Here is an 89,082-nt window from a genome sequence, read left to right on the forward strand (position 1 = left end):
CGTCCAAAATCGGTCACGATAAAACGGAATGAGCGGTCACGATCACCCGGAACAGGCGGTCACGTTCAAACGGAATGGGCGGTCACGATGGGCCGGAATATGCACAAGTCTCTGAACACCAGATTTGACGATAGCTCCTTACTTCCTGGATTGCGCCCAAACGATTCGAGAGGTGTGCGATTGCCCGCTAATGGTCACCGGTGGATTCCGGACGCGCACGTTTATGGAAGAGGCGGTTGTCAGCGGCGAAACTGACGTGATTGGCCTTGGCCGACCGCTTTGCACGGATCCGGATACGCCCAGGGATCTGCTTGAAGGGCGTATCGATAAGACGGTTTGCCATGAAGATCACGTCAAGCTTGCCCAGCGGGGTTTTCTCGCCAGTCAGTCCGCTGATTCCCGTCAAAATAATAAATGTGCTGGGCGGTTAGGCCTGGTACTACCAGCAGATTTTCCGGCTGGCTGATGACGAAAAGGCTGATCCGGACTTGGGTATCCTCAAAGCTGTTGGAGCATATGTGAAGGATGAATTAAGCCGGGCCCTAAAGGTGAAGAAGACTCGGCCTATCTTAAGATGATTCTCTGGATCGAGCGGGGAATAAACCGGGTGATAAATTCGGCAGCGTAGGTCTGGGGTGTAACCAGATAGCGAGGCTTGGGACGTCCCGCTTCTGCAGCTCTGACAATCTTTTTCGCGACGTCCGACGCACTGGCTGTAAAGGGCTTGATTCTGGCGCCTGGCGCGAGGGCTATTTCCATTGCCTTGTACTTTTCCCGGTGCACGGCGCTTGCCCGGCCAAGCAAGGGCTGCAAAGCGGCCAGAGCATGTTCTCTGAACCGGGTCACCACTGGGCCCGGGAGCACAAGCGAGACACTTTCAAGGCTGTTGCTGGCCTGTTCATCAAACCAGAAGCTTTCATGGGCCGTGTTCATCGCGGATTTGGCGGCACAGTAGGCGCCTTTCATTTTCTGGGGCGCGATGGATAGAACAGAGCTAACCGCAATGACCCGCAAGGGTATGCCGTGTTGTTCGCAGAGTCTCAGGCAGATGGCAGCCAGCTTGATGGGGCCGAATACGTGGGTGCTGAACTGCTTTTGCCACATGGATTCGGACAGGTCGCGAAGCGCGCCGAACTGCCCATAACCCGAGTTGTTAACCAGAATAACTCGTTCTGCGCCCGCGATTTCGGTGTCTAGAGCACCCGAAAGCCCTTCAATCTGCTCAAAGGATTCAAGATCCAGCGCTAGCTCCAGATCGGCTGACTCGACGCCGGTTGGCTGTCGGGAAAGGGCGATAACCCTATAGCCGTTCCGGGCAAAGAAGGCGCAGGCCTCACGGCCAATTCCTGCGCTGGCACCGGTTATCAGAGCGAGTTTGGTCATCGGATCAACCTCCAATCCTGCATCCGCAGCAGAAATTCACCAGCCTGCCGCCCGGAAACGAAAAGGCTGACTGAAGCAAGGTCCTCAAGATCCAATGGCTCGCCCTTAGTGTCGAACGTCACCAGGATAGGGTTGCCACGGCTGATAGTGTACGTGTCTTTCATTGACTTACCTTTACTCGCTTTGCAAAGAGTCAGGTTAACATTCTGGATTAAAAATCCCCGATACAGTAGGCGCCTGATGGCGTTACACTAATTGTCAAACCTACGTTAAAAAACACTGTTCAGAATGATTGTGGTGAGCTGTTGAACGACTACCTCGAGAAAATCCTCCGTGGCCAGCCCATTAACTATGAAGCTTTCCTGAAGAAACTGCCGGAGGCGTTTCGGCGCCGCCATAGGAAGTTGTTTGCGACGGAAAAGGTGAAAACCAACCGTTGGCTTGTCACGATCCTAAATGAAACCGCTTTCACGGAGCTGCAGGATGTGACGCAAACGCCGGTAAGCCGGGTAGACGCCGCAAAAAAGGGTAACTCTCATCGCCATGGCACCGAGGTCAGTTTTCTTCTCGTTTACCATCAGGGGTTCGCGCACAGCAGGCCGGACGTAGTCGTTATAGGAACAGAATTCGTGGATATGGGGTTTCATCAAGCCCGGTCGGTGCTGGTGGTAGAGAACGAGCGGAATTTCTACCAGTATTCGCAGATGCTCGATTTTGCCAGTGAAACACTGGGTAGGCGCCTGGAACTTGCGGAGTGTGATGTGGTGTTGGGTGGTGGCAACCGGGTTACCCGGGGCGCGATTCTTGGCTGGCTGCAGGGCTATGAAGAAGTATTCTGCGCATTCGATTATGATGCGGGTGGTCTGCAAATGTTCTCGACGATCGCAGCCTCTCTTGGTAACAAAGCCACATTTGTTCAGCCGCCCGACTGGCAGCCATGGCTGGCGTGGTTCCGCAATATACCGGACACCACCGAACGGTTCACCAGGGCGATATCGTTGGCAGAGGGGCTTGGTTTTGTGCCCCTGGCAGAGGCCTTCCGGGCAACCGGCAAATTCATGGAACAGGAGATGATTCTGGATGAGTGACTCCCAGGGGAGCCCAGGCAATTTCAATTTTGGTATTCGCCGTCTGGTATTGGTGGATTCTGCTGGCTTCTGTTACGTGGAAATTCCGGTGGACAACCACGGCCTGATCCTGGGCCCGGGCAATTTGGGCAAGTCCAGCCTTTTAAACAGCCTGCGGCTGTTTCTATTGCCGGAAAATAACTTTAAAAACAGTCGCAAGAAATTCGCTTTCCGCAATGCCAGCGCCGGCAGTTTCTATTCTAACGAGGAAAGCTACCAGCATTACTTTCCCAGCCAGTTCAGTTTCCTGATCATGGAGGCCGAGAACCCGGCGGGAGTGCATTGCCAGATCCTGTATCGGGACAGCGCTAGTCAGCTCAGCTATGGACGCGCTTTCGTGCCGGTGGGTTATGACCAGTTGCGGCCGCTGTTCTGGAATGGGAATGATGAGGACGGAATCGGCCAGGCGGTGCCAGAGCTGACTTTTAGCCGCGTGTCAGAGACACTGAAAAAACACTCCAAAGAAACCCGGCTGGTGAATGACCCGGCCAAACTCAAACAGATGCTGTACAGCAGCGAGCTGATGAACGCTGATGCCGTACGCTATTCGGTGCTGCCTTTGGGTGAGTCCGACGAGCGCCGGGTGCAGTCTCTGCGCACGCTGATTCTGCTGTTGTTTGAAATGAAGGCGGACGATCAGGCCATGTCCAATGCGGTGGCCAGCATTATCGAGGCAGACAAGAAGTTTGCCGACGACGCCTTTGATTTCAATATCGACGAGTTTCTCAACCGGCATGATCAGTTAAAGCAGCTACAAACCCAACTCACAGCAATCGAGAAGGAGCGCCCTCGCTTCGAAAAGTTGTACCGTGATTACCAGTCCTACCAGACGCTTCTTCGCAGTCAGCCCGATTTCGCCGCTTTCCGGGGTGGCGTCAGTAATGCCCTGCAGGACATTGGCTCACGACGCAAAACCGCAGTCGAGGCTTTCAATGAACAGAATGAGACGCTGCGCCATGTTGTGCAGACGCTGAAAGGACTGGAGCAGGAAGACCATGGCCTGAAGAAGATAATAAAGTCCGCAGACCAACGAATTAAAAGGGCAGATCAAAACCAGAAAGATGGCGATTTGCTGGTGTCCCATTACGGGGAGATGACCCTTCAGGAAATTGAGGACATCCAGAAAGAGGAACTCGATAGTAAGAAAGGGCATCTGGCTGCCCTCAAGAGTGCCGCCCAGGCGGAAATCCGGCTGGAGCAGATCCAGAAAAAGAAGCTAGAACTCGAGCGCAAGCTGGAATCCCTGAAGGATCGGGAAAGCAAGCAACATTGGCAGTTGCAGAACCAGTTGGATGAAGCCGCCGCGGCACCGCTGCGGGCCGTGGATCTTCGATTGGTGATGGCCAGCCCGGGCCAGGATCTGGACGCCGATAGCAAAGCGGCCATCGAAGCTTTCGCCCGGCTGTTTGTGCCCACGGGTAAAGGCTTCGACTGGTTCGACGCCGAATACTTGGCCCAGCCGGCCCGGCAGACTGACTTTGCAGAGCAGCGCCGGCATATCGAAGGCGAGCTTCATGGCCTGGAAAGGGAGCGGGCGGAGCTGGCATACACAGCCAACCAGGAACATGACCGGCCGCGGTTGATCGAGCGCACCGAGAAAGAGATTCGCGCCATCGAGAAAGATCTGGAAACGCTCCAGCGTTACCCCGCTGCCACGACCACCCTGCGGGATGCCACTGAGGAAAAGCAGGCGGCGGAGGAACAGCTGGCCAAGCTGGAAGAACAGGCACGGTTGGAGCAGGAGAAGCAGGACGCGGTTCAGCAGAAGGCCGCCAAAGCCAGGGCCGAAAAAGAGCGTATCGAGGAGCGGGAACGGGAACTGGCGGGCCTGAGCCGCAGCGTCGGAACCGTGGAGCACCGATTACCGCATCTGAAAACCGTGGAAGCGGAGCAGCCGTTGGACATTGAACAGGTGTCCGTCGCGGCGTTTGACGATCTGCAAACCCAGTTGGACGACCTGGAAGAGCGCCGCCGCAGTATTCTCGACCACCTTCGCCAGTTCGTGTATCTCGACATTCACGAAGATACCGAAGGCGAATTGCAGAAAGACAGCCCGGCGTCATCCGTTATTCGCGAAACGTTCAAAAGCTTGTCGGATCTGTTTGCCGGCATGGCCGAGCGCTGGAATGTGCTGGAGCAGCAGGTTGGTATCCACAATGAAACCGTGGCGAGCTATCGGCAGGCCCTGAAATCCAACCACGAACACATCGCCCGTTTCGAAGCGCAGCTGAACCGCGAGCTGGAGGGCGTGCGCATCAACGATCTGGCGGAAATCCGCGTGGATATCCACACCGATCCGAAATTCCGCAATCTGGTGGAAGAAGCCAACAACATCGACCCTTATGGCAACCAGCTGCAGTCGGATGCGTTCTATGATCGTTTACGGGTGTTCGTGGCGGACTTTTTCGGGGAGGGCGGTAGCAAGCGCCTGACCATGGACAAGGTGATCACCGGCATTTCCTACCGCACTCGTAAGGAAAACGCCGCGAGCCTGGACAAGAAAGGCCAGTCCACCTCCACCACGGCGTTGATCAATCTGGAACTGGTGTACCGGCTGCTGAAACGGGTGTTGTATCCGGGCGTGCAGCTGTCGTTCCCCATGGTGCTGGACGAGCTTGCCAGCGTGGACATCAGCCAGATGCCTTCGCTGCTGGAACGGTTGCGCAAGCAGGGCTTCAATCTGTTCTCCGCCGCCACTCACAGTGCCAGCGCGGAAGTGATTTACCTGATCGGCCGGCACCTGGAAGTAGGGCAGATGCGCACGGCACGGCCTTACAGCCCACAACGCACCCTGGTTTTCTGGGGTGGGGCTGAGGGATTTACCAACGGCGAATCCCTGAGCCAATGGGCCGATCAGACCCAGAACAGCCTGCTGGAGCCGGCGGATGAGTAAACGCTTCAGCACCCTGGATACCACCCGGCTGTTGTTCGAGCACCCGAAGATTCTGTTCCGGATGATTGAGCGGATGGACCGGAACGAAGCGCGGTATATTCGTGAAAGTGATCTGGTGGCCGAGGTGATGGACTATACCCGCACCCTTGGCAATGCGGACCGGGATCGGGTGCGCTTGGCGCTGAATACCGACAATCTGTTCCGCAGTGGCCTGGTGATCGACATCATCAAGGCCGAAGGTGAACGTCGCCTGGTGTTCCAGGATGCGCTGATCAACCTGATGCGGGCCTGCAACGCCTCGCTGTATCAGGAACTGACCGATGCCCGCCTGCGCGGCCATCTGGTGAACCTGCGGGATGTGCGCAATCGGTTGGAGACCAGTAGCTTCAGCGACGCGGACCCGGACTACACCGAGTTAAGGGATGATCTGAACGAGCGGGTCAGTCAGCTCATCGGCTTGCTGCGCCAGAACGTCCTGCGCATGCAGACCATCAGCGCCCAGCTTGCGGACCTTTCTGGAGACGCCAGCCGCGCGCCGGAGAAATTCCTGGAGTTCCGCCAGAACCTGTTTGAGCAGATTGTTACCCTGTACGAGCGCCACATCAAGCCGACCCTGGTGTTCCTGAACCCGGATACTCGCCTGCCTGATGGCAGCAACCTGTTCGAGACTCTGGAAGCGATGGTCCGGCTGCTGGAAAGCCACGGCGACCACATCCTGGCAGACCAGTTGTTCCGCTCCTCCATCAGCCTGAACGCCTTGTACAAACCCATTCAGGCGGTGGCCCAGGAAGTGGAGCACTTCCTCCGCAAGACTCGCCAGGGCATGGTCCAGTACAACGCCATGGAGCATTTCTTTGGAAAACTGCAGGAGCTGAAGAGCGAAACCGAGACCCTCAGTCTCAAACGAAAATGGCTGGAAGGCGGAGACTTTGCCCGCAGCACCGGCTTCCTGGTGGGGCTGCGAGCCCAGCAGCGCCCAAAACACTATGCCTTCGGGAGTTCTTCGAGCTACTACCAGTTGCTGTTTAGCGAACTGGATTTGCGTTTGAACGATCTTCGACGAAAAGCCGAGGCGCCGGTCCTTCAGGAAGTCGATGGCAGCGGCCGCCACACCCGCATTGACGTTCAGCGTATCAACCAGCTCTATCAATGGCTGGAAACGCTGGAACTGCGGCCCACCACTGATCTGGTGCGGGAGCTGCACGGTCGCCTGGATGGCTTTATCCCCGGATACCGTTTTCCGGACTTGCTGGCGGCCCTGAATCGGTTGGTGAACTCACCACCAGAGGGCATGCAGGTGGTCACCACCAACCGCTTTAGAACCCTGGAACATTCACCCGATAGCGAACAGTTTGTCTACCGCAACCGCCGCCTGGAGCAACACCATGTCTGAATTTGATCAGATCCTGCCCGCCCACAGCGCTGCCATCTACCGGGAGTTCCAGGCTGGACGGGTTATTGTGCGTGATGTTTGGGACAGCAATCGTTCCGAGCTACGGTCCAATCCGCTTTATAACCTGCTCTATAATCACATGTCCCACTTTCGGACTTTCTATGAGCATCTCGGTAGTGAGTTGGTGTTCAACGAAACCGGAGCATTTTTCTTCCTTAAGGAAAGCAGCGACGACGAGAGCGAGGAGCATGATGAAAACGCCTTTCGTGTGCAGGTGATATTGCTGATTATTGGCCGCTATTTCGCCCGCAGCGGCCGGGACGTTGAATACCTTGGCCGGCCCGATGCCGGTTTGAATGAGCAGGACCTGGCGGCTCTGGCGGGCGATGAGGAGTATCAGGAGATTATCAGGGCGACACGTTTTGAGAAAGGGGTGCCGGAAGCCCTGGATTATCTGGATAAACGCAATCTGCTGTTTCGCTCCGGTGCCGGCCGCTGCTTCCTGAGTTCGGCCGGCCTTTATTTCCTGCAGGAGTTGGTTCGGGAGTATGAGCAAGCGTAGACGCAGAACTACGGTATCAAGACTTGCTATGCATCCTCCCTGACTTTCCCTCTTCGTAGTTTGAATATTGCCTTAAAAAATCTTTTTTACTTGAATAAAACGAGCGCTCGTTCTATTTTTGTTGGCGGAGGTCGCGATATGAATAATTCCAATCAAACGAAGTCAGACAACGCAAATGGGTCTCTGCGGCTAGACGGCAAGACTGCTCTGGTAACGGGTGCTGCTGGCGGCTTGGGTCAGAGTTTTACTCGTTGTCTCGTTGAAGCTGGTGCCAGCGTCATTGTCTGTGGCCGTCGCCGAGAGGCACTTGAATCCCTCAAGGCCGAATTTCCGGAACATGCTGATCGTATCCACGTTGTCACTATGGATGTAACCAAGGAGTCCAGTGTCGCTGAAGCCTTCAATACCATGGCTGATGAGATCGCCATTCCGAACGTCGTCGTTTCCAATGCCGGTGTGGCAACGAGCAAGAAGGCTCTGGACCTTAACGGTCAGGATTGGGACCGGGTTATCGACACAAACCTCAAGGGATGCTGGCTGGTCGGCAACGAAGCCGCCCGTCGTCTATCAGCAGTTAATCGGGGCGGGAGCATCATCATGATCTCTTCCATCCTTGGTCATCGCGTGGCCGGCAACGTAGCGCCTTATGCCGCGGCCAAGGCCGGTGTCGAGCAGCTGACTCGTGCTCTTGCGCTGGAATGGGCCCGATATGGAATCCGCGTTAATGCACTTGCGCCGGGTTACATCGAGACCGATCTGAACCGCGATTTCTTTGCCAGTGAACCCGGCCAGAAAATGATCCGCCGTATTCCTCAGCGTCGATTGGGGCAGGCTGATGACTTGAGTGGTCCGTTGTTGCTGCTGGCTTCCGGACTTTCCGACTATATGACCGGCAGCACCCTTGTGGTGGATGGCGGCCATCTTCAATCCTCGTTGTAAGGAGTGGGCTGTGGATTTCAATTTGGACCCCAGGAACGAGTCGTACCGAAAACGCATCCGGGATTTTGTCGAACAGGAGCTGTTGCCGCTGGAGCAGAACCCGGAGGCCTACGATGAGCATGAGAACATCGCGGCGGACTACCTTGAGCAGATGCGTGCAAAGGCAAAGCAGCAAGGCCTGTGGTGCTTGCAGCTTCCCGAGCGCCTGGGCGGCCAGGGGCTCGATATCTCGGGTATGGCTGCCTGTTACGAGGAAATGAACCGGTCGATTTTCGGGCCGGTGGTGTTCAATTCGGCGGCACCGGACGACGGCAACATGACCGTACTGGCGAAAGTCGGTACAGAGGCCCAACAGGAGCGTTGGCTCAAACCCATCGTTGAGGGCAGGGTGCGTTCGTCTTTCGTCATGACCGAGCCACCTCCCGGTTGTGGCTCGGACCCCGGCATGATGCAGACTACCGCCACGCGCAAGGGCGATCGTTGGGTGATTCATGGCCACAAGCACTTCATCACCGGAGCAGCAGAAGCCTCCCATTTCATTCTGATTGCGCGCACCTCCGAAGACACTCGCAAAGGCCTGAGTGCTTTCCTGTTTCACAAAGACGATCCGGGCTGGGAGATCATCCGGCGTATTCCAATCATGGGGCCGGAAGAACACGGCGGCCACTGCGAGCTGCGCTTTGATGGTCTGGAAATCCCGGACGAAAATCGACTGATGGAGGTGGGAGACGGGCTCAAGGTGACCCAGATTCGCCTGGGCACGGCCCGTCTTACCCATTGCATGCGATGGCTGGGCCTGGCGAGACGCTCCCTGGAGATTGCCACCGACTATGTGGATAACCGGGAATCCTTTGGTCAGCCCCTGGCACAACGCGAAGGGGTGCAGTGGCTGCTGGGAGAGGCGGCAATGGAGATTCAGATCGGCCGATTACTGACCATGCACGCTGCCTGGAAACTGGACCAGGGTGATTTTGCCCGAAAAGAGGTTTCCATGGCCAAAGTGTCGGTGGCCGATACCTTGCACAAGGCGGTAGACACGGCAATCCAGCTCTGCGGCGCCAGGGGGTACTCCAAGGATACCCCGTTGGAGTGGATCTATCGCTATGCCCGCCAGGCAAGGCTGGTGGATGGCGCATCGGAAGTGCACAAAATGGTGTTCTCGAGAACACTCCTGGCTGAGCGTACAGACTTCTGGCACTGGGGAGTCGAAGCCTGATGTCTGCACTTGAGGATACCTTTGCCACTTTTATCGTGCGGCAGACTGGAGCCTCCGACGCAACGGTCGTCTCTTTCGACAAGCTTTCCGGAGGGGCGATCCAGGATAACTTCGGGCTAACGCTGGATTTGGAGGGCGGTAACCGTCCTGGGCGGCACGAATTTGTGGTGCGACAGGACGCACCGTCCGGGGTGGCCGAGAGCTTGACCAGGCCGCAGGAATTTCGGGTGTTGCAGGCCGCTTTCGGTGCCGGGGTAACGGCGCCTGAACCTCTCTGGCTGTGCGAGGATACTGCGGTCACCGGGCAGGTGTTCTATGTCATGGCTCGGGCTGCCGGGAGTGCGTCACCACGCAAGCTGGTCAAGTCGGAGTTTACTGACGAGCAGCGCCGCGCTCTTGTTCGAACGTTTGGCGCAGAGCTTGCGAGACTTCACAGCGTCAGGCCGCCGGACGATTCGCTGGACTTTCTGGCGATGCCCAACCCGGATAATCCAGCCCTTAGCCGGGTCGCCCTTTACCGCCGCTATCTGGAAGAGATTGGTGAGCCACACTCGGTGCTGGAGTGGGCACTGAACTGGCTTGAGGATAACGCCCCGGAACCAGATCTCACTGTTCTATGCCACTGCGATTTCCGAACCGGCAATTACATGATAAGCGGCGACAGACTGACGGCCATTCTGGATTGGGAATTCGCCGCCTGGAGCGACCCTTGCGAAGACCTGGGGTGGCTCTGCAGTCGCAGTTGGCGTTTCGGCGCTGATGAACGGGAAGTGGGCGGAATTGGAGATAAACAGGATCTTCTGGACGGCTACCGGGAGGTAACCGGAGCCTGCATTAGTCCGGCAAGGGTCAACTACTGGGAGGTCATGGCGCTGGTGCGCTGGGCTGCCATTGCCCTGCAACAGGCGCGCCGTCACATGTCGGGTGAGCAGCGCTCGCTCGAGCTGGCGTTGACCGGCCGCATGGTCGCTCAGATGGAATATGACCTGTTGAACCAGATTCAGGAACTGGAGGATGGCAATGATCAATCGACCTGAGACCCGTGACCTGCTTGCCGAGGCTCGCCAGGTGTTGCTCGATTCGCTGGTCCCTGAACTTGGCGGGGAGCGCAAATACGAGGCATTAATGATCGCCAATGCCATGGGCATGGCCATCCGCGAACAGGAACAGCAAGAGGCGGGAGAGCCTGAATCAACCGACGTCATGCTCTCCCGTTTTCTGGCCGGTCACGCGTTGCCGGAGGAGTCGGAGCAGGGTGAACAGACCCTGGCCAGGGCGCTTCGTGAACGCGTTGTCGACGGCAGCGACCGTGAGTTGCGGGCGGTCCTTCGCGCAATGACGGAGACACGGCTGAAAGTAAACAATCCGGGCTACCTGAAATAACCCGAACAATCCCGGATGGTGTGATTTGGGTGTGATTTGGATGTGACATAGGTGCGACATGAACAAGTACAAGAACCTAAACAAGACCACCGCAAACTATTCGCCACTCACCCCGCTCACGCTGCTGCAGCGGTCCGCTCGGGTGTACCCGGACAAGCTGGCGGTGATTGATGATGACATGAACCTGTCCTACCGGGAGCTTTACGTTCGCTGCAGTCAGATGGCCAGTGCCCTGAGTCGACGCGGTATCGAGACCGGCGACACGGTAGCCATTCTGTGTCCAAACTCCCATGAAATGCTTGAGGCCCATTACTCCGTGCCTATGTCGGGTGCGGTACTGAACGCCATCAACATCCGCCTCGATGCTGGAGCCCTGTCTTTTATCCTGGCCCATGGTGAGGCACGGGTTCTGTTCTACGACACCCAGTGGGAAGAGCAGGTCCGGGCCGCGGTAGCAGAGCTTGAGGTTAATCCCTTGTTGGTTGGCATCGATAGCAAGGCAGGGAAGAGCCAGGGTCTGGCGGATCTTGATTACGAAGCCTTGTTGCAGGAAGGCGACGCGGACGCAGGCTGGCAGCATGCCACAGACGAGTGGGATGCCATTTCCCTGAACTACACCTCTGGAACGACAGGCAATCCCAAAGGCGTGGTTTACCACCATCGCGGCGCCTACCTGGCGGCCATGACCAACGCCATGGCTTTCGACATGACGGCCGAGACCGTCTACCTGTGGACCCTGCCAATGTTCCACTGCAATGGCTGGGCTTATACCTGGGCAATCACCGCCGTTGGCGGTACCCATGTGTGTCTACGGGAGGTGGACAGTCAGGAGATCTACCGGCGGATCGAAGACTACGGTGTGACCCACATGTGTGGGGCGCCAGTGGTGATGAACCTGCTGATACAGGAGCTGGGGCGCGCGAGCCTGACACTTTCCCGGCCAGCCCAGTTTGCTCTGGGCGGCGCAGCGCCTCCCAGTAGCGTGATTCGCAAGGCAGAAGAAATCGGCTTCCAGATCACCCACCTGTATGGCCTGACCGAAACGTTTGGCCCTTCGACACTCTGTGTGCCTCAGCAGGAATGGCAGCAATTGCCGCTGGAAGAACGGGCGTTAAAAATGTCCCGCCAGGGTGTTTCCACGCACGGCCTGGATGAAGTTGCGGTGCTGGATATGGTCAGCGGGGAGGCGGTACCTGCAGACGGAAAAGCCATGGGCGAGATCTGTATTCGTGGCAACACGGTGATGAAGGGCTACCTGAAAAATGAGGAAGCCACTGAAAAGGCCTTCAGCGATGGCTGGTTCCACACCGGTGACTTGGCCGTCATGCACCCGGATCATTATGTCGAAATCCGTGACCGGGCCAAGGATGTGATCATCTCCGGCGGCGAAAACATCTCCAGCCTGGAAGTGGAGGAAGTGCTATACCGCCACCCGAAAGTGTCTGAGGCGGCAGTGGTGGCCATGGCCGACGAAAAATGGGGGGAGGTTCCCTGCGCCTTTATCAATCCGATCGATGATGGCGAAGAACCCACGCCCGAGGAAATTATCGCCTTTTGTCGGAAGCAAATGGCGCACTTCAAGGCGCCGCGGAAGGTCGTGTTGGGTGAATTGCCCAAGACCGCCACTGGCAAGATCCGCAAAAACATTTTAAGGGACACGTTGTCCTGATGACTGGGCTGGCCATGGTCAGCAGGAGGTTGCGATAACGCGAACGACGAACATATGACAATGAAATCGTGGCTTGATTTAACAGGCCTGAAAGTTCCAGTGACAAAAAAGACAAGAACACAGGAGCATTACCATGAAAACATCAAGCATCAAGAAACTTCTGGTTGCGATGACCGCAACCGCTACGCTTGGTACCGCAGGTATCAGTTATGCTGAGGAGCCCATCCGGCTCGGGGGCCTCTACATCCTCTCTGGCAGTGCTGCCACCTATGGTGAGTTTGCCCAGAAGGGCATCAACCTGGCAGTGGATGAAATCAACAGCTCCGGCGGCATTCTGGGTCGTCAGGTCGAAATGGTCTACGAGGACACCCAGGGGAAGGCTTCAGTAGCCATCCAGGCCGCTCGCAAACTGGTCTACTCGGAGGGTGTGGACGCCCTCGTGGGCCTGGACAGCTCTGGCGTGGCCCAGGGTATGGTTCCAACCATGCCGGAGTTACAGAAACCCCTGATCATTACCCACGCTGCCACGCCGGATGTCACCGGCAAGTTGTGTAATTCGTTCACCTACCGTATCAGTGTCAACGTGGCCCAGAATATGAAGGCCGCCGCGCTGGTGGCTGCAGAAACCGATGCCACCAACTGGACCACCATCGGTCCGGACTATGCCTTCGGCCATCAGTCCTGGGAATTCTTCGGAAACTACCTCAAAGAGATCAATCCGAACGTCAACCTGATGTCGGAGACCAACTTCCCGCGCTTCGGCGCCGAGGACTTCACCCCGTTCATTGACAGGGTCATGGACTCTGACGCCGAGGGCGTTCTGATCTCTGTCTGGGGCGGAGACCTGGTCAACTTTGTCCGCCAGGCAAACACCCGCGGGTTCTTCGAAGAGGACCTGGAGGTGATGTTTACCGTGGGCGCCGCGACCGAAGTACTGACCGCACTGGGCGAGGAAATGCCCGAGGGAGTGCATCTGTCTACACGTTACTGGTACGAGGCCTACGACAACGACATTAACGACCGCTTCGTGAAAGCCTACCTTGACGCCTATGGCAACCCTCCCAGCTATAACGCTGAGGGTGCGTACGCTGCCATCTACGCCTATAAGCAGGCGATGGAAGCGGCCGGCAGCACCGAGGGGCCGGCTGTTGCCAAGGCGCTCAGCGGCATGAGCATGGAAGCCCCGAACGGCACGGTGACGTTCCGCAAAGGCGATAACCAGGCCATGGTCAGCCCGAACTGGGGTGTTTCCGGCTCCATGCATCCAGAGCATGGCATCCGCACGCTGAACAACCTGCAGATTTTTGACGGCGAGAAAGTAGCCCGCACCGTCGAAGAGACCGGTTGCAAGCTTTGATCTGACGATTGTTCTTTTGCTTGCCGTGGCGCCCTCAGGGGCGCCACGAATCCGGCCCTAACGTAATGAGGTAATACATGTCTGGCATCGGAGCGGCGTTGCTGAATAGTCTCGATATAGGATTGCTGCTGTTCATTATCGCAGTGGGCCTCAATATCGTGTTCGGTGTGCTGAACATCATCAACTTTGCCCACGGGGCACTTTACATGCTGGGGGCCTATCTGGCCTTCACACTGATCAATATCGCGGGCATGCCTTTCTGGGCAGCCCTGATCTTGGCGCCCATTGGCGTCGCTATCCTGGCCGTCATCATCGACCGGTTGCTGTTGCGCTTTATCTATTCCCGTGACGTGGCAGACAGCCTGCTTCTGACTTTCGCTATCCTGCTGATCATCAACGAGAGTGTGAGGATGATCTGGGGCAGTGGTATCCATGTGGTCCAGCCGCCGGATCTGCTGTCAGGTTCGGTGCGGCTGTTAGGCAGTTCCGTTGCCACCTACAGCCTGTTCGTGATCGTCATCGGCCTACTATTGCTGGCTGGTCTCTGGTACCTGTTCAACCGCACCCGCGTCGGCCGCATCATGCGAGCTGCGGCACTGGATCGCGATATGGCCGAGGCGCTGTGCATCAACACCCGGCTGGTGGTGACCGGCGTGTTTGCCTTTGGCGCCTGGCTGGCCGCTGTCGGTGGCGTCATGGCGGCACCCATGCGAGCACTGGACCCCGGCATGGGGGACAAGATCATTATCGAGTCGTTCATTGTGGTGGTGATCGGAGGGCTGGGCAGCTTTCCGGGCGCCTTGCTTGGAGCCATCATCCTGGGCCTGATTCATGGCTTCGGTGGCCGCTACCTGCCGGAAGTGAACCTGCTGTTGCCGTTCGTCGGCATGGCGCTGGTTCTGTTGTTCAAACCACACGGCATTATGGGCAAAGGGGCAAATGCATGAAAACCAAGGTTCTGATGGCCATTCTGGCTGTGGTGATTGCCGGGCTGATTGCGGTGCCCTGGATTGCTTCCTATTTCTATGTGTTTATTTTTACCGAAATCCTGATCCTGGGTCTGTTCGCGGCCAGCTTCAACCTGATTTTCGGTTATACCGGCATGCTGAGCTTCGGGCATGCGGCGTTCTTCGGTATTGGCGCTTACGCCACGGCCCTGGTGCTGATTCACCTGGAGTGGCCGTTCCTGGTCTGTCTGCTGGTCTCCATGGGGGCCTCTGCACTACTGGCTTTGATGATCGGCTTCCTGAGCGTCCGCCTCAATGAGGTGTACTTTGCCATGCTGACCCTGGCTTTTGGCATGATGGTCTTTGCTATCGCCTACCAGTGGCGCTCGGTGACCAACGGCAGTGACGGCCTCGCCGGGTTTACCCTGGGCTCCTTCGGGCTGGGGCTTGACCTCACTCTGGCGAATCCCTCGGTCTATTACCATGTGGTGCTGGGTATTGTGGCCATCGCCGCGATAGTGCTTTACCTGATCTGCCGCAGTTCGTTTGGCATGATCCTCAAGGCAATCCGTCAGAATCCCGAGCGGGTATCCTTCGCCGGGCTGAACGTGCGGACGTATCGGCTTGTGGCTTTCGTCATCGCCGGAACCTTTGCGGGCCTGGCCGGTGGTCTGATCGCTCCATTCCTGCGTGTGGCGAGCCCCGAGCTTCTGCACTGGTCCATGTCCGCCGAACCGATACTGATGGCCATCCTGGGGGGTACCGGGTTTTTCCTGGGACCGTTCATCGGCTCTGCGGCGTTCGTATTGCTGGAAACCTGGATCACCACTTACACGGAATCCTGGATGTTGGTTCTGGGTATCATCCTGGCAATGATGGTGATCTTCTTCCGAAAAGGGCTGTTGGGCACCGCCATTGACTGGTGGATGGAGGTGAAAAAATGACGAACCCGGTCCTTACCATTGCTAACCTGACCAAGCGTTTTGGCGGCGTCACGGCGGTCTCCGATATCAACCTGGAGGTCATGCCCAAGGAAACCATCGCCATTATCGGCCCCAACGGTGCTGGCAAGACCACTTTTTACAACATGGTTTCCGGGCGAATGCAGCCGACGGAAGGCACGATCACGCTGGACGGCAAGGATATCACCGGCCTGCCTCCCCACAAGATCAGCCGGCTGGGCGTATCGCGATCGTTCCAGATCAATAATATTTTCCCGGAAATGACGGTGCAGGAAAACGTGGAAGTGGTGCTGTCGGCCTATCATGGCCACAGCCGCAAGCTGTTCAATATCGCGTCCCGCAATACCGAAATCCAGAACGAGGCGGTTGAGTTTCTGAAGCGTCTGGGCATCGACAGCCTGAAAGCACAGCGTGCCGAGGTTATCAGCTACGGCGACAAGCGATTGCTGGAGATCGCCATGGTGCTGGCAACGCAACCGAAGCTGGTGCTTCTGGACGAGCCAACTGCCGGGATGACTCCGGATGAAACCCGGCGCACCACCCAACTGATCAAACAACTTGCCGGTAGCGGAGACTACACCTTCATGATCACCGAGCACGATATGGATGTGGTCTTCAATCTGGCGGACCGAATTCTGGTCATGCACCGTGGCGAGAAGCTTTTTGCCGGTACGCCCGAGGAGGTCAAGAACCACCCTGAGGTTCGTGTTGCCTACCTGGGCGAAGAAGACGACGAAGCGGTCGAGGAGGCCAACCCATGATTCTTGATGTTCGCAACATTCAAACGTTCTACGGCGAGAGTCAGGCGCTCCAGGGTGTTACCCTTCAGCTCGAAGCCGGTGAGACGGTTTGCATCCTCGGCCGGAACGGGGCGGGAAAGAGCACCACCCTGAAAAGCATCATGGGGCTGACGCCTCCGAGATCTGGAGAGGTCGTCTATGAAGGCAAGCCGGTCCAGGGCTGGCCGGCACACCGCATCGCCCGCGTTGGCATCGGGTACGTACCGGAAGACCGCCGGATATTTCCTGGTCTGACGGTGCGGGATAACCTGGATGTGGCCTCCTATCAACGCAAGGGCAGTGCCGCGCGTTGGACGGTGGATGGCATCCTCAAGAAATACGAGATGCTGGGCGAACGGGCGGACCAGGACGGCGCGACCCTGTCCGGTGGTCAGCAACAGATGCTGGCGGTGGCAAGGTCCCTGATGATTCAGCCACGACTGTTGTTACTGGATGAGCCCAACGAGGGACTGGCCCCGGTTATCGTGCAGCAGATCGGTGAGCTGATTGACGATCTCAGCCAGACCACCACCATCCTGTTTACCGACCAAAGCGTGCGATTCGCACTAAAGCATGCTCAAAGAGCCTACATTCTGGAAAAGGGCCAGGTTGTGCACGAGGCGAGCAGTCAGGACCTGAAGGCGGACCAGGCTACCCAGGACCGATTCTTGTCCGTGGCATAGCGTGGCTTATAATCCCCGCCGCAGAGGCAAACGGACGTGGCAGTTATGATCGAAAATTACGAAGCATTCCGCGGTGAACTCCGCATGTCCAAGGAGGATGTGATCCGCGATGTGTACCGCCAGAACAAGGAACGCATCAGTATTAAAAAGGAGGCGACGGCGGTTAAAAATCTGACCCGAATCATCGACTCGACCCTGCGGCTGGCCAACTCCAAGGGGTTCCACGCGATGACGCTGAGGGACCTTTGCGGGGATTCTGGCATGAGCATGGGTGGGCTCTATGCGTATATCCGCAACAAGGATGATCTGATCCATCTGATCCAGAGCCACGGATTCATTATCACGCGTCGGACTCTGATCCATTACACGGAAGACGTAGAGGATGTCCGGGACAGAATGTTCTCTGCGATCAAGGCACACCTGTATCTGAGCGAGCTGATGCGGGCCTGGTTCTACTTCTCCTACATGGAAGCGAAGAGCCTGCCGGCCGAGGAAAAACGGGACGCTGTCGCCATTGAGCTGGAGATTGAGGAGATCTTTCTGCGGCTTATTGAGGATGGCATAGAGGCCAAGGTTTACCGCTCGAGAAATGCCCGCCTTGTCGCCTCCATGATCAAGGCCCTATTGCAGGACTGGTACCTGAAACGCCGGAAATACCGCGACCAGAATGTTGCGGTCGACGACTATGCTGCGTTTGTCAGGGATGTGATTGAAAGCTATCTGCTTGGAGAGCGTTGACTCTCTTCTGTGAGGAATGTGATGACTATCAGACTGACAAACCCGGCACTGTTGCGCGAAAGCGCCCATATCGACGGCGAATGGGTCCAGGCCCGTTCGGGTAATCGGCTCGCGATAACCAATCCAGCCAATGGAGAGCATCTTGCCTATGTGCCGGATATGGACGCCGAAGATACCCGGCAGGCCATTCGGGCGGCTGAGGCAGCGTGGCCGGAATGGCGTGCTCGTCCGGCCAAGGAGCGAGCGGGTGTTCTGCGTCGGTGGTTCGATCTGGTGATGCAACATCAGGAGGACCTGGCTTGTCTGATGACGGCAGAGCAGGGCAAGCCGTTGGCCGAGGCACGCGGTGAGGTTGCGTACGGCGCCAGCTTCATCGAGTGGTTTGCTGAGGAAGCCAAGCGGGCCTACGGTGACGTGGTTCCTGGCCATGGTCGTGACAAGAGGATTGTGGTCATCAAACAGCCGATCGGGGTAGTGGCGGCAATCACGCCCTGGAATTTTCCGGTGGCGATGATCACCCGTAAGGTCGCCCCGGCACTGGCTGCCGGTTGCCCGGTGGTGGTCAAACCGGCGGAAGACACGCCGTTGTGCGCGCTCGCTCTGGCGGTGCTGGCCGAGGAGGCCGGAGTTCCACCGGGGATCCTCAACATCGTTACCTGCTCGAAAGACCGGGCGCCGCAGGTGGGTGAGGAACTGACCACCAGCCCTGCGGTTCGCAAGGTGTCGTTTACCGGGTCCACGCCCGTGGGCAAACTCCTCATGCGCCAGGCCAGTGGCACGGTCAAGAAAGTGAGCCTGGAATTGGGCGGCAATGCACCGTTTATCGTGTTTGACGACGCCGATCTCGATGCCGCGGTAACCGGATTAATGGCCTCCAAGTACCGAAATACCGGACAGACGTGTGTATGCGCCAACCGCATTTATGTGCAATCTGGCGTGTATGACGAGTTTGTTGAAAAGCTTAAGGCTGCGGTTGGCAAGTTGGTCGTGGGGGCTGGCCTGGAAGGCGAAACGCATCAAGGTCCACTGATCAACCAGGCTGCGCTGGACAAAGTCAGGCGGCACATCGCCGATGCGACAGAACGGGGCGCAAAAGTGGTGATGGGAGGCAAGGCGCACGCTCTCGGTGGCACCTTCTTCGAGCCCACCATCCTCACGGACGTCACCCAGGACATGCTGGTGGCCAGTGAAGAGACCTTTGGCCCTGTGGCACCGCTGTTCCGGTTTGAGACTGAGGAGCAGGCCATCGCCATGGCCAACGATTCGGAATTTGGTCTGGCGGCATACTTCTACAGTAACGACATCCGGCGCATCTGGCACGTGGCCGAGGCCCTGGAAACCGGCATGATTGGCATCAACGATGGCATCATTTCAACCGAAGCCGCTCCATTCGGCGGGGTTAAGGAAAGCGGCTTGGGTCGTGAAGGGTCACGGCATGGCCTGGACGAGTTCATGGAACTCAAATACCTCTGCCTCGGTGGAATGCGCTGAGTCCCTTTTTCAAGGAGAATTGAATGTCTGGCTCCCTCTCTCATTTGCGTGTCCTGGATCTTTCCAGAGTGCTGGCTGGTCCCTGGGCAGGGCAGATCCTTGGGGATCTCGGCGCAGAGGTTATCAAAATTGAACGCCCAAAATCCGGGGACGACACGCGCTCCTGGGGGCCACCTTATCTTCAGGGGGCTGATGGCAACGCAGATCTCTCTGCCTACTTCCTGACCGCCAATCGAAACAAGCAGTCCCTTGCGGTCGATATCGCGCATCCCGAAGGGCAGGACCTGATCCGAAAACTGGTCGCAGAGTCGGATGTCATCCTTGAAAACTTCAAGGTCGGGGGCCTCAAACGCTATGGCCTGGATTATGACAGCCTGAAGCAAATCAACCCTAAACTCATCTACTGCTCGATCACCGGATTTGGCCAGGATGGACCTTACGCGAACCGGCCCGGTTATGATTTCCTGATTCAGGCCATGGGTGGGCTTATGAGTATCACCGGGCAACCGGACGGCGAGCCCGGCGCCGGGCCAATGAAGGTCGGCGTGGCACTGACGGACATCATGACCGGGCTGTATGCCACCATTGGTGTGCTCGCTGCGCTCAGTCACCGTGACCGTACGGGAGAGGGGCAGTATGTGGAGGCGGCGCTGCTGGATGTGCAGGTAGCCTGTCTGGCGAATCAGGCCATGAATTACCTGACCACGGGCCAGGCGCCTGGGAGGATGGGGAACGCCCATCCGAATATCGTGCCTTACCAGGATTTTCCTACCGCAGATGGCAACATGGTGCTAACGGTCGGTAACGATGAGCAGTTCGCCCGGTTGTGCGATGTGCTCGGGCATCCGGAGTGGGCGAGCGATGAGCGTTTTGCGACAAATCGGGCTCGCGTAGCGAATCGGAAGGAATTGATTCCCAGGTTAAGGCAGGCCACGGTGATGCGGTCAACACAGGAATGGGTGCAAATTCTGGAGCGTTCAGGGGTGCCCTGCGGTCCGGTTAACACCCTGGATCAGGTATTTGAAGACCCACAGGTTCTTGCGCGGGGAATGAAACAGTCTGTTCAGCATCCATCGCTGGGCGATGTCCCGACGGTTGGCAATCCGATCAGGCTGAAGCTGACACCGGTAAGTTACAGGACGGCGCCTCCGCTGTTGGGGGAACAGTCAAAACAAGTCCTTGAGACTATTGTTGGCCTCTCTTCTGGCGAAATAGAGAGCCTAAGGGAGCGCGGCATAGTCTCGTGATCTGGTGTTGCGTTAGCTTTCCTCAGCCAACGCCACCAGATCCGTACGGATATCCTCCACGCTCAGCTCTGGACGGATCAGCAGGCGGGCCTTTCCTTCGCGGTCGAACACGTACACGGCGCCGCTGTGTGAGACGTTGTAGTTACCTTCCGCATCCGGTTCGTCGTAACCAAAGGTCGTACGGTAACGCTTACTGAGTTCCCTGAGCGCCGGTTCACCGCCGGTCAGGCCGATGGCCCGGTCGCTGAAAAAACTTACGTAGCTGTCGATGCGTTCGGGGGTGTCCCGCTGTGGGTCCACGCTGACAAAGACAATCTGCGTGTCCTCCCGTAACTCAGTGGGCAAATCCTTTACCGCTCTGGACAGCTTCTGGAGTGTGGCGGGGCAGATATCGGGGCAGGAGGTGAAGCCGAAGAACAGAAGGCGGATCTGACCATCGGTTTGTTCTGCGGTGATGGTGTCGCCAGAGGTTCCTGTCAGCTCGAAGGCCAATTCCGGCATCAGCCCGCTGATGTCTTTGCCATTCCAGTTTTCATCGTCGCCAAAGCACCCACCGAGCATCACCAGGGACGCCAAAAGTGCCATGGCAGAGATCGCTTTACGACTGCAGGGTAGGAACCGGTTTTTCATGAATGGCTGGCCTTCAGCTTTTCGTTATAGGGCGACACCTTGCCATCTTCACGCATGGCACGTCGAAGGATAATCAGAATGCCGAGGATGCTCATCATGGCCGGAGGAATCCAGGTCAGCAATCCGCCCAGCAACTGGTCCGTTTCTGGCGGCATTGGCCAGGCTCGACCGCAGACTTCGTACACGTCGTACACCATGCCCCTTGAGAACACGATGGTGGCGCCCAGAATCATCTGGGGGATGGCAACCAGGGCCAGAAGAAGGATGCGTTTGCCGTAGCCCAGCGCATCGCTGATGACGGGTGAACGTGGATCAAAGATCAACCACCAGAACAGCATGCCGTCCACCAGCATGCTCCAGTTCATGATCCAGTACAGATCACGGCTGAGCATGGCGTCGAAGTGGATTGGCGGCCACAGCCAGAAGTAGATCAGCCCCACAAACAGGAATGAGGCAATCGCCGGGTGCTGGAGAAAACGGTAAATCCACCCCAGCGGTATTAGCGCTCGCCGTACGCCGGGATTGATCAGGCTGTAGAGGAAACGCATCACCGGAAGGGGGTTGGACAGGGCAATCAGGATCGGCCCCAGGTGGTGCAGTATCAGATGCTGGCCCCGGTGAACGAAGAACATGTACTGGGAGTAGTAATCGAAACGGGTTTGCATCACGCCGTAGCAAAGCATAACGCCCACCACAAACACCAGTATCCGGCCGCTTCCGGGTCGGTCATCAGCAGGCATCCTGACCAGGCCGTACCCGTAGAACGCCAGAACGAGCACGAAACTCAATATGGTGAGCGGCGAGAAGTCATAGGGTACGAGGTAGTCTAAGGCCGACATCGGGCTTGCCTTTGTGCTCTGGGGGTGGAACCGGGTGATTGTTGTTGTGACTGATCCAGAGTTTTACCGGAGTGACGGCTAAATTCAAGAGATTGTTGGGTTTGCTGTGTTAATCGGGGTACCCCGTAATATCCCGAATTTTACGGTACAGCGGCTGAAGCTGGGGATACATCTTCAGGTACACCTCACGATACAGGCGCTCGTAGAGTTTCTGGGTGTCGGCCTGCGGATGGAAGACATCACCCACTCGGGTCATTGCGTTCACCGCCGTTTCAAAATCCGGATGAAGCCCCAGGCCAACGGCGGCGTCGATGGCGGCACCAAGGCCGGAGGTTTCGTAGGTATGAGGCCGTTCTGCGGGCAGGCCGAAGACATCGGCGGTCAGTTGCATGGCAGCATCGCTCTGGGAACCGCCCCCGGCGACTCTCAGCCTGCGGATGGGGACGCCGCTGCGTTTCTCGATCCGTTCCTTGCCTTCGCGCAGGGCGTAGGCCAAACCTTCCAGTATGGCTCGGTAGATGTGGGAGCGGGTGTGGACGTCGCCAAACCCGATGATGGACCCCTTGGCTTCCGGCCCCGGCTGGCGAACCCCGGGTGACCAGTAGGGTTGCAGCATCAACCCCATCGAACCGGCCGGAACGGCCCGAACCAGTTCATCGAACAGGACTTCCGGCTCCACGCCTTTCTGCTCCGCCAGTTTCTGTTCCCGCAGACCGAATTCGCGCTTGAACCAGCTCACCATCCAGAAGCCCCGGTAGATCATCACCTCGGTGGAATAGTGACCGGGCAGGGCGGAGGGATAGGGCGGCATCATGCGAACCGGTTCCAGGTAACGCTTGCTGGTGGTGTTGATGGTAGCGGTAGTGCCGTAGCTCATGCAGCCGACATCTGGTGTCAGGCCACCGGAGCCGAGTATTTCGCAGGCCTTGTCCGATGCCGCAGCAATCACTGGCAGTGGCGCCGGCAGGCCAAGGTGCCTGGCCGCGTCTTCGGTGAGGTTGCCGATCTTATCGCCGGGCTTAACCAGCTCCGGCAACATCTCACGGCGAACGGGCATGGTGAGCCACTTGAAATCACGTTGGCCGGCCCACTGGTGGCGTTTGTAGTCGAACGGGATATACCCCACCTGGCTGCCCACAGAGTCTCTGAACTGGCCTGTCAGACGGTAGTTCAGGTAGCCCGACAGCAGCAGGTAATGCCGGGTGGCCGCCCATATCCCGGGTTGGTTCTGGGCAATCCAGTTGGCCTGGGTTTTCTCTCGGAAGCGATCAACGGTGGGTTCCAGACGAAGCAGCTTGAACAACCAGCCCCATAAACCGGGCACAGGCCCTTCAACCCGGGCGTGACGTTGGTCGAGCCAGATGATGGCTGGCCGGAGTGGCTTGCCATGTTCGTCCAGATTTACAACGGTGCCACGCTGGGTGGTCAGCGTTACCCCGGCCACTTGAGTCGGCAATGCATCGGTGTTTTTCCAGAGCAGTTGGCACGCTTTACCGAGGTTTTCCCAAAAGTACTCCGGATGTTGTTCCGCCCAGCCCGGCTGCTCGGAGAAGTAGGGTTCAATCTCCTGTTTGCCCTTGCCGACGAGGTTGCCCTGAGTGTCGAACAGCAGGGCCCGCACGCTCTGGGTGCCGTTGTCGATGGCCAGGATGAGCGGTTTGGTCGTGTTCATCCAGTGGCCTCCGGTTTGGCCGGAAATATGGCCGGAAGCGAGTAGCAAGATCGCCAGAGCTCCAGATAACGTGCCTCTTCCCGTTCCCAGGTGGTGTCGTCCCAGGCCAGGATGGGTTTGCACAGGCAATGTATGTCCGGAAGCAGGTCTTCACCGCCTTTTGGAAGCACCAGACCGAGCCGGGTACGGCGCAACATCAGGTCATCCAGGTGGATCACGCCGGTATTGGCGGCCGCCCAGGCCAACTCCGCCCACAGGGTGTCGGTGCCGGCAACGGTTTCATGAGCGCCGGCGCGCAGGACCTCTGCCAGAGCAGGGCCGTAGAAGCCCCGCAAACGATGCCAGTTCTGATGGCTGATGGCGTCAGGACGTTCGAGGTCGGGGGGCGAAGCAAATACCGGCAGCGCATCGTTTCTGAGATGAAAACCCGGCATTTGCCCCCGTTCGAGTACTTCCCGGGCAATCAACCGGAAGGTGGTTAACTTGCCACCGGCGACACTGACCAGACCATTGTCGGACCAGATTACATGTTCCCGATTTTCCTTTGAGGGTTTTCGCGTTCCCTTATTTTGAGTGACCACGGGTGATTGGGTGACGACGGGGCGCACTCCCGCCCAGGTTGCGATCACGTCACGCTCGGTGATGGCACTGGCGGGAAACAGCTTTGAGGAGATCTGCAGCAGGTAGTCGAGCTCCTCCCGATTGATGGCCGGCTCACGGGACAGCGACTCTGTGTGGTCGAGGTCCGTGGTCCCCAGCACCGTCGTGCCTTGCCATGGGAAGGCGAATACCGGCCGACGGTCCTCCGGATGAAACAGCGACACCGAACAGGACACCGGAAGCCGCGAATAGGGAACAACCAAGTGGCTTCCCCTCAGGGGACGTATTCGGGTGTCAGTACTGTCGGTCTGCTTCAGCTGGTCCGCCCAGGCACCCGTGGCGTTAATAACCAGTGGGGTGTTGACGGTCATTTCCAGCGTTTGGGAATCCGTGCTGGTGTCCAGAAGGTGAACGCCTGTGACGGCGTTGGTCTCACTGTTGCGGAGAACTGCCTGCGCCTGCATATAGTTCAGGCAGATCGCACCATCGGCCTCGGCTTCTTCGAGTACACGTTGCACCAGACGCGCATCGTCGGTAACGGCATCGGTGAAGCCGCTGGCACCGGTCAGATGGCTGGTGGAGAGGCCCGGCACCCACTGCAATGTGTCTGCCGGGCTGAGTCGCTGCCTGGACGGCTTGCCCGCAAGTCGGTCGTACAGACGCAGCAGCAGCTGGAACAGCTTAGGGCCGGGGAACTGTTTCTGGTAGTGAGGCATTATGAAGCGCAGGGGGTCGATTAGCCCCGGCGCCTCTGCCAGCAGGCGCTCCCGTTCCCGCACCGCGTCCCGTGTCAGGCGAAAGTGCCCGCTGCCGAGGTAGCGCAGACCACCGTGGATCATTTTCGAAGAACGGCTGGAGGTCCCCCAGGAGAAGTCCCGTTGCTCCACCAGTAAGGTGCTCAAGCCGCTGCCGGCGGCTTCGCGAGCGATGCCCGCTCCGGTGATGCCCCCGCCGACCACAACCACATCGAAGGCGGCGTCGCCACGGGCCAGCTGGTCAAGCTTTTGTTCGCGCGTTAGAGGCATTACTTCTGAACCAGTGTTTGTGGATTCATCAAGCCGGCGGGATCGAATGTCTGGCAAAGAGATCCGATGGCCAGCATGCCCAACTCGCCTTTTTCGACCGGCAGGAAGGGCGCGTGATCCTTGCCAACGCCATGCTGATGGCTAATGGTGCCCCGGTTGTTAACGATAATGCCCGACGTGCTGGTTTTCAGCGTTTGCCAGCGGGCCAGGGTTTCCTCGTAACTGTCGGCCACCCGGAACACATAGGTGGTGTAGAGGCTGCAGCCCTGGGTATAGAAATGCGAAAGATGGGTGAAAACGTGAACCAGCTCCTTCTTTTCATTCAGCTGGTTACGGAGGTTTTCTTCAATCTGGTTTAAGAGTTTGTCGACGTTGTCCCAGTCGGTGGCGGTTTCCAGGGTGTCGACGGCATACCCGAGTTTCCAGAGGGCTTCTCGCAGGTAGGGCATGGTGAAGCGTTTGGCGGCCCATTTCTCGCCCAGTTTTTTACCGGTGTAGATCCCACCAAACTCGCGGCAGAGTTCCCGGGTTTCCGTGAGGGCGTTCCGGCATTGGCGTTTGCTGCCTGTGACGCCAAACGTCATCATGCATTTGCCGTCTTTGGCGCCCCGCAGGCCCAGATAGGACTCCAGCAGGCCAATCATCCCGGGGTGACCCGCCAGGGCGAGCTGGGTTTCAGTTTCGGTGGCGTTGCTCAGGCGCAGCATCGAGAGCTGGGTGCGGTTCTGCACTAGCTTGCGACACGCTGTTCGAGCCTTGTCCCACGACGGGAAGAACATGACATGGAAGCTTTCATGGGCAGGCAGTGGCGTGACGCGCACTTTCACTTCGGTGATAAGGCCGATCCTACCCTCGGAGCCCAGGATCATCTCGCGGATGTCCGGGCCGGCACTGGAGGCGGGAATCGTGGGGATGTCCAGCGTACCTTTCAGGGTTTCGATGCGGCCCCCGGCAAACAACTGCTCGATACGACCGTAACGGAGTGATTGCTGACCACTGGATCGGCTGGCGACCCAGCCGCCAATGGTGGACAGTTCGAAAGACTGCGGAAAGTGCCCCAGGGTATAACCCAGCGCCCGTAACTGTGACTCTACCAAGGGGCCCGGGGTGCCAGCCCCAAAGGTGGCGATCTGGCTTTCCCTGTCCAGGTCTATCAGGCGATTCATCCGCCCCATATCAACGGTCAGCACTGGCTGGTCACCGTCCACGGGGTTGATGTGGCCTGCCACGCTGGTGCCGCCGCCATAGGGGATGAGGGCAACATCGTTCTCTTCGGCATACTGAAGCAGGGCCTGGACATCCAGGGACGACTCCGGATAGGCAACACCATCGGGAAATACGCCAAAGTCGCCGCTGCGCATGGCTAGCCAGTCGGCGAGGCTTTGCCCGCGGGCGTGACGCACCCGGTCTTCGGCCGCGCCGATACAGGCCGGATTTGGCGGCAGCCTACTGTCTGGCACCTGGGCACAAACCTGTTCCAGAGATACATCCGCCAGTGGAACGGCACTCCCTACGCGCTCGTCAAGAAACCGCTGCCCCTCTTTGGGTAATTCAAGATTGAACTGGTCATCTCCCCAGCCGTTCCAGCGTCGCATGTTGGCCGTTCCTCGTTGGTAAATGTGTGTACGTCTGATTACTCGTGGGGCAGATTGTACCGCCGGGTACTGTTAACGCAGTGTCGCCTGGCGACAAGTCTTGTGTCTTATGCCGACAGCGGTGAGTCTAGCGAAGGCTGTCCACCATGCGATCATTGAGGCTCTGCCATTGCTCCAGTTTTCTCGCTTCTCCGATTCGTTCGGAGTCACCACTGGAACGGTTCAGCCACAGACCGTCACCGTTAAAACTGTAGACCGGTTCCAGGTCCTGCCTCTGGGACGCGGGTTTGATCTCGTTGATAAGGTTGTCGAGGATCAGTGGATCAGCGTCGGGCTCGGGATACCACGCCAGTACCATATGCGCCTGGTTCAGCTTGAGAGCTTTGACATAAACGATGCGGAGTTGCTCGTCGGGAACGCCCATGGATTTAAGGGTGAGGTATTTTGCGATGGAGAAGTCCTCGCAATCGCCGCCATTGGTGGTCAGCAGTTCAACAGGCGTCGCCCAGTAGTCTTCCTCGCCCCAGTGGGCAATGTCGCTGACAAACCGGACCCGGTTAAAGAAGGAATTCACGAGCCGGAGCTGGCGGTCGACCGCTGCCCGGGAAGCCATATCGTGAAGGTTTTGCCAGGTTTCCAGCCGGTCCTGGGCCTCCTGGCCGAATTCCGAACGCACGTAGGTCATGAGCCGTTCGCTGAGTTCGAAGGCGGCCACCGTTAACGTGATGACCATGAGTAGCATGGAAAGCAGGGAGCCGCTGCGGCGAGGATTCGATGCGGCCGTCTCCATGGCTGTCCTCAGTTGTTGGTTCTCAGGCGTTCGCGAAGTTGTTCCAGGCGCTGCCGGATTTCCTCGCGGCGTTGGTCGCTGGTGTCTGTGTTGGTGGAGGTAGATCGTCTGTCCACACCAGTTGGACGAATTTGAGTGCCACTGGGTTCCTCCTGCTCATTGGAGGTTTGCGTGGAAGCCATGGAGAGCCCCGTTCTGTCTTCATCTTCGGGAAAATAGAGGTTCTCGAGTTTGCCGCTGCGTTCAATGATGATGCGATTGGGGCGAACAGAACGAAGGGTCGCATTGCCAGGCAACTCATCACCCACCAGATAGGCTTCGGTGTTTCGCTTGTCGTCTTCAATCAACGCGCTACCAGGAAAGTCGCCCGAGGCGGCCAGCACACCGCGAAGAAACAGCCGCAGATTGGTTTCCGGCAGGTTTTCAGTATCGGGTTCCGTTTGGGGCGCCTCTTTACCGGGTTCTCCAAACAAGGCAAAAGAGGCCAGGTTTACCTCTGGCACCTTCCGGGTGTCGGTTTCCGCCATTGTCATGTCAGCAGTGGAAGTGGTGTCGCCGGCACTGGTTTCATTCTGCCAGAAACGAACGCCCTGCCACGCTGTCACAGTGATCATGGCGATGCCTGCGACGATGGTGAGTATCAGTGGTAACCTTGAACTGGTAAAAAGCATTGAATGTCCCGAAAAGAGCAGGTGTGGGCCGGCAAAAGGCTCACAGGTTATCAGACTGCAACGATTTATTGGCAGTATAGTGTATAGAGTTATTCAGCGGTTCCATATCCTATGGTAGCCTTTCTGAATTAATTGAATAGAAAGGGATTCCGGAACTTTTTTCTTCCCGCCCCGGCAACAAAACGAGGACGACCGTGGACACAGACACAGAACTTCAGCCGCAGGATGCTCCGCTGGGCCGTCTACCTTTCACGTTCGCCAAACGCAACGGTGTGATTCTGACACGTGACGACGATGGCGACCCTGTAATCCTGGTACGGCCCGGGGCGGGTCACTCAGCGCTGGCGGAAGCCAACCGCATCAGCGGGGGGCGTGCAAGGTTTTCTCCCATTGATCCGGCCCGGTTCGACGCCGCGCTGAACGCCGCCTACCAGAATGATTCCGCCGAAGCCATGCAGATGGTGGAAGGTATTGGCGATGATATGGACCTGGCGTCGCTGGCGGATTCGGTGCCCGAAACCGAAGATCTGCTGGAGCAGGAAGACGACGCCCCGATCATTCGGCTTATCAACGCCATTCTTACCGAGGCGGTCAAAACCAGCGCCTCTGATGTTCATATTGAAACCTACGAAACACGACTTGTGGTTCGCTTCCGGGTGGATGGTGTTCTGCGGGAAGTGGTACAGCCCAAGCGAGCGCTGGCGCCCTTGCTGGTGTCGCGGATCAAGGTTATGGCCAAGCTGGACATCGCGGAGAAACGGGTGCCACAGGATGGTCGTATCGCCCTGCGGGTTGCCGGACGTGAAGTCGACATTCGTGTGTCCACCATGCCGTCATCCAGCGGTGAACGGGTGGTATTGCGTCTTCTGGACAAGCAGGCCGGGAGCATTCGCCTGGAATCCCTTGGTATGGCGGGAGGCGATCTTAAAATACTGCGCCGGCTGATCTATCGGCCCTATGGCATCCTGCTGGTAACCGGTCCCACCGGTTCCGGCAAATCCACAACATTGTATGCGTCGCTGCAGGAAATCAACGATCGTAGCCGGAACATACTGACCGTTGAGGACCCGATCGAGTACAACCTGCCCGGTATCGGCCAGACCCAGGTCAACACCAAGGTGGATATGACCTTCGCCCGAGGGCTCCGGGCCATTCTGCGTCAGGACCCGGATGTGGTCATGATCGGTGAAATCCGTGACCTGGAAACGGCGGAAATCGCTGTTCAGGCCAGTTTGACCGGGCACCTGGTGTTGTCGACTCTCCACACCAACACCGCTGTGGGTGCGATTACCCGCTTGATGGACATGGGCATTGAGCCGTTCCTGATTTCTTCCAGTCTGGTGGGCATCGTGGCACAGCGATTGGTGCGCGTGCTCTGCAAGGACTGTTGTGAACCCTACACACCGAGCGAAGAGCATTGCGAATTTCTGCAGCAGGACCCGGCCAATCCGCCGACAATTCATCGCGCCAAGGGCTGCGAACACTGCAACCAGTTGGGGTATCGGGGCCGTATTGGTATCTACGAGGTGGTCGAGGTCAACGAGGAGATCAGCTCATTGATCCATAAGCGGGCAGGGGAGCTGGATCTCGAACACGAAGCCAGACTTCATGGCCCGAGCATCCATGCCGATGGCGTCCAGAAAATCCTGGATGGGGTAACCACGGTTGAAGAGGTCCTTCGCGTGACCCACCGGAGCAGGTAACTCCATGCCAGCATTCGATTACAAGGCACTCGACAGTCGCGGCAAACAGAAACAGGGCGTTGTCGAGGCCGATGCACCAAGGGCGGTTCGCCAGCAATTACGTGAACGGGGCCTGACGCCCCTGGCGGTGGAGCCGGCCTCGGAGAAACAGGCCCGGAGCAACCCACTGAGCAGCCGGGGCAGCCTGGCAACGGCGGACCTGGCTCTGGTGACCCGTCAGTTGGCGACGCTTATCCAGTCCGGCATCCCCATTGAACAGGCGCTTTCGGCGGCCGCCCAGCAGTCTTCCAAGCCTCGTATTCGCAGCATGCTGATTGCCATACGCGCCAAGGTCATGGAGGGGTACAGCCTGGCGGACAGCCTGGGTGAATTCCCACGGGCATTTCCACGGCTCTATCGCTCTACCGTGGCTGCGGGTGAACACGCCGGGCACCTGGATTTGGTGCTCAACCGGCTGGCGGACTATACCGAGGCCCGGCAGGAGGCTCGTCAGAAAATCCAGTTGGCGGCCATTTACCCAATCATTCTCAGCGTTGTGGCCATTGCCATTGTGGTGTTCCTGTTGACCTATGTTGTGCCGGACATCATCGAGGTGTTTGTAAAGCAGGGGCAGGAGCTTCCGGCGCTGACGGCCGCCATGCTGGCAGTCTCTGATTTTCTGGGCAACTACGGTATCTATCTGCTGATACTGATCATTATGGCACTGGTTGTTTTCCGGTGGTCATTGAAGAAACCCTCGTTCCGGCTCCGCTTCCATAAAAGCCTGCTGAACATGCCGCTGTTTTCAGGCATGGTTCGCGGTGTCAACACCGCACGCTATGCCAGTACACTGAGCATTCTGACCACCAGCGGTGTACCGTTGGTGGAAGCCATGCGTATTGCCGGTGAGGTGCTCTCAAATGACCACCTGCGTCAGGAGCTGCGGGATGCAGCAAGAAAGGTGAGTGAAGGCGGTTCCCTTCATCGCTCGCTGGACCAGACGGGGTACTTTCCACCGATGATGCTGCACATGATCGCCAGCGGTGAAGCCAGCGGCGAGCTGGACAGCATGCTGGAGCGGACTGCGACGATGCAGGAGAACACCCTGCAATCCAAGATTGCCGCCATCGTGGGCCTGTTCGAGCCGATGATGCTGCTGTTGATGGGCATGGTTGTGTTGATTATCGTGCTGGCAATCATGCTTCCGATCCTGAATATGAGCAACCTGGTTGGTTAGGCCAGGACCGGCAGGCCAACCCCATTTCCAAACCCAGAGATAGGGACAGATGAAGAGCGAAACAATGAAACATCAAATGGCACAACGGGGTTTTACCCTGATCGAAATCATGGTGGTCATGGTTATTCTGGGCTTGCTGGTAGCCATTGTGGCTCCCAACATCATGGGGCGAAGTGACCAGGCCCGCGTGACCGTCGCCGAAACCCAGATGAGCAACATCGCTAACGCGTTGGACCTCTACCGCCTTGATAACAGCCATTACCCGTCAACCCAGCAGGGCCTTGAGGCACTGGTGTCCAAGCCCAGTGGCAGCCCCGAGCCGCGGAACTGGAATCCGGAAGGGTACCTGAACAGCGTTCCCGAAGATCCCTGGGGTGCGCCATACCAGTATGTAAACCCAGGCACGGAAGGCCCTTATGATCTCTACTCGTACGGTGCCGATGGCCGAGAGGGCGGTGACGGTGATAACGCCGACATCAGCGTATGGAAGGTCAGGGACTGATAGTGCTCTCCAGGACGCGACAGTCGGGCTTCACACTGATCGAAATACTCGTTGTCCTGGTGGTGGTTGGGCTGCTCGCGGCGCTTGCGGTTATGTCGATGGGTGGTAGCTCGCGTGATCGCGAGATGGAAAATGAAGTACGCGAGCTCTACCTGCTGATGCAGACCGCCTCGGAGCAGGCGATACTGAACAATACTGAACTGGGCCTGATCCTCGAGGAAGACAGCTATCGTTTCGTCGCCTGGGAAGAGTTGAGTGGCGAATGGAAACAGCCAGCCGAGCGGATGTTCCGGACACGGAGTTTTCCGGAATGGATCACGGCGACTGAATACATCGAAAGCGATACCCCACGCCTGGCGTCTGACGAAGATGAACTGAGGCCGGATGTGGTGTTTTTCTCCAGCGGTGAAACCACGCCCTTTGAGATTGAGTTCCTTGTTGGCCGCGATGATTCCCGGATGCATACCATTGCGTCTGATGGCGTTTCTCCCTTGGAATGGCGCCATCCCGGAAGCGAGGAGGTCGAGGAAGAATGAAGGGCCAGCGCGGTTTCACACTGATTGAGGTCTTGGTGGCTCTGCTGGTTTTCGGCCTGATTGCCACCGCAGCCGCTGAGGTGGGTAGTCAGTATATTTCCAGCTATGAGCGGATTCGGGACAAAACACTGGCTGGCTGGGTGGCGGACAATCGCATCAACGAAATCCGGCTTCAGGAAAACCTGCCCTCTATTTCAGAGAACTCGGAAGACATCGAATACGGCTCGTATCAATGGCAGGTAACCACTGCTGTCCTTGCCACCGAAGACCCGTCCATTCTCCGTGTTGAGGTCACCGTGGCTCAGTATCGCGGCAACAGACCTGAGCCCGCCCCGATCCACACGCTGTCTGCGTTTATTGGTGAGAACTGATGTCGGCCCCCATGATCATTGCTCAACACAGGTCGCGTCCCTCCGCTCAAGCTGGCTTTACCCTGATGGAAGTGCTGATCGCGGTTACCATCACCGCTGTTATCGGCCTAGGGGTATGGCAGGTGCTGGGCAATGTGGTCTCGTCGAGGGACCGGGTCAACGAAGTCGCGGAACAGTTTGATAATATTCAACGCACCATGCTCTTGCTGGAGCGGGACATTACCCAGGTGGTGAACCGGTCCGCCCGTGACATTTACGGCGATTTCCGTCCTGCTCTGACCAGCCGTGAGGAAGAGTTTTCATTGATTCTCACCCGCCAGGGCTGGCGCAACCCACTGGGCACTCGCCGCAGCAGTCTGCAGCGGGTGGGCTGGGAATACACCGGGGATGAATTGCGCCGGCGGTACTGGGTAACCGTCGACAGGGGGCAGGAAGACAACAGCCAGGACCTTCTTCTGCTCTCGAACGTCACTGAGTTCACGGTTCGTTTTCTCGATGATCAGCGAAACTGGCGGGATGAATGGCCTGATGAAGAGAGTATGGCCAATATGACACCGGGTACGCGCCCCGATATTCCCTTACCGCTGGGTATTGAGGTCACCATTGAGCATGAACGTTTTGGAGAGCTGGTAAGAACCTTCACGCTTCCTGATTTTGACAACGACGTTGCCCAGGGTGTGGTGAATAGCGTCAACGATGCCGCAGACGATCAGGACGATGATCAACAACAGGATCAGGATCAGAATCCAAACCCTGGCCAGGACTCATCGGGGACAGGAGTGACGGGTGGCTAAGCATCCATTCATTGGTAGGCACGGTGGTCGCCAGAGTGGCGTTGCACTGATCATGGTGCTCCTCGCCATGGCGCTTGTGGTCATGCTGGCAACAGGCATGACCCAGCAGCAAAGCGTGCGGGTATTCCGAGCCAGCCACTACCTTGCCCAGCAGCAGGGGCACAGCGTGGCCCTGGGTGCGGAAGCCTTTGCCCGCCAGATTCTGGTGCGCGACTTTGAGGACGACAAGGAGAACAACCTCATGGTCGACAGCCTGGACGAATTCTGGGCAAAGAATGCCGCCATCCTCCCGCTGGACGACAACGGCGTGGCGGAGGTTCAGATTGATGATCTCGGTGGCAGGATCAACCTCAACGACCTGGTAAGCGCCAACGGGCAGGTCGACCCCATTGTTCGTGATCGAATCGCCCGTTTGCTCCAGGTGCTCGAAATCACCACGGTCAATGTCGATGCGCTGGTGGATTGGATCGACCCGAACGACCAGACCGTCAGCGCGTATGGGGCCGAGGACGGTCAGTACCTTTCTGCGGATCCGGCCTACCGGGCCGGCAATCAACCCTTTGTTGATGTTTCCGAGCTTCGCCTGATTGATGGTATGACCGAGGAAGCTTATCGGGCACTGAGACCACACGTAACGGCGTTACCGGTGACGGGGTTGGGCATTAACGTCAACACCGCGACGGCACCAGTGCTCAGGTCTCTCCATGAGGAACTGACACAGGCTCAGGCAGACGCTATTCTGGAAAGACGCACGGAAGAGCGCTTCGAGAATGTACAGGACTTCCTGGCACTGGATGAATTTGCGGGGCGGGGGATGAAACCCACTGGCCTCGGTCTGCAAACCCGTTTTTTTGAAGTAGTATCGCGGATTACCTACGATAACCGGGTTGCCAACCTGGTCAGCACGGTTTATCGAAGCCCGGAAGGCGAGATGCAAACCGTGTCTCGTGACACCGGGCAAAAGAATCGTATAACCAAGGAACCGTTCACGATCTCCGGGGAATAGGGAAGTCCGGAGCCGGAAAACCGTTACAAAAAGAACCGATAACCCCCAGAGGGTTTCGAAAAAGGAAACTGTTCAGAATGTCATATCGCCTCTACGTCAGGCCACGGCCACCGTTCGCGGACCCCGACGCCAACCCGGAAGCCCAGTTGTACAATTGGGTGCTGGTGGATGCCAGTGGAGATGCCCAGGCCCGGGGAACCGCGGATTCACGAGACACCATCGAGCAGACTCTGACCCAGAACGATCTCGATAACGTGTTGTTGGTGGGGCTCATTCCCGGCGATGAGGCGCTTTTCTGCGTAGCGGACATTCCCGCCAAACAGACGCGATTTGTTCATCAGGCGCTCCCTTACGCGGTTGAGGAGCAGGTTGCCCAGGACATCGAAAGTGTTCATCTGGCCCTGGGTAACCGCACGGAGAAAGGTTTTCGGGTGGCGGCCATAGATCACGGGCAAATGGCCGAATGGGTGATGATGTTCAGTGGTTGGAATCACCTTAAGCTGGATGCGATCTACCCGGATTCAAGCTTGCTACCGTTGACTGAGGGCGGCTGGTCGGTGTGCCTGGATGGCGATTCCGCCATGCTCTCCAGTGATCAGGGGGAGTGGCTCAGTGTTCATGCGCGAAATCTCGCGATGTTTGCACAGACGCTGGCGCTTCCGCCTTCTGATGAAGTCGTTGCCGAGGTGCCGGTGACGATTTATGGAACTGAGCAGGAATTTGAACACCAGCAGGCGGACCTGAGCGAGCTGAAATCGTCAGGGCGCCTGGTGGTTCGCGAGGAAACGCTGGAACTGATGCCGCTGGAACTGCTGGCACATTCCCACCATCATCACCTTTGCCAGCCGATCAACCTGTGCCAGGGGACCTACAGCATCCGCACTGGCAAATCGAGTGCGTTGGGCGCATGGAAGCCGCTGGTTGCCGTGGCCTGCGTATGGTTTGTGATCCAGATTGGCGTGGAAGTGGGCATGGGTTTCTACTATCAGCAGCAAGCCGACGAGATCCGGGAGCAGGCGATGGCGGTTTATCGTGAGGCCTTCCCGGGGGATACCAGGACCCATTCCGGTAACGTGCGCCGGGTTGTTGAAGGGCAGTTGCGTCAACTTCAGGCGGAAGGGCCAAACGCCGGTTTTCTCACGTTGATGAAGTACACGGGTGAACAGTACTCGAAGATTCCCGATTCACGCGCTGTCACCTTCAATTCGGTGAACTACAGCCAGAATCGCGGGGAACTTGTGGTCGATGTGCGCGCAGACAGCTATGACAAGCTCAGCACCCTAAGAAACGGCCTGACCAGTCGCGGATTGGAAGCGAAGATCGGCTCGGTGGTAAATGAATCCAATGGCGCCCGCGGACGCCTGACGGTTTCCGGAGGATAATGGCATGTTAAACAGGATCAAGGAGCAGCCAGCCGTCGGAAAGCTCATCGCCCAGTATGACCAGTTGCCTCGCAGGGACCAGCAGGCTCTGTCTGTTCTTGCGGTGGCCGTTCTCCTCGGCATTCTCTACTTCGGAGTCTGGCGCCCTGCCACGGGTTTCCACAACGAAGCTGTCGAGTCTAGGGAGCGTGCCACTGAACTTTTGGCGTGGCTTGAGGCTAATCGTCAGTCATTGGAGCGTCTGTCCAGTGCCAACTCGTCTTCGGGGGGCGCAGGTTCTGATACGCCGGTAGACGGTAGAGCACTTATGGCGCTGGTGACGCGCAGTGCCAGCGAATCAGGCCTTTCGCTTCAGCGCTTCGAGCCCAGTGGTGAGAACGCCATTCGCGTCTGGCTCGAGGGTGCACCGTTCACCGAGGTGGCCAACTGGTTGGAACGTCTGAACACTAGCCACGGTGTTCAGATAGATCAAGCGTCCATGGACCGACAGAACGATCCAGGGATCGTATCCGTACGTCTGACGTTAACGATTTGAGGCAGACACTGGAGAACATGTGATGAGTGACGGCACACAGAACAAGAATAGCCAGGAGCCAGTCATTGTTCGACTCGATGGAAGTGCCCGAAATGAGGCGATTTCCATATTAGTCCATGCGTACCGGGATGAACCGACGTTCCAGTACCTGTTTGATCATCGTCGGCCTGGCTATCAGCAGCGCGTGCGGGCCACGGTGCGGGAACTGATTGATCTCTATTTTGGTCTGAATCAGGATGCGGTGGGTGTGCTGGTGAACGATACACTTGTTGCCGTTGCCTTCATTGGCGAGCCGGAGCTCCGGCTGAACCTTGCGGAGCAGCTTAGCTGGCGCATTCGCATGGTTCTGACAGCCGGGTTTGCCTCTACCCGTCGTTACCTGGATTACCATGAGAAAATTCGGGAAATGCTACCCCAGCCTCTGGCTCACCAGTTGCCATTGATGGGAGTGAATCCGAACTATCAGAACAAGGGGTATGGGCGACTGCTGTTATCCACGGTTGAGAAGCTCTGTGCGGAAAATCCCCGGGGAAGCGGACTTGTCCTGGATACAGGCAACAGCCGCTACCTTCCGTTCTACGAGTCCGAAGGGTTCCGGAGCCTTGGCACCATTCGCCTGGGAAGCTTTGAGGATCACATACTATTCCGTGAGGTCCGCCCCGACGAACAGGCGGCGGTCTCCGGTTGAATGAACAGATTGTCGAAAAAGACAGGAGACGCTGTGTCTGACAGACAGGATTTTGATCTTATTATTGTGGGTGCCGGTTCCGGTGGTGTCAGGCTGGCACGCATGTCCGCTGCCAAGGGCGCTCGTGTGGCTGTGGTGGAATCGCGCTATCTCGGTGGAACCTGCGTGAATGTGGGCTGCGTGCCGAAGAAACTGTTTGTCTATGGTTCTCACGCGGGTGAAGACATCGAGGACGCTGCGGGCTATGGCTGGAACGTGCCAGGGGATCAGGTCAGTTTTGACTGGACCAGGCTGGTTGCCAACAAAAACGCCGAAATCGAACGTCTTAATGGTATCTATGGGCGCATGCTGGCCAATGCCGGCGTCACGGTTATCGAAGGCACCGCGACATTGAGCGATGCTCATACGGTGGTAGTGGGAGAGCGGTCTTATACCGCGAAGCATATCACTATTGCCACCGGCAGTTGGCCCGTGGTCCCGGATGTGCCAGGCAAGGAATGTGTTCTTACCTCGAACGAGATGTTCTATCTGCCGCAACTGCCGAGGCAGGCAGTGGTCTGGGGCGGTGGCTACATCGCGGTGGAGTTTGCCGGTATTCTTGCCGGGCTTGGCGTTGAGACAACACTTCTCTATCGCGGTGATCTGTTCCTCCGGGGCTTCGATGACGATGTTCGTGAGTTTACCGCTCAGGAAATGCGGAAAAAGGGCGTGGACCTGCGCTTTGGCGTCAATATCGAATCCATCGAGAGCGAGGACACTCACTACAACGTCAACCTGACCGATGGCTCCCGGCTGAATACCGGTCTTGTGATGGCGGCGACCGGGCGCCGTGCGTTGGTGGATGGCCTCGGACTTGAGGCGCTTGGGGTTCAGCTCAGTGCCTCCGGTCATGTGGTTGTGGACGATCACTTTCAGTCCGCCGTGCCCTCGATTACAGCTCTTGGCGATGTTATCGGCACCCCACAACTGACGCCGGTGGCGCTTGCCCAGGGCATGGTACTGTCCCGCCGACTGTTCGGAGACGGCCAGGGCGAGATGGACTATACCTGCATTCCTACGGCGGTCTTCTGCCAGCCCAATATCGGAACGGTCGGCCTGACGGAAGCAGAGGCGAGGGAAGCAGGGCATAAGCTCCGTATCTACCGGTCGGAGTTCAAACCGATGAAACATACCTTGAGTGGGCGGGATGAGCGGTCACTGATGAAACTGGTGGTGGACGCTGACACTGACCGGGTGCTGGGTGCTCATATGGTTGGGCCCGATGCCGGAGAAATAACCCAGGGGATAGCGGTTGCCCTGAAAGCTGGCGCGACCAAAGCGCAGTTCGACAGCACGATTGGTATTCATCCGACCTCCGCCGAAGAGTTCGTCACCATGCGCGAGCCCGTCGCGTAATCTTGCTAAAAGTCGCTGGTTACACCCGTATCCAGCGGCTGAGTACCGTTCTGAGGTGTTCTTTTCTCACAGGCTTGGCGAGGTAATCGTTCATGCCCGACTCTCGACAGCTGGTCTCGGTTCCCGGAAGGGCGTCCGCTGTCAGTGCGATAATCGGGGTTCCGCCCTGGCCGTTGCTCTTTTCCCATTCCCGGATGCAGCGGGTGGTTTCATAGCCGTCCATCACCGGCATCTGGCAATCCATCAGGATAACGTCGTAGCCGGAGTGATTGGTTCGAACCAGATCCAGTGCCTCCTCACCATTGGCCGCTGCGTCTGTCTCAAAGCCCAGCCGCCGGAGCAGGGCAGTGGCGACCCTCTGGTTCACCATGTTGTCCTCCACCACAAGAGCACGGGCTTGCTCGCCGCCGGTTTTGACAGGGCCCTGTTCCGCAGCCTCAACATGATCGACCCGGTTTGCCAATTCAAAGGGCAGCTCGAAGCGGAACTGCGACCCTTTCCCAATGTCGGTCTCGACTTTGACGTGACCGCCCATCAGCTCAACCAGCCTCTGGACCAGCGAAAGCCCCATGCCGGTTCCGCCATAACTGCGTGAATCACCCGTATCAAGCTGCTCAAATGAGTTAAAGATATCGTGAATTCGTTCAACAGGAATGCCGCAGCCGGAATCACTGACAGTGCAGTTGAGCACCAGGCAGTTATCCTCAAGAGAGAAAAAGCTGGCCTGTACTTTGATGAAGCCGTCGCCCGTGAACTTGATGGCATTATCGATAAGGCCCGCCAGGATCTGGCGCAGGCGCGGGGAGTCTCCCAGCACAAGCAGACGATCCGGCCAGTCTCCGATAAACTTGGTGGACAGCGCCAAACCCTGCTGCTCGGCGACATGACGGTAGCTGGCGGTGCAGTTGGTGATGAGCTCTTTCAGGTCAAACTCGCGGTTATCCAGTTCCAGCGTACCCCGGTCAATATGGGAATAGTCCAGGATGTCATTGATGACCGTCAGCAAGTCCTCAGTGGACTGCCGCGCCGTCTGGAGATAGTCCTTTTGCCGAGCGCTCAGGGCCTCATCGGTCACGAGTTCAATCATCCCCAGAACACCATTGAGCGGTGTCCGTAACTCATGGCTCATGGTGGCAAGAAACTCGGATTTGGCTCGATTCGCCATTTCCGCCCGTTCCCGGGCTTTTTCAGAAGAGGCCAGGGTCTCGTCCCGGGATGCCTTAAGGTTCCTCAGGTGCCTGGAGAGAGCATTGAGGCTTTCCTCCAGCTCCCGGGTTTCGCGGGTAGCGCCGGCAAGGCCTACCTCAACTTCCTCGTATTCCCGATTAATCAGTTTTGCAACCCGACGGGACAGGCCATGGATCGGTGAGACGATACTGTTCAGCGAGTGTTTGACGATTAGTAGCGTAAACAGCAGCAACGAAAACCCAACCGCCAGTGATGTCCAGAGGATGTCCTGCCGGCGTGCTGCGAGTTGGGCTTTGTTGACGCCCACCTGAACAGTACCGACGCGAAGCGCTCCTGACCCGAACCCGTAGTTGGGTTCGAACCATTCGGTCTGGCGATCTTCGCCCAGATCAAGCGGTTGCTGCAGTATCTCAGATTCGAAGACGTCGAAGGTCTCCTCAGCACTGATATTGCCCGGGTCGTCCGTGGAGACAAATCCAACCTCGTCGCCGACCACGTTGGAGACGCGTATCCATTGGGCGCGGCTGCGCCGCAGCGATTGCGACAGTATCTGTTCAAGGGACGCCGTGTTCCCCGAAACGACGGCGTATTCAACCGCCGGCGCAAGGCTGTCAGCCAGCATCTGACTGCTGTCAGCCAGGTCCTTGCGGGCGTCATCAAGCCGAGCAGACGTAAAGAACACCATCAATACGATGAACATGACGATCGCTGGAGCGGCACCCAATAGCAGCAGCTTCCGCGTGAGGGGGACTGGCCTGCCCATACGCTTACTCATCAGACGCCTCCTCGGACCCAGCCAACCGCTCGCTAATAGAGTTGATGATCTCCTGACGGTCGGGCAGCGGAATGTTCAGGGAACGCGCAACCTGGTCGTTTAGCTCAATTCTGAAGACATCGGGATAGGCGGGCGGGGGAAACTGACCATCACTGCGGTATTGTTCTATGTATTTTGCTGCGAGTTTGGAGATCTCGGTTAAAGGTGTATAGGTGGATGCCAGCGATCCCGCTTTGACATAAGCCTGACTCGGGCCGATGACAATCCGGTTGCGACGGTAGGCCGTCAACAGGATGTGCTTGATGGTTCGGGGGTTGTATATACCGCTGTCCGGCGCGGCCAGAATAAAGTCACCGTAGTTCAGCGCGTGAATGAGTGTTGGTATCAGGTCGTTGTCGGAACTGACGACAAATACTCGCGCCCGGAGCCCATAAGCTGGAAGTTCATCAACCAGGGACTCGTAGAGTTCGACGGTCTCGGGACGGGCAAGCATCGCCACCCGGGTGGCATGAGGCAGGATCTCCTTTCCAGCGACGGCCTGCCTGATTAATGGGGGGTTGTACAATATGCCTGAAACCGAACCTTCAGAGCGTCCCGCATATCCACTGATAAACGATTGATCCACAAGCAAAGCCAGGATAGGCACATCACGATTCTCTTGCCGAACTCGAGTAAAGGCTTCTGGCCCGAGCGTAATAACGGGCGTGGTTTTGTCCTGAGACGTCTGGCCGCTGCTGAAGGAGCGAATGTTGACGGTGCTGCCCAGCGCCTCCCTAAGAAGGGTGATCATGCGGCGGTTCAGAGCGGAGTTCTCGGAACCGGCCAGATACACCTGGGAACCCGACGAGGATTGCGCGTAAACAGGCTGAAAAGGCACAGACAACACGAAAAGCAGGAACAGTACGGCACCGCCCAGGGCGCGCCGACTGGCATGGCCGCCTGATTCTTTCCCCATTTTGGTGTTGTACGTTGGTTTCATACCGTCCAGGGTCGGGTATCGTCCGTGTGATGCCTTTAGAATCTTACGCCGACTTCAGCGAAGAACTGGTTATGATCCCTGATGATGTTATCAGGACTCAGATCCGTCGTGTCCTTATCCAGATAGTGTTGCATGGTAACGGCAAACTCATAGCTGTAGCCGGTTTTGAAAATGTGCCTTGCCAGCCTCAGGTCCAGACGTTCGAACTGTGAACGCCGGAATTCATCCGCAAAATAGAATGCCGCCGATGAGGTCAGGTTGAAAGGCAGATCCTGTATCCACGCAAAACTTCCTGAATGCCTGACTGACAAACGCCCCAACAGGTCAATGGCATATTGTTTGTCACCGGCATCACGATCATTGGCGCCGGTATAGCGGCCGTCCTGATCCAGATAAGCATAGCTCATCCTCAGTTTTGTATCGGGAAAGTCCAGTGACGCCTCTACTTCAAAGCCTTTCTGATCGAGTGCGACATTGTTGTCGATGGTCCAGTCTTCTTCATTGATGATACCGCTGATCATGTCCCGAAGCTTGTCGTTGAAATAGCGAACTTCCAGTGACAAGGTGGAACTGTCCAGATAGTACTGGCCAAAATAGCTTATTTCCCGGGAGATTATGTGCTCTTCTTCAAGTGTTTTACCATACGTCGACGTGGCGGGGTCGACCAGATTCGCGACCAGGAATCGTTGCCCTTCAAGAAACGTGTACGGTGGCTGAACATTCCTGGGACGATAGGACCAGTCCGGATTCTGTTCGAACGCATCCGGTGTGCGTACTGCCTCGGAGTAGACAAATCGGAGCGTGTGGTTGTTGGCCAGGATGAAGTTGGCCGCCACCCTGGGTGAAAAGTAGCCTTCGTCCGTGGTGGTGGTTTTTTCCCAGTTGCCGCCGGCGTTCAGGGTGAGCCAACGTAAAGGCGAGTACTCAAGGTTCGCAAAAACCTGTGACTGGTAGTTGTTACCGCGGCCATTGAAATAGGTCTCTGATCGATAGGTATCCTTACGATAACCAAGACCCGATACCAACTTCAGATCCCGGTTGAACAACAGGGTATCCTGGATTTCGAACTCCAGGCGGGATTCCTCAATGTCTTCATTCAAATTTGCCCTGAAAGGGTCTACTTCGTTGGCAGTACAGGACTCGAGATCAAAGCTGTTTCCCTGAAGAATATTGTCAAAAGTATCCCCGGGAATGCATATGCTCCAGCGCTGCCGTCGATCATAGTTCTGGAAGCTGGCCTGTACATGATAGAAATGGTTTTCGGAGGTCGTCACGTTCAGGCGGGTTTGCAGATAGTAGTCGTCGACGATGATATCAGGATGGTCATCGGCGCCGAGCTTGCCGTTCTTGATCTGGTCCTCCTCGTTAACGCCATCCACCACACCACCGCGCAGGTCCAAACTGTATTGGCTGTTCAGGAACAAACTGCTGTCGTAGTTAAAGGTGTTGATGTCATAGCCATCATGAAAAGGGTAGTAGATGTCATCGTCTTCCTGCTCATCAAAGCCGTCCGATTTACGCTTCTCGTAGGCCAGGCGCCAGTTGTAGTCGCCAGAGGCGTTGCCGGCAGAACCAAACACCCGCTTATAGCCTCTGGAACCAGTAATAGCGCGAGCTTCAACTCCGGCCGTATCCTCAGGCGCGCGGGTTATGATGTTGATGGTTCCGAGGAAGGCATTGATACCATACGCGGCGCTGTTCGGGCCGCGGCTGACCTCAATTCGTTCTATCAGTTCCAGCGGTACTGGCATGGTATTCCAGTCCATGTCGGACAGGTTAGGGCGGTATGACGTACGGCCATCAACCTGAACCTGCAATCGACGCTGCTCATAATGTACAGTGCCGTGGTAACTGGTTACCGGGTTGTTGCTCCCGACTTCGGCGACGGTCATGCCAGGAACCAGGCGAAACACCTCTACCAGGTTCATGATACCGAGATCCCGGATCATTTCGCCGGTGATGATGGTGGTCGTGCCGGGCACACGTGACTTCGGTTGCCTGAGGCGGGTTGTGGTCAGTACCTCTGGAATTCTGGAATCCATTTCAAAGGCTTCCGGTGAATCGCCAAGCGCTGCCAGCTCGAAGGTTTGTTCGTTGCTTTCCTCCGCCACCGCCGCTACCACCGGAACAACGGCGATGAACGTGCCCGCAAACACCGACATCAGGCGATTGCGATAGGTGTCAGGACGAACAAGCCCCGGAATTTTAATGAGATAGGTCGTAACGGACATGAGTGTCGTTTTATACTTTGCCGAGTGTGGGATTTTTTTATGATGAACGCTTTTTTCATATCCTAGGTGACCAGATTACATTTGTCTCTCTAAAATTTAATGAAAGTCTGATGAATGAGTTACAACTCTATGAATTGTTGGGAAGTATTGGGTATCGAGCCCACCGGTGATCATGCCCGTATCCGGGCGGCTTATGAGCGGCAGGAAAAGTTCGCCTCCGGTGAGGAGCTTGAACGACTGCGGCGGGCTTTCAAGGAAGCAACGGGCGGGGAACCGCAAACGGACAACAGTCCATCCGATGCCGGTAATGAAAGACAGCATCAGGTTGCTGAGACCCCTGCGGTAGTGAGGCAGGAGAGCCAGGAGTTGGATGCCTCGGAACGACAGGTGGTACGAGAGGTGGTTATCCAGGTCCGAGCCTTGCTGAATGATTCAAGTCGCAGCAAGGACGCGCAGATCTGGAAAGCCATTCTTGGAGAGCCTCCTGCAGATCAGCCTCATGTTCGCAAGGAAATTGCCGACGCGCTGGAACCTCAGGTTCGGCCGATGGCGGAAAACGGCAGCTTCCCGGCGCCGGTTGTGCAGTTTCTGGCGGGGTGGTTCGACTGGTATAGCTTGCGGGATGCACATGCCCACGACGCTGACGAGGACGACATGGAGGCGGAAAAGTCAGAGGGGGATCAAGAGCCGCAGGAAGAACTGCCACCCCAGATGGTTAACTTCTGGCCAGCGGTCATCGGCTGGATCGTCGGCCTGGCTGTATTGGCTACCTTATTCAGTGGTATGGGGGGCGGCGGCTGACGCGGCCTCAATCCTGCGGCGATACGCCTGAGCCAGCATGGCTCCCACAATGACCTGAATCTGGTTGTAGCACATGATCGGCAGCACGATCATGCCAAACCCGGGGTGCCCGGAGAACAGCACCTTGGCCATGGGCAGGCCGGACGCCAGACTCTTCTTTGAGCCGCAGAATACCACGGCGGCCTCGTCCTCCAGGCTGAATCCAAGCCGGCGAACCACAAACATCGCCAGTACCATAAAAAATCCCAGCAGCGCGAAGCACAGCACGATGGCCAGCAGAATCGCCTTCAACGGCAGGTTCTGCCACAGGCCACTCGCGACCGAATGGGAAAAGGCGGAATACACGATCAGCCAGATCACACACTGGTCATAGCGGGAGGTGAGCGTTTCATTCCGAGCCAGGAAACCACCCAACAAGGGGCGCAGGCCGTGGCCAACCGCAAACGGAAGAAGCAGTTGTAGCACAATGTCTTTAAGCGCCTCCGCCACCGAAAAGCCACCGTCGCCCGACGTGCTCACCAACAGTAACAGCAGAAATGGTGTCAGCATCATGCCAAAGACATTGGATGCAGCAGCGCTGCAGATGGCGGCAGGCACATTGCCCTTGGCCATGGCGGTATAGGCAATCGAGGAAGAAACGGCCGACGGCAGCACACCCAGATAGAGGAATCCCAGCCCCAGATCAGGCGGCATCCACTGAGGCGCAAAACGACTGATTTCATTGATGGGTAATGCCACGAGGGGAAAGAAAACAAAGGTGAAAGCGGTAATGATGATGTGCAGGCGCCAATGGGTGGCCCCGGCTACGATCTGTTCACGTGAAAGCGCCGCGCCATGAAGGAAAAACAGGAGTGCCACGGCCACAGTGCCTGCAGTTGCCAGGGCGTTGGCGGCATCACCACGCACCGGCAGGAACGTGGCAAGGACAATCGCACCTAACAGCAATAGCGTGAAGGTATCGAGCCTGAATTTCATGGATGCTTCTTCCCCAAGGCTTTAAGGCTCGGCTGGAGCAGCGCCCTCGACAGAGTTTCCGCCTTAACGGAGTCCTGTCGTCGGATCGCGGCGAGTAGCAGTTCATGATCCTCCTGGGAAGGTTCAGGAAGTCCTGAATCGAGCTCGGTCAGTTCAATGGTCTGTGCCACCGAATTGGCAAAATAGTCGTACAGCTCCGACAGGGCAGGGTTGTGTGACGCTGCGACCAGGGCTGTATGAAACGCATGATCGTGACGGATTCGGCTTTCAACATCGTCACCGGCCTTCGCCCGTTCATCGAGGGCGAGCGTCATTTTCTCCAGGTCCTTGGCGTCCCGACGCTCTGCAGCGAGCTTTGCAGCCTCGGTTTCAAGCATGATCCGTACTTCGAGCTTGTCTCTTAACTGGGCCCGGTTGATTCTCCGCAGGGTTTCTCCCGCATCCTTTGTGGCTCGAACGTAGGTGCCATCCCCCTGACGTGTCTCCAGCATGCCGACATGCACCAGGACCCTGACCGCTTCACGAACGGTGTTACGGCTCACGCCGAGGGACTCCGACAGTTGCGCTTCAACGGGCAGCCGTTCGCCAATCGCCCAGTGGCCTTTTTCAATGGCCTGGCGCAGGCTTTCTATGGCGGTTTCGACGAGAGAGCCCTTGGAGATTCTGGCGAGCTGCATGTTTAAGATCCTGATAAATGATGACCCAATCATCCTATGAATATGTCCGGGCTGTCAAATGGACAAGCCTGGAGGGAGCAAAGAGAGGCTAAACGGAAGGTTGCAGGAACTCGTAGTCGTCCGGGTTCACCTCCCGCGTGGCCTTGCGGTAAGTGAAGGTGAAACCGGGCCAGTTCACCGTGTTCTTGCCATCGCTGTCCAGGTACCAGGAATGGCAACCGGACTCCCAAACGCTGTCTTTAAGTTTTGTCTGAACGCCCTCAGAGAACGTTCGAAGCCGATCTGGCTTTACATCCATAGCGGTGCCGGGTGTTGCGCTCAATGTATTGATGCAACCGAGCACATACCGGACCTGGGACTCCAGCATGTACACAATGCTGTTGTGGGCGAGGTTTGTGTTGGGCCCGTAGAGCATGAAAAGGTTAGGGAATCCGGACACCGTAATGCCTTTGTAGGCCTCCGATCCAGTGGCCCAAGCCTGGTTGAGCGACGCGCCGTTGCGGCCGGTGATCTCCATCGGTGACAGGAAATCCGAAGCCGCAAATCCGGTCCCCAGGATTATCGTGTCCAACCGGTGCAGAGCGCCGTCGGTGGTAATCAGGCCTTCCTCCACGACACGCTCGATACCAGTAGTGACGAGCTCGACGTGAGACTGATCAACGGCTGAATACCAGTCGTTGGAAATCAGTATCCGCTTGCAGCCGATCTTGTAGTCCGGAATCAGGTGCCTGAACTTCTCGGGATCGCGCACCTGATGTTTGGCAAAGCGCTTTGCCTGCCAGGCAAAAAGCTCGAGCAAGCTGTTAAAGCGGGTGAACGCCAGGGCGCGGCTTTCATTCTTCCAATAGATCAGGGAACGGTAGATGCGGTCCCAGGCCGGAATCTTCCGGAACAGTGCCTGCTCCCATTTATAGAACGGTCGGTCGGGTTTCGGCAGCACCCAGGCAGCGGAGCGCTGGAAAAGGCTGAGAGCTCCTACCTTTGGCACTATTTCCGGCACGAATTGAATGGCGCTGGCACCGGTGCCAATCACGCCAACATTCTTGCCGCTCAGGTCGTAGTTATGGTCCCAACGGGCGGAATGGAACGTCGTGCCTGCAAAGGTATCCAGACCGGGAATGTTTGGCCATGCTGGCTGATTCAACTGGCCGGTAGCGGTGACAATGATATCGGCTGTCTGAGACTCTCCGTCGGTAGTGGTGACGGTCCAGGTGTTGGTGGCTTCGTTGAAAACCGCGCTGGCGACTTCCTTATTAAACTGAATATGCCCCGCTAAATCATATTTCTCAACACAGTGCTGCATATAATCAAGAATTTCCGGCTGCAATCCGAACTTTCTTGACCAGTCGTGTTTGGGCTCAAAGGAGAAGGAGTACAAGTGAGACTGAACATCACAGGCCGCACCGGGGTAGGTATTATCTCGCCAGGTGCCTCCAACCCCGGACGCCTTTTCCAGGAGGGTAAAGGTTTCTATTCCGGCATTCCGGAGCTGGATGGCCATGCACAGGCCGCCAAAACCGGTGCCAATGATGATCACAGACGGTGTGGTACTGCGGACACTCTCGTTCACGGAATCTTCCCTTTGACGTTATTATGGGAATTCGGATACCGGGTAGAGTATACGTCTGACGCGAATTGCGGTAGATGGTCAGAACCGGATTAACGCAGAACCCCATGTAAACCCGCCGCCAAAGGCTTCCAGCAGAAGCACCTCATTTTTCTGGATGCGACCATCGCGAACCGCAACGTCCAGTGCCAGCGGAATTGACGCAGCAGAGGTGTTACCGTGCTTGTTGACGGTCACCACCACCTGGTCCATGGACATGTTCAGCTTGCGAGCCGTGGCCGCGATAATCCTCAAATTCGCCTGGTGCGGCACCAGCCAGTCCACATCGGATTTCTTCATCTGGTTGGCTTCCAGGGTTTCGTCCACAATTCTGCCCAGGGTGTTCACGGCAATCTTGAACACTTCATTGCCCTTCATGTGAACATGGCCTTTGCCGGCCCGAACCTGGTCGAAACCATCGCCAATACCAAAGGGTACGTGGAGCAGGTCTTCGTATTTGCCGTCAGCATGGATGTGGGTCGAGAGAATGCCGGTTTCCTCGCTGGCCTCCAACACTACGGCGCCGGCACCGTCACCGAACAGCACACAGGTGCCTCGGTCTTCCCAGTCCAGAATGCGGGAGAACAGCTCTGCGCCAACCACCAGAACCTTCTTGCTGCTGCCGGTTTTGATGAACTTGTCAGCAACCGATAACGCATAGACAAACCCGCTGCAAACAGCCTGGATATCGAAAGCCGGGCAGCCATGGATATCGAGTCTCGCCTGTAGAATGCACGCCGAGCTGGGAAAGATCTTGTCAGGGGTGGATGTGGCGAACACAATCAGGTCGATGTCGGCAGGCTGAAGTCCGGCGGCTTCAATGGCCCTGCGGGATGCTTTTTCAGCAAGATCGACGGTGGTTTCACCTTCTACAGCGATGTGTCGCTGCTCAATGCCGGTACGCTCACGAATCCACTGGTCGCTGGTGTCGACGATTTTCTCCATGTCTTCGTTTGTCATGACATTCTCGGGCAGATAGGAGCCCGTGCCGACAATTCGCGCGTACGTCATGTGCTAGTTTCCTCAGGTGAACGGATCAATACTCAGATTCTTTCAATCATCCTATACCCTATTGATCGCCCCCAGCTATTAGCGTTTTGTCAAAGATGAGCGGGAGATACCCCGGAAAAGCTGGTACTCAGCCTGTAATCAGCTATACCTGTAGACAGGAACTCTTGTTGTGAAGGAGTGCTGCTGATGACAGACCTTCCCCTCGGTATGAAGTATTACCTGCTTATTCTCACCTCAAGCCTGATTGAAGACCTCAATGACTATGGCGTCAAATGGATTGCGAACGAACCGGGCATTGCGATTCGTGACGTTGAAAAGGCGTTTTTCTGCGCCCGGGCCCTCGAAAGCAGGATGCCGGACGAACCTGGTCAGGCGGACCCGCGCCTGTGGCCGGAGCTTATGAAATCTATCCATACCATTCGGCGCGTCCTGGATGTGGTCGAGAAAACCACGTTCGATGCCGTGATCGCCGAGGCCCTGGAAACCACGTCCGATATCGCGCGAGCAGATATCAAGCACGTCTTCGAACAAAAACGGGAAGCGGGGGAGGTGGATTTCCGTCTTCACGGACTTCTCAACACCAAACCAGATTCCGGCAAACCGGACCCTGCAGTGCGCGAGGCCTTCATGCTGAAGCGGGCACGTCGCTATCAAAGCTTTATGGCGTTCGACGGCGCCACACTGAACGACGACGAGAAGGTGATATTGAATGATGCGCAATCGGTCGCCCGCCACATAATGGATGGCGACCGTGATAACCGTCGAATTGATGCACTGCTCGTTATGGGCGCCGTGCTGATTGAAACGGCCAGCGTGAGACCAAAAGCCAGGATCCCACGACTGATCCGGGAGAGCTTTGATCGCATGGCCACCAAGGCTGCGATGGCTCTCGGTGCCATTGTCTATCGTGACGAGTATCTTGAGTTTAAAGCTACTCTCGGATTGGAGCGGCTTGATTCGGATTTATAGGGAGCTGCTTTATACCGTTTTAACGGTTCACAACTCCCGATGATGAATGGCATCCTGACTAACCACTCTGCGAAAAGAAGGAGACGAGGTAATGGGCATTTCCAACCACGAACTTCATAACGAATTCCCTCAGTTTGGCGAATTGATCGACGAACTGAGAAAGAACGACCCGACGTTCCAGCACCATTTTCGGCAGTACGCAGAGCTGGATCAGGAAATCGAAGGCCTGGAACGCAGGGATGCCCCGATCGGAGACGATCAGTTGCACCAGATGAAACAACAGCGACTGCAACTGAAAGATGATCTGTATAAGACGCTTGTAAAGAAGTCGAACGGGGCGGCATAGGTACAAGTTGCTAGGCTCAAAGGCCCCAAAACAAGGCCTCGTAGTGGTTTCCAAGTATGGGGCCGGACAGGAATCATCCATAAAATAGGTAACTACTTAAAACCGATTACGGTTTAACCCTTTGTTGTTATCGATAGATGGATGATTGAAATGAAAAGAGCCGCATCACTGTACAAAGGGTGGAGAATGAAGCGTAACTTCCTCCACCTGGTCCTGACCATGGAACCCCGTCTTCTGAAGGACGTTGGTTACCCACCTGAGCTTGTTGCACAGCGTCTGGATACACCGTTCTGGAAGTTCTGATCTGTTATAAAACAGATGACTATAGAGACATCCTTAGAAACTGGATGAACTCCCTGGCACGCCTTGGCAGGTACCGCCGATCCGAATACATTGCGTAGATCGAGCGGGGTACCGGCTCCGCGCCAAGCTTTAAATGCTGAAGCGTGCCGGCTCCAAGTTCCGCGGCCACATAGCCGCGAGGCACCATTGCGATGCCCAGCCCCTCTTTTACCGCCTCGATTAACATCATGGAGTTGTCCGCAACCAGCGGACCGGCGACGCTGACAGATTTTGTCTGGCCCAAGCCAGTCGAGAGCAGGAACTCCCATCGCTTTGCATCTGAGCTCATGCTGTACACAAGGCATTGATGGGAAGGCAGATCATCGATCGTGGCGGGCACACCTGCCTCGGCCAGATAACCTGGTGACGCCACCAGAATACGATCGAGCGACCCCAACCGCATTGCAACAAGCGATGAGTCTTCCGGTGCTTCTATCCCCCGAATGGCCACATCAACGCCGCTTCCAACCAGATCGGTGAGTTGGTCGCTCATCTGTAGCCGAAGGGACAGCGACGGGTGTTCTTTCTTGAACTGGAGAATTAACGGGCTGAGAACCTTGATGGACAAGGAAACCGGGCTGGCAATAACCAACTCGCCCGACAGATCGCCGGTATCAGCAACGGAATCGAGCATTTCGCTGGTCTGCTCAATGATAGAAAGGCAATAGGTGTAGAATCGCTCGCCTTCGTCCGTAAAGCTGATCGTACGGGTATTGCGGTTGATCAGCTTCGAGCCCGTCCAGGATTCGAGGAACCGGACGTACTTGGATATAACTGCATTCGAGCACTGGAACTCGTCGGCAGCAGCCGTAAACGAGCCCAGCTCGTAAATTCGCTTGAAATACTCCACACCCTTGAGGCGGTCCATGCCGGCGCTCCACATCAGATCTTGATTGATGAGGGAATTATACAGGCAAGCGCCGGTGTGTGGCTGAATTCTATCGGGCCTGTTGATCACACCCTTTGAATCAGTTGGGACAGGGGTCGGCGCACCTTTGGCATGTTCGCCATCCGGTCCTCCGCCGTATCACGGTACCCCAATGCTGCAATGACCACGCTGCTCAGATTATCCTCGTTCAATCGCAGGACGCGATCGAGGGCGGCTGGATCAAAGCCTTCCATCGGCGAGGCATCGACACGCTCTATAGCGGCGGCGGCAAGGGTAAAGCCCAGGGCAATGTATGCCTGTTTTGCGGCCCAGGCCTGCTTGTCAGCGGCCGTTTCCAGACCATTGATGGTACCTTTGATAGCGTCAGCGAACCCGTTCAGATCGGCAATCGCAACCCCTCTCTCTGTCGCCGCCAGCTCGATGTAATGATCAACCGTTGAGTCATCCAGATCCGTCTTGGTCGCAAACACCAACAGGTGGGAGCATTCCTTGACCTGTGGTTGCGGTGCAGCGTCTTCATGGATGCGCTCAAGCAGCGAGCGGTCGCTGATGACTTTGATGGTGTAGGGTTGCAACCCATAAGAGGACGGCGCCAATCGTGTGGCCTCCAGTATTCTCTCCAGTGTGCCTTCCGGGAGAGATTTGCCATTCATGCGTTTTGTGGCGTAACGCCATTCCAGGGCTTCCAGAAAATCCATAACAGTCTTCCTGTGTCGGTTTTGGTGGTTGGTTGACTGCTGACACTAAACGATGAGTTTCGGGGAATCGATGCGCAAATCGGCAAAGCAGTTTTCACGAAACGTGTGGTGATCCGCAGTCGCCGCATCGGGATGATAGGGCTCGCAACTAACGGAGAAAAAACCATGAAACAACATACGAGTACCGCATCTCATCAACCCGATGTAACATCCATGCTTCTGTTATTGGGCGTTGGCGTACTGATTGCCCTGATGCTGCCGCTTTCCAGGGCCGCCATGGACATCGGCATGACACCACTGGCGTACGCCTTCTGGCAGGCTTTGGGTGGCGGTATCCTGCTGGTTCTCTGCGGTCGCCGGGGTTCCCCGGTGCGATTCAGCAGGCCCCTGTTTCAATACTTTGGCATCAGCGGACTGACCGCCATTGCCGTACCCAATGCGCTGGCCTTCATTGTTGTTGCGAATATTGGGTCCGGCCTGACGGCGACTCTCTATGCGCTGCCATCCCTTGCCACCTACGGGATCTCCGTCATTCTGGGCATGGAAACACTGAGCAGGAAAAAGTCCATTGGGCTGAGTCTGGGCGTTGCCGGTTGTGTCTGGATTCTGTCGCCCAATCCGGCGGGCATCAATCCGGACTCGCTGCCATGGCTGCTGTTAGGTATGTTGGTTCCACTGTCCCTCGCTATTGGCAATGTGTATCGCACGTCTCACTGGCCGAAAGGGGCTACTCCAGAGCAGCTGGCCCCTGGAATGCTTCTCGCCGGTGCCGTACTGATTTTACTGGTGGTCGTGGTGACTGGGGGCGCACATTCGCTGCTTGTTAGCGGGATGGATCTCTGGACCATTGTGGCCGTTCAGTCTGTCCTGACTGCGATCAGTTATCGCGGCTTCTTTCACTTACAGAAGCGGACATCGCCAACGTTTCTCAGCCAACTGGGGTTCGTGATTACACCCGCTGGCCTATTGTTCGGGATCGTTTTCTTTGGTGAGTCTTATGGTTGGGCCGTGTGGGGTGGCGTGGTGCTGCTCTTGATAGGTGTTGTACTGGCAAACGGCGCCACCCGTGAACGCAAAACCTGCAACGCGGTCAGGAATCCTGGCTAAGCGCAACGTCGTCGTCGACACGCTCTGGGCCGGACTGCTGACGCCATGCCAACAGAAATATCGCGAGCCCGGCAACGGCGGTTGTGGCACCAACATACCCTGTGGACTGCCATCCAAGGCCGGCACTGATAGCCATCCCGCCCAGCCAGGGTCCAAGAGCATTGGCCACGTTGAACGCTGCGTGGTGAGAGGCGGCGGCCAGTGTCTGGGCACCGTGCGCCACGTCCATCAGGTGGGTTTGCAGCGCGGGCCCAAGGCCAACCATCAAGGCGACCAGGAAGCACATCACCAGCATGGTCCAGATGGTTTCTGTGGCGTAGGGATACAGAAGCAGCATGCTGATGCTCCACAACAACATCCAGCCAACGCTGCGGAACTGGAGGCGATCAAACAGCCAACCTCCGAGGATGTTGCCAACGAATCCTCCGAGCCCGAAGACCGCGAGTGCGATTGGAATCCAGAAGGGATTGACCCCGGTGACTTCCAACAATGTTGGAGCCATATAGCTGAATACACAAAACATGCCGGCAAACCCGATGGAGCCGATGGCGAGCGGATACCAGATTTCCGGGCGATTGAACGCCCGGATTTCCGAGAATGGGCTTTGCCGTTCCTCTTGTCGATTGAGAGGCAGGAAAAGAACAATCATCAATCCGGTAAGGGCTGCGATAGCACCCACAAACCCAAAGGCATACCGCCAATCCAGATGTTGCCCAAGAATCGTTGCCAGTGGGTTTCCGATCAACAGCGCGAGGGTAAGCCCCATCATGACCAGGCTCACGACCTTGGCGCGTTTGTTAAAAGGTACGAGTGAGGCGGCAACCAGGGCGGCAACACCGAAATAGGCGCCATGGGGGAGGCCGGCGATGAACCGGAACACCAGAAGTGATCCGTACCCCGGCGCCAGGGCACTGGCAATATTTCCCAGCGCGTAGAACGACATCAACAGGATCAGCAGGTGCCGCCGATAAAGCCTGGCACCGCCAATGGCCAGGAGCGGCGCTCCCACGACAACGCCCAGAGCGTAGGCACTGATCAAGTGGCCAACCTGTGGTTCCGTAACGCCCAGATCCGCAGCAACGCCGGGCATCAGCCCCATGATGGCAAATTCTCCCGTACCTATCCCAAACCCGCCCATGGCGAGTGAGAATATGATCAGTGTAATCCTGGCGGGAGAGTAGGGAGCTTCCTGCAATTGAGAGGGCATGGGGTGGTTGGCCTTGGCTGCAAGTCAGTAAATTTGAAACAAGGCCACCCAGTGTGAGCTAATCCAAGGCATTTCGGAATACGCGTATGTCCTCAGATCAGCCAACCGAAGAGGAAGTCGAATAACGAGCTGAAAAAACCGCCACTGCTTTTCGCGACAGTGGTGGATTCCGAAGTGTTGTCTGAGGTCGAACTCGTTGCCTGCGATGACTCCGAAATCTCCGGATTGCCAGAAGCCGTCGGTTCTTCTGGCAACTGGTAGTCAACATCCGTTGATGTCTCTTCGGTCGCCTCGGAAGGCACATTGAGAGCCACGGAAGGTTCTGCATCAACGGTTGAGAGCTCTTCGACCGTTGATGTCTCTTCAACAATTGAGGGCTCGTCAATGGTTTGGGGCTTCTCCATGGCTGAGGGCTCTTCAACAGCCGCAACTGCAACGGGTTCGGTTTCAGGTTCCTCTGCGATTTGAGGTTCAGGCTTTGAATCTTGAGCTAATTCCGTTTCGGGCTGAATCACCGGCTTATCGTTTGTTGCTACGATGGTCTCCGGAGCAGGTGCTGATTCTTCTTCCAAGGTTGGCGCTTCAGTCGATACTGGCACTGGCTCCGGCTTAACCTCCGGTTCAGGCGCAGCCGCAATGGGTTGTTTTGCACTGGGTGACCCGAAACGCTGCTTGCTGATTCCCGCGTCAGCCATTGCCCCCTCACGGCTTCGCGCGCTGTTGCCAGTCACGGCATCGCCATCCTTAACGGCGATTCCCAGGGCAGACAACGTTTGTGGGTCCAGATCGCCAGTGGCCTGCAACCCCTCTCGACCGGATTGATACTTCCGGATGGCCGAGCGCAGGGTGTCGTCCATCCACCCATCGGCCTTGCCAATATCATAGCCAGCACCGTAGAGGGCATTTTCAGCAGCAAAGATGGTGTCGGCAGGATCGGCCTGAGCGACTGCACAAAAGGACACCGTCAGCGCCGCGAGAAAGCCGGGCATCCTGGTAAAACGTGAATGGCTCATGGGTGAATCTCTCCCTGATACGCTGTATTTATAGCTATTGTTTGAGTATTGAAAGTATCAGTAATTGAACATGTCGCCCATGACGCAGTTAACACAAGCGAAAAAGGGTCCTAGTTTGACGTTTTAAAGCGACGCACCAGGCCGTTAAGGTCTTCCGCCATCTCCGCCAGGGAATTGCTGGATTGGTTAACGTGGGCAATATCGTCGGTGAGCTTGTCGATGGCACTACTACTGGCCTCCACGTTCTGAGTCATCTCAGCAGCGGTCGCCCGCTGTTGCTCAGTGGCACTTGCAACCTGCGTTGTCATATCCACAATCCGGTTTACGGCCGCCATAATTTCTGACAGAGCAGCGCCAGACTTGCCGGCTTCTTCACTGGCTTCAGAGGCCATCTGTTTGGCCTTGCTCATATCAACCACCGCGCCGGCGGCACCGCTTTGCAGATTCGAGACGATTCGCTCGATATCGACCGTTGAATCCTGAACCCGCTTGGCAAGCCCCCGGACCTCATCAGCAACCACCGAAAACCCACGGCCTGCGTCTCCCGCACGTGCTGCTTCGATGGCGGCATTGAGGGCGAGGAGGTTGGTTTGTTCTGCGATAGCCTGAATAACGTCCAGTACGTTACCGATCTCACCGGATTCCTGCTCAAGCCGTTGGATGCGCTTTGACCCTGCCTCGACCTGTTCTGCGAGTCGGGAAACGGATTTAACCGCGGTCGACACCGTTTCCTGGCCGGTTCCTGCCAGCTCGGCGGCCTGGCGTGCGGATTCATCCGTGTCACTGGTGTTGGACGCGATTTCGTCGGAGGTAGAGACCATTTCCTGCATCGCCGCCGAAACTTGAGTCACCTGGTCCCGTTGTTGTTCGGCATTGGCTGTGGTGCTGTTTGTAATGCCAGACAACGACTCGGATTCCGTACTGAGACGCCGGGACGACGCGACAATCCGGGAAATGATGTCTTCCAGGGTTTCCAGGAAGGCATTGACCGCTGAGATGAAATCGCCAATCTCGTCAGGGCGGCCCTTGGTCAGCCGGGTAGAAACGTCGCCTTCGTTATTTCCAATGTTTTCCAGGTAACCCAGAATTTCTGACCGGGCACGCTTGACGCTGTTACCCATCATACGGCTCATCAACAGGGCGACCACCAGGCCCAGAACGACAGACGCAACGAATGCGGCGAGTGTCAGGTTGAGTGCCGTCTCGGTCTCTGCTTCCGCTTCGTCGGCCACGGTTTCGAGGGAGGCAAAAACCTCTTTCTCAAGATTCCTCGCCATGTCAGTGATTTGGGGGCCCAGTACGTCAAGCCTGTCTTCCTTTGTTCGGATCATCGCCTTTTGCTGAACCAGCAGCTCGTTGACCGAAGCCTGGTATTTCTCGAGTGCCGCTATCGCGGTATCGAAATACTGCCTGACGTAGTCGGGGACCGAATCCATGTCCAGAAACTCGAGCGCATCGGAAATATCCTCCATGGCATAACCCAATGCAGTTTCCGAGGATTCGTCGCCATCGGCAAAGAAGCGCTGTGAGGCCATTCGCATCATGAGGGTATCGTGAATCAGCTGTTCCAGAACGACGCGCAACCGGCTATCCGGTTCTCTGTTGGTAACGCCATCAATGGCCCGGCGCAGTGCCTCTGATGCTGTGGGGCCGTATTGGTCCAGTTCGTCGGCAATGATATTTTTTACTTGTTGCTTGGCGGGCACCAGTTCGCTTTTGAAGACATTCGCGTACTGCAATGTCGCCTCTTCGATCTCTGCAACCAGTTGCACACGGTCGGCACTTTTGATCGTCTGTTGCGCTGCCGACAACTCCCTGAAGAAATCTGTCTCCAACTGCTCGAAGCGGGCCAGGATGTCTTCGTTACCGGTGGCGTAGTAGTCGAAGACTCTCAGTCTCATGGTGTAAAGGTTGATAAGCACACCGGTCGCAACGGCGGTTTCCGGTGCCAGATCCCTTGCCACCGTATCCATTCGCGCATCAAGGCTCTGAAATTCCCGAATGCTGTAAAAGGTGACGAGGGCGAACAAAAGCAGAATGAAAACAGGTGCTATCAGGAGTTTTCCGCTTACACCAAGCCGACGTTCAATGAATTCTAGTTTTTCTACAGCCACTGGTCTGCCCCTCTATGCGTGTATGCGTGCGAGATCTCTTGGTTAACGGCTGTTCCGGCATAATCTGGAGCCGCCCAACCAATTTATTCAACGAAGTTTGCTTGGGTCGCAATCATGGGGGAAAGCTCCAGGTTCCAGTGAGCCATGCCGCTTCGGCTATAGATGTAGTGCCCGCTCAGGGAGTTCATTTTAGGAATGCGGGCGGGCTTGACACCATTAAGGATGAGGGATGCCAAGCGGGCGGCAGTAATGCCCTCCTGGTGAGCCGAAATGGTGAAGCCGCCAATCGCTTGCTGCTTACCAATGTTGATATCCCAAAAGGAAAAGATGGGAACCCGGCTTTGATTGAATGCTCTGGTAATGAGTTCGTCCGGTGCGATGTAGGTGCCCTCTGAATCCCGGATGGTGTGGTGGGTGCCAACGATGATTGCATCGTACAGTTCGTGAGCCCGAACAACCGACTGCAACCAGGTGTCTTTGTCGTTGGTAAGGACGATGTCCAGTTTGGAGCCATATATTTCGGCACTTCTCTTGTCGCCGAAGTATTCATTGACTGCGTTTCGCATGGTGGGTGAGTCGTCCATTAATACAAGAAAGTGTTTATCCACTTTCAATACTTTCTGAAGATGACGGATGCTCTCCTCAAAAAATGGCCGTTCCAGCAAACCGGCGACCAAATCGTGTTCCAGGGTAGGGTGCTGCGCGGGACCGCCGTTGACACCCAGGAATACAACCGGAATCTTCCGCTCAACCAAGTGGTTGGCCATGAGGGAGAATGCGTTGTCGTCTCCCAGAATGGCAATGTCAGGCTGGATCTCGGTAATGGATTGCTGGAGGCTGGCTACTTTTTGGGGCCATTCTGATTTCGGCAATCTTTTAGTGTCGAGGGCAAGCACGTGAATGTCGTGGTCGTCGCCCAGCACTGATTGGACGGCGGCGATGTAATCAGCGTCCCATTTATAGCCTTGATGATAGCTCTCGATAATCACCACAGTTTTGCTGAAACACAGGGGGCTTACTAGCAGAAGAGCCAGGAGGAGTGTACGCATTGGGTGTTCCTTATTATTGTCCGAGTGAAGTCTGCACCCGTTCTTTCTTGTTGAAAGCGCTTGTTTTTATCGTTATTCCGTTGAACCAAACAGGAACCGTGCCAGATTTCTAAGTTATTGTTTTATAGAAGAAATTGCGAATGGGTAGGCGTTGGGATTGGTAGCATCGGCTCTGAGTGTCTGGTTTTAGCGACACAATGTTCAGAATGGGGATAAAGCTGTCTGATTTATCGGACAGTGCTGTCCTGATATCCGGACTTCGGTAGGGTAAGTTGGGACGGTCTCCGTGGCTCAGGCGTCTGTTTCGAACGTCGAGGCTCGGCGGGATGCCCAGGCGAACCCCAGTAATCCGACAATTGGGCCGGGAACCAGCAGCCAGGCCGCGTCCAGACCGATACGATCGAACAGCGCGGTGGTTACAGCGATCGATACCACGGTAATCGCAAAGCCGATGGAATTTTGAATCGCCAGCGCGGCACCAACTACTTCCTTTGGGCAAGCTTGCGCGGACAGGGCGGAGAACTGGGGAGAATCCGCAATCACGGTCGCGCCCCAGGCGAGTAGGAGTATTCCCAGCCACATGGCAGGCAAGTCACGCCAGAAGAGAGCAAACACCACTGCGCAAACACAAGAGGAGGCCAGTGCACCGACCGCAACTTTTGCACTCCCAATACGACGTGACAGGAATCCCCCAACAAGACACCCCAAAGCGCCGATGCCAATGATACTGAACGCCATACCCGATAATCCGACGGCCGAGTATTCACTGATGAGTGCCGTATTGGCCACAAGCAGTGGTACGACCGTCCAGAACGCGTAAAGCTCCCACATATGCCCGAAATAGCCCAGGGCTGCAGCACGAAATCGATTGACCTTGAAGGCGTCAAAGACCGTCAGCGGTCGCTCGGAGCCGGTGCCCGATGATTGTTTTTTCTGGCCTGCACCTGGTAAATGAGGGCCATCTCCAAGCAGATGGATAAGAACGGCGCCAAATAGCGCAAGTAGCGATGATGCCAGGATGACGTACTGCCATGGCAGGTCCGCACCGGCTTCTCGCAATGCATGGGGCAGTGCGGTGCCGAGCGTCAGCATGGCGACAAGCTGGGCGAGGGCCTGCCCGGTCCGCTCGGGAGCCCAGCTGACGATCAACTTCATGCCCACGGGGTAGATGCCCGCCAAACTCAGGCCAACCAGGAAGCGGAACACAATGCCACTGGCCAGACCCTCCGAAAACCAGGCGAAGCAGGCATTGAACAAAGCACCGCAAGCCGCACTCACCACAAAAATAAGACTGGCACGATACCGCTCTGCCAGGCCTCCCAAAGCCATGATCATTGTGCCCAGGATAAAGCCGCCCTGAACTGCGTTGGTCAGCCAGCCAATATCAGCAGCACTGATTTGCCAACTGGTCATCAGGGTATCCGTAGCACTATTGGCGCTGAACCACAGCGATGTTCCGAACAGTTGGGCGAGGGCGATTGTCGCAACGGGGCCAAGCCTGCGCAAAAACCTTGAAGGGATGGGGGTAGCCCCCTCAAATTGTCCAGACGTCATAAATGCGCTCCATATCCGTCGCGGCCATCAGTGTAGACTGACCGGCTGGCACAGTATACTGATGCACCATTCGGCATTTGGCGTAGAAACTGGACGCCAGATGAAGTGCCCAGATGGAAAAACAGGAATGTGGCAGGTTTTCAGTGTTCGCTGGAAGCGTGGTACCTTCGGGCAAGCAGACTTTATCGTTGGATATCAGAAAACTAAAGCGGGTGGATAGACTCTATGGACGTAATGATCATCGGCGCGGGGATTATGGGAACCACGTTTGCCACGTTGGCAAAAGAGCTGGCTCCTGAGTTGAATATCACCATCCTGGAGAGATTGGAGAGCGCTGGAGAGGGTAACTCGTGGGTGTTCAACAACGCCGGCACGGGACATGAGGCGAACTGCGAGCTGAATTACACGCCGGTGGACGAAGAGGTTATCTCGGTCGAAAAGGCCTTGAAGATCCATGCGCAATTCAACGTGGCCAAGCAGTTCTGGGCGCACCTGATCAAAAAAGGCGCGATCAAGGACCCCAAGACGTTCATCAATCAGACCAAGCACTGCACCATCGTCTCTGAATCCTCAATCGACGAATTGCGACTGCGGTTCAAGGAAATGTCTGCTCATCATTTTTTTGAGAGCATGCGCTTCTCAGAGGATTTCGACGAAATCAAGAGCTGGATCCCCTATTTGATGGAAGGGCGTCCTCGCCATGAAAAGATGGCGGCGACCGTCATAGAAACAGGCACGGACGTGAATTTCGGTGCTCTGACCCAACAAATGGCTGAACACGCTGCTCAAGACCTGGGTGTGAAGATTGAGTACGGCACCCATGTTAAACGCGTACACAAGAGCCCCGCGGGGAGTTGGCTTATAGAAACTGAACGCCACGGAGCCCACGCTCGTTACAAGGCTGATGTACTGTTTGTTGGTGCGGGTGGGGGTGCATTCCCGATCCTGAAGAAAAGCCACCTGCCGTTTGCGAAACGGTTTACAGGCTTTCCCGTCGGCGGGCGGTTCCTGCAGGCCCCGATCAGCGCAGAGCAGGCCGATCATTACCGGGCAAAAACCTATGGCAAAGCAAAAGTAGGCGCGCCCCCCATGTCGGTGCCGCATCTGGATTTGCGAGTGGCGGATGGCCAGCACTACCTGTTGTTCGGCCCGTTTGCCTCTTTCAAGCCCGTTCTGGAGAAAGGACGTGGATTTTTTGACTACCTCCGGGCAATGCGCCTGCATGATATCCCAGGATTGCTGAACGTCACCCTGGAGCACTTCCCATTGGTGAAATACCTGGTTTCAGAAACCTTCAAGGGCGAGAAGAGCATGTTCGAGGAGCTTGAAAGCTTTGCGCCCGGCCTGAGCAAAAAATTTGACTGGAAACCGGTTCACGCCGGCCAACGGGTTCAGATTATCAAGGACGGCGATCTGCAGATGGGCACGGAAATCCTCGTGTCCAAGGACAAAACCTACGGAACCTTGTTGGGAGCATCGCCAGGGGCATCGGTTTCGCCGGAGGTAATGCTGCGGTGCCTGGAACAACTGCTACCGGCCATTTTTACCAAAGAGGAAGCCAGGAAAACGAAGAAAGAGATTTTTCCTGAAGATGATCTGGATACCCTGGCCACGAATCCTGATCGTTATCGGGAAATCCGTGATGCCGTTAATAAACAGTTGGGGATAGTTTGAAGTAGGGGCGTTCCATGATTCCGGAGTTACAGGTCAGAATCATGGAACGCCATAGGAGTAGCACCTGAATGGGTGGTGACTACCTAGACATAAAAGTCCAGGTCCTCCTGGGCTTTCAACAGGTCCCGCATCTTGATGGGGTCATCACCATAGAAGAAGACCAGGCCCCAGTGAGTACCGAAGGCGGACCGGTCAGGAACCGTTTCTTCCGTCGGTGCAACGAGTTCATGTGACTCGAAATAGGGGTGATCAACACATTCCGGAGGCATTTCCAGCTTGCTGACCACGCGGCGGCGCGGATAAACACCGAAGCAACCGGCATAGCCCTTGGCATCGACCACTTCGCGTGGGAAGAATTTTTCCACTTCCTCTTTGGTGCTCTTGGGATCAAATACCAGCATTGACGCCTGGTACGCGTTAAACCCATACGCACGTTCAATCAGCTCAAACGCCTTGAAGCCGGGTGGGCGGTAAGCAACCTCACCAAAGTACATTTCACCATCAGCAGTAACGAAGTACTCAGGGTGAATCAAGCCAAACTTAATATCGAACGTTTTGATCAGCAACTCGATCTGCTTGGTGATGGCATTACGCCAGCTTTCGAGTTGCTCGGTCGCCGGAACGAAAACGGAATAGCCCAGCGTTACGTACTCAGAGATATTGAGAAACTTGATCTTGCCGTCGTGAATCCATGCCTCAACGGCAAACTCCCAGCCGCTCAGATGGCTTTCCATGAGCAACGGATATTCTTCCGCTGGAATGTTGTCAATTTCCTCAAGCGTACGGATCATTCGATGGCCGAGGCAACCAGCCTTGTCAAACGCCTTGACGTGAATGGGGTCGTCCGGGTCGCCATCCAGTTTCAACAGGGTTTGGTTGACACGCTTCATGAAACGGACGATGTCGTCTTTCTCGTGGGCCTCCTCGAAGATCCCGACTCGAATGCCGCCAAGCTGGGCACGGCGCTTCATCAAAGCCTTGTCACGGAACAGAATCGACTGCCCGTACATGCGAGGGCTGTCCAGGAGCACTGAGTTGATCGCCCCAGACCACTCAACGGTCTCTTCGAACAGCGGTATCGCAACATCAACGCCTTCCTCTTTCAGCCTTTCAGCAATCTGCAGGGACCGATCATTCAAACGGATAAAATCCCATGGGATAAAGGGGATCTTGTTAGCGGTACAAAAATCCGCAGCCCATTCCGGAGCAACAACGATGTAGCGGCGGTCGAACTTCTGGGCGGCCTTGATGGCATTGACGCTCCAGCCAAGCAGGGCGATATAGCCTTTGTTCGGATCCTTTGGGGTCTCCGTACCTTTAACAGAGTCCATTTCCGGATCAAGCCAGGCGGCGGCCACATCATTTGATAAGGGCGCTTCTTGTGTTGTCGACATGTGTCGTTCTCCTTGCAACCTGCCCGATAGGAGCATGTAAGTAGTTGAAATTATTGTGGGGCAAGTGTGGTGAGTTAATACATCCTCTCTATCAACATAGTCGCTATCACCCCAAAATGAAAAGATTGCGCCGGAATTAGCCGTTCCTCCATACCAACTATTTTCCAATAACTAATATTGAATGATTGCTCAAGAATGCCTAGAGTGTAAGTTCCTGAAACAGACCACCGGAGGCCCTCAATGATCAGATTCTATTTCCACCCTAGACCCAACCCGATGAAAGTGGCCCTGTATCTCGAAGAGACAGGTACGCCTTATGAACTGGTTCCCGTCGATACCCTCAAGGGCGAGCAGCATAAGCCGGAGTTCAGGGCCATTAACCCCAACGGTAAAACCCCTGCGATCGACGATGATGGAATACGGGTATTCGACTCCAATGCCATTTTGCTTTATCTGTCGGAGAAGAGCGGTAAGCTGGGCGGAACGCCTGAAAACCGGGCTGAACTGCTGTCCTGGATGATGTTTGTGGCGTCTGGGCTGGGGCCGTACTCCGGTCAGTCAGTGCATTTCCGGCATGCAGCGCCGGAACAGATTCCTTATGCCGCTAATCGCTATCAGCGCGAAGCACAGCGCCACTATGAAGTGCTGGATACGCATCTGGCAGATCGCACGTATCTGGTGGGCGAGGAATTCAGCATTGCGGATATTGCAGCCTGGGGCTGGGTTGATAAAGCTGGAGTTGTGCTCGGTGATGCTGAGCTGGCCGGCTTCCCGAACCTGAAGCGGTGGTTTGACAGCATCAACAATCGTCCGGCAGTCGCGCGTGCCAGGGCCGTCGGCCAGGACGTTCCGTTCCAAACCGAAATGGATGATGCAGCACGCCGAGCCCTTTTCCCGCAAAACTACCCAGAGCAGGCGTAAACATGATTGATCTTCACTACTGGCCAACACCCAATGGTCACAAGATCACGATCTTTCTTGAAGAAGCGGGGCTTGAATATGATATCCACCCGGTGGATATCAGTGCTGGGGACCAATTCAAGCCATCGTTTTTGGCAATTTCACCCAATAACCGGATGCCGGCGATCGTTGATCACTCGCCGGCATCCGGCGAGGGGCCGCTTTCCGTTTTCGAGTCGGGCGCCATTCTGTTGTACCTGGCAGAAAAAACAGGCCGCTTTCTGCCCGCGGACCCCCGGGCTCGTATCACGGTCATACAGTGGCTGATGTGGCAGATGGGTGGACTTGGCCCAATGGCGGGACAGAACCACCACTTCGTAAAATACGCGCCGGAAGAAGTTCCTTATGCCATTCAGCGTTACGTGAATGAGACCAATCGGCTTTATGGCGTACTCAACAAACAGTTGGAAGGACGCGACTGGGTTGCAGGTGACTACTCCATTGCTGACATGGCGACCTATCCCTGGGTTGTGCCGCATGAAACTCAACAGCAGAACCTTGATGATTTCCCGAATCTCAAGCGATGGTTCAATGCCATGCAGGCGCGACCGGCGGTGGTCAGAGCGTATGAAAAGGGAGCCCCGTGGTCCAGTCGGCCAGCCGTGACGGAAGAGGGTAAGAGTCTGCTGTTTGGTCAGACAGCCGACAAGCGTTAGTGGTTTGCCACGTTAGGAATGTGAATAGAGGGATCTGAAAAAGCCCTGCGCGCTGTTGATCACCCCTTTCGGTCGGTGTCTGTCACAATTGTCTATACTGATCAGATCATAATGGCTAATGCCTACCGTTCCCGTACCAAATGCGCAGTGGGGCGCCTCTCATGCAGCGTGCAGTATCAGTTGTCATACATTACGGGGTTATCGCGGTGTTGCTGGTGCTTTATGGAACCCTCAGCCATGCAGCCGCACCATCCTCGAAGATAAAGATCTGTTATGAACCCTGGGACCCATACATCTTTAAGGATCATCAGGGAGAGATGCGCGGCATTGCCGTGGAATTGATGAATGCCGCGCTCAATGATCTGGGGCTGATCGCTGCCTACGAGGAATTGCCGTTTAAACGCTGTATTTCAGAGGTTCAGTCAGGCGCCTCAGACATCGCCGTACCAATAACAGAGGGGCGGGACAAGCTTCTGCACTCGCGAACGATATTTGCTCACTGGACATTGGCTGCGATCGTACCTGAGAGCCTATCCATTGAGGGGCCGGTGACGCTTGAGAAGCTGGATGACCTTAGCGTGCTGATCATCAGCGGGTATGTTTACCCGGACAATATCACGCGCTGGGCAGAGACCCATCAGGATATTGTCGAGATCACCTATTCCGCTGATGGCGAGGGAATGGTGCCTTTCCGCATGCTCGAATTCGGGCGGGCCGATGCATTCATAGAAGACAACTTCTGGAGCGCCAATCTGATCCAGGATCACGATCTGGCGCTTCGCGTTCTGGAACCAGCGCTTGGTTCTTCGGTCAGTGTGGCCGGTTATCGCAATGAACTTGCCGGCCTGCGCGATGACATTGATCGAGTCCTTGCATCAAGGGGGCAGGCTTTCAGAGACGAGCTGTTTAAGAAATATACCGGTTATGCCGAGTCGTTTTTCTCCGGTCAGTGAGCTCAAGCTTCCCCAGCAACGTAAATCGTGCAACACAGTGCGTGGAACACAGTGAAGGGAGAGACCAATGATTAACCTGACCATAAACGGACAGCTGCATGAGCTGGACGTCCCCGACAATATGCCGTTGCTTTGGGCCATTCGGGACGTTGTCGGCATGAAAGGCACCAAGTTCGGGTGCGGTATCGCCCAATGCGGTGCTTGTACGGTTCATCTCGATGGGGTCGCCACCCGATCATGCATAACGCCGGTCTCCGCAGCTCAGGGAGAGATTACGACCATAGAGGCCATGGCCGACGACCCGGTTGGCAGCAAAGTCCAGCAGGCGTGGCTGGACCTGGGTGTGGCCCAGTGTGGCTACTGCCAGGGTGGCCAGATCATGAATGCCACAGCTCTGCTGAAGAAAACACCGGAACCGGAAACCCAGGAAATCATCGATGCCATGGCGGGCAACCTCTGCCGGTGTGGCACCTACAATCGCATTCTGGCGGCCATTGAGCGGGCTGCGGACAAGGAGGTGAGCTCATGAGCCAATCCGACGACACACTGCTGCTTGCGAATGTCAGCCGCCGCGGTCTTCTCAAAGGGTTGGCCGGAGCCTCTGCGCTCCTGCTCGCAGCCCGATGGGATATTGGGCTGGCCAATGAACAGGCTCAATTCGGGGCCGGGGCCATGCCGGGGGGCTGGGTAGACAACCCGAATGTGTTTATCCATATCGATGCCAACGGCCTTGTCACTATCGTCAACAACCGTGCCGAAATGGGACAGGGTATTCGCACCAGCCTGGTTATGGTGGCCGCGGATGAACTGGGCGCAGACTGGGACCGGGTTCGCGCGGAACAGGCAGACGGCGATCAGGATAAGTTTGGCAACCAGAATACCGATGGTTCCCGCAGCATGCGTCACTGGTACGACCCCATGCGCCGTGCGGCCGCTGCTGCCAGGCTGATGCTTGAGCAGGCCGCGGCCAATCAATGGGGTGTATCGGTCGACCAAGTAAGGGCGGATATTCATAAGGTTGTTCATCCTGCCACTGGACGTGAACTCGGCTTTGGCCAGCTTGCAGAAGCCGCACGGGAGCTGGACGTTCCTGGCCGGGAGGGGTTGGTTCTGAAATCTGATAGTGAGCTGCGTTTCATTGGCAAGGAATCCGGCCTGATCAATGGCGAGCTGAAATCCACGCACCCCAAAGCAATCGATGGTGAAGACATTGTCACCGGCAAGGCAATTTTTGGCGCCGATGTGGATCTGGAAAACACCCTCTATGCAGTGGTGGCCAGACCACCGGTCTATGGTGCGACGGTGAAGAGCGTCGATGACAGTGAGGCCCTGAAGGTCAGAGGTGTTAAGAAAACTGTACGCATTGATGGCACGGGCCAGCCTGCGGCATTTAATCCGCTCGGGGGTGTTGCGGTAGTAGCCACCAACACCTGGGCTGCCATGGAAGGCCGCAGAGCTTTGAAGATAGAGTGGGACAATACTCCGGCCGGTAACAACGCCGATTACACATCGGATACTTACCGTGAATCCCTGGAAAAAGCGGCGCAATCGCCGGGCAAGGTTATACGCCAGTCCGGTGATGTTGAGGCCGCTTTGAAAGAAGCCAATAAGCGGGTGTCAGCCACCTACTACATGCCCCATATGGCTCAGGCTCCCATGGAGCCCCCCGTCGCCGTGGTTCGCGTAAGCGGGGGCAAAGCCGAGGCCTGGGCGCCAGTGCAGAACCCCAGGGCGACGCGAGAAGGCATCGCCGGGCTTCTGGAGATCGACCTGGAAAACGTGACCGTTCATCAAACCCTGCTGGGTGGCGGTTTTGGCCGTAAATCGAAGCCAGACTTCGTGATTGAGGCCGCTCAAGTGGCCAAGGCCTTTGAAGGGCAGCCCATCAAACTGCAGTGGTCCCGTGAGGACGACATTCAGCATGCCTACTTCCATGCGGTTTCTGTGGATCACCTGGAAGCGGGGCTCGACGGTAATGGCAAAGCGACCAGTTGGCGCCACCGTACTCTGTCTCCCAGCATTGCATCGCTGTTCGCGCCGGATCCCAAACACAAGGCGGGCTTTGAGCTGGGAATGGGGTTTAACACCATGCCATTCAGCATCCCTGCTATCCGTTTGGAGAACCCGCCGGCACCGGCTCATGTCCGCATCGGGTGGTTCCGCTCGGTGTACAACCTGCCGCATGCGTGGGCCATCCAGAGCTTTGCCCACGAGATGGCGGTAGCCGCCGGCAAGGACCATCGCGATTATGTACTGGACCTGCTGGGACCAGGGCGTGAGGTTCACAATCTCACGGTGGGCGACGGCTGGAACTACGGTGAAGATCCTGAGATGTACCCAATTGATGTGGGCCGCATGCGCCGGGTTATTGAGCGTGCCACCGAAGAAGCGGGCTGGGGAAAGGAAAGAGCAAAGGGGCGTGGCCTTGGGCTTGCCTTCCACCACAGCTTTGTTTCCTACACCGCCGTCGTCTTTGACGTGGAAGTGGATGACGGCGGGCAAGTGACCATTCACCGCGCCGACATTGCCTTTGATTGCGGGCCGCAGGCCAACCCGGAGCGAATCCGGTCACAGATGGAGGGTTCCTGCGTGATGGGAATCGGCATTGCCCTTCAAAATGAGGTGACGTTCCAGGATGGTGTCGCTCAACAAAGTAACTTCGACAGATACCTGTTGCCGCGAATGCCAAACGCGCCGAAAGTGGTCCGGGTGCACCTGATTGATAATCCCGATGACGCCATGGGCGGTGTTGGCGAGCCGGGATTGCCGCCGGTCGCGCCGGCACTGTGCAACGCCATCTACGCAGCCACGGGGAAACGCATCCGGCGTCTTCCTGTTGGTGATCAGTTGAGTGCATGACCATGCAAAGTCTGGATGCTCGGGTAGTGGAGCAGGCGATCGAATGGCTGGGTAATGGCCGGACGATCTGGTTGTGCACGGTGTTGTCCACCTTCGGATCATCGCCCAGGGAGCCGGGCTCACTGATGGTTGCCACTTCGGATGGACATCATGTGGGCTCGCTCTCGGGTGGTTGCGTCGAGGAAGACTTCCTCGAGCGCGTTGCCGCCAGAGAGTACGAGCAACCAGCCGTTATTGTCCGTTATGGCGACCCGGGCAACAGCCCGGAGAGCCCCCGTATTCGCTTGCCGTGCGGGGGCATTCTCGACGTCCTGGTAGAACGTATGGTTGCCACCACAAAGACCCGGGATCACCTTGAGCGGATTCAGCAGGCCCTGTCCGGCCAAAATGAAATCGCACGACATATCAGATTGACGGATGCAGTGTGGTGGCTGTCCGACGCTGAACCCACGGGGCCGCGGGTGTTGCAAAATGAAACCGAAGAGACGGTGACGGTTCGTATTGGCCCCGTCGCCAAGTTGATTCTTGCCGGCTATTCAACGGTATCAGAGGCCTGTGCACAGTTCGCCTTAAGCCTTGGTTATGAGGTGGTGCTGTGTGACCCACGGGAGGAAGTCACCAATGGCATGAGCCTGCCGCCGGGTGTTGAGTTTGTGCCCCAACTGCCGTCGCTGTATATCGCTTCGCCTGGTGCTTGCACGCCCTCCACGGCGATCGTCGCCGCAACCCATGACCCCCGCATTGATGATCTGGCCATGATGGCTGCTGTCAAAACCTCGGCAAGCTACATTGGTGTGATGGGCTCTGTTCGTACTTCCCAGGCCCGATCCGAACGACTTCGTCGGACTGGTGGCCTGTCAAAGGAAGACGTTGAGCGGATCCACATGCCCATAGGACTCAACCTCGGCAGTAAAACCCCTTCTGAAATTGCACTGGCCATCGTTGCGGACATGGTGCGTGTCAGGCGAGGGCGTTCGCGTGTCGAATTGTGAGCGGCCTGGCTCACAACTAGGTTAGCGAAAGGTCCCTATTGGGTGGGATACGTTTTTACCAGCATCACAACGGAATAAGGGGAAGGAACATGGGCACGACCGACAAACCCATTGCGCTGGTGGTTGGGGCTGGTGATCATTTAGGGTCGGCGATCGCACGCCGATTTGCCAGGGAAGGATTCCATCTCGTGGTAACCCGTCGCCGGGGAGATCTGGAAAAGCTCAGTCGTGAAATCAGCGACATAGGGTCCACGGCAACGGCAATTCATTCCGACGCCCGTGATGAGACGCAAGTAACGGAGCTGATAAATCGAGTGGAATCAGAGCTGGGCCCAATACAGGTGGTTGTCTTCAACGTGGGTGGAAACGTTCGATTCGATCTCTGCGAAACAACCACCCGGGTGTACCAGAAAGTCTGGGAGATGTGCGCGCTGGCGGGTTTTCTGATGGGCCGGGAGGTGGTGGCGAAGATGCTGCCCCGTAGCGAGGGAACCATCCTGTTCACCGGTGCATCGGCAAGCCTGAGAGGTGGGGCCGGTTTTTCTGCCTTTGCGGGCGGCAAGCACGCGTTACGGGCCCTGGCTCAAAGCATGGCGCGGGAGCTTGGACCAAAAGGAATCCACGTAGGTCACGTTATTGTTGATGGACTGATACGAAACGAGGCGACCGCTGAGTTTCTGCCTGATCTTTATGCCAGTAAGGGGGAGGGTGGCATCATCGAGCCCGATGATCTTGCCGACATTTACTGGCATCTCCATACACAGCCTCGGTCAGCCTGGACATTCGAGCAGGATGCGCGGCCATTTTCTGAGCCCTGGTAAACCCTTCCCATCAAGAGGTAATGATGATGAGTACGAATATCGACTTTTACTATGATTTCATAAGCCCCGCGTCCTATTTCGCATGGATGCGGTTGAAGGAACTCACTGCGGGGACGGGCGCCAATATCAATTACAATCCCCGGATGCATTGAGGGAGATCTTAACCAACGCTGGTTTTGATCCGGAACAGGTAGCGGACGCAATGGCTCAGCCGCAGATAAAAACAGCGCTGATCGAGGCGACGGATGCCGATGCCAAGAGGGGCGTGTTCGGAGCCCCCACCTTCTTCGTCAACGACGAAATGTTCTTCGGCCAGGACCGTATGGACTGGGTTAAGCGGGCGCTTGGATAACCTGGGCCGCCCTCAGCACCAACACACACCTATTGATTAGCGTCCGCAATCGGAATGCCGTGATAGGCTCATGGAGGTGCAGATTCAGCGTCTGCTCTCATCCCTTACGGATCGATTGCAAGGCACTGGCCCATTTCTCCAACTCCTCGAGCATCGCTTTCCCGGAACCTTCGTGATGCTCGCTCGCCTGGAACACCTTATTCTCATCGAGGAGGTTCCAGGGCATCTGAACCATCACGCCCTCCATCATTGGCATCATTTTCAATGTGGTTACCAGCTGTTTCGCGAGTTGCGCCGAGCGCAGACCACCGGATACGCCACCGTAGCTCACAAACCCGCACGGCTTGTAGTTCCACTCGGTGTACACGTAATCCAGCGCGTTTGTGAAGGAGGGGGGAGGGCAATAGTTATACTCGGGGATAACGTAAACGTACGCATCAGCTGCATCGACGCTTTTTGACCACGCCTTGGTATGATCATGCTCGTATTTCTGTAAACGCGGATGGTTTGGTTCGTTGTAGACCGGTAGTTCAAAATCTGCCAAGTCGACAAGCTCCGACTCAAATCGTCCGTCGGCATTGGCGAATTCGTTGAACCATTTAGCGATCGATGGGCCAACCCTTCCAGGGCGCGTGCTGCAGATGATTGTTTGAAGTTTCAGCGTCATAGCAATTTCCCTCAGTGTTGTGTTCCCTAGTGTCCAAACAAGTGCGAAAGGCCGCAGGTCTTTACCATATCTTTCCGCCGGTCGTACGGCAAAACTGCCATAGAAAATCGATCTGTACCTCTGCCCCTAGCGCTGTCGACTAACGAAACAGCCAGTTTGCAACGAGTCGAACCACTCGGGGCATGATCAAATAGACCACTAGTGCGACGACAGTGGCTGCGACCAAGCCATGACGCACACCCCATAACGCAAGCACTGGAAGTTGATCAAATATGGGCTGAAAGACGATTGGTACGATCAACGTGAGTGGCCAAATAACCGCTGTAGTAATGAGCCATTGCTTCCAGCGAGTAGGTTGTTTGGCTTTTGACGTGGGTGGGGTGAACCAGTAATCGATGCCGGTCTGAATCTCTACCTGTTCTTCAGAGGCCAGCGCCGGAACGATGTCGGATACCAATTCCCGCCGAACGTCAGAGTTCAGCCAAGTGTCGGCTTCTTCGGGATGGGAAAAGCGCACCGCGATTTCAAAGGTGTCATGCCCTTCGGGCGGTCGTACCACATGAACGCCTTGGTGCCCGGAAAACTGGGCTGCGGCGGCAATAATCTGCCTGAGCCAGGTTTCATAGTGGTCACGGTGTCCGGGTTTCACGGTGTGCCGGATTATGATGGATCGACCAGAGTCATAGTGGATGCTTGGGGCGGCGTCTGCCTCTTGTTCGTTCATAGCGTGCTTCCCAATCTTTGATTGATTGGGGGCGACGTCCTGTCAGCCCCTCAAAAGCAGTTCATGCTCTTTACCCTTGCTAGAGAGCGCCGAATTTTCCTGATTGAAAGTCGAGCATGGCCTGTTTAATTTCTCCCTCTGTATTCATCACAAAGGGTCCATAGCCCACGACCGGCTCATCAATGGGTTCTCCACTCAACACAAGCAGCCGAGCGTCATTATTGGACTCCAGCACAATCTCTTGACCTTCTCTGTCCAGGTTCGCAAGCTCTGCCTCACGCAACACATCAGTGTCATTGATCTGAACTGAACCGTTCAGCACTGCCACCAAGGTGGTGTGGCCTTTGGGCACCGGCAAATTCACACGGGCACCAGGCTCCAGCTTAAGATCCCACACATTGATTGGCGTGAATGTGTTGGCAGGTCCTTTATGCTCAAGATACTCACCAGCAATGACTCGCAGCGTTCCACCATCATCTTCCAGGGACACACGAGGGATATCCTTATTGAGCAACGTCTGATAAGCCGCCGGCGTGTCCTTTGCCGATGCAGGTAAGTTGACCCAGAGCTGCACCATGTTCAGCAAACCACCTTGTTCAGTGAATTGCTGTGAATGGAACTCCTCGTGCACGATTCCCGCGCCAGCGGTCATCCATTGGACGTCTCCCTCGCCAATGAGCCCACCTGCACCCGAGGTATCCCGGTGTTCCAGCTCACCGCTGTAGACCACTGTCACGGTCTCAAAGCCTCGGTGTGGATGTTGACCAACCCCCCGGGGACGTTGAGCCGGAGGAAATTCCGATGGCCCGGCGTAATCCAGTAGCAGAAACGGCGAGATATTCGATGCGCCCATGCGATCGTAGGAGAAGAGCGAACGAACCGGAAAGCCATCACCCACCCAATGACCGCGAGGGGGACCGTACGTTGTCAGAATCTTTTTCACTTTGACCTCCTAACGGGTCCATCTACCCAACGTTTTTACTGCATCAATGTGACGATAAAACAGCGTACGGGCCCTGAATAGATAGCGATATTTCCACTTAATGTTCTATTTATGGAACGAATACCCCGCCATTGCCTCACTGCTTTTCAGGCATTGTGTTGTAACTGGTAATCAAGTTTCGGTAGTCAGGAATGTGGTTTGAGAACAGGGCTCCCAGGCCTTCAATATCGTTGCGCCAGTCACGGTGCAGCTCACACGCCAGCCCAAACCAGGTCATCAATTGGGCACCGGCCTGCGACATCCGGTCCCAGGCCGAATGCCGGGTCAGCTCGTTGAACGTGCCGGAGGCGTCCGTCACCACGAATACGTCATAGCCTTCGGCCAGCGCAGCGAGCGCCGGAAAAGCAACACACACTTCTGTCACGACGCCGGCGATGATCAGTTGTTTCTTTCCCGTATCCTTAACGGCCTTAACAAAATCCTCATTGTCCCAAGCGTTAATCTGCCCTGGGCGGGCGATGTAAGGGGCAGAGGGAAACTGTTCTTTCAGCTCCGGAACCAATGGGCCGTTAGGGCCAGTCTCAAAACTGGTTGTCAGAATGGTCGGAAGCCCAAAGTATTGAGCCAGGTCACCCATCGCCAATACGTTGTTCTTGAACTTGTCCGGGTCAATATCGCGGACCAAGGAGAGCAGGCCAGTCTGATGATCTACCATCAGTACCGCAGCATCGTTTTTATCGAGTCGAACATAGGGTTTGCTCATGACGTTCTCCTTTCTGGGCTTAGACGGCGCAGTGCACCGTCGTCGTTGGCCCCCTCTCCTTTGGCACTGGAAAAGGGAATAAATTTAACGATAGTTCAGCCAGGGTGGCCTGAGTAGGCACTAATTCTTATACTCAGAGTTCTATATATAGGACGATCGTATATGCAGGATCTGAACGATCTTTTTTACTTCGTGAAGGTGGTAGATCACGGCGGATTTGCGCCAGCGGGCAGGGCACTTGGGTTACCCAAATCCAAGTTGAGCCGGCGCGTGGCAGAGCTCGAGAGTCGGCTTGATACCCGGCTGATTAATCGCTCACCGCGTGTCTTCACTGTTACGGAGTTGGGGAAAGAGTATTATCGCCACTGCGTGGCAATGCTGGTGGAGGCCGATGCGGCACAGGAAGTCATCGATCATTCCCGCTCCGAGCCAGTGGGTTCGATACGGGTGAGCTGCCCGCCGGGAATCATCTACTTTCTGGTGGCCCCGTTGATTATCCGGTTTATGCAGCAGTACCCGAAAGTAAAAATCGAAATGGAGGCTACGAGCCGACGGATCGACGTTGTCAGGGAGGGGTTCGATGTTGCCTTGCGAGTGAGATACCCGCCGCTTGAAGACAGTGACTTAACGATGAAAGTGCTGTCTAAAAGCCCTCAGTGCTTGATGGCCGCGCCAGAGGTGGTTGCGCAGTATCCGAAACCAATAACTCCCGATGATTTATCAAAACTTCCCAGTATCGATTTTGAGCAATGGGATGGACAGCATGTCTGGTGCCTGGATGGGCCCGCTGGTGCGGCCGTTAAAATCCATCACCAGCCACGCCTGGTCACCGATGATGTCTTTACGTTGCTCAAAGCTGCTGTGGGTGGTTTAGGTGTGGTAAAAATGCCGCTCATCGTCGGTGGGCAGGACCTGATTGACGGCAATCTCGTCAGTATTTTACCGGACTGGCGACCACGCGGAGGAATTTTCCATGCTGTTTTCCCGTCGCGCCGAGGGCTGCTTCCTGCGGTAAGAGCATTTTTGGACTTCCTGGCAGACTCACTCGAGGAAGTCGATTTCAGGTTACCGGATAACGACTGATTAAAAACCGTCATGACACACGTCAATGACCTCCCTTTCGAGAGGCCTTTGAGAGATCAGGCGGTAGCCGTTTCGTGGTTATCCAAGGTGGCGGAAATGCGGGTCAGAAGCAGCGCACTGAGAACAATCACGCCGCCAATCCAGGGCGTGTTCATCAACCCCATGTCGGCCACCACATGGCCTCCGAGCCAGGCGCCGACGGCAATCCCAATGTTGAAGGCCGCGATGTTCAGGCCGGAAGCAACATCCACGGAATGCGGAGTGTAACGTTCAGCCAGTTGGACCACATACACCTGCAAGCCTGGCACATTGCCGAAGGCAAATGCACCCCAAACCAGAAGGGTGATCACGGCTGCAACCGGGTTGTAAGCGCTGAAGGTCAGAACGAACAGGATGGCCGCGAGGCCGCCAAAAACGATGTACAGCGCTGAGGTTGGCCCAAAACGATCGGCCAGCTTTCCACCCCAGATATTCCCAGCGGCCACAGACACACCGTAGACGAGCAGCAGAAGGCTGACCATGCCGGAGGCAAAACCGGTGACGTCTTCGAGGATCGGGGTCAGGTAGGTGAAGGCCGTGAACGTACCGCCATACCCAACGGCGGTCATCGCGTACACCAGCAGCAGTCTCGGGTGAGTGATGACCTCAAGCTGCTGACGCAGGGTTGCCGGCTTTGACTGCTTCAGGTTCCTGGGCACCAAAAAAGCACTGCCGATCAACGCTATGGCCCCCAGTACGGCGACGGTCAGAAAGGTGGCTCGCCACCCGAACGTCTGTCCGATAAAGGTTCCCAGGGGAACGCCCGTTACCAGGGCCACAGTAAGCCCGGTGAACATGATGGCGATTGCACTGGCCTCTTTCTCTTTTGATACCAGACTGGTCGCGATGGTTGAACCGATTGAGAAGAACACCCCGTGTGCAAGGCCGGTGAGAATTCGGGCGGTAATCAGTGAGCTGTAATTCGGCGCCATCCAGGCCAGGATGTTACCGATGATGAACAGCCCCATCAGCGAAAGCAGCACCAACTTACGATTCCAGCGGCCGGTCAGGGCTGTGAGCACCGGTGCACCTATAGCAACACCGAGCGCGTACAAACTGACCAGAAGGCCAGCAGACGGGAGGGTAACGCCCAGATCCTGGGCAATGGTGGGAACCAGTCCGACAATGACAAACTCGGTGGTCCCAATCGCAAAGGCACTCAAAGTGAGTGCGAAAAGTGCAATGGGCATAGCGGCTCCTTAGCAGTGAGCGGGAATGAATTGACGATGCCTAGTTTGCGGCCGCATACTTTTGCGATAAACAGTGGTTTTTAAAAAATACTTTTGCGGAAAATGAAATGAAAAGCCGATCGGACGACCTTCACTTCCTGCTGTCAGTGGTGGACAGCGGAAGCTTCAGTAGCGCGGCAGAACAACTTGACGTATCTGTGACCCGGGTGTCGCGAGCGGTCTCCCGCCTCGAACAGAGCTTGAACACAACGCTGCTGAACCGAACCACCCGCAAAGTGGGGCTGACCGAGGAAGGGCGGCTGTTTGTTGCGAGGGTGAGAGATGGCCTGGCTTCGCTGGAAGAGGCCGAAGAGCAATTGGCCATACGTAAACAAAGGCCGGCGGGCCGCCTACGGGTGGACGCCGCAAACCCATTTCTGTTGCATCAAATCGTGCCTCATGTCCGGGAGTTTCGAGCCGCCTATCCGCACATTGAACTGGAATTGACGGCAAGTGATCAGATTGTCGACCTGCTGGAACGACGGATCGATGTGGCTATCCGAATCGGAAGCCTGGAAGATTCGACGCTCCATGCCAAGGCATTGGGTCGGTCTCCGCTGTCAGTGGTGGCTTCGCCGGAGTACCTGAAGCGGCGTGGTGGCTGCGACTCGCCGGAATCACTCGCTGGCCACGACACCATCGGCTTCACCGCACCGGAAGCTTTGAATGTCTGGCATTTTGGCGAAGGGATACGAATCAGACCGACGGTACGAGCCAGCAGTGGAGAAGCTGTACGCCAACTCTGCCTCGGCGGAAACGGTCTGGCGTATCTTTCACGGTTCATGATCGACAAGGACCTTGAACGAGGCGACTTGGTGGAACTGATGGGGGATCAACTGGTGCGCCCCAATCCAAGAGAGTTGGTCAACGCCGTGTACTACAGGAACACAACACTGTCTGCGCGCATCCAGGTGTTTCTGGATTTCTTCAGTGCACGCTGGAAAAGCCTGTAACGACGTTACGCTCCCCTTAATGACGAAAGTTCCCCGGGAATTACTTCATTTTTACGAAAACTAAAATCGGAAACTGCCCGTTTTTATCCGAGATCGCGGCCACTAGGCTTGTAGCTCTCATCATATTCAAAGTGGAGCTATCAAATGTTTTCCAGCAGGCTGTTTTGTGCACTGATGGTTGCCGGTACCGCGACGGTGGTGAATGCCGACACCGAAAACAGCGGTTCTCTCGTGAAAGTTGTGCCGGCTGATGACGTTGAGTGGGGGTATCTTAATCCTCTTCGCGGCGTACTGAGCCCTGGTGCGGCAGACCTTTGGGGAGATCGCACGACCGACAGCGCCACCGGAATGCTTGTTCGGTTCAAGCAGGGTTTTGAGTCTCCTCCCCATATTCACAATATTACGTATCGCGGCGTTGTCATCGAAGGGCTGATGCATAACGACGACCCAGATGCACAAAAAATGTGGATGCCGCCCGGGTCTTTCTGGACACAGCCAGCCGGCGAAGATCATACAACCGCGGCAAATGGCGACACCAATCTGATTTACCTGGAGATAGACTCCGGTCCCTATCTGGTTAAGCCTTCCGACGAGAAATTTGATAACGGCGAACGCCCGCTCAACCTGCATGAAACCAATATTGTCTGGCTCAATAACAGTGAGCTACACAATATTGAAGCGGACAACGTGGAAGCCACATTCGTATGGGATAGTGATGCCGATCTGGGCGGCTCAATGATCAAGATTGCGTCCGGCTTTGAGGGAGAAATCCGTACGAATGCCAGCGAATTTCGCGCGGTTGTGATCGGTGGCGAGGTTACCTACCAGGCAAAGGGTCTGGATACTGAAAAGCACCTCGAGGCTGGAAGCTATATCGAATCGACAGGGCGCTTCACGCACCGAATAGCAAACGATAGCGATAGGGCAGCGACCCTTTATATCCGCACGAACAGCCGGTACACCGTAAAGTAGAGAAATTACCGTGATCGTGGGTCATGTTGAGATCATCGGCAATGACCCGCTTAGGCTACCTGCGGCTTCGACTACAGGTATTAGCCCAGGAGTATTTTATGACTTTTCGCGGCCAACCAGCTCTTCGATAACCGCTAAAACCGCAGCGCACTTCTCTTCATTCAGTGCGTCGGAATGGGGCGGGCCGAATTGACCTTTGTCGTTGTCAAAATAGTGGCCTGACGCATTGGCAAATTCGTCTGAAAGCGCGGCCCTGGCGAGAACATCGGCGCCAATCGATAGGCTTTTTCCGGCAACGCCAAACCCCTCTTTCACCATCTTTGATGCCAATAGTGAGCCTGGGTTTACGGCGACAAAGACTGGCCCCCGACTGCCGAGCGACGCTGCCATCGCATTGTTCCACATGGTCAACGCCAGCTTGCTTTGAGCATAGGCTGACATGTCGTCCAGAAGCCGATTTTTTCCCCGTAAGGCGTCAAGTTCCACCGGAGCCTGTGCAGCCGACGACAGGTTTACCACTCGTGAACCGGGCCTCAGGATTGTTAACAAATGTTTTGTCAGCAGGTACGGCGCAACCGTATTCACAGCGAACCGGACATCCAGTCCGTCCTGGGTGATGGTTTCAGGAACACGCATGACACCGGCGTTGTTGATGATGACGTCCAGTTGCTCATGTTCTTTGGTGATGGCTTTTGCCAGAGAATCCACTTCAGCCAAACGCGACAAATCCGCCTTATAGGTGTAGATCAGTCCAGCGCCTGTACTGTCTGCCAACTTTCTTTCTGTCGCCTCCAGTTTTTCCGCGTTGCGCCCGTGTAAAAGCAACGTGTGGCCTTCGGAATAGAGACGCTTTGCGGTTTCCAGGCCGATTCCATCAGTGGCGCCGGTGATCAGAATTTTTTTGGTCATGGTTTGTGTCCTTGTGCCGCGAATTCGGGGAGCAGGTCTTCTGCGAGGTACAGGATCGTTTGTTCAGTATCCGCCTGATTGAATCGCAGGTTCAATGCAACATGGTTTACACCAATTTCTTCGAGCGATTTAAGGTAAGTCTTCAGAAACTTTATGCCCGATCTGAAGCCCAGATGAATGGGCTGAGGCGGTGCATCGGGATCTGCCAGCAAATCGATGTACAGGGATTGCATCACGGGCTTTGAGGCCTCTGTTTTACCGGGAATACCGTCACGCCACGACCTCACGGCGTTTGCCTGGTCGTCAATATTCCGCGGGTAAGTAATCAAGCCATCACTGTTGCGCGCCCCCCATTGCGGCTGCTGTTGGCTTCCGCCGGTAATCAACATCGGAATCTTTCCTGCCGCTGGCTTGGGAAGCAGGTCCATCTCACCGTTCGTTTGGCCATAACGGTTTTCGAATGCCGGCGCACTATCGGCCATCCTGCGGATGTACTCGAAACTGTCCCGAAAACGCTCGCCCCGGTTCGCATAGGTCTCGTTAAGAGCAGGGTATTCATCGGGGCGATCGCCAGATGCGATTCCGAGTATCAACCGACCACCGGACAGCTGATCCACGCTTGCTGCGGCTTTCGCGACGTGCGCAGGGTGGCGAAGCGGCAATATCAGGCTCGCTACGCCGATGGCAATCCGCTGGGTTTGCCCCGCCAGAAAACCGAGGTAAACAAACGGATCGAACACCTGGCCGGCATCACCGAACGAGAGCACATTGAAGGGGACATCGCGCAACCATACCGCGGAAAAACCGGCCTTCTCGGCCAACCGCACACGTTCAAGGTGACGTTCCATCGTGGGCACAGGCCCGCTGGTATAACTCTCCAGCGGAGCAATGACGCCAATACTCAACCGATTCGGCTGAAACACCTGATTGTAGCCACGATTGATAGGGGCAAATGTCTTTGTGCTCTCGTTCAGTGCCGGCATTGTCAAACCTCCACGACGACCTTGCCAACCGCCTGGCCACTGGTCAGGCGATCATAGGCCTGTCCGACCTCAGAAAGACTGAAGCCTTGCTCATCCAGGAGGGGTTTAACGGCACCCTGATCCACGATCTGCGCCAACTGCTCCAGAATGTTGCCGTGCGCTTCCCGATGATGGTTGTGCAGCATGGGAATCAACATGAACACGACATGAACCGACAGCCCTTTGAAGTGCGCGGTGGTCAGATCCAGTTCAACCATGGCGACAGTCGTAGTCACATGGCCATTCAGGGCAGCCGCTTCAAAGCTGTTGGTCATATTGGCGCCACCAACTGTATCGAAAACCACATCGAACCCGGCACCGGATGTGTGGGCTTCGACATAGTCGGCAACGGATTCAGTCATGTAATCGATTGGCGTGGCGTCGTAGCCTTCGATGATGCTGAATGCTTTAGCACCCGTGGCAGTGGAGTAAACATTGGCGCCGAAATGCTTCGCAAGTTGGACCGCTAGATGGCCTACGCCGCCGGTACCGCCATGCACAAGTACGTTCTGCCCGGCTTTGACACCCGCACGTTGAAGACCCTCGAATGCAGTGATGCCAACCAACGGCAACGCCGCCGCTTCACGCATAGACAGGCTCTTGGGCTTATGGGCAATCAGCCGTGCGTCGGCAGGCATAAACTCGGCGAGGGCGCCCTGCAGATCGGCCAGCCCGCCAGCACAGCCATACACTTCATCACCGGGAGCGAAATCGGTCACGCCTTCGCCTACGGCTTCAATCGTTCCCGCGAAGTCCATGCCAAGAACAGCAGGCAGGTCGGGTGACAGCGGAAGATCCTTCCCCATCTGGCGAATCATCGTATCGACGGTATTGATACTCGTTGCCGCAACACGCACGATCACCTGGCCCGGTTGTGCGGAAGGCTTGGCCACCTCTGCCGATTCGAATGCCGACTGTTCACCGTACTGATTAAGAACCATTGCTTTCATCGTGTACCTCCAATTCATTGCTTGGGTTGGTCAAAACTCTATCGACAAGATTAATGGTTCGCATAATCGCAATAAATGGCCAATAATGGTTTTCAGTATTCGTTAAATGGATATAAAACTGTGGATACCGAAGGCATTAAACTGTTCGTTCTGGCGGCGGAAAAACTCAACATCAGCGCTGCGGGCCGGGAATTGGGAATGCCTCCAGCAGTTGCCAGTGCCAGGCTCGCGAAACTTGAGAATGCAGTTGGGGCAGATCTTTTGCGGCGCTCAACCCGGAAAGTAGCGCTTTCCACTGAGGGAGCAGAATTTCTACCCTTCGCCAGAGAAATTCTGGCGCAGGAGAACGCAGCCCTGGCGGCGATGGGGTTCGGCAATGAACATGTGGCTGGGACATTGAGATTGACTGCATCCAGCACGTTTGCCCAGCAGTATGTGTTACCGCTGATGCCGGAGTTTCTGGAGCTTTACCCAGGCATCAATCTGGACTTGCGACTGTCGGATATGGAGCTTGATCTTATCCAGGGAAGTTTTGACCTGGCATTGCGGGACTCGGTGCTTCCAGACAGTAATTTGAAGGCTCGTAAACTGGCAGACGACAGGCGATTGTTGTGCGCCTCCCCGGAGTACCTGGCGAAGTGGGGCACACCGAAGCATCCAGGCGACCTTTGTTCCCACCAACTGATTGCGTTTAAATCCCAGGCGACCATCAACCTGATTGGCCCAGATGGTGAACAGGGTAAATTCAACCCGCGTGCGCCTGGTAACCGCCTGATCATTGATGACGGGCTAAGTTATAAGATCGCCACCATGGCAGGCGCTGGCATTGCCATGCATGCTTTATGGAGTGTTCATCGTGAACTTTCGGAGGGCACACTGGTACAGGTTCTTGGAGACTTCCGGATGGACGCAGAGCCGGCGCTCTGGCTGGTTTATCCCAAATCTAATGTTTTAACGGCGAAGGTACGGGTCTTTATTGATTTCCTGTTGGAGCGGATTGGTAACCGTCCACCGTGGTTGGAGGGAGAGGCGGTAACGCCATCCGAAGCGGATTGACGAAAAACGCACCGTCCCTGGTGCCAAGACGCAAAGAAAGACTTCTCGCTCAACCGTGGCTTTCAGGCCGCACTTCACCTCGGATAACGATGTGACCGCTGTAGGGGGCGGGTTCTGCTGAACGGCCTGCTGCATCACGGTCCTGTATCTCACCACGTATGACGAGCTGGCCGCTGTACGGGGCCGGTTGAGCGTTTTCAAAATGAGTCTCGTCGGATTTCCGATCAGCCAGGGTCGCGTGTGCAGGCAGCGCAGCAGCGGCTAAGAGTGATGTAAGGGCAACCAGTACAGTTGTACGCATAACATGTTCTCCAGTTTTGATAAGCGAAGGCTGATCTCCGTTTCGCCGATCGGCGCGAGATCAGATGGAGTGGAGTATGAGCTTGAAGAAAGGTCACGAATAATCAGGAGGCCGCATGAGTCACATCACCAAAACTGATAAATAGAGCTTTTCGGCGAATTACTTCGATGTCTCCTATCTTGACTGATTTTATCGAAATACATATAAATAAATTAAATACAATATGTTAAAGGACTAACTTAAATCGTTTTATAGAACGCGCCCCGCCGACAACGATGTAAACATCGCAGTACAAACACCTATTCATCAAAATACATGATGTTTTCAATATTGAGCCCTGATTAGTCGCGCAAGGCGTTCAGTTGAAAAATAGCAGCCAACTTGTTTCCGACCTATCGTCTTTCGGAGTTGGCCATGTCTCATCGTCTGCTTGTACTTTTTCTCACTGTTCTGGTTTTGTCTCCGATGGCTCATGCTGAGAACTCTGATTCTGTCATTGCGCTTTCTACGGACAATGATCTTTTTGCACCCACCCAAACCGATCGGGATTACACCGCAGGTGTGGCCATAACCTATTCCTCAAACTCGGAGGACTTCCTGGAAAATCCGGTTTCCGGAATCAGCCAAAACCTGGACAGGTTCGTGTTGTCGGGTATTGGCGCAGATATTAACGAGCCCGAAAGTGCAGCCCTGGAATTTGGCATCTACGGATTCACCCCTGAGGAAATCAAGGCGAGGGATATCGATCGGGATGATCGTCCCTATAGCAGCCTCGTTTATTTATCGTCAAGCCATAGTTACAGGACCCTGAGTGACGATTCCGGGTGGACCACCTCGATGACCGTCGGAGTGCTGGGCCTGGATGTTTTTAAATCGGGTCAGAATGCGGTTCACAAGGTGGTAGGAAGTGACCGTGCCAACGGCTGGGACCATCAGGTCTCCAATGGCGGGGAACCAACATTCCGATACTCCGCTGCCTATCATCAGTATCTGGATGAAAGCCGGCCGGACCAGCAATTCAAAGTCACGTATTTCGGGTCGGTGGGTTATTTGACTGAGTTTGGTGCCGCGCTTGTTTTTCGGGATGGGCTCATTTCCTCCCCGGACAATCGTTTCAACCCTGAGCTTATGGCCTACGGCGAACGAGCGCCGGGAGTCGCGGCCCCTGGCGGCCGGGAGCACTATTTCTGGGGCGGCGTGTCTGTTAAAGCTCGGGCCTACAATGCGTTCCTTCAAGGCCAATTCAGGCACTCCGACCACGAACTGGGTGCCAACGACCTTAACGTGCTCCTGGCGGAAATCTGGGCGGGCTATACCCACAGTTTCGTCGCTGGCACCGAGTTGAGTTACGTGCTCCGGGTCCAGAGCTCCGAAATTAAGAGCGGGACCGGAAACCGCACGCTTGCGTGGGGTGGGCTGGTATTCAGTAAGCGCCTTTAACGGCGCTCTATGCCAACCCATCATTGTGAGAAATGGGATCTATATGGCACTGAAATTAGTGCTATCAGCTTAAAGGACCCAGTATTGAAAGTGAGCAATTCCATTCAGGAGCAGATATTATGACGACCATTGTTCATGTAACCGATGCGAATTTTGAAGAAGCGGTTGTTCAGAGCGACCGGACAGTTCTGGTTGACTTCTGGGCACCCTGGTGTGGCCCTTGCAAGACGGTAGCCCCGCTGCTTGAGGACATCGCCGATGAGTTCAGTGAGCAACTGACCGTTGCCAAGGTCAACGTGGATGATAGCCCGGAGATTACTGCAAAAATGCGTATCCGTGGCATTCCGACATTGGCCCTGTTTCAGGATGGCGATGTGATTGCCCAACATGCCGGGGCAGGGAGCCTCAGCCAGTTGAGAACGTTCGTTAAAGGGCACTTATAGTTACGCCGAGAACTTACTATGAAAACTCAAGAGCTCCAGTTGCTGTACATCTTCGATGCCATTATGACGGAGCGTTCAGTGACTCGTGCGGCGGATCGCCTGGCCATGACGCAGCCTGCGGTATCAAATGCGATTTCCAGGATGCGCCAGATCTGGAATGATCCGCTCTTTGTGCGAAAGGGCCGCAACATCGAACCCACCTCCTATGCGCTCAGTCTATGGGATCAGGTGGGTGACCCTATGTTCGCGCTGACAAACGCCGTCAGCGCTACGCAGTTTGACCCGGCCTCCGCCCGGCGGACGTTTCGCATTGCAGTAACCGACGTCATCGTCGAGATGATCTGGCGTCAGCTTATTGACTTGCTTGAGCGTGAGGCGCCGGGCGTGGACGTACACGCCGTTCCCTATACACCTGAAGGGAGCTACGACGACCTGAGATCAGCTCACGTTGACCTCGCGATTGGCGTGCTTAACCAGCACGATTACAGTTTGCGGAGTACCTGGCTTCTTGATAGCGGATTTGTTCTCGCAATGCGGGCAGACCACCCGCTGGCAGGCCGGCAAATCACCATGGAAGAGTTTCTGGAAGCCCGGCATCTGTTGGTTACCATGTCGGGCGACGCACACGGTTCTGTTGACAGTTATCTTGATCAAAAAGGGCAGAGCAGGCGTATCGCCGCAACAATGAACCATTTTGCGTCCGTTCCTCAAGTGTTAAGGGAGTCCAATCTCATCGCGGCCGTTCCTGAGTTGATCAGCCAGGATTGCGGATTCGTCGATGGGTTATGGATGGGGGAGCTACCTTTCGATGTGGACCCAACCAGCCTCTACCTCATCTGGCACGCACGCCATGATAGAGAACCGGGGATTATCTGGATCAGGAATCATATCGAAAGACTGCTCCAGGCTCGCTGGCACGACATCATGACCAATTCGCCCTGTGGCCGGCACCTGAAGGCGGTCTAATCGTGGCTTGGCAGTATGCCGCGTTTAGTCATGGCGTTTATAAGGCTTTGACACTGCTGTTTCAGGTGGTCCCGCAGCAGGCGCATGGCAGGTGTGATGGATTGTCGCGTCGGGCAGATCAGCCACAGCTCTGACACCGGTGGCGTGTAGTCGGGCATGACGTTCATCACCCGGCCGGACAGCAGATCATCGGATATATCGAGGCAGGATTTAACCGCCATACCTTGCCCGGCGATGCACCAGCGCCGAACGAGATCGCCGTCGTTGGACGCCCGATTGCCTCTCATTTTCACCCGGTATTCCTCACCATCCCGTTTGAAGGTCCACAAGTCGTAGGGAATGTCCTGCAACTGATAGAAAAGCCCGCTGTGACCCGTGAGGTCATGTGGATGAATGGGGGTACCCTGTTGGTTCAGGTAATCGGGTGTTGCGCAGAGCAGTCGGGGGACATCACAGATTTTGAACCCGTACAGGTTGGCGTCACTGGGTGAGCCATACCGTAGGGCCATATCAACCGAATCCCGAAAAAAGTCCACATTGCTGTCGGTGATCTGTACCCGCAAACTCAGCCCGGGGTGAGATGTCATCAATTGGTCGATCCAGGGCACGACGCGATTTCTACCCAGATCGGATGACACCGATAGCCGAATTTCTCCCGCCACTGTTTCTGTGCCAAAGCGAATATTCTGTCTGGCCTCATCCATCAGTGTCAGCGCCTGCCGGCATTGGGGCAGGTATTTCTCCCCGGCGGCGGAAAGCCGCAACTGACGGGTAGAGCGTACAAACAGCTCTACCCCTAACTCATGCTCCACACGTTTTACGGCGGCGCTCGCCGTCGCAGCGCGCATATCCAGGCTGGTGGCAGCCGCGGTGATGTTGCGGAACTCGGCCACTTTAAGCACAACGGTCAGATCGTCAAAGTTCATTTTCAAAAATTATTTGATTATGTTTATGGGATTAGGCTGTTTTTCTTAGTGTAAAGAGGGATCACACTGTTAGCCACTACCAACTCACACTGGAGAGAAACATGAAAGCGGTTGGATACACTGAATCTTTACCCATTGATGACCCTAAATCCCTTCAAGACGTGGAACTACCTCAGCCGGCGGCCGAGGGAAGGGACCTCTTGGTCCGTGTCAGGGCCATCGGCGTCAATCCTGTTGATTTCAAAGTACGTCAACGGGCTGCAGCGGAGCCTGGTGAGACCAAGGTACTGGGCTGGGATGCCGTAGGGGAAGTCGTTGCAACGGGAGAGGCCGCATCATTGTTCGAGCCAGGCGACCAGGTTTACTACGCTGGCGATGTTACACGGCAGGGTAGCAATGCCGAGTATCAGATCGTGGACGAGCGCATTGTGGGCCGCAAACCCGCCAGCCTGAACGACGCAGAGGCGGCAGCACTGCCTCTGACCACTATAACCGCCTGGGAAATGCTCTTCGACCACCTGGGTCTTGAACAGCAGCCCCCAGAGGAAATCAGTCCAACCGACGACGTGATACTGGTGGTTGGTGCAGCCGGCGGTGTCGGCTCGATCCTGATTCAGTTGGCAAAAACGCTGACCGGTGCCACCGTGGTGGCCACCGCATCCCGGCCCGAGTCCCGGCAATGGGTCGAATCGCTAGGTGCGGATTTCGTCGTGAATCACCGCGAGCCACTGCTGCCGCAAATCGAACAACTGGTGTCCGATGGCAAAATTGCCCCGATCACTCACGTGGCCAGCCTGAACGCCACCGACCAGTACTTCGATGATTATGTGGCAGCGCTGAGGCCGTTCGGCAGGATTGCCATGATTGACGACCCCGTGTCTCTGGACGTTATGAAAATCAAACCGAAAAGCCTGTCCTTACACATCGAATTCATGTTCGCCCGGTCTATGCACAACGCCGATGACATGCAGGTGCAGCACGAACTTCTTGAGACGGTAGCGAGTCTTGTGGATCAGGGCCACATTCGTACCACCGCAGGCAAGAATCTCGGGGTAATCAACGCTGAAAACATACGTGCGGCGCATTCGGAGTTGGAGTCCGGTACGGCCGTGGGCAAAATAGTGCTGGAAGGGTTCGAGTAACCGGTATTCTGGTTATAACGGCCTGCTTTATCGCCGCCGGCCACGATTTCGACACGGGCCTCGAGCAGCATGTTACGTTTTGGCCTTAAGCCTGTTTTAGATTAGTGACGACACGACGTAACACTTGAGCCTGAAGAGTTACTGGTAGTAAATGGGAAAACAGATTTATGAAAACCTCAGGAGCTCAACATGGCGCACAAGTTTGCGGAAATCGCTTTTACCAGTACGGTTAAGCAGGTTCAGGAGGAAATGGGCAGTCGGACCGGTTACTCGTCCATTGAAACCGGACCAGACCGTAACAACCTGCTCAGGGATCGGGAACGGGTGTTTATCGAGGCCCGGGACAGCTTTTACATTGCCAGTGTCAGCGAAACCGGTTGGCCCTACATCCAGCATAGGGGCGGGCCAGCCGGATTTTTGAAGGTCATCGACCAGTCGACCATTGGTTTTGCGGACTACTCGGGCAACCGCCAGTACGTCACGACTGGCAACGTGCTTACCAATGACCGCGTTGCGTTGTTCCTGATGGACTACCCGAATCAGCGGAGACTAAAACTGCTTGGCAGGATGGCACTGGTTGGTCCTGAGCCACCATCAATTCTCGACCACTTACAGGACGAGAGCTATAAAGCCCAGATAGAGAGGGGCATGATCATTCGGGTCGAGGCCTTTGACTGGAACTGTCCGCAACACATTACCCCCCGTTACACACAGTCGGAGGTCGACGCCTTTATTGAGTCGATGGGTGATCAACGCTAAAACAGCGCTAGAGGGATGGCTGCAAGGGCAGGGCCGGGAAATGCAGAAACTGGATCGAAGAGGGAGGGCTTTGTATCAAAAATGCACGGGCGGCCCCACCTGGACCGCCCATTGTCGTTTTGGACGGTTAGTTGCCAGTGCCCAGTTCGGCAGTTTCAACTGCAGGATTATTGCCGCGCTCGATATCGCCCTGGCTAACACCTTCGGCTTGCGCGAATGCAGAGAAAGCGAGTACAGAAAAAACGAGAAAGAACTTGTTGATTGCGTTCATGTGATATTCGACCTTCTATGAGAATTAGATTAGACAACGTCGCCTCATTGGCTTGATTGGAATTCTCTCTGTTTCCCGGCTGCAGAAAAAATTGCCTCGCGATATACAGAACATCACACCCGATGATGGGTTCAGAGCCACCAAAGCCAGTAGGGCCCTGGGCGGCCGGCGAGGTGCGAATAAGTATTCCGGGGTCGTTAAATGCACCTACTGGGGTGAATTCCCCGCTTCGTGAGAAAACAGGTGCGGTACGCCAACGATCAAGGTTTCGTGGTTATCGCATTCGCAGCAGGCTATTCAGAGGCTACACCAAAGGTGGATTCACACGGGCAAACCCCTCCTGCGTTCGATAAGGGTAATAGGGATAAGGCGGCGTCACCGAACTGACTTGGTCAAGCCGGGCCATCTGCTCCTGACTCAGATTCCATCCAACGGCTCCCAGATTCTGGCGAAGCTGAGACTCATTGCGTGCACCCATGACCACAGTGGCCACGGTGGGTCTTTGCAACAGTGTCAGCAACAGTGCTAAAAGTCCGTAAATTGTCAGGATAGATTGTCCTCCCGACCCCGCATGTTCTTTTCTTGAAGGTGACGAAACCTGAAAGGAAAAGAC

Annotated in this window: 87 protein-coding genes; 50 read left to right on the forward strand and 37 right to left on the reverse strand. The window is 56.1% G+C overall.

Features of this window, described 5'->3' with window-relative positions:
• Positions 1-187: 187 nt before the first annotated feature.
• The 3 genes from AXW11_RS20785 to AXW11_RS02360 form a co-directional block, all read right to left on the reverse strand.
• Positions 188-406 carry a hypothetical protein gene (locus AXW11_RS20785; protein WP_309599046.1) on the reverse strand — a complete coding sequence of 73 codons (219 nt, stop codon included), beginning with the start codon at positions 404-406 and terminating at the stop codon, positions 188-190.
• Positions 407-564: 158 nt separating this feature from the next.
• On the reverse strand, positions 565-1,383 hold the full coding sequence (locus AXW11_RS02355; protein ID WP_091643832.1) for an SDR family NAD(P)-dependent oxidoreductase: 819 nt from the start codon (positions 1,381-1,383) through the stop codon (positions 565-567).
• Positions 1,380-1,547, reverse strand: a complete 168-nt coding sequence (locus AXW11_RS02360) for a hypothetical protein (protein ID WP_258955222.1) — start codon at positions 1,545-1,547, stop codon at positions 1,380-1,382. The genes AXW11_RS02355 and AXW11_RS02360 overlap by 4 nt, the downstream gene beginning before the upstream one ends.
• 141 nt (positions 1,548-1,688) lie before the next feature.
• On the opposite strand from AXW11_RS02360, the gene AXW11_RS02365 reads away from it, so the two are divergent.
• The 17 genes from AXW11_RS02365 (at position 1,689) to AXW11_RS02445 (ending at position 20,769) form a co-directional block, all read left to right on the forward strand.
• The gene (locus AXW11_RS02365) at positions 1,689-2,471 is read left to right on the forward strand and encodes a hypothetical protein (protein ID WP_091643829.1); all 783 of its coding nucleotides are present in this window, start codon (positions 1,689-1,691) and stop codon (positions 2,469-2,471) included.
• Entirely contained in the window at positions 2,464-5,403 is a 2,940-nt protein-coding gene (locus AXW11_RS02370) for a coiled-coil domain-containing protein (protein WP_091643827.1), read from the forward strand. Before AXW11_RS02365 ends, AXW11_RS02370 begins: the two co-directional genes overlap by 8 nt.
• Positions 5,396-6,796: a hypothetical protein gene (locus tag AXW11_RS02375; protein ID WP_091643824.1), complete on the forward strand. Its 1,401-nt coding sequence runs from the start codon at positions 5,396-5,398 to the stop codon at positions 6,794-6,796. The genes AXW11_RS02370 and AXW11_RS02375 overlap by 8 nt, the downstream gene beginning before the upstream one ends.
• Positions 6,789-7,358 (forward strand): condensin complex protein MksE, encoded by a 570-nt coding sequence (locus AXW11_RS02380; RefSeq protein WP_091643822.1) that lies wholly within the window; start codon positions 6,789-6,791, stop codon positions 7,356-7,358. Before AXW11_RS02375 ends, AXW11_RS02380 begins: the two co-directional genes overlap by 8 nt.
• Positions 7,359-7,496: 138 nt before the next feature.
• Complete coding sequence (locus tag AXW11_RS02385) at positions 7,497-8,297, forward strand: SDR family NAD(P)-dependent oxidoreductase (protein ID WP_091643819.1); 801 nt, start codon at positions 7,497-7,499, stop codon at positions 8,295-8,297.
• A 10-nt stretch (positions 8,298-8,307) separates the two neighbouring features.
• The gene (locus tag AXW11_RS02390) at positions 8,308-9,513 is read left to right on the forward strand and encodes an acyl-CoA dehydrogenase family protein (RefSeq protein WP_091643816.1); all 1,206 of its coding nucleotides are present in this window, start codon (positions 8,308-8,310) and stop codon (positions 9,511-9,513) included.
• Positions 9,513-10,550, forward strand: a complete 1,038-nt coding sequence (locus AXW11_RS02395) for a phosphotransferase family protein (RefSeq protein ID WP_091643813.1) — start codon at positions 9,513-9,515, stop codon at positions 10,548-10,550. Before AXW11_RS02390 ends, AXW11_RS02395 begins: the two co-directional genes overlap by 1 nt.
• Positions 10,534-10,896: a DUF6285 domain-containing protein gene (locus AXW11_RS02400; protein WP_091643843.1), complete on the forward strand. Its 363-nt coding sequence runs from the start codon at positions 10,534-10,536 to the stop codon at positions 10,894-10,896. Before AXW11_RS02395 ends, AXW11_RS02400 begins: the two co-directional genes overlap by 17 nt.
• 58 nt (positions 10,897-10,954) lie before the next feature.
• The gene (locus AXW11_RS02405) at positions 10,955-12,565 is read left to right on the forward strand and encodes an AMP-binding protein (protein WP_091643810.1); all 1,611 of its coding nucleotides are present in this window, start codon (positions 10,955-10,957) and stop codon (positions 12,563-12,565) included.
• A 133-nt stretch (positions 12,566-12,698) separates the two neighbouring features.
• Complete coding sequence (locus AXW11_RS02410) at positions 12,699-13,922, forward strand: ABC transporter substrate-binding protein (protein WP_091643807.1); 1,224 nt, start codon at positions 12,699-12,701, stop codon at positions 13,920-13,922.
• Positions 13,923-13,999: 77 nt separating this feature from the next.
• Complete coding sequence (locus tag AXW11_RS02415) at positions 14,000-14,869, forward strand: branched-chain amino acid ABC transporter permease (RefSeq protein WP_041334926.1); 870 nt, start codon at positions 14,000-14,002, stop codon at positions 14,867-14,869.
• Entirely contained in the window at positions 14,866-15,813 is a 948-nt protein-coding gene (locus tag AXW11_RS02420; RefSeq protein WP_007152274.1) for a branched-chain amino acid ABC transporter permease, read from the forward strand. The genes AXW11_RS02415 and AXW11_RS02420 overlap by 4 nt, the downstream gene beginning before the upstream one ends.
• On the forward strand, positions 15,810-16,592 hold the full coding sequence (locus AXW11_RS02425) for an ABC transporter ATP-binding protein (RefSeq protein ID WP_091643804.1): 783 nt from the start codon (positions 15,810-15,812) through the stop codon (positions 16,590-16,592). The genes AXW11_RS02420 and AXW11_RS02425 overlap by 4 nt, the downstream gene beginning before the upstream one ends.
• The gene (locus tag AXW11_RS02430) at positions 16,589-17,293 is read left to right on the forward strand and encodes an ABC transporter ATP-binding protein (protein WP_091643802.1); all 705 of its coding nucleotides are present in this window, start codon (positions 16,589-16,591) and stop codon (positions 17,291-17,293) included. Before AXW11_RS02425 ends, AXW11_RS02430 begins: the two co-directional genes overlap by 4 nt.
• Before the next feature lie 45 nt (positions 17,294-17,338).
• The gene (locus AXW11_RS02435) at positions 17,339-18,031 is read left to right on the forward strand and encodes a TetR/AcrR family transcriptional regulator (RefSeq protein WP_091643799.1); all 693 of its coding nucleotides are present in this window, start codon (positions 17,339-17,341) and stop codon (positions 18,029-18,031) included.
• 27 nt (positions 18,032-18,058) lie between these two features.
• Positions 18,059-19,522: an NAD-dependent succinate-semialdehyde dehydrogenase gene (locus AXW11_RS02440; protein ID WP_091643840.1), complete on the forward strand. Its 1,464-nt coding sequence runs from the start codon at positions 18,059-18,061 to the stop codon at positions 19,520-19,522.
• 23 nt (positions 19,523-19,545) lie between these two features.
• Positions 19,546-20,769: a CaiB/BaiF CoA transferase family protein gene (locus tag AXW11_RS02445; RefSeq protein WP_091643797.1), complete on the forward strand. Its 1,224-nt coding sequence runs from the start codon at positions 19,546-19,548 to the stop codon at positions 20,767-20,769.
• A 12-nt stretch (positions 20,770-20,781) separates the two neighbouring features.
• Here AXW11_RS02445 and AXW11_RS02450 read toward each other — a convergent pair whose 3' ends face one another.
• The 7 genes from AXW11_RS02450 to AXW11_RS02480 form a co-directional block, all read right to left on the reverse strand.
• Positions 20,782-21,399 carry an SCO family protein gene (locus tag AXW11_RS02450; protein ID WP_374700697.1) on the reverse strand — a complete coding sequence of 206 codons (618 nt, stop codon included), beginning with the start codon at positions 21,397-21,399 and terminating at the stop codon, positions 20,782-20,784.
• Complete coding sequence (locus AXW11_RS02455; RefSeq protein ID WP_091643794.1) at positions 21,396-22,238, reverse strand: cytochrome c oxidase assembly protein; 843 nt, start codon at positions 22,236-22,238, stop codon at positions 21,396-21,398. Before AXW11_RS02455 ends, AXW11_RS02450 begins: the two co-directional genes overlap by 4 nt.
• A 109-nt stretch (positions 22,239-22,347) precedes the next feature.
• The gene (locus AXW11_RS02460; RefSeq protein ID WP_091643791.1) at positions 22,348-23,910 is read right to left on the reverse strand and encodes an FGGY-family carbohydrate kinase; all 1,563 of its coding nucleotides are present in this window, start codon (positions 23,908-23,910) and stop codon (positions 22,348-22,350) included.
• Positions 23,907-25,535: a glycerol-3-phosphate dehydrogenase/oxidase gene (locus AXW11_RS02465; protein ID WP_041334920.1), complete on the reverse strand. Its 1,629-nt coding sequence runs from the start codon at positions 25,533-25,535 to the stop codon at positions 23,907-23,909. The genes AXW11_RS02460 and AXW11_RS02465 overlap by 4 nt, the downstream gene beginning before the upstream one ends.
• Positions 25,535-27,130, reverse strand: a complete 1,596-nt coding sequence (locus AXW11_RS02470; RefSeq protein ID WP_091643787.1) for an FAD-binding oxidoreductase — start codon at positions 27,128-27,130, stop codon at positions 25,535-25,537. The genes AXW11_RS02465 and AXW11_RS02470 overlap by 1 nt, the downstream gene beginning before the upstream one ends.
• Positions 27,131-27,257: 127 nt before the next feature.
• Positions 27,258-27,920 carry a transglutaminase-like cysteine peptidase gene (locus AXW11_RS02475; protein ID WP_041334914.1) on the reverse strand — a complete coding sequence of 221 codons (663 nt, stop codon included), beginning with the start codon at positions 27,918-27,920 and terminating at the stop codon, positions 27,258-27,260.
• 8 nt (positions 27,921-27,928) lie between these two features.
• Positions 27,929-28,591 carry a type II secretion system protein N gene (locus AXW11_RS02480; RefSeq protein WP_075194812.1) on the reverse strand — a complete coding sequence of 221 codons (663 nt, stop codon included), beginning with the start codon at positions 28,589-28,591 and terminating at the stop codon, positions 27,929-27,931.
• A gap of 194 nt (positions 28,592-28,785) precedes the next feature.
• Here AXW11_RS02480 and gspE point away from each other — a divergent pair, with 194 nt between their 5' ends.
• The 11 genes from gspE to gorA all read left to right on the forward strand — a co-directional run bounded on the left by gspE (position 28,786) and on the right by gorA (position 38,719).
• Positions 28,786-30,294, forward strand: coding sequence for a type II secretion system ATPase GspE (gspE, locus tag AXW11_RS02485; protein WP_036207103.1), 1,509 nt, complete (start codon positions 28,786-28,788; stop codon positions 30,292-30,294).
• A gap of 4 nt (positions 30,295-30,298) precedes the next feature.
• Positions 30,299-31,510 (forward strand): type II secretion system inner membrane protein GspF, encoded by a 1,212-nt coding sequence (gene gspF, locus AXW11_RS02490; protein WP_041334911.1) that lies wholly within the window; start codon positions 30,299-30,301, stop codon positions 31,508-31,510.
• A 64-nt stretch (positions 31,511-31,574) separates the two neighbouring features.
• The gene (gene gspG, locus AXW11_RS02495; RefSeq protein WP_164732128.1) at positions 31,575-32,012 is read left to right on the forward strand and encodes a type II secretion system major pseudopilin GspG; all 438 of its coding nucleotides are present in this window, start codon (positions 31,575-31,577) and stop codon (positions 32,010-32,012) included.
• Positions 31,994-32,548: a type II secretion system minor pseudopilin GspH gene (gspH, locus tag AXW11_RS02500; protein WP_052479533.1), complete on the forward strand. Its 555-nt coding sequence runs from the start codon at positions 31,994-31,996 to the stop codon at positions 32,546-32,548. The genes gspG and gspH overlap by 19 nt, the downstream gene beginning before the upstream one ends.
• Positions 32,545-32,919 (forward strand): type II secretion system minor pseudopilin GspI, encoded by a 375-nt coding sequence (gene gspI / locus AXW11_RS02505; RefSeq protein WP_036207111.1) that lies wholly within the window; start codon positions 32,545-32,547, stop codon positions 32,917-32,919. Before gspH ends, gspI begins: the two co-directional genes overlap by 4 nt.
• Positions 32,919-33,713, forward strand: a complete 795-nt coding sequence (gene gspJ / locus AXW11_RS02510) for a type II secretion system minor pseudopilin GspJ (RefSeq protein WP_227664091.1) — start codon at positions 32,919-32,921, stop codon at positions 33,711-33,713. The genes gspI and gspJ overlap by 1 nt, the downstream gene beginning before the upstream one ends.
• A complete protein-coding gene (gene gspK, locus AXW11_RS02515) occupies positions 33,706-34,719 on the forward strand; it encodes a type II secretion system minor pseudopilin GspK (protein ID WP_159265640.1) in 1,014 nt (337 codons plus the stop codon). The genes gspJ and gspK overlap by 8 nt, the downstream gene beginning before the upstream one ends.
• A gap of 77 nt (positions 34,720-34,796) precedes the next feature.
• Positions 34,797-36,101: a type II secretion system protein GspL gene (gspL, locus tag AXW11_RS02520; protein WP_091643784.1), complete on the forward strand. Its 1,305-nt coding sequence runs from the start codon at positions 34,797-34,799 to the stop codon at positions 36,099-36,101.
• A gap of 4 nt (positions 36,102-36,105) precedes the next feature.
• Positions 36,106-36,636 carry a type II secretion system protein M gene (locus AXW11_RS02525; RefSeq protein WP_091643781.1) on the forward strand — a complete coding sequence of 177 codons (531 nt, stop codon included), beginning with the start codon at positions 36,106-36,108 and terminating at the stop codon, positions 36,634-36,636.
• Positions 36,637-36,658: 22 nt separating this feature from the next.
• Positions 36,659-37,324 (forward strand): GNAT family N-acetyltransferase, encoded by a 666-nt coding sequence (locus AXW11_RS02530; protein WP_041334903.1) that lies wholly within the window; start codon positions 36,659-36,661, stop codon positions 37,322-37,324.
• The gene (gene gorA / locus AXW11_RS02535) at positions 37,325-38,719 is read left to right on the forward strand and encodes a glutathione-disulfide reductase (RefSeq protein WP_258955221.1); all 1,395 of its coding nucleotides are present in this window, start codon (positions 37,325-37,327) and stop codon (positions 38,717-38,719) included.
• A gap of 19 nt (positions 38,720-38,738) precedes the next feature.
• On the opposite strand, the gene AXW11_RS02540 is transcribed toward gorA, so the two are convergent.
• The 3 genes from AXW11_RS02540 to AXW11_RS02550 are packed head-to-tail and all read right to left on the reverse strand — an operon-like array spanning position 38,739 to position 43,892.
• Positions 38,739-40,682 carry an ATP-binding protein gene (locus AXW11_RS02540; protein WP_075194815.1) on the reverse strand — a complete coding sequence of 648 codons (1,944 nt, stop codon included), beginning with the start codon at positions 40,680-40,682 and terminating at the stop codon, positions 38,739-38,741.
• The gene (locus AXW11_RS02545) at positions 40,675-41,661 is read right to left on the reverse strand and encodes an ABC transporter substrate-binding protein (protein ID WP_041334900.1); all 987 of its coding nucleotides are present in this window, start codon (positions 41,659-41,661) and stop codon (positions 40,675-40,677) included. Before AXW11_RS02545 ends, AXW11_RS02540 begins: the two co-directional genes overlap by 8 nt.
• 35 nt (positions 41,662-41,696) lie before the next feature.
• The gene (locus AXW11_RS02550; RefSeq protein WP_091643779.1) at positions 41,697-43,892 is read right to left on the reverse strand and encodes a TonB-dependent receptor plug domain-containing protein; all 2,196 of its coding nucleotides are present in this window, start codon (positions 43,890-43,892) and stop codon (positions 41,697-41,699) included.
• A 129-nt stretch (positions 43,893-44,021) separates the two neighbouring features.
• On the opposite strand from AXW11_RS02550, the gene AXW11_RS02555 reads away from it, so the two are divergent.
• Positions 44,022-44,693, forward strand: a complete 672-nt coding sequence (locus AXW11_RS02555) for a molecular chaperone DnaJ (RefSeq protein WP_091643776.1) — start codon at positions 44,022-44,024, stop codon at positions 44,691-44,693.
• Here AXW11_RS02555 and AXW11_RS02560 read toward each other — a convergent pair.
• The 4 genes from AXW11_RS02560 to AXW11_RS02575 all read right to left on the reverse strand — a co-directional run bounded on the left by AXW11_RS02560 (position 44,664) and on the right by AXW11_RS02575 (position 48,962).
• On the reverse strand, positions 44,664-45,668 hold the full coding sequence (locus tag AXW11_RS02560; protein ID WP_036207138.1) for a bile acid:sodium symporter family protein: 1,005 nt from the start codon (positions 45,666-45,668) through the stop codon (positions 44,664-44,666). The two genes, AXW11_RS02555 and AXW11_RS02560, sit on opposite strands and share 30 nt — an antisense overlap.
• Positions 45,665-46,345: a FadR/GntR family transcriptional regulator gene (locus AXW11_RS02565; RefSeq protein ID WP_091643774.1), complete on the reverse strand. Its 681-nt coding sequence runs from the start codon at positions 46,343-46,345 to the stop codon at positions 45,665-45,667. The genes AXW11_RS02560 and AXW11_RS02565 overlap by 4 nt, the downstream gene beginning before the upstream one ends.
• Before the next feature lie 88 nt (positions 46,346-46,433).
• Positions 46,434-47,915 carry a flavin-containing monooxygenase gene (locus tag AXW11_RS02570; protein ID WP_091643771.1) on the reverse strand — a complete coding sequence of 494 codons (1,482 nt, stop codon included), beginning with the start codon at positions 47,913-47,915 and terminating at the stop codon, positions 46,434-46,436.
• Positions 47,916-47,993: 78 nt separating this feature from the next.
• Positions 47,994-48,962 (reverse strand): beta-ketoacyl-ACP synthase III, encoded by a 969-nt coding sequence (locus tag AXW11_RS02575; RefSeq protein ID WP_075194819.1) that lies wholly within the window; start codon positions 48,960-48,962, stop codon positions 47,994-47,996.
• Positions 48,963-49,148: 186 nt separating this feature from the next.
• Between AXW11_RS02575 and AXW11_RS02580 the strand changes: the two genes are divergently transcribed.
• Both AXW11_RS02580 and AXW11_RS02585 read left to right on the forward strand, forming a co-directional pair.
• A complete protein-coding gene (locus AXW11_RS02580; RefSeq protein ID WP_091643768.1) occupies positions 49,149-49,931 on the forward strand; it encodes a hypothetical protein in 783 nt (260 codons plus the stop codon).
• A 91-nt stretch (positions 49,932-50,022) separates the two neighbouring features.
• The gene (locus tag AXW11_RS02585) at positions 50,023-50,277 is read left to right on the forward strand and encodes an HP1242/YdcH family protein (protein ID WP_036207155.1); all 255 of its coding nucleotides are present in this window, start codon (positions 50,023-50,025) and stop codon (positions 50,275-50,277) included.
• Between the two features lie 322 nt (positions 50,278-50,599).
• Here AXW11_RS02585 and AXW11_RS02590 read toward each other — a convergent pair whose 3' ends face one another.
• Entirely contained in the window at positions 50,600-51,487 is an 888-nt protein-coding gene (locus AXW11_RS02590) for a LysR family transcriptional regulator (RefSeq protein WP_091643766.1), read from the reverse strand.
• A gap of 86 nt (positions 51,488-51,573) precedes the next feature.
• Positions 51,574-52,206 (reverse strand): NAD(P)H-dependent oxidoreductase, encoded by a 633-nt coding sequence (locus AXW11_RS02595; protein WP_075194826.1) that lies wholly within the window; start codon positions 52,204-52,206, stop codon positions 51,574-51,576.
• Positions 52,207-52,371: 165 nt separating this feature from the next.
• Between AXW11_RS02595 and AXW11_RS02600 the strand changes: the two genes are divergently transcribed.
• Entirely contained in the window at positions 52,372-53,313 is a 942-nt protein-coding gene (locus AXW11_RS02600) for a DMT family transporter (RefSeq protein ID WP_091643763.1), read from the forward strand.
• Here AXW11_RS02600 and AXW11_RS02605 read toward each other — a convergent pair.
• The 5 genes from AXW11_RS02605 to AXW11_RS02625 all read right to left on the reverse strand — a co-directional run bounded on the left by AXW11_RS02605 (position 53,297) and on the right by AXW11_RS02625 (position 60,250).
• On the reverse strand, positions 53,297-54,520 hold the full coding sequence (locus AXW11_RS02605; protein ID WP_051946929.1) for an MFS transporter: 1,224 nt from the start codon (positions 54,518-54,520) through the stop codon (positions 53,297-53,299). The genes AXW11_RS02600 and AXW11_RS02605 overlap by 17 nt on opposite strands.
• Positions 54,521-54,612: 92 nt before the next feature.
• A complete protein-coding gene (locus tag AXW11_RS02610) occupies positions 54,613-55,533 on the reverse strand; it encodes a peptidoglycan-binding domain-containing protein (protein ID WP_051946931.1) in 921 nt (306 codons plus the stop codon).
• A 110-nt stretch (positions 55,534-55,643) separates the two neighbouring features.
• Positions 55,644-57,647: a HAMP domain-containing methyl-accepting chemotaxis protein gene (locus tag AXW11_RS02615; protein ID WP_085680735.1), complete on the reverse strand. Its 2,004-nt coding sequence runs from the start codon at positions 57,645-57,647 to the stop codon at positions 55,644-55,646.
• 83 nt (positions 57,648-57,730) lie between these two features.
• Positions 57,731-58,636 (reverse strand): ABC transporter substrate-binding protein, encoded by a 906-nt coding sequence (locus tag AXW11_RS02620; RefSeq protein ID WP_226909916.1) that lies wholly within the window; start codon positions 58,634-58,636, stop codon positions 57,731-57,733.
• A gap of 351 nt (positions 58,637-58,987) precedes the next feature.
• Positions 58,988-60,250 carry an MFS transporter gene (locus tag AXW11_RS02625; protein WP_091643755.1) on the reverse strand — a complete coding sequence of 421 codons (1,263 nt, stop codon included), beginning with the start codon at positions 60,248-60,250 and terminating at the stop codon, positions 58,988-58,990.
• A 225-nt stretch (positions 60,251-60,475) separates the two neighbouring features.
• On the opposite strand from AXW11_RS02625, the gene AXW11_RS02630 reads away from it, so the two are divergent.
• Positions 60,476-61,924, forward strand: coding sequence for a malate:quinone oxidoreductase (locus tag AXW11_RS02630; protein ID WP_091643753.1), 1,449 nt, complete (start codon positions 60,476-60,478; stop codon positions 61,922-61,924).
• 83 nt (positions 61,925-62,007) lie between these two features.
• On the opposite strand, the gene AXW11_RS02635 is transcribed toward AXW11_RS02630, so the two are convergent.
• The gene (locus tag AXW11_RS02635; protein WP_213480091.1) at positions 62,008-63,318 is read right to left on the reverse strand and encodes an ATP-grasp domain-containing protein; all 1,311 of its coding nucleotides are present in this window, start codon (positions 63,316-63,318) and stop codon (positions 62,008-62,010) included.
• Between the two features lie 240 nt (positions 63,319-63,558).
• On the opposite strand from AXW11_RS02635, the gene AXW11_RS02640 reads away from it, so the two are divergent.
• The 8 genes from AXW11_RS02640 (at position 63,559) to AXW11_RS02675 (ending at position 70,911) form a co-directional block, all read left to right on the forward strand.
• Entirely contained in the window at positions 63,559-64,239 is a 681-nt protein-coding gene (locus AXW11_RS02640) for a glutathione S-transferase family protein (RefSeq protein WP_091643751.1), read from the forward strand.
• A gap of 2 nt (positions 64,240-64,241) precedes the next feature.
• Positions 64,242-64,934 (forward strand): glutathione binding-like protein, encoded by a 693-nt coding sequence (locus tag AXW11_RS02645; protein ID WP_091643748.1) that lies wholly within the window; start codon positions 64,242-64,244, stop codon positions 64,932-64,934.
• Positions 64,935-65,095: 161 nt separating this feature from the next.
• The gene (locus AXW11_RS02650) at positions 65,096-65,887 is read left to right on the forward strand and encodes a substrate-binding periplasmic protein (protein ID WP_126812747.1); all 792 of its coding nucleotides are present in this window, start codon (positions 65,096-65,098) and stop codon (positions 65,885-65,887) included.
• 67 nt (positions 65,888-65,954) lie between these two features.
• A complete protein-coding gene (locus AXW11_RS02655) occupies positions 65,955-66,416 on the forward strand; it encodes a (2Fe-2S)-binding protein (protein ID WP_075194839.1) in 462 nt (153 codons plus the stop codon).
• The gene (locus AXW11_RS02660) at positions 66,413-68,746 is read left to right on the forward strand and encodes a xanthine dehydrogenase family protein molybdopterin-binding subunit (protein ID WP_091643743.1); all 2,334 of its coding nucleotides are present in this window, start codon (positions 66,413-66,415) and stop codon (positions 68,744-68,746) included. Before AXW11_RS02655 ends, AXW11_RS02660 begins: the two co-directional genes overlap by 4 nt.
• Positions 68,747-68,748: 2 nt before the next feature.
• Positions 68,749-69,738, forward strand: coding sequence for an XdhC family protein (locus AXW11_RS02665; RefSeq protein WP_091643835.1), 990 nt, complete (start codon positions 68,749-68,751; stop codon positions 69,736-69,738).
• A gap of 89 nt (positions 69,739-69,827) precedes the next feature.
• Positions 69,828-70,559 carry an SDR family NAD(P)-dependent oxidoreductase gene (locus AXW11_RS02670; RefSeq protein WP_091643740.1) on the forward strand — a complete coding sequence of 244 codons (732 nt, stop codon included), beginning with the start codon at positions 69,828-69,830 and terminating at the stop codon, positions 70,557-70,559.
• An 82-nt stretch (positions 70,560-70,641) separates the two neighbouring features.
• Positions 70,642-70,911, forward strand: a complete 270-nt coding sequence (locus AXW11_RS02675; RefSeq protein ID WP_213480089.1) for a DsbA family protein — start codon at positions 70,642-70,644, stop codon at positions 70,909-70,911.
• 97 nt (positions 70,912-71,008) lie between these two features.
• Here AXW11_RS02675 and AXW11_RS02680 read toward each other — a convergent pair whose 3' ends face one another.
• The 4 genes from AXW11_RS02680 to ycaC form a co-directional block, all read right to left on the reverse strand.
• Positions 71,009-71,578: an NADPH-dependent FMN reductase gene (locus AXW11_RS02680; protein ID WP_036207193.1), complete on the reverse strand. Its 570-nt coding sequence runs from the start codon at positions 71,576-71,578 to the stop codon at positions 71,009-71,011.
• A 139-nt stretch (positions 71,579-71,717) separates the two neighbouring features.
• Entirely contained in the window at positions 71,718-72,302 is a 585-nt protein-coding gene (locus tag AXW11_RS02685; protein WP_085680695.1) for an antibiotic biosynthesis monooxygenase, read from the reverse strand.
• A gap of 79 nt (positions 72,303-72,381) precedes the next feature.
• Complete coding sequence (locus AXW11_RS02690; RefSeq protein WP_091643737.1) at positions 72,382-73,245, reverse strand: pirin family protein; 864 nt, start codon at positions 73,243-73,245, stop codon at positions 72,382-72,384.
• A gap of 136 nt (positions 73,246-73,381) precedes the next feature.
• Positions 73,382-74,008, reverse strand: coding sequence for an isochorismate family cysteine hydrolase YcaC (gene ycaC, locus AXW11_RS02695; protein WP_091643734.1), 627 nt, complete (start codon positions 74,006-74,008; stop codon positions 73,382-73,384).
• A 162-nt stretch (positions 74,009-74,170) separates the two neighbouring features.
• Between ycaC and AXW11_RS02700 the strand changes: the two genes are divergently transcribed.
• The gene (locus AXW11_RS02700) at positions 74,171-75,091 is read left to right on the forward strand and encodes a LysR substrate-binding domain-containing protein (protein ID WP_085680689.1); all 921 of its coding nucleotides are present in this window, start codon (positions 74,171-74,173) and stop codon (positions 75,089-75,091) included.
• A gap of 56 nt (positions 75,092-75,147) precedes the next feature.
• Here AXW11_RS02700 and AXW11_RS02705 read toward each other — a convergent pair whose 3' ends face one another.
• Positions 75,148-76,320: an MFS transporter gene (locus AXW11_RS02705; protein ID WP_091643731.1), complete on the reverse strand. Its 1,173-nt coding sequence runs from the start codon at positions 76,318-76,320 to the stop codon at positions 75,148-75,150.
• Between the two features lie 107 nt (positions 76,321-76,427).
• Between AXW11_RS02705 and AXW11_RS02710 the strand changes: the two genes are divergently transcribed.
• Positions 76,428-77,312 (forward strand): LysR family transcriptional regulator, encoded by an 885-nt coding sequence (locus AXW11_RS02710; RefSeq protein WP_091643727.1) that lies wholly within the window; start codon positions 76,428-76,430, stop codon positions 77,310-77,312.
• 174 nt (positions 77,313-77,486) lie between these two features.
• Complete coding sequence (locus AXW11_RS02715; protein ID WP_177190649.1) at positions 77,487-78,284, forward strand: DUF4437 domain-containing protein; 798 nt, start codon at positions 77,487-77,489, stop codon at positions 78,282-78,284.
• A 96-nt stretch (positions 78,285-78,380) separates the two neighbouring features.
• On the opposite strand, the gene AXW11_RS02720 is transcribed toward AXW11_RS02715, so the two are convergent.
• The 3 genes from AXW11_RS02720 to AXW11_RS02730 are packed head-to-tail and all read right to left on the reverse strand — an operon-like array spanning position 78,381 to position 81,165.
• Positions 78,381-79,193: an SDR family NAD(P)-dependent oxidoreductase gene (locus AXW11_RS02720; RefSeq protein WP_091643721.1), complete on the reverse strand. Its 813-nt coding sequence runs from the start codon at positions 79,191-79,193 to the stop codon at positions 78,381-78,383.
• Entirely contained in the window at positions 79,190-80,176 is a 987-nt protein-coding gene (locus AXW11_RS02725) for an LLM class oxidoreductase (RefSeq protein WP_091643718.1), read from the reverse strand. Before AXW11_RS02725 ends, AXW11_RS02720 begins: the two co-directional genes overlap by 4 nt.
• 2 nt (positions 80,177-80,178) lie before the next feature.
• On the reverse strand, positions 80,179-81,165 hold the full coding sequence (locus AXW11_RS02730; protein WP_085680677.1) for a zinc-dependent alcohol dehydrogenase family protein: 987 nt from the start codon (positions 81,163-81,165) through the stop codon (positions 80,179-80,181).
• A 120-nt stretch (positions 81,166-81,285) separates the two neighbouring features.
• Between AXW11_RS02730 and AXW11_RS02735 the strand changes: the two genes are divergently transcribed.
• Positions 81,286-82,221, forward strand: coding sequence for a LysR family transcriptional regulator (locus AXW11_RS02735; RefSeq protein WP_091643716.1), 936 nt, complete (start codon positions 81,286-81,288; stop codon positions 82,219-82,221).
• Positions 82,222-82,270: 49 nt separating this feature from the next.
• Here AXW11_RS02735 and AXW11_RS02740 read toward each other — a convergent pair whose 3' ends face one another.
• Positions 82,271-82,522 carry a hypothetical protein gene (locus tag AXW11_RS02740; protein ID WP_036207210.1) on the reverse strand — a complete coding sequence of 84 codons (252 nt, stop codon included), beginning with the start codon at positions 82,520-82,522 and terminating at the stop codon, positions 82,271-82,273.
• Between the two features lie 414 nt (positions 82,523-82,936).
• Between AXW11_RS02740 and AXW11_RS02745 the strand changes: the two genes are divergently transcribed.
• From AXW11_RS02745 to AXW11_RS02755, 3 genes are all read left to right on the forward strand, one after another.
• The gene (locus tag AXW11_RS02745; protein ID WP_091643713.1) at positions 82,937-83,962 is read left to right on the forward strand and encodes a lipid A deacylase LpxR family protein; all 1,026 of its coding nucleotides are present in this window, start codon (positions 82,937-82,939) and stop codon (positions 83,960-83,962) included.
• 119 nt (positions 83,963-84,081) lie between these two features.
• Entirely contained in the window at positions 84,082-84,405 is a 324-nt protein-coding gene (gene trxA / locus AXW11_RS02750; RefSeq protein ID WP_036207214.1) for a thioredoxin, read from the forward strand.
• Between the two features lie 18 nt (positions 84,406-84,423).
• Entirely contained in the window at positions 84,424-85,371 is a 948-nt protein-coding gene (locus AXW11_RS02755; RefSeq protein WP_007152207.1) for a LysR family transcriptional regulator, read from the forward strand.
• Here the strand turns inward: AXW11_RS02755 and AXW11_RS02760 are convergent.
• Positions 85,368-86,297, reverse strand: coding sequence for a LysR family transcriptional regulator (locus AXW11_RS02760; protein WP_091643710.1), 930 nt, complete (start codon positions 86,295-86,297; stop codon positions 85,368-85,370). The genes AXW11_RS02755 and AXW11_RS02760 overlap by 4 nt on opposite strands.
• A 101-nt stretch (positions 86,298-86,398) precedes the next feature.
• Between AXW11_RS02760 and AXW11_RS02765 the strand changes: the two genes are divergently transcribed.
• Positions 86,399-87,439: a zinc-binding alcohol dehydrogenase family protein gene (locus AXW11_RS02765; protein ID WP_091643707.1), complete on the forward strand. Its 1,041-nt coding sequence runs from the start codon at positions 86,399-86,401 to the stop codon at positions 87,437-87,439.
• A gap of 189 nt (positions 87,440-87,628) precedes the next feature.
• On the forward strand, positions 87,629-88,198 hold the full coding sequence (locus AXW11_RS02770) for a pyridoxamine 5'-phosphate oxidase family protein (RefSeq protein WP_091643704.1): 570 nt from the start codon (positions 87,629-87,631) through the stop codon (positions 88,196-88,198).
• A 127-nt stretch (positions 88,199-88,325) separates the two neighbouring features.
• On the opposite strand, the gene AXW11_RS02775 is transcribed toward AXW11_RS02770, so the two are convergent.
• Positions 88,326-88,469: a hypothetical protein gene (locus AXW11_RS02775; protein ID WP_177190648.1), complete on the reverse strand. Its 144-nt coding sequence runs from the start codon at positions 88,467-88,469 to the stop codon at positions 88,326-88,328.
• Between the two features lie 304 nt (positions 88,470-88,773).
• Positions 88,774-89,082 (reverse strand): aldo/keto reductase (locus AXW11_RS02780; RefSeq protein ID WP_286791758.1); only part of this gene is annotated, 309 nt, incomplete at its 5' end.

Origin of the sequence: Marinobacter sp. Hex_13 (genome assembly GCF_001566815.1) — a bacterium.
Lineage (GTDB): Bacteria > Pseudomonadota > Gammaproteobacteria > Pseudomonadales > Oleiphilaceae > Marinobacter > Marinobacter salarius.

Coding starts and splice junctions, on each gene's coding strand:
- AXW11_RS02355 (WP_091643832.1), bottom strand. CDS start 1,383: ATGACCAAACTCGCTCTGATAACCGGTGCCAGCGCAGGAATTGGCCGT.
- AXW11_RS02360 (WP_258955222.1), bottom strand. CDS start 1,547: ATGAAAGACACGTACACTATCAGCCGTGGCAACCCTATCCTGGTGACG.
- AXW11_RS02370 (WP_091643827.1), top strand. CDS start 2,464: ATGAGTGACTCCCAGGGGAGCCCAGGCAATTTCAATTTTGGTATTCGC.
- AXW11_RS02375 (WP_091643824.1), top strand. CDS start 5,396: ATGAGTAAACGCTTCAGCACCCTGGATACCACCCGGCTGTTGTTCGAG.
- AXW11_RS02380 (WP_091643822.1), top strand. CDS start 6,789: ATGTCTGAATTTGATCAGATCCTGCCCGCCCACAGCGCTGCCATCTAC.
- AXW11_RS02385 (WP_091643819.1), top strand. CDS start 7,497: ATGAATAATTCCAATCAAACGAAGTCAGACAACGCAAATGGGTCTCTG.
- AXW11_RS02395 (WP_091643813.1), top strand. CDS start 9,513: ATGTCTGCACTTGAGGATACCTTTGCCACTTTTATCGTGCGGCAGACT.
- AXW11_RS02400 (WP_091643843.1), top strand. CDS start 10,534: ATGATCAATCGACCTGAGACCCGTGACCTGCTTGCCGAGGCTCGCCAG.
- AXW11_RS02405 (WP_091643810.1), top strand. CDS start 10,955: ATGAACAAGTACAAGAACCTAAACAAGACCACCGCAAACTATTCGCCA.
- AXW11_RS02410 (WP_091643807.1), top strand. CDS start 12,699: ATGAAAACATCAAGCATCAAGAAACTTCTGGTTGCGATGACCGCAACC.
- AXW11_RS02415 (WP_041334926.1), top strand. CDS start 14,000: ATGTCTGGCATCGGAGCGGCGTTGCTGAATAGTCTCGATATAGGATTG.
- AXW11_RS02420 (WP_007152274.1), top strand. CDS start 14,866: ATGAAAACCAAGGTTCTGATGGCCATTCTGGCTGTGGTGATTGCCGGG.
- AXW11_RS02425 (WP_091643804.1), top strand. CDS start 15,810: ATGACGAACCCGGTCCTTACCATTGCTAACCTGACCAAGCGTTTTGGC.
- AXW11_RS02430 (WP_091643802.1), top strand. CDS start 16,589: ATGATTCTTGATGTTCGCAACATTCAAACGTTCTACGGCGAGAGTCAG.
- AXW11_RS02435 (WP_091643799.1), top strand. CDS start 17,339: ATGATCGAAAATTACGAAGCATTCCGCGGTGAACTCCGCATGTCCAAG.
- AXW11_RS02445 (WP_091643797.1), top strand. CDS start 19,546: ATGTCTGGCTCCCTCTCTCATTTGCGTGTCCTGGATCTTTCCAGAGTG.
- AXW11_RS02450 (WP_374700697.1), bottom strand. CDS start 21,399: ATGAAAAACCGGTTCCTACCCTGCAGTCGTAAAGCGATCTCTGCCATG.
- AXW11_RS02455 (WP_091643794.1), bottom strand. CDS start 22,238: ATGTCGGCCTTAGACTACCTCGTACCCTATGACTTCTCGCCGCTCACC.
- AXW11_RS02460 (WP_091643791.1), bottom strand. CDS start 23,910: ATGAACACGACCAAACCGCTCATCCTGGCCATCGACAACGGCACCCAG.
- AXW11_RS02465 (WP_041334920.1), bottom strand. CDS start 25,535: ATGCCTCTAACGCGCGAACAAAAGCTTGACCAGCTGGCCCGTGGCGAC.
- AXW11_RS02470 (WP_091643787.1), bottom strand. CDS start 27,130: ATGCGACGCTGGAACGGCTGGGGAGATGACCAGTTCAATCTTGAATTA.
- AXW11_RS02475 (WP_041334914.1), bottom strand. CDS start 27,920: ATGGAGACGGCCGCATCGAATCCTCGCCGCAGCGGCTCCCTGCTTTCC.
- AXW11_RS02480 (WP_075194812.1), bottom strand. CDS start 28,591: ATGCTTTTTACCAGTTCAAGGTTACCACTGATACTCACCATCGTCGCA.
- gspF (WP_041334911.1), top strand. CDS start 30,299: ATGCCAGCATTCGATTACAAGGCACTCGACAGTCGCGGCAAACAGAAA.
- gspG (WP_164732128.1), top strand. CDS start 31,575: ATGAAACATCAAATGGCACAACGGGGTTTTACCCTGATCGAAATCATG.
- gspH (WP_052479533.1), top strand. CDS start 31,994: ATGGAAGGTCAGGGACTGATAGTGCTCTCCAGGACGCGACAGTCGGGC.
- gspI (WP_036207111.1), top strand. CDS start 32,545: ATGAAGGGCCAGCGCGGTTTCACACTGATTGAGGTCTTGGTGGCTCTG.
- gspJ (WP_227664091.1), top strand. CDS start 32,919: ATGTCGGCCCCCATGATCATTGCTCAACACAGGTCGCGTCCCTCCGCT.
- gspL (WP_091643784.1), top strand. CDS start 34,797: ATGTCATATCGCCTCTACGTCAGGCCACGGCCACCGTTCGCGGACCCC.
- AXW11_RS02525 (WP_091643781.1), top strand. CDS start 36,106: ATGTTAAACAGGATCAAGGAGCAGCCAGCCGTCGGAAAGCTCATCGCC.
- AXW11_RS02530 (WP_041334903.1), top strand. CDS start 36,659: ATGAGTGACGGCACACAGAACAAGAATAGCCAGGAGCCAGTCATTGTT.
- gorA (WP_258955221.1), top strand. CDS start 37,325: ATGAACAGATTGTCGAAAAAGACAGGAGACGCTGTGTCTGACAGACAG.
- AXW11_RS02540 (WP_075194815.1), bottom strand. CDS start 40,682: ATGAGTAAGCGTATGGGCAGGCCAGTCCCCCTCACGCGGAAGCTGCTG.
- AXW11_RS02545 (WP_041334900.1), bottom strand. CDS start 41,661: ATGAAACCAACGTACAACACCAAAATGGGGAAAGAATCAGGCGGCCAT.
- AXW11_RS02550 (WP_091643779.1), bottom strand. CDS start 43,892: ATGTCCGTTACGACCTATCTCATTAAAATTCCGGGGCTTGTTCGTCCT.
- AXW11_RS02555 (WP_091643776.1), top strand. CDS start 44,022: ATGAATTGTTGGGAAGTATTGGGTATCGAGCCCACCGGTGATCATGCC.
- AXW11_RS02560 (WP_036207138.1), bottom strand. CDS start 45,668: ATGAAATTCAGGCTCGATACCTTCACGCTATTGCTGTTAGGTGCGATT.
- AXW11_RS02565 (WP_091643774.1), bottom strand. CDS start 46,345: ATGCAGCTCGCCAGAATCTCCAAGGGCTCTCTCGTCGAAACCGCCATA.
- AXW11_RS02575 (WP_075194819.1), bottom strand. CDS start 48,962: ATGACGTACGCGCGAATTGTCGGCACGGGCTCCTATCTGCCCGAGAAT.
- AXW11_RS02580 (WP_091643768.1), top strand. CDS start 49,149: ATGACAGACCTTCCCCTCGGTATGAAGTATTACCTGCTTATTCTCACC.
- AXW11_RS02585 (WP_036207155.1), top strand. CDS start 50,023: ATGGGCATTTCCAACCACGAACTTCATAACGAATTCCCTCAGTTTGGC.
- AXW11_RS02590 (WP_091643766.1), bottom strand. CDS start 51,487: ATGGACCGCCTCAAGGGTGTGGAGTATTTCAAGCGAATTTACGAGCTG.
- AXW11_RS02595 (WP_075194826.1), bottom strand. CDS start 52,206: ATGGATTTTCTGGAAGCCCTGGAATGGCGTTACGCCACAAAACGCATG.
- AXW11_RS02600 (WP_091643763.1), top strand. CDS start 52,372: ATGAAACAACATACGAGTACCGCATCTCATCAACCCGATGTAACATCC.
- AXW11_RS02605 (WP_051946929.1), bottom strand. CDS start 54,520: ATGCCCTCTCAATTGCAGGAAGCTCCCTACTCTCCCGCCAGGATTACA.
- AXW11_RS02610 (WP_051946931.1), bottom strand. CDS start 55,533: ATGAGCCATTCACGTTTTACCAGGATGCCCGGCTTTCTCGCGGCGCTG.
- AXW11_RS02625 (WP_091643755.1), bottom strand. CDS start 60,250: ATGACGTCTGGACAATTTGAGGGGGCTACCCCCATCCCTTCAAGGTTT.
- AXW11_RS02630 (WP_091643753.1), top strand. CDS start 60,476: ATGGACGTAATGATCATCGGCGCGGGGATTATGGGAACCACGTTTGCC.
- AXW11_RS02635 (WP_213480091.1), bottom strand. CDS start 63,318: ATGTCGACAACACAAGAAGCGCCCTTATCAAATGATGTGGCCGCCGCC.
- AXW11_RS02640 (WP_091643751.1), top strand. CDS start 63,559: ATGATCAGATTCTATTTCCACCCTAGACCCAACCCGATGAAAGTGGCC.
- AXW11_RS02645 (WP_091643748.1), top strand. CDS start 64,242: ATGATTGATCTTCACTACTGGCCAACACCCAATGGTCACAAGATCACG.
- AXW11_RS02650 (WP_126812747.1), top strand. CDS start 65,096: ATGCAGCGTGCAGTATCAGTTGTCATACATTACGGGGTTATCGCGGTG.
- AXW11_RS02655 (WP_075194839.1), top strand. CDS start 65,955: ATGATTAACCTGACCATAAACGGACAGCTGCATGAGCTGGACGTCCCC.
- AXW11_RS02660 (WP_091643743.1), top strand. CDS start 66,413: ATGAGCCAATCCGACGACACACTGCTGCTTGCGAATGTCAGCCGCCGC.
- AXW11_RS02665 (WP_091643835.1), top strand. CDS start 68,749: ATGCAAAGTCTGGATGCTCGGGTAGTGGAGCAGGCGATCGAATGGCTG.
- AXW11_RS02670 (WP_091643740.1), top strand. CDS start 69,828: ATGGGCACGACCGACAAACCCATTGCGCTGGTGGTTGGGGCTGGTGAT.
- AXW11_RS02675 (WP_213480089.1), top strand. CDS start 70,642: ATGGATGCGGTTGAAGGAACTCACTGCGGGGACGGGCGCCAATATCAA.
- AXW11_RS02680 (WP_036207193.1), bottom strand. CDS start 71,578: ATGACGCTGAAACTTCAAACAATCATCTGCAGCACGCGCCCTGGAAGG.
- AXW11_RS02685 (WP_085680695.1), bottom strand. CDS start 72,302: ATGAACGAACAAGAGGCAGACGCCGCCCCAAGCATCCACTATGACTCT.
- ycaC (WP_091643734.1), bottom strand. CDS start 74,008: ATGAGCAAACCCTATGTTCGACTCGATAAAAACGATGCTGCGGTACTG.
- AXW11_RS02700 (WP_085680689.1), top strand. CDS start 74,171: ATGCAGGATCTGAACGATCTTTTTTACTTCGTGAAGGTGGTAGATCAC.
- AXW11_RS02705 (WP_091643731.1), bottom strand. CDS start 76,320: ATGCCCATTGCACTTTTCGCACTCACTTTGAGTGCCTTTGCGATTGGG.
- AXW11_RS02710 (WP_091643727.1), top strand. CDS start 76,428: ATGAAAAGCCGATCGGACGACCTTCACTTCCTGCTGTCAGTGGTGGAC.
- AXW11_RS02715 (WP_177190649.1), top strand. CDS start 77,487: ATGGTTGCCGGTACCGCGACGGTGGTGAATGCCGACACCGAAAACAGC.
- AXW11_RS02720 (WP_091643721.1), bottom strand. CDS start 79,193: ATGACCAAAAAAATTCTGATCACCGGCGCCACTGATGGAATCGGCCTG.
- AXW11_RS02725 (WP_091643718.1), bottom strand. CDS start 80,176: ATGCCGGCACTGAACGAGAGCACAAAGACATTTGCCCCTATCAATCGT.
- AXW11_RS02730 (WP_085680677.1), bottom strand. CDS start 81,165: ATGAAAGCAATGGTTCTTAATCAGTACGGTGAACAGTCGGCATTCGAA.
- AXW11_RS02740 (WP_036207210.1), bottom strand. CDS start 82,522: ATGCGTACAACTGTACTGGTTGCCCTTACATCACTCTTAGCCGCTGCT.
- AXW11_RS02745 (WP_091643713.1), top strand. CDS start 82,937: ATGTCTCATCGTCTGCTTGTACTTTTTCTCACTGTTCTGGTTTTGTCT.
- trxA (WP_036207214.1), top strand. CDS start 84,082: ATGACGACCATTGTTCATGTAACCGATGCGAATTTTGAAGAAGCGGTT.
- AXW11_RS02755 (WP_007152207.1), top strand. CDS start 84,424: ATGAAAACTCAAGAGCTCCAGTTGCTGTACATCTTCGATGCCATTATG.
- AXW11_RS02760 (WP_091643710.1), bottom strand. CDS start 86,297: ATGAACTTTGACGATCTGACCGTTGTGCTTAAAGTGGCCGAGTTCCGC.
- AXW11_RS02765 (WP_091643707.1), top strand. CDS start 86,399: ATGAAAGCGGTTGGATACACTGAATCTTTACCCATTGATGACCCTAAA.
- AXW11_RS02770 (WP_091643704.1), top strand. CDS start 87,629: ATGGCGCACAAGTTTGCGGAAATCGCTTTTACCAGTACGGTTAAGCAG.
- AXW11_RS02775 (WP_177190648.1), bottom strand. CDS start 88,469: ATGAACGCAATCAACAAGTTCTTTCTCGTTTTTTCTGTACTCGCTTTC.